This is a genomic window from Stenotrophomonas sp. YJH_SMC_29, from assembly GCF_059371235.1.
Genome location: NZ_JCAFUK010000003.1, coordinates 168,496 through 278,343, shown reverse-complemented (window position 1 = coordinate 278,343; position 109,848 = coordinate 168,496). Strand labels below are relative to the sequence as shown.

Here is a 109,848-nt window from a genome sequence, read left to right as displayed (position 1 = left end):
GTGCTAGGATCGGACCACCACCTGAATCGATCCAAATGCCGATGCCCATGCTGGACCGTCGCCTCCTGATCGCTGTCGCCGCCACGGCGATGTTCGCTTCCGGCTTGGCCAGTGCGGCCCCAGCCAGAACCGTCGCCGACAAGGCATACGCCTCGGTCGACCCGTTCATCGGCACCGGCGGAGAAGGCCATACCTACCCGGGGGCGACGGTGCCGTTCGGCATGGTCCAGCTCAGCCCGGACACGCGCATCCAGCCGCGCGAAAAGGCCTATGGGTGGGCAGCGGGCTATCGCTATGACGACAGCAGCATCGTCGGTTTCTCGCACACGCATTTTTCCGGCACCGGTCATTCGGACCTGGGCGACATCCTGCTGATGCCGTTCACCGGCAACCCCGGGCTGGAGCGGGGTGATCCGGAGAAGCCGCGCAGCGGCTACGCCTCACGTTTCCGCCACGCTGACGAGAAGGCCGAGCCGGGCTACTACGCGGTCACCCTGGACGACTACAAGGTGCGTGCCGAGCTGACCACCAGTACCCGCGTGGGCGTGCATCGCTATGCCTTCCCCAAGGGCACCGACGCCAAGGTGCTGCTGGACATGCGTACCAGCATGTACGACTACCCGGGCAAGGTGCTGTGGTCGCGGGTGCGGGTGCGCGCCGATGGCACCGTGACCGGCTTCCGCGAAACCCGTGGCTGGGCACCGGGCCGCCAGCTGTATTTCGCGATGCGTTTCTCGCGGCCGCTGGCCGGCCATGAGCTGCACAACACCGAGCAGGACATCGTCTACAAGGGCTTCCCGCCGCCGGGCGAGAAGGACCCGGCCCAGCGCGCCCAGATCGAAGGCCGGCAGCTGGTCGGCACCTTCAACTTCGGCAAGCTGGATGCACCGCTGGTGGTGAAGGTAGCCATCTCGCCGGTCAGTGAGGCCGGTGCCATCGCCAACCTCGACGCGGAAGTGGCCGACTTCGATTTCGACCGGGTGCGTGCGCAGGCGAAGCAGGACTGGACGCAGGCGCTGTCGGTACTCGATATCGATGCCCCCGAGCATGCGCGGCGCAGTGCCTATACCGCGCTGTACCACACGATGCTGGGGCCGACGCTGTTCATGGACGCCGATGGCCAGTACCGCGGTTCGGACAACGCGGTGCACAAGGCTGACGGCTTCACGCACTATTCGACGTTCTCGCTGTGGGACACCTACCGCGCGCTGCACCCGCTGCTGACGCTGGTGCAGCCGGAGAAGCGCAACAGCGACTTCGTCAATTCGATGCTGGCGCATCATGAGCACAGTCCCTACGGCATGCTCCCGGTGTGGTCGTTCCATGGCCTGGAAGACTGGTGCATGATCGGCTACCACGCCGTGCCGGTGATCGCCGATGCCTACGTGAAGGGCATTCGTGGTTTCGACGCCGACAAGGCGCTGAAGGCGATGGTCGAGACCGCCAATTACGGCCCGTACGATGGCATCGCGCAGTACCGTGAGCTGGGCTATGTGCCGATCGACGAGGAAGGCGAAGCGGCCAGCAAGACGCTGGAGTACGCCTTTGATGACTGGACCATCGCACGCATGGCGCAGGCGATGGGCAAGGCCGATATCGCGGCCACCTTCGACAAGCGCGCGGGTAACTGGCGCAACGCGTTCGACAAGGACACCGGCTTCATGCGCGCGCGCAAGCGCGATGGCAGCTTCCGTACGCCGTTCGACCCCAGCGCCAGCGGCTACGGCACCGACTACACCGAGGGCAACGCCTGGCAGTACTCGTGGTACGTGCCGCAGGACGTCGCCGGCCTGGCGGCGGCGCACGGGGGCAGCGACAAACTGCTCGCGCGCCTGGACGAGGTGTTCAACGCCAAGGTGGATCCATCGATCTTCGAGCACATGGAAGACATCACCGGCCTGATCGGCTGGTATGCGCACGGCAACGAGCCGAGCCACCACGTGGCCTACCTGTATTCGTATGCGGGCCAACCGTGGCGCACCCAGGCGCGGTTGAAGCAGATCATGGACACCCAGTATGCAGACCGCCCCGATGGCCTGGCCGGCAACGATGACGTCGGCCAGATGTCGGCCTGGTACGTGTTCACCGCGCTGGGCTTCTACCCGGTGGCGCCGGGCTCGGGCGAGTACATCCTGGGCCGTCCGTTCCTGCCCAGGACCGCGATGCGTCTGCCGAACGGCAAGACGTTCACCATCGTGGCCGAGGGCCTGGATGACAAGCACACGTACGTTGGCAGCGTCAGCCTCAACGGCAAGCCGCTGCAGCGCACCTTCCTGCGCCATGACGAAATCCTGGCGGGCGGCGAACTGCACTTCCGCATGCAGGCCGAGCCGAACAAGGACTGGCCGGGGCAGGGCGCGCAGGCGCCGTATTCGATGAGCCGCTGATGCGGAGCGGCGCCGCATTGCCGCCGTCATTGCCCCGCACCTGGTAGGTGCCAACCTAGGTTGGCACGCACGACGTCAACGCGAACGGAACCGCACCCCCACCCGCGCGCCACCGAGCGGCGCCGTTTCGATCTTCAACATCGCACCATGCCGCTGCGCGATCTCGGCCACGATCGCCAGCCCCAGCCCACAGCCTTCGCCCTCGCTGCTGGCCCGGTAGAAGCGTTCCGTGACGCGCGCGCGTTCGGCTTCGGCGATACCGGCGCCGTCGTCGTCCACCCACACCTGCACGCCGTCGGTCTCCTGCCGAACGCCGAGGGTGATCACACCGGGCGCCGCGCCGTAGCGCAGCGCGTTGTCCAGCAGGTTGCCCAGCGCCTCGCGCAGCAGCTGCGGATCACCTTGCACCTGCACACCGTCGTCGGGTCCGTCGTAACCCAGGTCCACGTCGGCCGCCAACGCACGGTCGGCGTAGCGCTCGACCACGCCCCGCGACAGCGCGGCCAGGTCCAGCGGCTGCAGCGGCAGTACGCTGCCATGGGGATCCTCCGAACGGCTGAGCATCAGCAGTTGGTTGACCAGGTGCTGCAGCCGCGCCAGCCCGGCCAGCGTGCCGGACAGCGCCAGCTGCTGGGCCTGCGGATCCTGTTGCCGCAATGAACTCTCCAGCTCCACCTGCATCGCCGCCAGCGGCGTGCGCAGCTGGTGCGCGGCGTTGCTGACGAAGCGCCGTTGCGCGGCCTGCATGGCGTCCAGTCGCTGCAGCAGGGCGTTGTAGGCCTCCACCGCCGGCCACAGTTCGCGCGGCGCCTCCTGCGCCGGCTCCAGTGGCGCCAGCGGGTCGGGGCGTGGGCTTGCCAACCGCCGTGCCACCTGGTTGGCGTGGCGTGCAGCCGCGCCGGTACCGGACCAGGCCAGCCACGCAGCCAGCGCCAGGATCGCGGCCTGGAACGGGATGCTGGTCAGCAGCAGCTTGCGCTCCAGGCGATGGCGCTTGCGCAGCGTCTCGGCCACGCGCAGGCGGATATCGTGGCCCGGCCCGGCGCTGACCACGACTTCGACCATGCGCACCGGCTGCCCACGCAGGCGCGCGTCGTAGTAGACGGCATCGTCGCCGCCGGCAGCGATCGCGGGGCGGGGCAGCGCTTCGGGCAGGTCGCCATACAGGCGCCCGCCCGCGGCGTCGACCACTTCGCCATGCACTTCGTCAGCGGTATCCCAGGTGAACATGCGCGACACCGCAGGCGTGATCTCGATCGAGGCACGCCCGTCCTGCACCTTCACCAGCTCGGACAACGACATCGCCGAGTCCAGCAGCCAGCGGTCATAGACCTGGCCGGCGTAGAAGCGGGCCAGCGCGAATGAACCGACCGCGCTGCACAGCAGCAACACCAGCAGGGGCAGCCACAGGCGACGCAGCAGCAGGCCCCGCAGGCTGTGCACGCGCTCAGTCACCCCCGGCCTCCAGCCGATACCCCAGGCCACGCAACATGCGGATGCCGACGCCGGCGCGTGCCTGCTCCAGCTTGCGGCGCAGGCGGCTGACATGCACTTCGATCACCGACAGGTTGGCCTCGTGGTCCCAGCTGTACAGCGCGTCGAACAGGCGCTGCTTGGTGACGGTGCGGCCGGGATGCTGCATCAATGCCTCGACCAGCGACAGCTCGCGCGCGGTCAGTTCGATGCGCTGGCCTTCCACTTGCACTTCATTGCGGATGCTGTCGAAGCACAACCGGCCCAGCCGCTTCTGTGCCGGTGCGTCGCTGCGGCGGCGTGACAGCGCACGCAGGCGCGCCTCCAGCTCACCGAGTGCAAATGGCTTGGCCAGGTAATCGTCGCCACCCCGGTCGAGGCCGAGGATGCGGTCCTCCACACCGTCGCGCGCCGTGAGGATCAGCACCGGCAGGGTGACGCCGTCATTGCGCAGGCGCGAGAGCAGGTCGAGGCCGTCGACATCGGGCAATGAAAGGTCGAGCACCATCACGTCATACGGCGCGCTGGCCAGTGCAGCCGGCGCGTGCAGGCCGCGCGAAAGGTGGTCGCACAGATGGCCGGCGCCCTGCAGGGCGCGGATCAGTCCATCGGCCAGAGCGGCGTCGTCTTCGATCAGCAGGATTCGCATTGCAAGCTTCGTGCAAGGTTGGGGCAAGTTTGGCGCAAGTGCGTCACCTTACCGTGACGCGCATGAATTTCTCCCCTCGTCTTGCGGCCGCGCTGGCCGCTCTGCTGTGCGCACCCGTGGCTTCAGCGTTGTCGCTGGCGGAAGCGCAGCGCGCCATGGAGGCGTACAACCCGGACCTGCGCGCGATGGCATTGGAACTGCGCGGGGTGCAGGGCGATGCGCAGACCGCCGCGTTGCGGCCAGCGGCCGAGCTGTCGATCGGCAGCAGCAAGATCAGCCCGAAGCACGGCATCGGCCCGGGGCGCTGGCAGGACAAGCGGATGGACAGCACGCTGGGCCTGGGTTTCACCTGGGAACGCGGCGGCAAGCGTGCGCTGCGCATCCGCCAGGCTGACGCGTTGCTGCAGGTGGCCGGGCTGGAGATGCTCGACACGCGACGCCGCCAGCAGGTGGCGCTGCATGAAGCCTATTTCGGACTGAAGGGCGCACAGGAGCGGGTGCGGATCGCCGAGGCCAACCGGCAGAACTCGACCGAGCAGCTAGCCGCCGCTGACAAGCAGGTCGCCACCGGGGCGATGGCACCGGTGGATCGTGCGCGACTGGCGGTGGACGACCTCGCGGTGGCCGATGCGGCGCGCGAGGCCGCGCTGGACCTGCGCGACGCGCGGCATGCATTGGCCCTGCTGCTTGGCCGTGACGACAGCCATGACCTCAGCGCCGATGATCCATGGCCCGATCCAGGCAACATCGCCGATACACGCGCGTTCGACCCGCAGCGGCGCGCCGACCTGCGCGCGGCGCGTTCACGCCTGGTCGCCGCCGACGCCGGTGTGGCCCTGGCGCGCAGCGAGCGCCACCGCGACATCCAGCTGGGAGTGGAGGCCGAGCGCGAGCCGACCGACATCAGCGGTGTCACCTGGGGCGTATCGCTGACGATTCCGCTCGGCGGCCCGTCACGTGCACGCGGCGCGATCCAGCGCGCCGAAGCCGAGCGTGACAGTGCGGCGCTGGAACTGCAGGTACTGCAGCGCGAAGCGCGCGCTGAACTGGACCAGCTGCAGGCCAGCGCGCGGTCGGCCGCGCAGCGTCGCAGCGACTACGAAGGGCTGCAGTCCGATGCCGCACGCAAGGCGGTGCAGGGCATCGAACTGGCCTACCGCCGCGGCGCCGCCAGCCTGACCGATCTGCTTGACGCGCGCCGCAGCTGGCGCGAGTTCGAAGCCGCGTTGATCGAGGCGCGTGCCGACCATGCCATTGCCCTGGCGCGCTGGGAAGCGGCCACATCCGTTGCAGAAGGAGAGTCTCGATGAAGTTCACCGTCGCTTGCCGCCCGCAGGCGCGACATGCCGTGCTGCCCGCCTTGCTGGCGCTGGCCCTGCTGGGCGGCTGCGGCCGCGAACCGGCGTCGTACACCGAGGACGCGCCACAGGTCAGCGCCGGCCAGATCCAGTTTCCCGCCAGCAGCCGCCAGCTGGATGTACTGCGCAGCGAGGCGGTGACCGCGGTCGCCAGCGCCAACCTGCAGCTGCCGGGCCGCGTGGTCTGGGACGAGACCCGCTCCAGTGCGCTGCGCACCCCGCTGGCAGGGCAGGTCGCGCGCATCGAGGCACAACCTGGGCAGAAGGTGAAGGCAGGCCAGGTGATCGCCTGGATCACCTCGCCCGAATTCGGCCAGGCCCAGGCTGATGGTGTGCGTGGTCGCGCGCAGCTGCAGCAGGCCCGCAGGGAACTGGACCGCACCCGCGAGCTGCACGCAGCGGGTGTGGCGTCCGGCCGAGAACTGGACGAAGCCGAGGCCAACTTCGCCGCCAGCCAGGCCGATCACGCGCGCGCGACCGCCTTCGCCAAGGCGTATGGCAATGGCCAGCACGTGGACCAGCGCCTGCCGCTGCGCACGCCGATCGATGGCGTGCTGGTGGAGCGGCGGATGAGCCCGGGCATGGCGGTCAGCCCCGACAGCGAGCAGCCGCTGGCGGTGATCGGCGATCCGGACCGCCTGTGGCTGCTGCTGGATGTTCCCGAGCGCCTGGCCGGACGCCTGAAGGCGGGCATGCAGGTGAGTGTGCCCGGCGCCGATGGCCAACCGTTGCAGGCGACCCTGCAGCACGTGGATGACTTCGTCGACAGCGAGCGCCGCGTGGTGCAGGCGCGCGCCGAGCTGGACAACCGTGCACGCGGTTTCAAGGCGGGCCAGTACGTGCGTGCGCAGGTGGCAGTGCCGGCCGAGGGCGGTGTCTCGCTGCCCGATGCCGCGGTGCTGCTGATCGACGGCAAGCAGGTGGTGTTCGTGGAGGAGGCCAAGGGCCGCTTCGCGCGCCACGCCGTGCATGCCGAGGAACTGGGCGATGGCCGCCTGTGGGTGCGTGAGGGCCTGGCCCAGGGCGCCAGGGTGGTGGTTGAAGGCGGGCTGCTGCTGCAGCAGCTGGTGGACAGCGCGCCGGCCGCTGCCGGCACCGGCACGGGGCACGCTGCGCCATGATTGATCGCCTGATTGCGTACTGCCTGCGCCAGCCATTGATGGTGATGCTGGCACTGCTGCTGTTCATCGGCGCGGGTATCGCCGCGTTCCGCGTGCTGCCGGTGGAAGCCTTTCCGGATGTGTCCGACACCCAGGTGACGGTGGTATCGCTGCATCCGGGCCGCGCCGCTGAAGAGGTGGAACGCGAGGTGACGATGCCGCTGGAAGTGGCGCTGTCCGGCCTCCCGCATTCGGTGCGGGTGTTCTCGCATACGCAGTTCGGCCTGTCGATGATCATCCTGACCTTCGACGACAAGGCCGATGACTACTTCGCGCGCCAGCAGGTGCTGGAGCGCCTGCAGGGGGTGGAGCTGCCGGAAGGGGTGACGCCGGAACTGGAGGCGATGAGTTCGGCGGTGGGTGAGATCTACCGGTACGTGCTGAAGGGCCCGCACATGACGCCGACCCAGCTGCGCACCGTGCAGGAATGGACGATGGAGCGCAGCCTGCGCACCGTGCCGGGCGTGGCCGATGTGATCAGCTTCGGCGGCTTCGCGCGGACCTTCCAGGTCAAGCCGGACCTGGACAAGCTGCGTGACCGCGGCATCAGCCTGGGTGAATTCGCCGAGGCGCTGGAGAAGGGCAGCGCGAACGCCGGCGGCGGCTACGTGGAACGCGGCCAGCAGCAGTTCCTGATCCGCGGCGTGGGCCTGATGCGTTCGCCGGCCGACATCGGCAACGTGGTGGTGGCGCAGCGCGGGGGCACGCCGATCCTGGTGCGCGACCTGGCCAGCGTCGCCGACACCGGCCTGCCCCGGCAGGGCCTGGTCGGCCAGGACGACAACGACGATGCGGTGTTCGGCATGGTGCTGATGCGCAAGGGCGAGAATCCCTCCGACGTGCTCGACGCGCTGCATGCGCGCATCGCCGAGATCGAGGCGAACCAGCTGCCGGCCGGGGTCAGCATCGAGCCGTTCTATGACCGCTCGTGGCTGGTCTCGACCACGCTGAAAACCGTCTTCAGCAACCTGCTGGAAGGCGCGGTGCTGGTGTTCCTGGTGCTGTGGCTGTTCCTGTACAACGCCCGTGCCGCGCTGATCGTGGCGGCGATGATGCCGCTGGCGCTGCTGTCGACCTTCCTCGGCCTGCATCTGTGGGGCGTGCCGGCCAACCTGCTGTCGTTGGGTGCGATGGACTTCGGCATCATCATCGACGGCGCGGTGATCGTGACCGAGCACATCGTCTCGCGATTGTCGAAGCTGCCACCCACGGCCGACCGGAAGACACGGTTCTCGACCATTCTTTCGGCAGCGTCGGAAGTGGGCCGGCCGACGTTCTTCTCGATGCTGATCATCATCGCCGCGCATATCCCGATCTTCACCCTGCAGCGCCAGGAAGGCCGCATGTTCGCGCCGATGGCGTACTCGGTGACCTCGGCATTGATCGGTGCGTTGATCCTGGCGCTGACCGTGGTGCCGCTGTTCTGCTACTGGTGGCTGCGGCGCGATCGCATGCGCGACGGCAATCCGCTGATGGACCGCCTGACCGGCTGGTACCGGCCGGTCCTGGAGCGCGCACTGGCCCGCCCGCGTGCGGTGGTCCTGACCGCGGTTGCGCTGCTGGTCGGCACGCTGGCACTGGGCACGCGGCTGGGTTCGGAGTTCCTGCCCGAGCTGGACGAAGGGTCGATCTGGCTGACCGCCACGCTCGACCCGAGCACCAGCCTGGCCGAGGCGCAGCAGCAGTCGCGGCGCATCCGTGAGCTGGTCGGCACCTTTCCTCAGGTATCGACGGTGGTGGCCAAGCTGGGGCGCCCGGAAGACGGTTCCGATGCCAAGGGTGCCAACCAGATCGAGGCGCTGGTAGCGTTGAAGCCGGAGAAGGAGTGGCCGAAGGGCGTGGACAAGCGGCAGCTGGTCAGTGATCTGCAGCGTACGCTGGAGCAGCGCATTCCGGGCCCTGAGTTCTCGATCTCGCAGCCGGTGCGCGACAACATCCTGGAGAGCATCTCGCAGATCAAGGGCCAGGTGGTGATCAAGGTCAGCGGTTCCGACCTGGACGTGCTGAACCAGCAGGCGCAGGCGATCCTCGGCCAGGTGCGTAGCGTAGAGGGCGTGGAGAGCGCCTTCATTGACCGCGACGGCTCATTGCCGCAACTGCAGATCGAGATCGATCGCGACCGCGCCGCGCGCTACGGCCTGAACGTGCGCGACATCGACGAGGTGATCGAGACCGCACTGGGCGGGCGCCAGGTCGGCGAACTGTGGGAAGGTGACCGCAGGTTCCCGATCACGCTGCGCCTGGACGACGCCGACCGCGACCTGCAGCGCTTGCGCACCGTGCCGGTCGGCATCGGCGATGGCCACACGGTGACGCTGTCCGACGTGGCCGACTTCCGCATGGCCAGCGGCGCGATCAACATCTCGCGCGAGAACGCGCAGCGGGTGAAGGCGGTGAGCATCTTCATCGCCGGGCGTGACATGGGCAGCGTGGTGGCTGACATGCGCAAGCGCGTGGAGGCCAGCGTACAGTTGCCGGAGGGCTACCAGCTGGAGTGGTCCGGCGAGTTCGAGAACCAGCAGCGGGCGATGAAGCGGCTGGGCTGGGTGATTCCGCTGTCGGTGCTGATCATCTTCGTGCTGCTGTTCGATGCCTTCAAGGACATCAGTAGCGCCGCGCTGATCCTGGCCAACGTGCCACTGGCGATGATCGGCGGCATCCTGGCCCTGTGGCTGACCGGCATTCCGCTTTCAGTGTCGGCGGCGATCGGCTTCATTGCATTGTTCGGGCAAGCAGTGCTGAACGGCGTGGTGATGCTCAGTCGCTTCGCCCAGCTGCGCGAGCAGGGCATGGACCTGCTGCAGTCAGTGGTACAAGGCTCGCTGCAGCGCCTGCGCACGGTGCTGATGACCGCGCTGCTGGCGATGTTCGGCCTGCTGCCGATGGCGACCTCGCACGCGATCGGTGCCGAAACCCAGAAGCCGCTGGCGGTGGTGGTGATCGGTGGCCTGCTGTCGGCGATGCTGCTGACCCTGCTGGTGCTGCCCACGTTGTACTACTGGGTGCATCGCCGCCGCGAGGCACGTATTGCCTGACCCTGCTGTGGAGCCGAGCCCACGCTCGGCTCTACAGGGGCTTCGCGTCCTGCGTGGATTCGATCAACCGCCACGGGTTCCCAGGTAGATCCACGCCAGGCGTGGATGCCGCTCGCGCGATCTACACCATCCCGCCGTTGGCGCGCAGCACCTGGCCGTTGATCCATCCGCCATCGGCACCCGCCAGGAACCCCACCGCGCCGGCGATGTCGTCCGGCGTACCCAGCCGCTCCAGGGGGTTCATCTTCGCCAGCCGCTCGATCAGCTCCGGCGACTTGCCGTTCAGGAACAGATCGGTGGCGGTCGGGCCCGGCGCCACCGCGTTCACGGTGATGTTGCGCCCGCGCAGCTCCTTGCCCAGGATCGCGCCCATCGTCTCCACCGCCGCCTTGCTGGCCGCATACACGCTGTAGTTCTCCAGCCTGATGCCAACCACGCTGGTGGACAGGGTGATCAGCCGGCCACCGTCGCGCACCCGTCGCGCGCTTTCGCGCAGCACGTTGAAGGCGCCCTTGAGGTTGATGCCGATCACCCGATCGAACAGGGCGTCGTCGCAATCGGCCAGTGGGGCCAGCTGCAGCACCCCCGCGCTGTTGACCACCACGTCGATGCCGCCGAAGCGGGCTTCGATGGCATCGAACAGCTGCCGCACCGCCTGCGGATCGGACACATCGGCCTGCAGCGCGATGGCCTGCGCGCCGGCGGCGTTCAGTTCGGCGGCCAAGGCTTCGGCGTCGTCGCGGCGACCCGCATAGTTGATCGCGACCGCGTGGCCATCGGCGGCCAGCCGACGCGAGATGGCGGCACCGATGCCACGCGATCCGCCGGTGACCAGGGCGACAGAGCGGGCGGGGGAGAGGGTCATGGTGGCTTCCACGGGGACGCGCCGGAGCGACGCAGGACCATCTTCGCGCCATCGCACGTTCGGATAATCCTGCATAATCCGCCAACATCATCCGGATAGCCGAACAATGGACCGCTTCACGGCCATGCGCGCCTTCGTCCGTATCGTCGAGCGCCGCAGCTTCACCCGCGCCTCCGAGGACCTCGGGCTGCCGCGCGCCACGGTGACCGACGCGATCAAGGCGCTGGAACAGCGGCTGGGCGTGCGCCTGCTGCACCGGACCACGCGGCTGGTGGTGCCGACGCTGGAAGGTGAAGCCTTCTACGGGCGATGCCTGCGCCTGATCGCCGACATGGACGATGCCGAGGCCGCGTTCCGGGATGCGCCGCCACGCGGCCCGTTGCGTATCGAAGTGCATGGCACGCTGGGCCGGCACCTGCTGTTCCCGCATCTGCCGGAATTCCTGCAGCGCTACCCGGAGATCGAACTGGAGGTCAGCGAAGGCGACCGCTATGTCGACCTGCTGCGCGAAGGCGTGGATGCGGCGCTGCGGGTGGGGACGCTGGCCGACAGCGATCTGGCGGCGCGCCGGTTGACGATGCTGCGCGAGGTCACCGTGGCCGCGCCAGGTTACCTGCAGGACAAGGGTGTGCCCGGCAGCATCGCGTCCCTGCGGGAAGGGCATGAAATGGTCGGCTATCGCTCCAGCGCCACCGGCCAGCTGATTCCCCTGGAGTTCCAGCAGGCCGGGCAGGTGCACTACGTGCCGCTGCCTGCACGGGTGCGTGTCTCCGGTGCGGATGCGTTCCTCGGCGCCGCGCTGGCGGGCCTGGGCATCATCCAGGCGCCCCGCTACCGGATGGACCCGTACATCGCGCGCGGGCAGCTGGTCGAGCTGTTGCCGGAGGCGCCGCCGACGCCGAGCCCGTTGAGCCTGATCTACCCGCGCAACCGCACGCCATCGCCACGGTTGCGGGTCTTCATCGACTGGGTGGTCGGGGTGTTCGAGCAGACCGGGGTTGCCGGCCAGCGGCCGGCACTACCGAAGCAGCACGCGAAGCCGTCCGACCGCACGCGGTAGTGCCGGCCGCTGGCCGGCATCACAGCGCGTGCAGCGGCCCCTGCATGCGATGGAAACTGCCATCGGTGGCGGTGAACCAGGCCAGCGAACGACCGCCGACGAAGTCATCGACATGCACGACCGTTGCGCCATCGGCTTCCTGCCACGAAATGGCATAGACCCCTTCGCTGACCTGCTGCCACTGGCAGGCGGCTTCGCCCTGCGCACCGGCATAGGCGCCGGAGACGATGGCGTACTGCACGTGGCGGCCATCGGCGCTGTAGACGTTGTCGGCGGCCAGGCCGTCATAGCGGACGCGGAAGCGACGGCCGGCGAACAACGGCAGGGCGGAGGCGGCGCTCATCGGATCGCCACCGGGTTGATGTTGACCTGGGTCGAGCCGACATACAGCGGCTGGCCGAGCACGAACAGGAATTCCCAGGCCTTGTCGCGCACCAGCGCACGGCTGTCGATCAGCTCCAGGTTGTAGATGCCGCGCTTGGCCAGCATGTACTGGTTGATCGGGAACTCCTCGGGACCGTGCGGGTTCGGGTAGACCTCCGAGGCCCAGGTGTCGCCACCGAAGGCGACGATGCCCTGGTCGGCCAGCCACTTCGCGGCCTCCATGCCGATACCCGGTTCCACTTCCAGGAACTGTTTGTCGTCCTTTCCGATCAGTTCCAGCCAGCCGGTGTTGAACAGCACCACGTCGCCCTTGCGCAGGCTCAGTCCCTGCTTCTTCAGCACGGCCTGGATGTCGGCCACGGTGAACTCGGTGCCGCCGGGCACGATCGCCTTGCCGTAGTACGCGGTCATGTCCAGCACGACGCCGCGGGTGACCATCGGCGGCACCTTCTCGACGCCGAGTTTGCGCACCCCGTCGACGGTGACGAAGTCGGCGGCCTTGTTGCCGTTGTAGTAGACGTTGTCGATGCCGATATGGCCGATGCCGTTGAGCTGGGTGCCAACGCCGGTCCACGCGTTCACCAGTTCATCGTTGAAGGTGAACCTGTTGGGGCCCAGCGACCTGCCGGCCTGCTGGCCGACCTGCACGTTGTACAGGCGGAAGCTGCGGTGGCGGAACGCGGGCAGGTTCTTGTCCACCGGCACCGCCAGCGGATAGGTCTTGCCGGTCCTGACCAGCGAGACCGCGCGCTTGACCACGTCCGCGGTCAGCAGGTTGGCCGCGCCGATCTCATCGTTGGCGCCATAGGCAGAGGGATACCAGTCCTCGGCGGTGGCCTGGAAAGACAGCGGCAGGGTAGCCAACGCAAGCGCGGCCAGGGTCTTCATCTTCATGGCAAAGCTCCGGTAACGGTCAGGCCGCCGCGGCGGCGCCGGCATGGGCCGGGAAGTGCGGCAGCACGTACTCGGCGATTTCGTGGAAGGTCTCGGCCAACGGCCGTTCGTTGCGGCGGAACTGCAGGCCGATGTGGTCAACGCCGGCGGCCTGCAGGGCATTCAGTTCGGACAGCAGGGCGTTGCGGCCGCCGCGCAGGCCGAAGCGCCAGCGCTGCACCGGGGCATCAGCATCGGCCAGCAGATCCAGGTGGATGAAGCTGGCATAGGGCTTGTTGCCGGCCACGGCGCGCCAGGCCGCCACGCGTTGCGCATGGTCCTGCGGCGTGCCCGGGTAGGCCAGGCAACCGTCCATGTGCTGGCCGATCCACGCCGGTTGCTGCTGGGCCAGGCCGGCCACGAACAACGGCAGGGCCGGGCCATCCGTGGGCAACACATCCAGGCCCTGCGGCAGGTTCGCGGCGGCGCCTTCGCGCAGCAGTGCGATCTGCTCGCGGAAGCGGCTGCCGCGGCTGTCGAAGTCGCGGCCGAACAGCGGGTACTCCACCGGGCGGTCGCCACTGGCCACACCCAGCAGCAGGCGGTCACCACTCAGCCGCTGCACGCTGCGCGCCGACTTCAGGGTCAGCAACGGCTCACGGATCGGCAGCACCACCGCACCGGTGCCCAGCAGGATGTCATTGGTGATGCCGGCCAGGTAGCCGAGGTAACTGAATACCTCGAACACCTGCGCCGCATCGCCGAAGGCCGGGTCGTACACCGGCACGTCGCGTACCCACAGCGCACGGAAGCCGAGGCGGTCGGCCAACCGTGCCAGTTCCGCATGGCGCTGCAGGTCCGGTTCGCCGGGCCGGCGTCGCGCGGCGCGTCGTGCCTGCTCGCCCAGTGGCGTCCAGTCATTGTCCAGCGGTGCTTCGATGCCGATGCTGAAACCACCGGCCTGCAGCCGCGCCAACGCACTGCCCATGGCGAGGCTCCTCAGTCCCAGGCCGGGGCCAGGCCCGGCGGATCGACTTCGCGGCCGTTGCGGTCAAGCGCGGCGATCGCGGCCATGTCGTCGGCATCCAGGCGCAGGTCTTGTGCGAGCAGGTTGCTGGCCAGGTTCTCGCGCTTGGTCGAGGACGGGATGACCGCATAGCCCAGGTGCAGTGCCCACGCCAGCGCGACCTGGGCCACGGTGGCCTGGTGCTTGTCGGCGATGCCGGCCAGCACCGGGTCCTTCAGCACCTTGCCGTAGGCCAGGGTCATGTAGGAGGTGACGGCGATGCCCTGTTCCTGCAGGAAGGCGGTCAGTGCCGGGTTCTGCAGGTAGGGGCTCAGTTCGATCTGGTTGGTGGCGATCTCGTCGGCGCCGACCACCTCGATGGCCTGCCGGGTCAGCGCGATGTTGAAGTTGGACACACCGATCTGGCGGGTCAGGCCCAGGCGCTTGGCTTCGGCCAGCGCGGTCATGTACTCGCGCAGTTCAACGCCATTGCCCGGCGCCGGCCAGTGGATCAGCAGCAGGTCGACGTAGTCGGTGCGCAGCTTGGCCAGGCTGTCGCGCAGGCTCGGGATCAGCTTGTCGGCGGCGTAGTTGTCGACCCAGATCTTGGTGGTCAGGAACAGCGGGTCGCGCGGAACGCCGGATTCGGCGATGGCCTGGCCGACCTCGGCTTCGTTGCCGTAGATCTGCGCCGTGTCGATGGCCCGGTAGCCGACGTCGAGGGCGTTGCGCACCGAGTCGATGACGGTCTGGCCGGTCAGGCGGAAAGTGCCGACGCCAAAGGAAGGAACGCTCATGATGGACTCCAGGGACTTGGTTGAGAGCCGGCGGGCTCGTGACAGGGCGAAGTGTGGGCGCTTTACATTTGTTGATTAAGCCGTGTATACGGGAAATGCTTTTGCGGCGAGGTAAATAATGAAAACCACCCTGGATGAGCTGAAGGCCTTCGTGGCGGTGGTCGATGGCGGCTCGATCACGGCGGCGGCCGAGGCGCTGGAGCTGACCATCTCGGCCACCAGCCGCACCCTGGCGCGGCTGGAAGACAAGCTGCAGACCACCCTGCTGCGGCGGACCACGCGGCGGCTGGAACTGACCGAAGAGGGCGCGGCGTTCCTGGAGTACGCGCGCACGATCCTGGCCACGGTGGACGAGGCCGAGGAGCAGATGGCGGCGCGGCGGCTGCAGCCGGTCGGGCGCCTGCGCGTGGACGCGGCCACGCCGTTCATGCTGCACGTGATCGTGCCGCTGCTGGAGGGCTTCCGCGAGCGCTACCCGCAGGTGGAGCTGGAGCTGAACTCCAACGAGGGCATCACCGACCTGATCGAAAAGCGCACCGACGTGGCGTTCCGCATCGGCGTGCTGCGCGATTCCACCCTGCATGCGCGGCCGATCGGCCACAGCCGCATCCGCGTCGTCGCCAGTCCCGAGTACCTGCGACGGCATGGCACGCCGACACGCGTGGAGCAGCTGCGCAAGCACGATCTGCTGGGTTTTACCCAGCCCAGTTCATTGAACGAGTGGCCGCTGCACGATGCCGATGGCGGGCCTTTCGTGATCGAGCCGGCGATCGCTTCATCCAGTGGCGAGACGCTGCGGCAGATGGCGGTGGCCGGGCTCGGCATTGCGTGCCTCTCGGACTTTCTGACCCGCCAGGACCGGCGCGAGGGCCGACTGGTGCAGCTGTTCGGCAAACAGACGCAGGACGTGCGGCAGCCGATCAATGCGGTGTACTACCGCAACACCGCGCTGGCCGCGCGCATCACCTGTTTCGTGGACCACGTGACGCAGACGCTGGGGCAGCGCCCGTTCGACGAATAAGGGACGGTAGAGCCGGCCGCTGGCCGGCTGGCGGGACCTCGGGGTTGCCGGCCAGCGGCCGGCACTACCCACGCGTATCAGCTGTTGCATGGTCCATACACGGAGGGGTAGAACCGGCCGCTGCGTATCACCTGTTGGGTGGCCCATGCACGGAGGGGTAGAGCCGGCCGCTGGCCGGCTGGCGGGACCCCGAGGTTGCCGGCCAGCGGCCGGCACTACCGACTGCATATCACCTGTTGGGTGGCCCATGCACGGACAGGTAGAGCCGGCCGCTGGCCGGCTGGCGGGACCCCGGGGTTGCCGGCCAGCGGCCGGCACTGCCGCCTGCGTATCAGCTGTTGGGTGGCCCATGCACGGACAGGTAGAGCCGGCCGCTGGCCGGCTGCCGGGACCCCGGGGTTGCCGGCCAGCGGCCGGCACTACCCACGCCTATCAGCTGTTGGTTGGCCCATGCACGGAGGGCTAGAGCCGGCCGCTGGCCGGCTGAAGGGACCCCGGGGTTGCCGGCCAGCGGCCGGCACTACCGACTGCGTATCAGCTGTTGGGTGCGGCCGCTGGCCGGCGTTATCGCTTGTGCAGCGTGCGCCGGTTCGCGATGTGCGCGCATGCCAGCAGCGCACCGCCCATGGCCGTCGCTACGCCGTGCCAGAGCAGCGATTCCTTCAGCGGCAGGGACAGCGAGGCTGACAGCAGCAGGACGGCGCCGATGCACGCCCACCACAGGGGCTGCCAGCGTCCATGCCGGTGCACCCCAGCGGTCGTACTGGCCAGGGCCAGCGACGAGGCCAGCAGCGCGAACAGCCATTCCCAGCGCGACATCACCAGCAGCAACGTCATCGCCCCGTGGCCGGGGTGCTGGAACGAGCGCAGCGCCATCATTGCGGCCGGCACGAAGGCCAGCAGCAGCGGCAGGGCGATGCAGTGGGCGCCGCAGGCCAGCGACAGCCAGGCGCCGGCAAGATCGAAGCGGGGGTGCCAGCGTGCCGAAGTTGGCGACTGGGCCAAGGCCCTTGCGGGCGTCGTGGGGATGTGGTCCATAATGTTACATAGTAACAATTGGAGCCTTCCCCATGAAGCGTCTTGCTGCTCTTTCCCTGCTGCTGGCCGTCAGCGCCGCGCAGGCCCATGACGTCCGCCAGCTGGGGGCGCACGTGCACGGCCAGGCCACGGTCGATCTTGCGCTTGACCAGCAATCCCTCGACGTCAGCCTTCAGGCCCCCGGCATCGGCATCCTCGATTTCGAGCGGCCGCCGGCCAATGCAGCCGAGCAGGCTGCGCTGGCGCGTGCGACTGCGCTGCTGCAGGGCGGTAGCTGGGTCACCTTGCCCACCGCCGCGGGCTGCCGCCTTTCAGGCAACGATGCCAGGGCCGAGGGCTTCGACGCGACCGCCGTCGCGCCGCCGCCAGGTCAGCACCGGCACGCGGGGTTCAACGCAACGCTGCAGTACCACTGTGCAAAGCCCGCCGAGTTGCGCGCCATCGTGGTGCGCCTGCCCGTGCTGTTCCCGGGCCTGCATGAAGTGATCGTCAACAGCGCCACTGCCCACGGCCAGAGCCGCAGCGTGCTGACCCCGGACAACCTGCGCGTGGTGCTGGCGCCGTGAGCCTGCGGACGATGATCGCGCTGGAGGGCGTGCAGTTCGGCTACGGCGCGCGGCGGGTGCTGGATGTGCCGCGGCTGTGGATCGAGCAGGGCAGCAGCGTGTTGCTGCGGGGAATCAGCGGTGGCGGCAAAAGCACCCTGCTGGGCCTGCTGGCCGGTGTGCTGCTGCCTGGAGAAGGCCGTGTCGAGGTGGCAGGCCACGCACTGCAGGACATGCGCGGCGCGGCGCGGGATCGATTCCGCGCTGACCACCTGGGCGTGATCTTCCAGCAGTTCAACCTGCTGCCGTTCCTCAGCGTGCGCGACAACATCGCGCTGGGCCTGCGTTTCTCCCGCCTGCGCAGCGCGCGCATCAGCGGGCCGTTGAATGCCGAGATCGCGCGACTGCTGCAGGCCCTGCAGCTGGACCCGGCGCTGATGCAGCGGCGCGCGGGTACGCTGAGTGTCGGCCAGCAGCAACGCGTGGCAGCGGCACGCGCGCTGATCGGTCGCCCGGCATTGCTGCTGGCCGATGAGCCGACCTCGGCGCTCGACCGGGAGGCGGCGACCGCCTTCCTGCAGCTGATGTCTGCGCAGTGCCAGGCGGCCGGCACCACGGTGCTGGTGGTCAGCCATGACGACAGCCTGCAGCCGTTGTTCGACCGCACGATTGCCTTGTCGGAGATCAACCAGGCAGGTGCCGGCCATGCTTGAGCTTGCCTGGGCCAGCCTGCGCAGCCGCGCGTTGAGCGTGGGCCTGACCATGCTGGTCATCACCCTCAGCATGGTCCTGTTGCTGGGTGTCGAACGCGTACGCACGCAGGCGCACGAAGGTTTCGCCAGCACGGTGTCGGGCACCGACCTGATTGTCGGTGCGCGTTCGGGGCCGGTGAACCTGCTGCTGTACTCGGTGTTCCATATCGGCGACCCGACCAACAACGTGTCCTGGCAGTCCTACCAGGAGCTGTCGGCGCTGCCGCAGGTGAAGTGGTCAGTGCCGTTGTCGCTGGGCGATTCGTGGCGCGGTTACCGCGTGGTCGGTACCAGCGGTGGCTACTTCGAGCACTATCGCTACGGCGCAGGGCATGCGCTGGCGTTCGCGAACGGAAGGCGGTTCGATGATCTGTATGACGTGGTGATCGGTGCCGAGGTGGCGCAGGCACAGAAGGTCGGCCTGGGCGATGCGATCGTGCTGGCGCACGGCACCGGTGCGGTCACCCTGGCCACGCATGCCGACAAGCCGTTCCGTGTTGCCGGCATCCTGCAGCGCACCGGCACGCCGGTCGATTCGTCGCTGCTGGTCTCGCTGGCGGCCATCGAGGCGATCCATGTCGACTGGCGATCGGGCGTGCAGCTGCGCAGCCAGCGCGTCAGCGCCGAGCAGGCGCGTCATCTGGATCTGACCCCGACCAGCATCACCGCCTTCATGCTCGGCCTGAACTCGCGCATCGCCACGTTCTCGGTGCAGCGCAGGATCAACGAGTATCCGGACGAGGCGATGCTGGCGATCCTGCCCGGCGTGACGCTGCAGCAGCTGTGGCAGTCGCTGGGCACCGCCGAGCGTGCGCTGCAGCTGATCAGCGCGATGGTGGTGCTGCTGGGCATGGTCTCGCTGGTGGCGCTGCTGGTCTCGACCCTGCAGGAGCGGCGGCGCGAGATGGCGATCCTGCGTGCCACCGGGGCGCGGCCGGGCTACATCGCCGGCCTGCTGGTGGTGGAAGCGGTGGCGACCAGTGCGCTGGCCTGTGTGCTGGCCCTGTCACTGCTGGTGGTCGCCAGCCTTGCAGGGCGCGGCTGGGTATTGGCCAACTTTGGCCTGTCGATCACCCATGTCTGGCCGGACGGTCGCGAGCTGGCCTGGGTGGCAGGCGTGCTGGCGATCAGTGCGGTCGCCGGGCTGGTGCCGGCATTGCTGGCCTACCGGCGCACGCTGGCCGATGGCCTGTCACCGGGAGGCTGAGCATGCGCTGGATGCGGCCATTGCCGATGGTGCTGGCGCTGGCCGCCTGCGAGCGGCCGGTGGATTCCGGTGTGCAGGCCTTGCCACCTTCGCCGGTTGTCGACCGCGCTGACGCTGCGGACGCGGCAGAGCAGGAGCTGGACTGGTTGCAGATGATGCCCAAGGACGAACTGGCCGCGCTGGAGCGGGGCGAGGGCCCGGAGGTCGAGCACAGCGGCAACCGGCGCATGCCGCAGTTCGGGACGTTCCGTACCGTGGCTGCTGTGCTGCAGCGACCGGTACGCCTGCCGGGCTACGTGGTACCGCTGGCCAACGCGCAGGACGGGCGGCTGACCGAATTCCTGTTCGTGCCGTATTACGGCGCTTGCATCCACGTGCCACCGCCGCCGCCGAACCAGATCGTGCACGTGGTGCTGCCGCAGTCGATCGAGATGCCGGACATGTACTCGCCATTCTTCCTGGCCGGCACCCTGCGTGCCGAACGGCTGGATGATGATCTGGCCGGTTCTGCTTACACCATGCGCGATGCCCAGCTGAGGCCCTATGAACCGTAGCGCTGTGTTGCTGCTTGGATGCGTCTGGTTGGCAGGCTGCACGTCACCGGGCGCCGATGCCGTGGCGGTCACGCCGCAGGACAAACCCGCGCCCTCCGCCACGGCCGAAAGCCCCATCGACCGTTGGGATGCGTTGCGGCCCGACGAGGTCACCTATCAGCGCCCGCCGCCGCAGATCGGCCTGTCGCGCGGTGGCATGGACGGCGTGGGGGGGCTGATCGACGACACCGGCTCCGGCACGCCGCCGGGGCAGCAGATCGACCATTCCAGCCCGGATCGCGCCAGGCAGTTCGGCTCTTCGCGCGTGGTCGATGCTGTCGACGGTCGCGCGGTGGATCTGGATGGCTACGTGGTACCGCTCGGCACCGACGATGCCGGCCTGGTCGATGAACTGCTGTTCGTGCCGTTCTATGGGGCCTGCATCCACGTGCCGCCACCGCCGCCGAACCAGATCATCCACGTGACCCTGGCCACGCCGATCGCGCTGGGTGATCTGTGGGATCCGTACCGGCTCGTCGGCCGCCTGCAGGTGAAGCGTTTCGACGCGGACATCGCCAGCGCGTCCTACGATGCTGCGGCGGCCACGCTGACGGCGATCCGCAACTGATGCGCCGGTGCTGGATCCTGGTTGCCGCGGCGCTGCTGGGCGCAATCGTGCTCCTGGCGTTGTGGCAGCGGCAGCGCGCACCCACCGCGCCGCCGGCGGTCGCGTTTCCGGCAACGGCCACCGACGCCAGCCAGCGCATCGAACAGCGCCTGCGCGACGATCACGCGTTCCGCAACGACGTGCTGTTCCTGCTCGCTGCAACCGTGCGCGACCGCTGCCAGCCTGCGCAGGCGGGGCTGCTGGCGCGCATGGCCAATCGTGCATCGCTACCGGTGCTGGCGTCGGTGAGTGCGGTGACCCAGCAGGAGCCATCGCTGGACCGGCCGATCTACCAGTACATCCAGCACCGCGCCGACGCGACCCAGTGCGGCCAGCCGCTGCAGATGCCGCTGGCCGGTGGGCGCAGCATGGCGGTGGACATCGAACAGTACGCGCGCACGTTCCCGGACAGCTACTTCGACCCGCAGCGCAGCAGCGAGCCGCGGGATTTCGGTGGACTGCCGTTGCAGCAGCGCGCCGGCAACGCCTGCAACAGCGTGGTGTATTCGGTGCTGCCGCTGGGGGGCACCGACTGGCGGTGCAGCAGCCTGCGCGCGAATGCCCGTGCGCGGGTGCGCGGCCTGTGCGAGGACGAGCTGCGGCGCCAGCATGGGGGCATCGGCGGCGAACTGGACGCCGCCGTGGGGCAGGGCATGCAGAACGCGGTGGTGTCGGCGATTGCCGCGCTGCCGGAGGACTGCCGGTAAACGTTCATCAGTAGAGCCCGTTTCAGTAGAGCCAGGCCATGCCTGGCTGGCGGCGCAGTCGAGCAAGCCCGCCTCTACAAAAGCTGAATCGGTGGGCTTTGATGACCATAACTGTACAGGATATCCGGTATAGTTATGGCCGTACTCCACCCCCACCAGGTTCTCCCATGGCTTTGTCCCAGCCCTTGGCCGGCGCTCCGGCCCTGTCGCGTGCCCGCCACTGGGCACTGCTGTTCACCGTCGCCGCCGGCCTGCTGCTGGTCACGCTCGACAACTCCGTGCTCTACACCGCACTGCCCACCCTGACCGAGGAACTCTCGGCCAGTGCCGGCCAGGCGCTGTGGATCATCAACGCCTATCCGCTGGTGATGGCCGGCCTGCTGCTGGGCGCGGGCACGCTGGGCGACCGCATCGGTCACCGCCGCATGTTCCTGATCGGCCTGGTGGTGTTCGGCGTCGCCTCGCTGGCAGCAGCGTTCGCCGACACCGCAGCGCAGCTGATTGCCGCACGCGCGTTGCTGGCGGTCGGCGCGGCCGCGATGATGCCGGCCACGTTGGCGCTGATCGGCCTGAGCTTCCACGAAGCGCGCGAACGCAACATCGCCATCGCCATCTGGGGTTCGGTGGCCATCGTCGGTGCGGCGCTCGGCCCGATCATTGGCGGCTGGCTGCTGCAGCACTTCTGGTGGGGCTCGGTGTTCCTGGTCAACGTGCCGGTGGTGGTGATGGCGTTGGTGGCCACGCTGCTGCTGGCGCCGGAAGGACAGCGCGACCGCTCGCGGCCATGGGACCTGGTGTCCTCAGTTCTGGCATTGGCTGCGCTGTCCGGCCTGGTGCTGGCAATCAAGTCGCTGATTGCTACGCCGCCGTCGTATGCGCTGGGTGCAGGCGCGCTGCTGCTGGCCGTCATCACTGGTGCGGCGTTCGCGCGCCGCCAGCAGCTGCTGCGGTACCCGCTGCTGGACGTCGCGATCTTCCGCAATCCGGCGTTCCTGGCCGGCACGCTGTCGGCAGTGTTCACCCTGTTTGCGATGGCCGGCCTGCAGCTGGTCACCACCCAGCGCTTCCAACTGGTGGCGGGCTTCACGCCGCTGCAGGCGGGCCTGCTGGTGTCGGTGGCAGCGCTGGGCAGCCTGCCCAGTGCGCTGCTGGGCGGCAGCATCCTGCATCGGGTCGGCCTGCGCCCATTGATCTGCGGCGGACTGGCTGCGGGCGCGCTCGGCGTCGGTGTGGTGGCGTTCGGCTTCCCGCACGGCCTCGGTTGGGTGATCGCCGGCATGGCGATCACCGGCTTCGGCATGGGCGCGGCCATCTCCGTGGCGTCCACGGCCATCCTCAACAATGTGCCGGCGCACCGGGCGGGCATGGCCTCGTCGGTGGAAGAGGTGTCCTACGAGTTCGGTGGCCTGCTGGCGGTGGCGATGCTGGGCAGCCTGAGCGCGGCGATGTACGGCGTGTTCCTGCCGGTTTCGGCTGACATGCCGGCGCTGGCGCGTGAAGGCTTCACCCAGGCGTTGCACGCGGCGCGCGAAGGCGGGCAGGGCGAGTGGTTCGCGCTGGCCACAGCCGCGTATGACCGTGGCTACCAGATCGTGCTGCTGGTGATCACCGCGGCGCTGGCGCTGGGTGCGACGATCATCGCGGGCCTGCTGCGTGGCCGGGCCGGCAGCCGCGAGGGCGCCGCCGATCGCGTAAAATGACGCCATGAGAACCAGCAAGCGGGAGCGCATCCTCGACGCCGCCGTCAACGTGATCAATCGTGACGGCGTGCGAGCGGTGACCTTCGAGTCGGTGGCGACCGAGGCCAAATTGACCCGCGGCGGCCTGCTGTACCACTTTCCGTCGCGCGAGGCGCTGCTCCGCGGCATCGACGAACACCTGGTGCAGGCCTGGGAAGCATCGATGGAAGCGTTGCTGGGCAAGCGTGCAGATGAGGCATCGGCGCTGGAGCGCTACCAGACCTTCGTGCGCGTGTCGGCGCAGAGCGCCACCCGTGCCGAACTGATGTTCATGCTGGAATCGGGCGACCCCGATGCCGAGGAGCGCCCGTGGGGGCCGGTAGTGCGACGCTGGGCGCCGTCCGCACCCGAAGCCGGCAGCGACGACGCGACAGCGCTCGACAATTTCGTGGCGCGGCTGGCTGCCGATGGCCTGTGGATCTACGAGGCGATGTACGAAGGCCAGCTGGATGAAGGCGTACGCGCGCGAGTCGCCGAGCGCATCGCCGGGCTGCTGGCGAAGCCTGACGGAACACCCAGTTGAGCGGCCCGCCGGCGCGCAGACATCGCCCGTGGTAGAGCCGACCGCGGGTCGGCTGCCCTCCGGCCAGGCCACGGAAATGCCGCTTCGATCGCCCGTGGTAGAGCCGACCGCTGGTCGGCTGCCCTTCGGTCAGGCCAGGAAAATTCCGCGCGTCGCGCGATAGTCGACCAGCGGTAGATTCTACCCCTCATCCCTTTACCCGGCCTGCGAGGCGCTCGCGGCCAACCACGCCCGCGGCGATGCCCCCAGCCGCTTGCGGAACGCCTTCGACAGCGACGCGGTATCGGCAAACCCCACGTCGATCGCCACCTGCTTGACCGCCACACCTGCGCGCAGCTGCGTACAGGCCAGGCTGAGCCGCCAGTCCAGCAGGTAGCTGGCCGGCGTCGCCTGCATCACCTCCTTGAATACTGCCGCGAACGCGCTGCGCGACAGGCCGGCGGTCGACGCCATGCGCGGTAGCGTCCACTCCTCCTGCGGCGCCTGGTGCATCGCCACCAGCGTGCGTGCCAGTCGTGCATCGGACAGCCCGCGCATCAGTCCGTGGCTGACGCCTGCCGCCTCCGGATGATCGACCACCCAGCGCAGGACCTGGATCAGCGCCACCTCGAACAGGCGGTTGGTCAGCAGCCGGGAGCCGCAGCGCCGGCGATCGGCCTCGGCGAACAGCAGGCGCAGGGTGTCGTCCAGTTCGCCGATCGCCGCCAGTGGCACCACCATCACCGCTGGCAGCGACTGCACGATCGGATTGCGCGCGCCGCCGTCGAAGTCCAGCGTGGCGCAGGTGAAATCCGGGCCATCCAGCGGTGCATTGAAGAACACATGATGCAGCGGCTGCGGATACAGCAGCAGGCTGGGCGCGTCGATCTTCAGCCGAGGCAGCGTCGTATCGCCCTCGCGATGGCGAACCTCCATTTCGCCCTGGCGCAGGATGTGCAGGAACGCACGACCGGGCTGCGGCTCGAACACATGGCGCCCGCACAGTGGGCCGCTGTGGAACAGCGCGGCCTGCACGCGGAAGCGTTCCAGCAGGGTGGAGAGGCGATCGGGCGTGGCGACGTCAGTGGGCGCAGTCATGGACGATAGGGCAACAGGTGTGGCGAATAGCGCAGGATGCGTCCAGCGAGTCTACCTAGGATGAGCGGGTCGTCCAATTCCGGGCGCGTTTCCAAGGAGATCCACCATGTCCCGTGTCCCCCTGATCGATGCCGCCAACACCACCGCCGACCGCCAGGCCCTGCTGGGCCAGGTCCACGCCGCCTTCGGCGCCACCCCGGCCATGTTCCGCGCCGTGGCCAACTCGCCGGCCGCCCTGCACAGCATGTGGGGTTCGTTCGGCGCGCTGGGCGGTGGTCGCCTGTCGCCCCTGCTGGGCGAGCAGATCGCCGTGGCCATCGCCAACCGCAATGCCTGCGCGTACTGCCTGGCCGCGCACACCGCACTGGGCCGCAAGGCCGGCGCCAGCAGTGAGCAGATGGCCGCCGCGCAGACCGGACAGTCCAGTGACCCGGCGACCGCCGCTGCACTGGGATTCGCGCTGAAGGTGGTCGAGCAGCGTGCGCAGATTGCCGACGGCGATGTTCAGGCGCTGCGGGTGGCCGGCTTCGACGATGAGCAGATCGTCGAGATCCTCGCGCATGTGGCGCTCAACCTGTTCACCAATTACGTCAATGTGGCGTTCGACGTGCCGGTGGACTTCCCGAAGGTGGCGCTGCGCTGAGCGGTGAGCGGCCGGGCGGCATGCGCCCGGTCGCACTCAGGTGTCCCGGAGCCCGTCCGCCCGCAGCCGATCGGGATGGGTGTACACATTGAATCCGCTCTCCCGCGCGAACCCGATCAGGCACAGCCCGGCGCTGCGGGCCAGGTCGATCGCCAGCGCGGTGGGTGCCGATACCGCAGCCAGCACGCTGGCGCCGGCGCGCACCGCCTTGCTGACCATTTCGTAGCTGGCCCGGCTGGAGATCACCAGCAGGCCGCCGTCGATGGCGTGTTCGTTGTGGTGCAGGGCGCCGATCAGCTTGTCCAGTGCATTGTGGCGGCCGACGTCCTCGCGTACCCAGCCGATCCGCCCGCTGGCATCGGCCCAGGCCGCGGCGTGGATCGAGCCGCTTGCCGCATTCATCGGCTGGTGCTGCGCCAGGGTGGCCAACGCCCGCTGCAGGGCGGCGGCGGCATAGCTGCGGCGCTCGCGGATCTGCGGCAGGGGGCGCAGCACCTCCTCCAGCTGGCGCGTGCCACACATGCCACAGCCGCCTCGGCCGGGCAGCAGGCGCCCCTTGTCCGAGTCGAGGCTTGCGCCGGGTGCATCCTCGGCCACGGTCATCTGCAGCTCGATGCCTTCCAGCTGGGGACGGATATCGATCGACAGCAGCTGCGAGGGCGTATGGATCAGGCCTTCACTGAGCGAAAAACCGAGCGCGAAGTCCTCCAGGTCGCACGGTGTGGCCATCATCACGGCAAAGGCGGCATCGTTGTAGCGCAGCGCCACCGGCACTTCCTCGGCCACGACGTCGACCTGCTGCTGTTGCGTGCCGCCGCGCCAGCGCTGCAAGGGGCGTTGGGCAGTGCCGGCCGGTGGGATGTGGGGTGGGATCGAATCAGGCATGCAGCGCGTCCGGACGAGGGAGAACCGCGAGGCGGGCCACCGCCTGCGGTTCCGAGGATAGCGCAGTGGCTGCGCGCAGACGCGGCTGTAACTGTTGCCATGCCAGGGTGTGCCGAATCCGCCGGCACCCTCTGGCGAAGCGTGACCGGGCGTGCTTGACTGTGCAGCTGGTCGTGCCACTGGATGCACCGCCGGACCGCGTTGTGCCGTTCGTTGCTGCGTTCCTCCCGTCAGGTCCCCGATCATGTCCGAGCAGAAGCCGCCGCGTTACAAGCCCTACGACCAGCCGGCCGGAGGCTGGGGTGCCGCCGGTGCCACGGCCAAGGTGCTGCTGCAGCAGAGCGTGATCGGCAAGGGCTCGAAGGCGCTGCTGGCGATGAACCAGCCCGGCGGCTTCAAGTGCCCGAGCTGCGCGTTCCCCGATGCCGACGAGCGCAAGAAGCTGGAGTTCTGCGAGAACGGCGCCAAGGCGCTGGCCTGGGAAGCCACCCAGTTCCGCGCCGGCCGCGAACTGTTCGCCCGGTACACCGTCACCGAGCTGATGGCACAGACCGACTACTGGCTGGAGATGCAGGGCCGGCTGACCGAGCCGATGCGCTACGACGCAGCCACCGATCACTACGTGCCGTGCAGCTGGGACGATGCGTTCGCACTGATCGGCCGCCACCTGCAGGCGCTGGACAGCCCGCACCAGGCCGAGTTCTACACCTCCGGGCGCACGCCCAACGAAGCGGCGTTCCTGTATTCGATCTTCGTGCGCGAGTTCGGCACCAATAATTTCCCGGACTGCTCGAACATGTGCCACGAGCCGACCAGCCGTGGCCTGCCGCCGGCCATCGGGGTGGGCAAGGGCACCATCGTGCTGCAGGACTTCGAACACGCCGAGGCGATCTTCGTGATCGGCCAGAATACCGGCACCAATTCACCGCGGATGATGAGCAACCTGGTCGAAGCGCGCAAACGCGGCATCCCGATCGTAGCGGTCAACCCGATGCCCGAGCGTGCGCTGATCCGCTTCGCCGAACCGCAGGACGTGGTGCAGATGGCCACGTTCGGTTCGACCGCGATCACCAGCGAGTTCGTGCACATCCGCATCGGCGGCGACCTGGCCCTGATCAAGGGCATGATGAAGGTGATGTTCGAGCGCGAGGCGCAGGGCGAGCGCGTGCTCGACCACGCGTTCCTGGCCGAACACACGGTGGGCCTGGAGGCGCTGCGCGAAGACGTGCTGGCGCAGGACTGGGACGAGATCGTGCAGGTGTCCGGTATATCGCAGGCGCAGATCCGCCGTTGCGCGGAAATCTACATCCGCTCCAACGCCACCGTGATCTGCTACGGCATGGGCCTGACCCAGCACCAGTACGGCTCGCGCCTGCTGCAGCAGGTGGCCAACCTGCTGATGCTGCGCGGCAACTTCGGCAAGCCCGGCGCCGGCATCGGGCCGATCCGTGGCCATTCCAATGTGCAGGGCGACCGCACCGTCGGCATCGACGAGAAGCCGAAGCCGGCCTATCTGGACCGCGTGCAGCAGGTGTTCGGCTTCGACCCGCCGCGCGAGCATGGCCACCATGTGGTCGAATCCATCGAGGCGATGCTGGACGGCAGCGCCAAAGTGTTCATCGGCCTGGGAGGCAACTTCATTCATGCCGTGCCCGATACGCCGCGTGCGTATGAGGCGATGCGCGGCCTGGAGCTCACCGTGGGCATTGCCACCAAGCTCAACCGCGGGCACCTGGTCCATGGCCGCGACGCGCTGATCCTGCCGGTGGTGGCGCGTTCGGAGCGCATCGTTACGCCGGCCGGCGAGCAGTTCGTCACCATCGAAGACGCGATGTCGAATGTCACCGCGTCGCGCGGGGTACTGGAGCCGGTCAGTGCCGATGTCTTGCCCGAGGTCGAGATCGTCTGCCGCATGGCACTGGCCACGCTGCCCGGCAGCAGGGTTGACTGGGCCGGCTGCATGCACGACTACGCGCCCATCCGCGAGCTGATTGCCGCGGTGTATCCGGAGATCTACACCGGCTTCAACGAGCGCATCCAGCAGCCGCAGGGCTTCCATCTGGACATCCCGCCGCGCCGCCGGGTGTGGCCCACGCCCAATGGCAAGGCCAACATCCTGGTGATGCCCGGGCTGGACGTGGACGATCCGGTGCACGACCCGGAGATGCTGCGGTTGGCCACGGTGCGCTCGCACGACCAGTACAACACCACCATCTACAGCTACAACGATCGCTATCGCGGTGTGTACAACGATCGCATGGTGTTGTTCATGAACATCGAGGACCGGCTGGCGCGCGGGCTGGAGAAGGAAGCGCGGGTCAGCCTGGAGACGATCAGCAGCGATGGCGTGCAGCGGCGCATCGAGGGCCTGACCGTGCTGGACTATCCGATGCCGCGCGGCGCGCTGGCCGGCTACTACCCCGAACTGAATCCATTGCTGCCGCTGGACTACTACGACCGGATCAGCGGCACGCCAGCGGCCAAGTCGATCCCGGTGCGGATGCGGCCGATGGCGGCGGCGATCGGTTGATGCGCGCATCGGCTATCATCGGCGGGTGAACCTGCCTGGCCTGCTGCTGCGATGGATGCTGCTTGTGGCCCTGGCGCTGAATGCGCCGGGGCTGGCCCTCGCTGCATCTTCGTACAACGGTCCCGCCAACCAGGATCACTGCGCCGCACCGCACTCGGCCGCGATGGCAGCCGTCGGCTGCTGCGATGATGCGGCCCCGCTGGCCTGCCAGAGCAGCGAGTGCGAATGCCCAGCGGCGTGTTTAGGCATGCTGGCAGCGTTGAACGGAACGCCCGCCTCGCCCTGGCGCGAGGCGCCTGTTCCGGCCAGTAGCCCGCAACGCGCGTCGCCATTGATGCCGGATCCGTTGCGTCCCCCCATCGCGTGAATTCCTGCAGGCCTCACGCGCCTGCCATGACTGTTCGACTTTTTCTCGACTCTGCCTGCGCCTTCGATGCGTGGGCGGCGGGCCGCGTTGCCCGCCTCTGCAAAGGAATCACTCAATGAACCGTACGCTCTCCCTCGGCCTGCTGCTGGGCACTGTGTTGGCCACGACCGCCTGCGCGCGTGCCGCCGAAGAATCCTCCGCGGCAGCGGTCGCCAGCGAGGCACCGACTCCGAGTCCGGCCAGCCTGGCCAAGGTCGATCCGGCCTTGCCGCTGGCCATCGTGCACAAGACCGCCAGCTGCGGTTGCTGCGGCATCTGGGTCGACCACCTGAAGTCGGCCGGCTTCCAGGTGGATGTCCGAGACACCGACGACATGAACCCGGTCAAGGTCCGCCTGGGCGTGCCGGTGGGCAAGGCCTCCTGTCATACCGCCGAGATCGGCGGCTACGTGGTGGAGGGCCACATCCCGGCCGAGGACATCAAGCGCCTGCTGGCCGAACGACCGGCGGCGCGCGGGCTGGTGCTGCCCGGCATGCCGGCCGGCTCGCCGGGTATGGAAATGCCCGATGGCTACGTCCAGCCGTACACGGTCGAACTGGTGCGCACCGATGGCACAACCGAGCCGTTTGCCCAGCACGGGCAGGGCGGCTGATGGACGGCGGGTGCCGGTCGTCCTGACCGGCACCTTTCGACGCGTCTGGTGTGGAGCCGTGCGTAGGCTCGGCTCTACGGGATCTACAGCATCAGCGGGCCCCGGTCGTTTCCTTGGCCAACTGCGCGTCGAACGCCTTCTCGGCCGCATCCGCGTAGGCCTTGCAGGTCAGGACGTTGGCCCCGGCCTCGGCACCGGCGGCATAGTTCCAGCGGCTGGCGCCCGGATGCGGGGTCAGCAGCAGGTCGCAGGGCAGGCCGCGCACCGTCGTGAAGCTGCGCCGGTAGTCCTCGACCAGGCGGGGATAGCGTGCGTTGTACTGCAGCTGGTAGCCCGGCGCACTCAGGCTGTCGGCGTAGGCGATGCGCACGGGCTTGCCATCGCGGGTATCGGTCCAGGTCCAGGCGGTGCTGCCGGGGGTGTGCCCTGGCATGAAGTGCGCGGTGAATGCCATGCCGCCTACCGTCACCCTCTCACCATCCATGATGATGCGGTCGGCACTGGCCGGCGGGTAGGTGATGTCATCACCGAAGTGCAGGTCGTTGCTGCCGCCGCGCGCCAGCAGCACGGCCGTTTCGGCGTTCGCGACCACCTGGGCACCGGTGCGGCGCTTGAGTTCCGCCACCGGCCCGGCGTGGTCGGCATGCGCATGGCTGAGCAGGATCAGCCGTAGATCCTGTGGTGCCACCCCGCGTGCCTTCATGTTGTCCAGCAGGTGACCGGCCATCTGCGGCATGCCGCCATCCAATAGCACTGCGCCCTCGGTGGTCTGCACCAGCAGTGCCGTCAGGTCCTCGGTGCCGATCTGCCAGGTGTGGTCGGCAATCTGCAGCGGTGCCATCGGCTGCAGCCACGAAGCGTCGACGGTGTAGGCCCGGAGCTGCGGCAGCGGTGCGTCGGCGGCAGCGACATCAAAGACGAGCGTGGCAGCCAGGGCGAGGGGAGTCAGGCAGAGGCGCATGGCGGAAAGTGTCTGGGGAGAGGCCGTTGAAGCTAGCATGCGCGTCGCGCCGGCCGTTTCGCGAATAATTCATGGCTGCAATAAGGTCCGCCGCGGCCTGCGCAGCATTGTTCGCCCGCCCTGGATTGTGAATCCATCTCCACGGGCTGGAGCGCAGAATCGGCCGCAGCTAGCCTGCCCACAGGCTCAAGGAGATGGACCATGCATGTGCTTATGGTGATGCTGGGCGGCGTACTGTTGTTGGGCGTATTCGCGCTGTTTGGCCGGCTTTGGAGCGTCGGCACATCGCAGCTGCCGACCGCGCTGCTGGCGTTCGTCGCCACGTGGCTGCTGGTCACGGTGGCCAACCTGTGGGTGGGCGTCAGCAAGGCAGGCTATGCCCTGCGAGAAGAGCTGCCGATCCTGTTGCTGGTCTTCACCGTGCCGGCGTTGCTGGCCGCCCTCCTGTACTGGCGCCTGGCGCGCTGAAGGACCGCCATGGGTCCCCGACTGCGACTGCCTGCGCTGCGCCACCGCGACGGCCACCATGCCCGCGTCACCTATGAAGAACTGTTCTTCGATCTGGTCTACGTGTTCGCGGTCACCCAGCTCAGCCACCATCTGCTGCACCACCTCGACCTGGCCGGCGTGCTGCAGACCCTGGTGCTGTGGTTCGCAGTGTGGCTGGGGTGGCAGTATGCGTGCTGGGTCAGCAACTGGTTCGATCCGGAGGCGCCGCGCATCCGTGGCCTGCTGTTTGCCACCATGCTGCTGGCGTTGCTGATGTCCTCCTCCATTCCCGAGGCGTTCGCCGATCGCGCGTGGGTGTTCGCCGGGGCATACGCCACGATGCAGGTGGGACGCACCAGCTTCGTACTGCTGGAGGTAGGCCGCGGCCACCCATTGGCAGCCAACTTCCGTCGCATGCTGGCCTGGGTCAGCGTGTCGGCGTGTTTCTGGCTGGCTGGCGCGGCCGCCGAGGGCAACATCCGCCTGGCGCTGTGGGCGCTGGCGGTGGCCTGCGAGTACATCTCGCCGATGTTCGGCTTCGCGTTCCCGGGCCTGGGGCGATCGCACACCCGTGAGTGGACCATCGAGGGCGGCCACCTGGCCGAACGCTGCCAGCTGTTCGTCATCGTCGCCCTGGGCGAGACGTTGCTGGCCACCGGCGGGGTGCTCAGCGAGGTCGAACACTGGAGCCCGGAGGTGGTGTCGGCGGTGCTGGCGACCTTCGCCGGAACACTGGCGATGTGGTGGCTGTACTTCGGCATCTCCAGTCGCGATGCCACCGCCGCGATCACCCGGTCCGACGACCCCGGCCGGATGGGGGCCAACTTCCACTACGTACACGCGCTGCTGATCGCCGGCATCATCGCCACCGCGGTGGGCAACGACCTGGTCATGGACCACCCGGGGGCAGGCACGACCTTGAGGTACGCCGCCATGATGGTGGCCGGTCCGCTGCTCTACCTGCTGGGCAGTGCCCTCTACAAGCGCGCGGTCTACGGCCGCGCGCCGCGCTCGCACCTGCTGGGCGCGCTGGTGCTGCTGGCGCTGGGACTGGCACTGCCCTGGACGCACCTGCTCGCCGCCGGCTGGCTGACCAGCCTGGTGCTGCTGGGCGTGGGCCTGCTGGACACGCGCCTGACCGGGCGCGCCCGGCAACGGCCGGGCTAGAAGCCGCCGCCGGTCCTGAAATCCCCGCCACCGCTGATGCCACCGCCACTGCTGAAGCCATCGCCACTGTCGGAACGGGCGCTGGAGCGGGAACTCGAACTGGAGCTGGAGCTGGAGCTGGAATCGAAACTGCTGGAGCTGCTCGATGCCCAGTTGAACAGGCCGCCCGAGGAAGCGCTGCTGCTGCTGCTGCTGCTGTTGCTGCCGCTGCGGGTCGTGCTGAAGAAGGACGCCGAAACTGCGGTAGCGGTGGCCCTGCGGTAGGTCGGGGCCTGGTAGGCCTGGCGTTCGGCGTCTGCTGCCGCCTGGTAGCTCCTGCGCGTCGCCTGCAGGTTGTCCAGGCGCTTCTTCAGTACGGCCATTTCGCGGGTGTGCTCTGCCACCAGGCCATCGATCTCGCCCAAGCGCTGGCGAGTGCCTTGGATGCGCTCAAGCACCGCATCGTCTTCGCCGGACGCCGTGGCTGCGACGCGCCGGTACAGTTCGTTCATGCCGGTGGCCGACAGCGTGCGTGCCAGCGCGGTGAGCAGGGCACTGCCCTCCGCGTCGGTCCAGCTGCGGAAGCCATCGATCTGTGCCTGCTTGGCGTCCACGGCCTGCCGATGCAGCTGCTCGTTCAGCAGTGCCTGTGCAACGGCGCCCTGTGCGGTCTGCAGCTGCTGCCTCAGCGGCTCGCCCCCGGCCTGGGCAAGCGCGGCGTCACGGGCCTGCTGCACTGGCTGGCGGGCAGTTTCGCTCGCGTCGCGGGCCTGTCCGGCATGCGCCTGCAGGTACGGCGGGAGTTCGAGCAGCGTGGCGTACTCGCGGCGGGCGCGCTCGAAGCCGCACAGCTCGGCCAGCCAGCCATCGACTGTGCGCACCAGTGGCCAGCTGCGGTAGGCCGTGCTGCCGAAGCCGCGCCGGTGCAGGTACATGAAGACCGGGTCGGCCTGATAGGCGCCGGCCTTGGCATCATGCTCCGCCTGTGCAGAGGCGGCCATGCGCTCGACGGTCTCGGCCCGCGCCTGTGCCAGCTGCAGTTCGTCCTGCAGGGCCTGGTAGGCGGGGTCCGCTTCCAGCGCAGCATCCACCTGGTCCTGCAGTGCCTGCAACTGCCCGCCGGCGGCGTCGCGTGCGGCCACGGCCGCCTGCGAGCGCTGCTGCAACGACTGTTCGATGTCCAGCAGCGCCTGTAGTTCGTCGGCCAGCACCGCTGCTTTGCGGTCACGGCGCTGCAGGTCGGCGCTGGACTGCTGCAGCAGGTCCCTGGCCATCGCCGGCGGCGAATCAATGGCCGCCTGGGCATGCAGCCGGGCCAGGGCATTGAAGCCCTCGCGGACCTGGCCGTGCAGCGCCTCCTGTTCCTTGATCAGTTCCCGGCACGCATCGCCACGCTCGGCCAGCGATGCCTGGACCTGGCGGATATCGGCCGCGACTTCGGCGATCGCGTCGTTCAAATCTCTCATGTCGGTTCCTTGTCCATCACCATTCGGTGATGTAGCCGCCGGTCGTGGGCATGCGGAAACGCGGCGACAGGCTGCCGCGTGGCTTGCTGCCGATCAGGTCGTCCTCGATGATGCCGTTGTCCTGCTTGTCGGCGGCGACCCGGTTATAGGTAGCCTGGGGAACGCGCACGGCGAACACCGAGACCCGTTCCTCCTTGCCGGTTTCCTCGTTGCGGATCGGCAGTTCGGCAGCGTTGCCGGCTTCGTCCAGCGCTTCGGCCACCAGATAGTAGTTGCGGCCACCGTTGGCCTTTTCGTTGTAGCGCCAGACACCGGTACGTTCGTCGTCACGGTTGACGATGCGGTAGACCAGGGTCTGTGACAGCAGCCCCACCAGCTGGCTGACGTTGTCCAGGGCCGGACCGGCCTCGGCCAGCGTCTCGACCCGGATCAGGCGCGCGGCCTGGTCCAGCGCTCGCTCGAAGCGCTTGCGGTCTTCGCCGGCGACGCCGGTGGCCAGGCCGTCGGCCTTGAGCCGGGCCAGCCGATCGTTGAGCGCGGCCAGCGTGTCGGCGCTGCTGATGAGGTCCTTCAGGGTCGACACCGCCTGGCCGGCCGCGGCCATGTCGCCTGCGCGCAGCGCGACATCACCGCCGGTGTAGGCGCGTGCGCGCACCTGCTCTGCATCCGGCGTGAGGCGTGCTGCCTTTGCGGCGGTGTTGGTGGTGTCCAGCAGCTCGCTGGCCTCCACGGCCTGGACGAGGATGTTCACCCGCTCGGTCAGCGCGGGCAGGGTGTCCCGGGCGTTGGCGAGCCGTTGCGCCGCAGCCAGCCGCTGCTGCTCCACCTGCGCGGCCGCGCGCTCGCCGGTGGCGCTGCCACCGCTGCTGAGCCGGGTGAGCTTGTCCTTGCGCACAAGGGTCGGCAGTGCCGCCATTGCGGCCGGGAGCTCGGCGAAGTGACGCTGTGCTTCGGCCAGCGCGGCCTGCGCACTTTCGGTCAGCGGCTGCAGGCGGTCGCCGCTGGCGCTGGCACGTGGCAGCAGGCCCTGCAGGGCCTGTTCCTGCGCGGCCAGCAGGGCGCGCGCTGCAACAGCCTCCTGTTGCTGTGCGGCGACCTTGTCGTTCAGCGCCTGCACGTTGTTCTGCACGTTGATGTCATGCACGAACGCGCCGAAGCTGCGTGCCATCACCAGCAGCGCCACCAGCACCAGCAGCGCCAGGACCACGGCCAGTGCCCACTTCAGCAGGCGCGCGCGGTCGATCCAGCGCCGCGCCAGCCACGCCTTCCAGCCACGCGGCGCAGTGTAGAGATAGCGCTGCTCACGCTGGGCCTGGATGCCGGCCTCGAGGATCTCGTCGGAGACCTCGATCCCCTGCGAGCGGTACAGCTCAAGCAGGCGCCGCTTCAAGGCCGCCTTGTCATGGCCGCTGTCGGCCAGCGCCTTCATTTCGGCATTGCGGTAACGCAGCTGGTCGACCACATCCATGGTCAGCAGTGCATCCTGCAGCTCCGCAGGGGCCATCGTCGCACTCACTTCAGCGCGGCTCCGGGCTCGGCGGCGCCTGCAGCAGGGCAGCGAAACGCTGCTTGCCCTGCTCGACATACTCGGCGATCTCGGCCGAATCGCGGGTGGCCTGGTTGCGCAGCTGCTCGATCTCCTGCAGCGAGGTTTCCTGGAAGCGCACCACTGCATCGACCAGCTTGCGCACCGAATCGACGCCGATGGTGGCGCCATAGCCGGCCTTCAGGCCCTCGTGCAGGACGTCGTCGCCGATGTTGGCCACCGCGTCCAGGCCCTTGGAGGTGCCCTCGGTCATCGCGTTGAGCGCCTGGGTGGACTCGTGCAGGCCCATCTGCGTAGTGAAGGCCAGGTTCAAGGCGGTGAAGCTGGTTTCATTGGTGGAGAAGAACACCACCGAGCGCTCGTTGACGCGGCGCTTGACCTCGTGCGACTGGTGCACGCGCAGCATGATCGCCTCGGACGTGGCGTAGTTCACCTGCAGGTTCTCGGCCAGGTCCTTGGCCAGCTGGTAGCGCGACTCTTCGGCCTGCTGGGTGCGCAGGGCCTCATCGCGGGCCATGACCAGGCGGCCGGTGTCGGCAGCATCGGCGCCCGGGTCGGCCGACTCCACGCGCTCCTGCGCCTGCTTCAACGCTTCGCGCGCATCGGCCAGCGCCTGCTCCTGCAGCTTCAACAGTTCATGCGCCTGGATTTCCGCATCCTTGATCGACAGGCGGAAGTCGCCGTACATCTCCAGCACGCGCGATTCGCGCTGCAACTGTTCGGCCGAATCGCGGCTGACCTCCAGGAAGGTGCGGCGGATCTTCTCGAACCGGCTCGGGATGTCGCCGCGGGTGACCTTCATCCACAGGTTCTGCAGGCGCTCGCCCATGTCGATCCTGCCGTCGCGCACCTGTTCGACCATGGCGCTGGCATCGTCGCGGATGCTGTCGAAGGCGCGGATGATCTCGGTGTAGCGGTCGGACACCTTGGCCGAGCTGATTTCGTCACGCATCACGGCGTTGAAATGACCGGACTGCTGCAGCACGCGGGCAATGGCCACCACCCGGCCCTGGTCGAGGCTCGACAACTGCGAGACCAGCGCGATGGCCGGTGCGTTGTTGTCCTGGGGAGCGGCCAAGCCCAGGCTCCGCAGCGTGGCCATGGCGCGGTCGAGGTACTTGATCGGTGCCGAAGCAGCCGGCGTGGCAAGGAGAGTGTTCTCGGGCATTTCGACGGCTCCGTTCAGGGCAAACGATGGGAAAACTGCCGCGCGGAACGGGCAGGGTGCTGCGAATCGAAGGGGAAGTTGAGCGCAAGCCGCGCGCTGCACGGCCGGCCGGGCCGCTCGCGGGCAGCGGGCCCGCTCTGGGCGAGGAGGGTGTCCTGTTCAAGCACGGTGCAATCCCTGCAGATCGCCCCATGGCGATTCCTGGCCCATTGTAGCGGCGGTGATGGGCAGGTGAAGCCCCACCGATGGCAGGGTGGAGTAGCGTTGGCACACCCGCCGAGCAGGCAAGCGAGGGCTTCGTGCAGAACCTACCGCAATGGTTGCTCTGGGCTGGACTGTCCGCCGTGTTCGCAGCGCTGACCGCGCTGTTTGCCAAGGTTGGCGTCAAGGGCGTCGACTCGGACCTGGCGATGGCCATCCGCACCCTGGTGGTGGCGGCGGTGATCCTGCCGCTGGTGGTGCTCACCGGCAAATGGTCCAACCCGCTGCTGCTGCCCGGGCGCACCCAGCTGTTCCTGGTGCTGTCGGCGCTGGCCACCGGCGCCTCGTGGCTGTTCTACTTCCGCGCGCTGCAGAGCGGCGAGCTGGCCAAGGTAGCGGTGGTGGACAAGTTCAGCGTGGTGCTGGTGATCGTGCTGGCCTACCTGTTGCTGGGCGAGCGGCCCAGCCTGCGGGAGTGGAGCGGCATCGGGCTGGTGGTGGCCGGGGTGATCGTGCTGGCGACGAAGAAGTAGCGGAATCCGACTGATCAGACAGGAGCGCGGGATGCAGGGTGAAGCACACGGTACGTTTGAAGTGGATCTGCGACCGGTCGGTGGCAACGACGGCCCGATTGCGGTGATGTCGATCGACAAGACTTTCGCCGGCGACCTGCAGGGCAGCAGTGTCGGCCAGATGCTGGCCTTCCGCACGCCGGTGCAGGGCTCGGCCGGCTACGTGGCGATGGAACGGGTGACGGCCACGCTGGCCGGGCGCCAGGGCGGCTTCACCCTGCAGCACACCGGGCTGATGACCCGCGGCATGCCGGAGCTGAGGGTGGTGGTCGTGCCCGATTCCGGCAGTGATGGCCTGCTGGGCCTGGCCGGCACGCTGGAGATCACCATCAGCGAGGGCCGCCACGCGTACCGGCTGCTGTATTCGCTGCCCGATCCGCAGTAGGTGGGGCGGCGCTCAGCCGGAACCGGCCTGCAGGCGGTCGTACATGCGCACCAGGTCGACCAGGGTGCGTGCGCCCATCTTGCGCATCACCTGCGCACGGCGGACCTTCACCGTGATCTCGCTGACCCCGAGGTCACCGGCGATCTGCTTGTTGAGCCGGCCGCGCACCACGCCATCGACCACCTCGCGCTCGCCAGCGTTCAGTGAATGCCAGCGCTGCTGCAGCGCGCCCAGCACGTCGCCTTCGCGGCGGCGCTGGCGGTCGATCTCGATGCCCTTGTGGATGGCGTCGAGCAGTTCCTGGTCACGGAAGGGCTTGGTCAGGAACTCGATGGCACCGTCCTTGATCGCGTTGACACCCATCGCGATGTCGCCGTGGCCGGTGATGAACACCACGGGCAACTGCAGGCCATGGCTGCCCATCGTGCGATGGAATTCGAGGCCGCTCTGCCCGGGCATCCGCACATCCAGCACCAGGCACGCCGGCGCGTCTTCCAGGTCGTGTTCGAGGAAGGCCTGGGTGGACGCGAACGCCCGCACCTGCAGGCCCATCGAGGCCAGCAGGTCTTCCAGCGCCGCGCGTACAGAGGGATCGTCGTCGACCACATAGACGATGGGTGCTGGATCGATGGCCGGGGCCGTGGGCTTACGCATGATGGACATCCGTGGCGACCGGCAGGTCGAAGACGAAGCAGGCACCGCCGCCTGCCGGACGTTCGGCACGGATCTGGCCGTCGTTGGCCTCGATCATCGAGCGGCTCAGGCTGAGGCCCAGCCCCAACCCGTGTGACTTGGTGGTCCAGAACGCGTCGAACACGCGCTCGGGATGCTCGGCGGGCAGGCCGACGCCACGATCGCGCACGCTGAGGCTGACCCGTTGGCCATCACGCCGGGTCAGCAGGGACAGGCGGCGATCAGCGGCAGGCACCGCTTCCATCGCGTCTACCGCATTGAGGATGAGGTTGCCGACCACCTGCTGCACCTGCACGCGGTCGGCATGCACCGGGGGCAGGTCGGGGTCCAGCAGCAGGGCTACGGCCACGCCATGCCGGTCCAGTTCGCTGCGCGACAGCGCCAGCATTTCCTCCACCGCCTGGTTCAGATCGAAGGCGCGTCGTTCCGGTGCCGCGCCCTGGGTCAGGCCGCGGATGCGGGCGATCACGTCACCGGCGCGATGCGCGTCGGCGAGGATGCGGGCTACGGTCTGCCGCGCCTTGTCCACGTTCGGTGGGTCCTGCGCGAGCCAGCGCTGGCAGGCCTCGGCGCTGCTGGCGATGGCCGCCAGCGGCTGGTTCACTTCATGCGCGATGGAGGTGGTCAGTTCGCCCACGGTGGACGCGCGCGCCACCCGCAACAGGCGGCCCTGCGCCTCCTGCACGGCGGCCTTGGCCGCTTCCATGTTCAGCGCGAGGTAGGTGGTGATGCCGATCACCAGCATGCCGATCACCGAGTTGACCAGGCCGATGCGGTAGGTGCCGAAGCGGGTCAGGAAGAAGCTCAGCCCGGTCAGCGCGATGCAGGCGATGGCCAGCGTGATCAGGCCGCGGGCGGCCAGCACGCGCGACGCCGCGAGGATGACCGCCGCGTAGAAGCAGGCGGCGGCAACCGCGTAATCGGTGACAGTGTCGATCAGGAAGATCGCGGCCATCACGACGATCAGGGCCAGCAGCACCAGCGGGCGGCGGGGCGACAGCGATGGCATCGGGACGGCTCCCTGGCGTGGGGTGAAAGGATAGCAAAGCCGCCCTCGGTAGATGGCGACCGGTAGTGCCGGCCGCTGGCCGGCAACTGCACGGTGTTGCCGGAGCTCATGAGGTTGCCGGCCAGCGGCCGGCACTACCGCAGCGGTGGGCGCGCCGAGGTGATGCATGGTGCGTCCGGGATCATGGGGTTGCCGGCCAGCGGCCGGCACTACCGCAGCGGTGGGCGCGCCGAGGTGATGCATGGTGCGTCCGGGATCATGAGGTTGCCGGCCAGCGGCCGGCACTACTCTTCCAGGCTGGCGTTCCAGAACCCCTGCAGCACGCCGGGCGTGGTTGCCAGCGTGCCAAGAACCGCATCCAGCTCTCCGGCATCGACCGCGGTCGCGTACAACACGGCTTCGATTTCCACGTCACGTTCGCCGAATGGGCGCTGGTCCACCGCGCGCACCGGGTACTGCGCCTGCTCCAGCAGCAGCAACAGCCGGTCCAGCACCTCGGCCTGCTGCTCGCGCTGGCAGACCACGTTGATCGCATACGTGGCCTCGCTGAACGCTTCCGGCAGCGGCTGCCGCTGGATGCGGTTCACCACCGGCCGCAGCAGGGTGTTGGCAGCCAGCACGAACACCGCGGCCAGCACCGCTTCGGGCAGCAGCTTGATGCCGGCACACGCGCCCACTGCCGCCGATCCCCACAGCGTGGCCGCGGTGTTCAGGCCGGACACCTGCGCGCCCTCCTTCATGATTGCGCCGGCGCCGAGGAAGCCAACGCCGGAGATCACATAGGCGACCACATGCAGTGGCGACGGCGGGCCGCCGTACAGGTCATGGAAGCGCACCGCCAGGTCGACGAACACCGCTGCACCCACTGCCACCAGTGTATTGGTACGCAGGCCGGCGGTGCGCTGGCGCAGCTGCCGCTCCAGGCCGATGGCCGTGCCCAGCACGAACGCCACCGACAGGCTGATCAGCGAGCTGAGGGTTGCGCCGGCGTTGAACGTCGGCAGGTTCGGGTTGATGTCGAGCATCCATTTCTCCCTGGACAAGGCCGGCGGGCGCCTACTGCCAGCCGTAACGACGGATGTAGAACTTCTTCAGCGCAGTGGTCAGCACTGCATAGCCGACCAGGATCGCCACCAGGAACGGCCAATAGCCGGCGGGCAGCGCCTGCAGCTTGAAGTAGCCGGCCAGCGGGCTCATCGGCAGGAACACGCCGATGGCCATGATCAGGCCGGTCATCAGCAGCAGGGGCGGCGCGGCAATGCTCTGCAGGAACGGCACCTTGGGCGTGCGGATCATGTGCACGATCAGGGTCTGGGTCAGCAGGCCGACCACGAACCAGCCGGACTGGAACAGGCCCTGGTCGGCCGGCGTGCGTGCGTCGAACACGTACCACATCAGTGCGAAGCAGGTCAGGTCGAAGAGCGAGCTGATCGGCCCGAAGAACACCATGAAGCGGCCGATGTCCGCCGGGTTCCACTTCAGCGGCCTGCGCACCAGTTCCTCGTCAACGTTGTCGAACGGGATGGCGATCTGCGAGATGTCGTACAGCAGGTTCTGCACCAGCAGCTGCAGCGGCAGCATGGGCAGGAACGGCAGGAAGGCCGAGGCCACCAGCACCGAGAACACGTTGCCGAAGTTGGAGCTGGCGGTCATGCGGATGTACTTCAGCATGTTGTTGAACGTGCGCCGGCCCTGGATGACGCCTTCCTCCAGCACCATCAGGTTCTTTTCCAGCAGGATGATGTCGGCCGCCTCCTTGGCGATGTCCACCGCGCTGTCCACGCTGATACCGATATCGGCTGCGCGCAGCGCCGGCGCATCGTTGATGCCGTCGCCGAGGAAGCCGACCACCTTGCCCTGCGCGCGCAGCTCGCGCACCAGCCGCTCCTTGTGCAGCGGCGTCAGCCGGGCAAACACGCGATGGTGGTGCAGCGCCCGCGACAGCGCGCCGTCGTCCATGCGCTCGATCTGCGGGCCGGTCAGGATGGTGTCCGCGTCCAGTCCCACCTGAGCGCAGACACGGGCGGTCACCAGCTCGTTGTCGCCGGTGAATACCTTCACTTCCACGCCATGCGCGGCCAGCGCCTGCAGCGCCTGTGCGGCCGATTCCTTCGGCGGGTCCAGGAACGCCACGTAGCCGACCAGGGTCAATCCGCACTCGTCAGCCTGCGTGTACACCAACTGGTGGGCTGCGGTCTCCTTCATCGCCACCGCCACCACGCGCAGGCCCTGTTCGTTCAGCTCCTCGGTGGTCTGCCGCACCCGCGCCAGGCGACGCTCGTCCAGTGGCATGTCCTGGCCGTTCTCGCGCACGGTGCTGCATACCGCCAGCATCTCTTCCACCGCGCCCTTGCAGATCAGCTCATGGTGGTCCTCGCGTTCGGATACCACCACCGACATGCGGCGGCGCTCGAAGTCGAACGGGATCTCGTCCACCTTGTGGTAGTCCTGCGACAGCCGCAGCGAGCTCTGCAGCTCCACGTGCTCCAGCACCGCGCGGTCCAGCAGGTTGATCAGGCCGGTCTGGAAGTGGCTGTTGAGATAGGCGAACTTCAGCACGTCTTCCGAATCGTGGCCGAACACATCGGTGTGGCGCTCCAGCGCGATCCTGTCCTGGGTCAGGGTGCCGGTCTTGTCGGTGCACAGCACTTCCATCGCGCCGAAGTTCTGGATCGCATCCAGGCGCTTGACGATCACCTTGCGCCGCGACAGCAGCACCGCACCCTTGGCCAGGGTGGAGGTGACGATCATCGGCAGCATTTCCGGCGTCAGGCCCACCGCCACTGACAGCGCGAACAGGAACGCCTCGGTCCAGTCGCCCTTGGTCCAGCCATTGATCAGCAGCACGAACGGCACCATCACCAGCGCGAAGCGGATCAGCAGCCAGCTGACACTGTTGACGCCGGCCTGGAACGCGGTCGGCGCACGGTCGGTGGCGGTGCTGCGCTGGGCCAGCGTGCCGAAGTAGGTGCGGTTGCCGGTGGCCAGCACCACGGCGGTGGCGGTGCCTGACACCACGTTGGTGCCCATGAACAGCAGGTTGTGCTGTTCCAGCAGGCCAGCCAGGCCATCGCCGGGGTGCGCGAACTTTTCCACCGGCAGCGATTCGCCGGTCATCGCGGCCTGCGCGACGAACAGGTCCTTGGCGGTCAGCACGCGGCAATCGGCCGGAATCATGTCGCCGGCCGACAGCACGATGTGGTCGCCCGGCACCAGCTCGCGGATCGGCAGGTCCAGCAGGCGTGCCGGGCGACGGCTGTGCAGGTGCGCGCCGAAATACTGGTCGGCCACATCCGCAGCCTCGGTGCCGGGATTGCGGCGCAGCACGCGTGCGGTGTTGCCGACCAGGGCCTTCAGCCGCTCGGCGGCACGGTTCGAACGACCCTCCTGGACGAAGCGGATCAGCGTGGACAGCAGCACCATCGCGCCGATCACCACGGTGGCCTTGATGTCCTCGGTCAGCCAGGACACCGCCGCCAGCACGGTCAGCAGCAGGTTGAACGGATTGCGGTAGCACTGCCACAGGTGGCGCCACCACGGCAGCGGCTTTTCGTGATCCACCTCGTTGGGGCCGAGCGTGGCCAGCCGCTCCTCGGCTTCATGCGGGCTGAGGCCATCGGCATGCGAGCCCAGCGTGGCCAGCAGTTCGGCTTCCTCCTGCTGGGCAAGGGTGACCAGGCCCGTGGTGAGCGCGAACGGCGCCGCCTCGGCGCTGCCCGGGCCGAACCCGGCCTCGGGCATCGCGCGGCGGCGGAACAGGTTGCCTGCGCGGCGGCTGCGCAGGAAGGCGTTGAACCAGGCGTTGAGCAGGCTCATGGGTCGCTCCTCGAATGTCAGAGCCGGCCGCAGCCGGAACACGAACGGAATGGGTGAGGCAGATCAGGCGTGGCGCATCGCCAGCACCGCCGGCGACCACGGCTGCATGTGCAGGCGCTGGCTGCCGCCGATGCATAGCGGCTTCATTGCATCGCGCAGGGGATAGGGCAGGTGGCGCAGCACATTGATGCGCTCGCTGATCGGCAGCAACGACAGCGCGTCGGCCACCACGCGGGGTGAACCCAGCGACAGCGACCGGGCGAACATGACCGGGCCGTGCTGCAGCAGTTGGCTGCGCAGGCCGGCGACATCGCGCTCACCGATCAGGCGGCGCAGGGTGATGTAGAGGATCTTGTAGGACATGGGGGCGATCTCCAGGCAGGCGGCGCCTGGCGGTCCCCCGTCACTCAGGCAGGCAGGGACCGGCGGGCAGGCGCCAGGAACAGGCAACAAGCGGTCATCCGGGGCGCGGCGCGCCCGGCAGGGTCGGGGTCCATCTGCGTCTCCATGAGGGGAGGGTGCCAGCCAGGGTTGCCCTGGCCAGTGGCGCTATTGTCCGCCCCTGAATGGGGCAGGCCTAGAGGCCCGTGGGTTAGCCCGGCTATACCTTGGTATAGCCGGGCACATGCGGTGCCGATCGAGGATCCAGTGGTGGGTCAATGTGCGCCGCTGGTCTGCTTGCACACGTCGTACTCGCCACGGGTCAACGTCTTGTCACGGTCGGTATCGCAGGCGTGCAAGCGTTCGGCCCAGTCCGGAGCCACTGCATCGACTTCCGCCAGGGTGACAATGCCGTCCTTGTCCTTGTCCAGCGACTCATACGGCGGTATCAGCTTCACTTCGGTGACGTCCTCGGCGGCGGTGGCCTTGCTCGCCTCCTGGGTCTTGGAACAGGCGCCCAGCAGCAGGCCGATGGTAATGACGAGGACAGCAGGAACGTAGCGAATACCGGTCATGACAGGCTCCAGAAGTGGGGACGCGGGCCACGGGTGTGGATGGCCACGGCCGGATATTCGGCCCGGATCTGTAAGCGAGCTGCGAAGAACCGAGCGGGTCGCCAGATGGCGGTGGGCCACCGTTCACCCGCCTGCCCCATGCGTGTACCGGCCGCACCTGACGAAATTGTCAGGCAGGCGACAGCAAGGCGCCGGAGGCCAGCCGGGAGGATGGCATCAGGCCCGCGCAGCCCCCGCGCCGGCACCGGTATGGATCCCTGTCATGCGAATTCCCTTCCTGTCCGCACGAATGCGTCGCCGCCACCTTGTCCTGGGCGTGTTGCTGCTGGTGGTGTTGTCGCTGGTGATGCTGTTCCAGGGTGTGCCGCGCAGCGACGCGCAACCGGCCAATGCGCCGCCGCCGGTACCGGTGGTGACCGGCCGTGTCGAGCAGCGCGACGTGGCGCATTGGCGCAGCGGCGTAGGCACGGTGCAGTCGTTGCAGAGCGCCGTGCTGCGGCCGCAGGTCGATGGCGTTCTGACCGAGGTGCTGTTCGAGGAAGGCCAGAAGGTGCGCAAGGGCCAGTTGCTGGCCCGTATCGATGATCGTGCGATCCGTGCCGACCTGGGTGGCGCACAGGCTGCGGTGGTTCGCGACCGTGCCACGCTGGATGCCGCGCGCTCGGACCTGGCGCGGCTGCAGCACCTGTCTACCGACCAGCTGGTTTCGCGGCAGATGCTGGAGCAGCAGGCGGCCACGGTACAGCAGCTGCAGGCCACCGGGCGTGGCAATCAGTCGGCGGTGGATGCCGCACAGGTGCAGCTGTCGTACACCCGTATCCTGGCGCCGATGGATGGCCGCATCGGCCTGCGCCAGGTGGACCCCGGCAACCTGGTGCGTGCCACCGATACGCAGGGACTGGTGACGGTGCAGCAGACAGATCCGATCTCGGTGGTGTTCGCGCTGCCGCAGGACGCGTTGCCGCAGCTGCGGCAGGCACTGGCTGCCGGCGACGTGGCGGTGCAGGCGCTGGACCGCGATGGTGGCCAGCGCCTCGCCGAAGGCACCCTGCAGGTGATCGACAATCAGATCGACGAGACCTCCGGCACGGTGCGGTTGCGTGCCCGCTTCGCCAATGCCGACGACCGGCTGTGGCCCGGGCAGCTGGTCAGCGTGCGGGTACGCATCGGCCAGACCACGGACGCACTGGTGGTGGACGCTGCCGCAATCCAGCGCGGTGTCGAGGGCAGCTTCGTCTACCGCGTAGTGGGGGATGGGAGCGTCGAGGTGCTACCGGTCACCGTTGGTGAAGCCGAGAACGGGCAGGTGGCCGTACAGGGCGAGCTGCGGGTGGGTGATGTGATCGTTCGCGATGGCCAGTCGCGCCTGCGCCCGGGTGTGGTCGTCACTGAAGCCGGCGCACCGGTTGCCAGGGCCGGGACCGCACCATGAGCACCCGCGTTTCGCTGTCCAGCTGGTTCGTCCGGCATCCGGTGGCCACCACGCTGCTGACGCTGGCGGTGATACTGCTCGGCGTGGCCGCGTTGCCACGGTTGCCGGTGGCACCTCTGCCTGAAGCGGAATTCCCGACCATCCGCGTCAATGCCAGCCTGCCCGGCGCCAGCGCCGAGACCATGGCGTCGGCGGTGGCTACGCCACTGGAAACGCAGCTGACCGGCGTGCCCGGCATCATCGAGATGACCTCCACCAGCGCGCTCGGTAGCACCTCGATCACGCTGCAGTTCGATCTGGAAAAGAACATCGATACCGCCGCACAGGAAGTACAGGCGGCAATCAATGCGGCGGCCGGGCGCCTGCCCAGCGACCTGCCGAACCTGCCGACCTGGCGCAAGGTCAACCCGGCCGACAGCCCGATCCTGGTGCTCAGCGTGGTCTCGGCACAGATGTCGATGACCGAGCTGAGCGACCTGGCCGAGAGCCGCCTGGCGCGTTCGATCAGCCAGATCAGTGGCGTGTCCGAGGTCAATATCGTCGGCCAGCAGCGCCCGGCCATCCGCATCCAGGCCCAGCCGGAGCGGCTGGCAGCGATGGGCATGACCCTGTCCGACCTGCGCGGCGTGGCCCAGAACGCCAGCCTCAACCAAGCCAAGGGCGCGCTGATGGGCGAACAGCGCACGTCCACCTTCGAGGCCAACGACCAGCTGTTCGATGCCCAGGACTACCGCCAGCTGGTGGTCGCCTACCGGCAGGGTTCGCCGGTCACGCTGGGCGATGTCGCGCAAGTGGTCGACGGTGCCGAGAACGCCTATGTGCAGGCGTGGCCGAACGGGCAGCCGGGCGTGGGCCTGATCATCAGCCGGCAGCCGGGCGCGAACATCGTTCGCACCACCGATGCGGTGCTGGCCGCCTTGCCGGAGCTGCGCGCCAACCTGCCGGCCAGCGTCGATGTGGAAGTGCTCAACGACCGCACGCGCACCATCCGCGCGTCGCTGCACGAGGTGGAGGTCACCCTGGTGCTGACCATCGTCCTGGTGGTGCTGGTGATGGGGCTGTTCCTGCGCCAGCTCTCGGCCACGCTCATCGTCGGTGCGGTGCTGGTCGTAGCGCTGGTCGCCACGTTCGCCGCAATGTATGTGGCCGGCTTCAGCCTCAACAACCTCACCCTGGTCGCACTGGTGGTAGCGGTCGGCTTCGTGGTGGACGACGCCATCGTGGTGGTGGAGAACATCCATCGCCATCGCGAGGCCGGTTTGGGACCCGTGGAAGCGGCACTGAAGGGTGCCGAGGAAATCGGCTTCACCGTGGTGTCGATCAGCCTGTCGCTGATCGCGGCGTTCATCCCGCTGCTGTTCATGGGCGGCGTGGTCGGGCGCCTGTTCGCGGAGTTCGCGATGACCATCACGGTCGCGATCCTGATCTCCATCGTGGCTTCGCTGACGCTGGCGCCGATGATGGCTGCGCACCTGATGAAGCGCATGCCGGCCCATCGCGACGGCCAGGACACGCTGGCCGGGCGCCTGTTGGCCGGCTACGACCGCAGCCTGCAGTGGGCGTTGGGCCACCAGCGGCTGGTCCTGCTCGGCTTCGGCGCGACGGTGGCGGTAGCGGTGGCCTCGTACGTGGTGATCCCGAAGGGCTTCTTCCCGCTGCAGGACACCGCCTTCGTGTTCGCCACCACCGAAGCGGCACAGGACATCGGCTTCGAGGAGATGGCGGCCAAGCACCAGCAGCTGGCGAAGATCGCCGCCGAGGATCCTGCGTTGCAGGCCTACAACCATGCGGTGGGTGCCACCGGTGGCAGCCAGACCCTCTCCAATGGCCGCTTCTGGTTCATCCTGAAGGACCGCGGCGACCGCGACGTGGACGTGCACGGCTTCATCGACCGGCTGCGCGCGAAAATGGCCAGCGTGCCGGGCATCACCGTGTACATGCGGGCGGCGCAGGACATCAACCTGGGCGCGGGGCCGGCGCGCACGCAGTACCAGTACGCACTGCGCGGCCAGGATAGCCGCGAGCTGTCACGCTGGGCCGAGCAGCTGACCGAACACCTGCGCGGTCTGCCGCAGCTGCGTGACGTGTCCAACGATCAGCAGGTCGGCGCCAGCGTTACCCGCCTGCAGATCGATCGCACTGCTGCGGCCCGCTTCGGACTTACTGCCAACGATATCGACCAGGTGCTCTACGATGCGTTCGGCCAGCGCCAGATCAACGAGTTCCAGACCGAGACCAACCAGTACCGGGTGATTCTGGAGATCGCGCCCGGCCTGCTTGGCCAGGTCGATGCGCTGTCCTACTTCCACCTGCGTTCGCCGCTGACCGGGCAGATGGTGCCGCTGTCGGCGGTGGCCCAGGTGCAGCCGCCGGGCAATGGGCCGCTGTCGATCAGCCACAACGGCATGCTGCCGGCGGTGAACCTGTCGTTCAATCTGGCGCCGGGCGTCTCGCTGGGTGAGGCGGTTACCCTGGTCGAGCAGGCACAGGCGCAGATCGGCATGCCCGACAGCATCAACGGGCGCTTCCAGGGCACCGCACAGGCGTTCCAGGAATCGCTGGCCAGCCAGCCGTTGCTCATTCTGGCCGCGCTGCTGGCGGTCTACATCATCCTCGGCGTGCTGTACGAGAGCTTCGTGCACCCGCTCACCATCCTGTCCACGCTGCCGTCGGCCGGTATCGGTGCCGTGCTGATGCTGTGGCTGTGGGGGCTGGATTTCTCGATCATGGCGCTGATCGGCATCGTGCTGCTGATCGGCATCGTCAAGAAGAACGGCATCCTGATGGTCGACTTCGCGCTGGATGCCCAGCGCAACCGCGGGTTGACCCCGCTGCAGGCCATCCACGAAGCCTGCCTGACCCGCTTCCGGCCGATCATGATGACGACGTTGGCGGCGCTGCTGGGTGCCATTCCGCTGATGATCGGCTTCGGCACCGGCTCGGAGTTGCGCCAGCCGCTGGGTGTGGCGGTGGTGGGTGGCCTGCTGATCAGCCAGTTGCTGACCCTGTACAGTACCCCGGTGATCTACCTGGCCCTGGACCGGCTGTTCCTGCAGCGCCGACGCGAACGCAGGGCGGCCGCCGGTGCCGCGCTGACGGAGCCCGGATGAAACTGCTGATCGTCGAGGATGAGAGCAAGACCGCCCACTACCTGCGCACCGGCCTGGGCGAGCAGGGCTGGGCGGTCGACCTGGCCGCCGACGGCGTGACCGGCCTGCACCTTGCCCGTGAGTTCGACTACGACGTGATCGTGCTGGACGTGATGCTGCCCGGCATGGACGGCTTCAACGTGCTGCGCGAACTGCGCCGCAGCAAGCAGACCCCGGTGATCATGCTGACCGCGCGCGACCGCGTGGATGACCGCGTGCACGGGCTGGGGCAGGGTGCCGACGACTACCTGGTCAAGCCGTTCTCGTTCATCGAACTGCTGGCGCGCCTGCAGGCGCTGGTCCGGCGCGGCCGCCAGCAGGAGCCGACCGAACTTCAGGTGGGCGACCTGCAGGTCAACCTGCTGGCGCGCCGCGCCTATCGTGACGGTGCGCGACTGGACCTGACCGGCAAGGAATTCGCGCTGCTGGCCCTGCTTGCGCAGCGGCGCGGGCAGATCCTGTCCAAGACCGTGATCGCCGCGCAGGTCTGGGACATCAATTTCGACAGCAACACCAACGTGGTGGAAGTGGCGATCAAGCGCCTGCGCAGCAAGCTTGACGGCCCGTACCCCAGCAAGCTGCTGCATACGGTGCGCGGCATGGGCTACGTGCTGGAAGTGCGCGATGACGAGGGTGATGGTCGATGAGGTGGTCGATCGCCCAGCGCCTGTCGGCGATGTTCGCGCTGGCCGCGCTGCTGGTATTCGCCCTGCTGGGCATCGGCGTGTATGGCGTGCTGGAACGGCAGGTGGTGCGTTACCAGCACGCCGAGCTGCAGACCAAGCTGCACGCGGTCAGTGGCAGTGTGGCGATGTGCGATACCCGCGAACGCTGGAGCAAGGTGCGCGACAAGGTCGGGAACCTGATTTCCGGCGACCGCGACACGCTGGTCTGGGCCTGGAGTGACGACCCGACCTTCCGCATCGGTGGTGAGCGCCCACAGGTGCAGCCACCCAATGGCCACGACAGCGGCATGGGTACGCTGCAGCGCGAGGGCCAGCATCCGCTGCGTACGCTGTATGAGCGCGTGCCCGGCAAGGGCGTGCGGCCGGCGGTGGACCTGTGGATCGGTATCGACTCCGAACCGTACACGCATGCCTTGCAGCGCTTCGCCGTGGCGCTGTGGGTTGCCGGCGGGCTGGGCGTGCTGCTGGTGGCCGGCCTCGGCTACTGGATCGCGCGCCTGGGACTGGCCCCATTGCGCGCGCTTTCGGACGAGGCGCGCTCGCTCAGCCCGCAGCGGTTGTCACAGCGGCTCGGCACACAGGCGCTGCCGGCAGAGCTGGGGCACCTGACGCATGCCTTCAACGGTGCACTGGATCGCCTCGAGGCCGCCTACACGCGGCTGGATGCGTTCAACGCAGACGTGGCGCATGAGCTGCGCACGCCGCTGGCCAACCTGATGGGGCAGACCCAGGTGGCCCTGTCACGGCCGCGCGACAACGCGCAGCTGCAGGACGTGATGCAGTCCAACCTGGAAGAGCTGGAGCGGCTGCGCGCCATCGTCAACGACATGCTGTTCCTGTCGCGGGCCGGGCAGGGCGACATCGCGATGGAGACCCGGCCGGTGGCGCTGGCCGACGAAGTGGCCGCCGCCGGGGACTTCCTTGAATTCCTGTTCGAGGAAGCCGGGCTGACCCTCCGCATCGAAGGTGATGCGACCGCCAGCATCGATCCATCGCTGTTCCGGCGTGCCCTGACCAACCTGCTGCACAACGCCGTGCAGCATGCGCGGCCCGGTACCGCGGTGCGGGTACAGCTGCAGGCCGAAGGCAAGGGCGCGCGCATTGCGGTGTTGAACGAAGGCGATGGCATCGCCGTCGAGCACCTGCCGCTGTTGTTCGAGCGTTTCTACCTGGTTGACCAGGCCCGCGAGTACCGGGGCGAACGCCACCACGGCCTGGGCCTGTCGATCGTCAAGGCCATCGCCGTGCTGCATGGTGGCGATGTGTTCGTGGCCAGCCGCGACGGGCTGACCACGGTGGGGTTCACGGTGGCGTGTTGACGCTGCGGGTCAGGTGCCGTTGCCGAACCGGTCGGCAAACGCATCCGTGGCCCGCACCAGCGCATCGACCGTGGCCGGCTCGTTGGCGCTGTGGCCGGAGGTCACCATCTCCAGCCGCGCTTCCGGCCAGGCCTTGGCCAGGTCCCACGCGCTGCGCGGCGGGCAGATGATGTCGTAGCGCCCCTGCACGATCACGCCGGGCAGGTGGCGGATGCGATCGATATCGCGCAGCAGCTGGTCGGGTTCCAGGAAGATCCCGTTGCGGAAGTAGTGCGCTTCAATACGGGCCTTGGCCAGCGTATCCAGCGGATCATCGGTGGATTGCGCATCCACGTCGTGCTGCAGGGTGGCGGCGTTGTCTTCCCAGCCCAGCCAGGCCTGCGCGGCTTCGATGCGGGTCGTCTCGTCCGCGCTGTCCAGCCGCGACCAGTAGGCTGCGATCATGTCACCACGCTCGGCTTCTGGGATGTAGGCCTCATAGCGGTCCCAGCGCTCCGGGAAGATCCAGCGCGCACCCCCATCGGCCTCGGCGAACCAGCGGTTCTCCATTTCGCGGCCGAGGAACACGCCACGCACGATCAAGCCGGTGGCGCGCCCGGGATGTGCCTGCGCATAGGCCAGCGACAGCGTCGAACCCCAGGAGCCGCCGTAGACCAGCCAGCGCTCGATGCCCAGGTGCTCGCGCACCTTCTCGATGTCACCGACCAGGTCCTGCGTGGTGTTGTCGCGCAGCTCGCCGAACGGCGTGGAACGGCCGCTGCCGCGCTGGTCGATCAACACGATGCGGTAGCGCGCCGGATCGAAGAAGCGGCGATGGGTCGGCGAGATGCCAGCACCCGGCCCGCCGTGCAGGTACACCACCGGAATGCCCTCCGGCGTGCCGCACTCTTCGATATGCAGCGTGTGCAGATCGCTCACCGGCAGGGTGAATTCGCGGTAGGGCTCGATGGCCGGGTACAGGGTGCGCATGGCGGGTGTCTCACAAGCAGGGGCGGCCAGCATAGCGCCGCCACCTGCTGGCTGCAGCGACGGACTCCTGCGCGCCGCTGGAAATGGGCTGGCCGATGCGCATAAGCTTCCGCGATGCAAGCGACCACGACCGGGACGACCACGTTCAACCTCACCCTCGGAAGTGGCGCACGCGAGCTGCTGAAGTGGATCGCGCTGCTGACCATGACCGGCGACCACGTGGCCAAGGTGGTCTTCGGCGGCTACGTGCCGGTGGTCAGCGAACTGGGGCGTATTGCCTTCCCGCTGTTCGCGCTGGTGATGGCCTGCAACCTGGCCCAGCCCGGGGCCGACCTGCGCAAATCGATCCGCCGGCTCGCGCTATGGGGGCTGATCGCGCAGCCGTTGCACGCACTCGCGTTCGGTTCCTGGCTGCCGCTCAACATCCTGCTGACCTTTGCCCTGGCTGCGGTGGCCGTGCATGCGCTTGCGAACAATCGGCCGGTGCTGCTGTTGCTGGCTGCCGGTGTGCTGCCGATGGTCGTGGACTACCAGTGGGCCGGCGTGGGCGCCGTGTTGTTGGCCTGGATCGCGTTCCGGCATCGGGCGTGGTGGCTGCTGCTGGTCGCGCTTGCGGCGGTGTGCTGGGCCAACCACAACGGCTGGGCGGTTCTGGCCGTTCCGGTGGTGCTGCTGGCCGCGCGGGTGCCGTGGCAACTGCCGCGCTGGCGCTGGGTGTTCTACGGGTACTACGTGGGACATCTGGCGGTGCTGGCGTTGATTGCCCATCTGCTTGCGTAATGTCGGAACTGGCATGTCGCCAGTCTTGAAAGCCGGATGCAGTCAAGGAACGCGCGGTGTCGATGCGGGCAGAGGGCGCCGCCGTTGGCATGGCGCAAGTTGTTGAATCTTCGGCTCGATTCTCGATATGCGACAATGCCATTAGTGCATGAAAGTCGCTGTCTTTGCGCTTGGGTTGTTGGCGCCTGTCGCCCCGTTGTGCACATGATGGGTTGCCACCGAAGAAGGGTGGCCGGGGCCTGGAAACCCCGTTGGTCGCATGTAGTTTGCGCCCGCCAGCCGGCGTCGCCTTGTGCGGCGTCGGCTGGCATTCCGTTCGAGCTTTATGGCGGGCGGTGCGTGGAGGTGGGTGAAAACCCACCTGCCGGTTAGTGCTTACGCGACCACCGGATTTCCAGCCACGTACCGTCCGCCGCCTTGATTGTTAAGGGCGGTGGTCCCGCATGCCTTGCACGGAGACCTGCCATGAACGCATCGGAGTTTCCCCATCAGCGCGCCCCGGCCAATGCCGACGAGGGGCACGACAACGCGTCTGATCCCAACAGCCTGATGGCCCTGCTGCATCGCATCGGGTTGGGCGCGGCCGCCGACGGACAGCCCTGGCCCGAGCGTCATCAGCTGCCAGGCCGCTGCCTGGCCTTGGCCCATGCCGACGGTGCACTGGCCGGGCTGCGCATCGTGCAGGAAATCCTGCTGGCGGCCGAACGCGCCCGTCAGAACGGTGGCCCGGAACAGTACGTCGGCGATCGCGTGATGGAAGGTCTGAAGCTGGCCGCGCTGGCGTTGACCAACCACGCCATCTACCGCCTGCATCCGGAATGAAACGTTGAACCACGCCGTGCGTGGATGGCGTCGGCGGACCCTCCAGGCACCCGCCAGGCATGGCCTGACGCTACTGGACGGATCCCGCATGGCCGAGAATACAATGCGGCCATGCCTGCCACGCCCACTCTCGATGATCTGCGCCGCTACGCGGTGGCGCGCACGCTGTTCAAGCCGACCACGCTGCTGACCGCGATCCGGCGGCTGGGCTTCGTGCAGGCCGACCCGATCCGCGCACCCGCACGCGCGCAGGACCTGACCCTGCGCCACCGGGTGAAGGACTACCGCGCGGGAGATCTTGAGCGGCGCTACACGCGTCTGCCGGTGGAAGAGGATTGCCTGGTGAACTATGGCTTCCTGCCGCGCGAACACCTGGGCTTGATGCATCCGCGCGTGGCCAAGCGGGTATGGGACGCCGATACCGAACGTCGCGCAGCAGATGTACTGGCCTTCGTGCGCGAGCGCGGCAGCGTGCATCCGCGCGAGGTCGACCAGGCGTTCGCGCATGGGCGGGTGACCAACTATTGGGGTGGCACCAGCAACGCCAGCACGCACCTGCTGGATGGCATGCACTACCGCGGCCTGTTGCGGGTGCAGCGGCGCGACAGTGGAACGCGCATCTATGCGGTGGCTGAACACCCGCAGGCCGACGCCAGCGAACAGGCGCAGATCGAACGTGCTGCCGCCCTGATTGATCTGGTGGTGCGCAAGTACGCGCCGCTGCCGTCGGCCAGCCTGACCTATCTGGTGCGCCTGCTGGGCTATGGCGCTCCGCACCTGGCCGAGCAGACCCGCAAGGCATTGGCACTGGCCAAACAGCAGTTGGCCAGCTGCACGGTGGAGGGCACCACCTGGTACTGGCCGGCGGACGAAAATCCGCGCTCGCGCCGCCACGCGCCGGACGAACAGGTGCGCCTGCTGGCGCCGTTCGACCCGGTGGTGTGGGACCGCCGCCGTTTCGAGCTGTTGTGGGACTGGGTCTACAAGTTCGAGGCGTACACGCCTGCGCCGAAACGGCAGTACGGCTACTACGCACTGCCGGTGTTGTGGCACGACCAGGTGGTGGGCTGGGCCAACCTGAGTATGCGCGAAGGCGAGCTGGTGTCGAGCGTGGGCTATGCCGGCAAGTCGCTGGCCCGCGACAAGGTATTTCGTGGCGCGCTGGACGACGAGCTGCAGCGCATGGCGGAGTTCCTGTAGCACCCAGCGATGGCCCTCAACGACGCACGTGCACCGGCCAGCGGATCTCGAACGCGCTGCCACCACGTTCGGTGGCCCGGCATCGTGCCGTACCGTGATGGGCCACGGCAATCGCGCGCACCACCGCCAGGCCCAGCCCGGAGCCACCGCTCTGCCGCGAACGGGACACATCGGTGCGCTGGAAGGCTTCGAAGATGCTGTCGCGAAGATCGTCCGGCACACCGGGGCCACCATCCTCAACCGTCACGGTGCAATGGCCCTCCGCCAGTGACACGCGGACCTGTAAGGGACAGGGAATGGCGTGGCGCCGCGCATTCTCCAGCAGCGCCAGCACCGCCTGGCGGATGCGCGCCGGATCGCAGTCGGCCAGTGAGGGTCGTGCGTCCAATGTCACCGAGAAACCACTCTCGGTCAGCGCCTCGGACATCGCGTCCACCACTGCCGCCACCTGCACACGGACATCGCTGCGCTGCAGGCGCAGATCCAGATGACCGCTCTCGGCCAGGCTGACCACGCGCAGGTCCTCGATGATGCGGGTCAGGCCTTCCAGCTGGGTGAGCATGCTGTTGAACTGCTCGGGCCCCGGCTCGAACACGCCTTCGGCGATGCCCTGCAGGCGGCCACGCAGGATGGTCATCGGCGTGCGCAGTTCGTGTGCGATCGCCGCGTTCCAGAACACGCGGTTCTCGGACATCCGGCTGAGCCGCTCGGCCATGGAGTTGAAGTCGTTGACCAGCGTGGCGGCCTCGGCCATCGAGGTGTCGCCACCGCGTGCGCGCGCCTCCAGGTCACCGCTGGCCACGCGACGCAGGCTTGCGGCCACCGAATTCAACGGGGTGATGATGCGCCGGGTCAGGCGCGAGGCGATCAGCGTGGCCAGCGCGACCACCACGGTGGCGGTCAGGCCGATCCACAGCCACTCCAGGCCGGAAGGCATGAGCGTCTTCGGTTCGTCGTACCAGCGCGGATAGAACACATCCAGCAGGTAGTAGAACAGGTAGAAGCCGCTGATCGACAGTATGGTCGAACACAGCGAGGCCACGGTGATCGACAGGCTGATCTGGCGACCGATGCTCTTGCCTTTCGCACTCATCATTCAGTCCAGGAAGCGGTAGCCGACGCCACGGATGGTGGCGGGAACGCCGATCACGCCGACATCCTCCAGCTTGCGCCGCAGCTTGCTGACATGGCTGTCGACGGTGCGCTCCTGTGCATCACCCTCGGGCAGGCAGCTGTGCAGCAGATCCACGCGCGTGTGCACCTGGCGCGGCGCACGCGCCAGGTGCGCGAGCAGGCGGAACTCGGTGAGGGTGAAATTCAACACGTGGACCTGCTCGCCGGCGCACACCGTCACCTCGTGGCTGCGCAGGTCGATCTCGAACGGCCCCTGCCGGATCAGCCCATCGGCCGCGTGCCCGGTGCACTGGGCACTGCGGCGCAGCACGGCGTGGATGCGCGCCACGATCTCGGCCGGGTTGAATGGCTTGGCCACATAGTCGTCGGCGCCGACGCGCAGGCCGGTCAGCTTGTCCACGTCCTGGTCGAGCGCGGTGAGCATGATCACCGGCGTATTGCCGCGCCGGCGCAGCTCGCTCAGCACCTGCCAGCCGTCCATCCTGGGCATCTGCACGTCCAGCAGCACCAGGTCCGGACGCAGCTGGCGATGGCTGGCCAGCGCCGCTTCGCCGTCAGCGGCGCGGGCACTGCGCAGCCCGGAGCGTGCCAGGTAGGCGCCGAGGATGTCGGCGATTTCACCCTCGTCTTCGGCAATCAGGACCAGGGGCGCCGGTCGGCTGCGGAGTTCATGTTTCATCGGCGGGTACGCGTCTACGGTCGGTGCGGGGACATGCGGCATCAACGGCAGCGTCATCGTCGGCGCTCCAAGGCCTGCGCTTCCGCGTCGGCTGCCTAGGCCAGCGTGGCCAGCACCAGCGTGCGATGCAGGGACGGCTCCACCGGACCCGCGCCGCGCAGCTGCTGCACGATCAGCGTGGAGAGCGCAGCCGGCAGGTGGGTCCAGCGGCAGTCCATCGGGGTGGCATCCACCCGTGCCTGCAGGCGTGCCGCCATGGCGGTGATGGCGCGCAGCCGCAGGGCCAGCAGGGCCAACAGCAGTAGCGCCGTGGCCGCCAGCAGCAGGTACAGCGCGGCGTGGGCGCCGAAGGCCGTGGCCGACGTCATCGCCAACCCGATCAGCAGCAGCGAGACGGCTGTCCCCGCGCGGGTGGCGTGGCCGGGGCCGTCGCTGCGGAACCACGCCAGTGCGGCGGCGCCGAAGCCGGCCAGCAGCGGCGGCATCGGGTCCTGGCTGGCCAGCAGCCACGCCATGGTTGATGCCATCACCAGCGCCAGCGACCAGGGCGAGGGCGCACACCAGGCCAGGTAAGCGCGGCGCACATCCAACGGGGGCAGCTCGGGATAGGGACGGGTCACGGCGGGCAGGCAGTCGGCGAGGCCGCCGAGGCTAGCGCCCGTTGATGGAGACTTGATCGAGATTGTGTCGAGATTGCGTGGAGCCGCGCCGCGGATTCAGCCGCCGACGCGGTGCATGAACAGTTGCCGCGTCTCCATCCAATCTCCACGGTGGCTCCAAGAAACATCCACCTGGAGCTCCCAGACTGCGGACCTGGCAGCCGCATCCGGCGGCTGCACGCACCCCGGATGTTTCCATGAACAACCGCAGGACCTGGATCATTGCCGCAACGCTGGCCGTTCTTGCCGGCGCGGGCAGCTGGTGGGCGTTTGCCGATGGCGATGATGCCGCCTTGATCACCGCACCGGCCACGGTTGCCGATCTGGAGCGGACCGTGCAGGCGGTCGGCCGGGTCAATCCAAAGGAACTGGTGGCCGTGGGCGCGCAGGTCTCGGGGCAGGTCAAGCGCCTGCACGTGGTGCTGGGCCAGCACGTACAGGCCGGCGACCTGATTGCCGAGGTGGATTCACAACCGCAGCGGATTGCCCTGCGCAGCGCCGAGGCGGCCGCCACTGCGCTGCGTGCGCAGCACGCGGCCAGCCAGGCGCGCTACACCCAGGCGCTTCGCACGTATGATCGGCAGTCGCAGCTGGTGGCATCGCGCCTGGTCTCGCAGGAGAGCTTTGAAGCGGCGCGCGTGGCGCGCGACGCGGCACGTTCGGATGTCGCTGCATTGCAGGCGCAGATCGACCAGGCGGTGACCCAGGTCGAAACCGCCCGCATCAACCTGGGCTACACCCGTATCGTCTCGCCGTCCGCGGGCTACATCGTGGCCATCGTCACCAAGGCGGGGCAGACGCTGAACTCGATGCAGACCACGCCGACCCTCGTGATGCTGGCACAGATGGACATCGTGACCGTACGCGCCGAGATCGCCGAGGCCGACGTGGAGCTGATCGCACCCGGCCAGCGGCTGTCGTTCTCGACGCTGGGTCCGAGCGGGCGCCGCTACGAATCCCATCTGCAACAGCTTGAGCCTGCGCCTTCGTCGATCGCCGACGCAGCCAGCGGCAACAGCGGCGGATCGGCGCAGACGCCCAAAGCGGTGTACTACGCGGGACTGTTCGACGTGGCCAATCCGGGCCTGATGCTGAAGCCCTCGATGACGGTGAAGGTGACGATCCAGCTGGCACGCGTGGCCAACGCGCTGCAGGTGCCGCTGAGCGCATTGACCGAGGCCGGTGACGGGGCCGGTACCCGCACGACCGTGCGGGTGGTCGATGCGAAGGGCCGTGCCCGCGAGCGCGCAGTGACCACCGGCCTGCGCACCGCCACCGCCGTGCAGATCCTGTCCGGCCTGGAAGCCGGCGAGAACGTGGTGGTTGGCCAGGCATCCAGCGGCGGCGACGCCGAACCCACCAGCCTGCTGGGGATGTGAGCATGGCCGACGCACTGCTGGAACTACAGGGCGTATCGCGCGCCTATCGCTCGGCCGCCGGTGAAGTGGTGGTGCTGAAGGAGGTCTCGCTGCGCATCGACGCCGGCGAGTTCATCGCCATCATCGGCCCCTCGGGCTCAGGCAAGTCCACCCTGATGAACATCCTGGGCTGCCTGGACCGGCCGACTGAAGGCAGCTACCGCGTGGATGGGGCAGCGACCGAGCAGATGTCGCCCGACCAGCTGGCACGCCTGCGCCGCGAGCACTTCGGCTTCATCTTCCAGCGCTACAACCTGATGGAGAACCTCAGTGCCATCGAGAACGTAGCGTTGCCCGCCGTCTATGCCGGCGTGGACGCCGACGCGCGCGCCACGCAGGCTCGCCTGCTGCTGGAAACACTCGGCCTGGGCGAGCGGACCGCGAACCGGCCCAGCCAGCTGTCCGGCGGCCAGCAGCAGCGCGTATCCATCGCGCGCTCACTGATGAACGGCGGCGCGATCGTGCTGGCTGACGAACCCACCGGCGCGTTGGACCATGCCAGCGGCCAGCAGGTGATGGCCGAACTGAAGCGCCTGCACGGCCAGGGCCATACCGTGATCCTGGTGACGCATGACGCGGCGATTGCCGCCCATGCGTCGCGTGTGATCGAGATCGCCGATGGACGCTTGGTGGCAGATCGACAGGCGCGAGGCCAGCCGGTGCGACCGCATGCAGACGCATCGGAGCGCGCGCCCGCCGTGGCCGCCGAACGGCGCGCCCGCGTTGATGCCATGCGGGAGGCGACGCGCATGGCAGTACGTTCGATGTTGGCCCACCGGCTGCGTACCTTGTTGACCATGCTGGGCATCATCATCGGCGTGGCTGCCGTGGTGACGGTGGTGGCACTGGGCAAAGGCGCGCAGGCACAGGTCGAGTCACAGATCAACGAGCTGGGCGCCAGCACGCTGGAGATCTTCCCGGGCACTGATTTTGGCGACCCGCGATCGGCGGAGATTGAAACACTGGTGGTGGCCGACGCCGATCACCTGGCCGCATTGGGCTACGTAGACAGCGTAAGCCCCAACCTGAGCGGTTCGGTGGCCGCGTTGCAGGGCAGCCGGCGTGCCAACACGCAGGTGCTTGGCGTGGGCGCTGACCTACCGCGCGTGCGCGGGCTGCGGCTGAAGGCCGGCCGGTTCTTCACGGATGACGAGGTCCACGCGCATCGTGCTGTCGGCGTGCTCGACCAGAAGGCGGCCAAGGCGTTGTCCAGTGGCAGCCCGGTGGGCAGCACGGTGCTGCTGGGCGGGATGCCGGTGGAAGTGATCGGCGTGGTGGGGACCAGTGCGTTCGCCGGTGGCGCAACGCCGACGGTCTACGTGCCGTACACCTCGGCGGCTTCGCGGCTGCTGGGCAGCCCGCGCCTGGAGAGCATCACCGTGCGGGTGCGCGATGACGTGCCAACCCGAGCAGCGGAGGCATCGTTGGGTGCCGAACTGCAGCGGCTGCACGGGCGTCGTGATTTCTTCATCTACAACGCGGACCAGATCCGCAGAGCGGTGATGAAGTCGAGCCAGACCCTGGCCGCGTTGGTCTCGGCCATCGCGGCGGTGGCGCTGGTGGTCGGCGGGGTGGGCGTGATGAACATCATGCTGGTGTCGGTGAAGGAGCGCGTGCGCGAGATTGGCGTGCGGCTGGCGGTAGGGGCGCGGCAGGGCGACATCCTGCGCCAGTTCCTGATCGAAGCGGTGTTGATCTGCCTGTTCGGCGGGGCGCTGGGCGTGCTGTTGGCCTTTGGCGTCGGCGCGTTGTCGAGCCTGCTGGCGGTGGGCGTGCCGTTCCTGTTCACGCCGGGGCCGGTGCTGGCCGCGTTGGTGTGTTCGTCTGCGATCGGGTTGGGCTTCGGCTACTTCCCGGCACGCAGTGCGGCACAGCTGGACCCTATCCAGGCATTGGCGGCGGAGTAGGGTCGCCCGCGGGGGCACCTGTAGATGTAGAGCCGAGCCCGCGCTCGGCAGCACTCCGTTCGGCCGCGATGCCCCCTGCGCTGCGCGCAGCAAGCCGGGCATGCGCTCGGCGCTGCCGCTGCTCAGCGCACCTTGCCCTTTATCGGCAGGCTGCCCGGCAGCTGCGAATAGCCGCTGTCACCCCAGTGGCGGGTAATGCGCTGGAAGAACAACGAGTTCGGCACGCGCAGCAGGCAGCCGCGCGCGCCGTCGCCACGATCACTCAGCGTGGTGTAGATCAGGTTGATGTCCACCACCTGGCCACACAGGCCCGGCTTGTCCACGCTCTCCAGTACCTCGATGGTGTCGTTGATGCGGAACGGGCGCGTGGCGACGATCAGGAACGAACAGAACAGATTGGACAGCACGCTCCATGCGGCGAAGAATGCCACCGCACCGACTGCCATGAAGCCGGTCAGCGCAGTCCACAGCACCGAGCGCGACACGCCCAGGCGCTCCAGTACCAGCAGCGTGGCCGCCAGGTACAGCAGCAGCGCACCGCCGCGGCGCAGGCCTACGTGCAGTTCAGGCGCCAGCCGGCCGCGCTGCCGGGCCTGCACAAGCAACCACGCCAGGGCACGCACCATCAACCAGGCCACCCCGAGAATGACCAGCACCTCGGCCACCGGTACCACCACCAGCAGCCAATCCGCGATCCAGGCAGGCAGTCCGGCCATGAGCGGTCACAGCGTTGCCGCGCCGCCGGAGATGGTCAGCAAGGCACCGGAGGTGTAACTGGCGCTGTCCGAAGCCAGCATCACGTAGGCCGAGGCCAGTTCGGCGGGTTGCCCGGGGCGGCCGAACGGCGTTTGCGAGCCGAACTGCTCGACCTCTTCGGCGGCCATGCCTGCCGGAATGAACGGCGTCCAGATCGGGCCGGGCAGCACGGCATTGACGCGGATCTGATGCTCGGCCAGCAGGCCCGCCAGCCCCAGCGTCAGGTTGGCGACGGCGCCCTTGGTCGCAGAGTACGGAAGGATGTTCGGGGTCGGTCGCTTGGAGTTGACCGATGCGGTGTTGATGATCGCGCCGCCACCGCGCAGGTGCGGCACGCACAACCGCGTCAGATTGAACACGGCATGGACATTGGTATCGAACGTCCGTTTCCAGTCATCCAGGGTGATGTCGTCGAAATGCTCGTAGTAGCGCTGGTAGGCCGCGTTGTTGACCAGGATGTCGAGACCGTCCAGCTCGCTGGCCACACGGTCCACCAGCGAGCGCGCCTGCGCCGGGTCACTGATGTCACAGGGCACGAGCACGGCCTTGCGCCCGGCCTGTTCGATCTGCTGCTGTACATGGCGGGCGTCGTCCTGCTCGCCATCGAGGAACGCGATGGCGACATCGGCGCCCTCGCGCGCGAAAGCGATGGCCACCGCTGCGCCGATGCCGCTGTCACCGCCGGTGATCAGTGCCTTCTTGCCCTGCAGCTGGCCATGGCCGCGATAGCTGTCCTCGCCGTGGTCCGGCCGCGGCTGCATCTGCGCGGTCTTGCCGGGGAAGGATTGCTGCTGGGCGGGGAAGGGCGGGCGTGGGTAGTCGGGCAGGGCCATCGTCACTCTCCGATCGTTGATTGACCCCAGTTTCGCGCCGAACGGGTAAACGACCGGAGGGTACAGTGTCGTGACTGTGTGGACGCGCTCGCGTGCGGCTTCACAACGGATGGGCGATCGTGGTCATGATGCTGTTGGCCGGCTGCCGCGAATCCAGCCGCGTGTGCTGCACGATGATCGGCTGGTCGGATTCGACGAGGGTGGCGAAGCCCATGCCGCGCGGCACCGGCGCCGGGTGCTCCAGGTCATTGAAGCGCAGATGGCAGGTGCGTCGCGCGGGTACGGTGATCCGGTAGGGGCCGACAGGATCGCGGTCCTCGAAGTAGAGGGTCAGCGTGACATGCGCGTCCTCGTTGCCGGCATTGAGTACGCAGCAGGTTTCGTGGCTCTGCATCTCCGGTGACGGGCCGTTGCTCCAGGCGGGAATGTAGCCCTCGGCGATAGCCCAGCGTCGATGCCCGATGCAGGAAGCGTTCGTTTCCATGACGCCGTTTTAGCTGGGAACGTGTTGCCATCGTGTCCAGTGCCCGCAGGGAATCCGTGATGACCATCGGCTACCACGCATCGCATGAGCAGTTCCCGCCCGCCACGCTGTTGGGCCTGGCGCTGCGCGCCGAACAGGCGGGATTCGAGGCCCTGATGTGCTCGGACCACTTCCACCCCTGGACGACCGCGCAAGGGCAGTCCGGCCATAGCTGGGTATGGGCGGGCGCACTGGCAGTGCAGAGCGCGTTGACCCTGGGCATGGTGACGTGCCCGATGCTGCGCCAGCACCCGGCATTGGTGGCGCAGGCCGCGGCCACGCTGGAGCAGCTGGCGCCGGGGCGGATCTGGCTGGCACTCGGCACCGGCGAGGCGCTGAACGAACGCATCACGGGACAGGCGTGGCCAGCCAAGCGGGAGCGGCAGAAGGCACTGCGCGATGCGGCCGAGGTGATGCGGCGGTTGTGGGGCGGCGAGCAGGTCGACCACACGGGGGGCTTCCAGGTCCGAAAGGCGCGGCTGTACAGCCGGCCAGCACTGCCGCTGCCGCTGCTGGGGGCGGCCGTCACTGAGGAAACCGCACGCTGGATGGGCGGCTGGGCCGATGGCCTGATCACCATCAGCCAGCCACTGGCGCAGTTGAGGCGTGTCGTGGCGGCGTTCGAGGACGGCGGTGGCAGGGGCAAGCCGATGTACCTGCAGGCCAAGCTCTCCTACGCCCGTGCCGAACAAGCGGCGCTGGACGGCGCGATGGAGCAGTGGAGCGCCAACGTGCTGCCGCCGGAACTGGCCGAAGGGCTGGACCAGCCCGAACAGTTCGAAGCACACGCCCGATCGATCAGCGCCGAGGAGCTACGCGGCCGCGTGCACGTATCGGCAGACCTGGCCCGGCACAAGGCCTGGCTGCAGGAACTGCAATCATTGGGGTTCGATCGCATCTACCTGCACAACGTGAACCGTGAGCAGGAACGCTTCATCGATGACTTCGCCGAACACGTGCTGCCCGCGCTGCACACTCAGGCCCCCTCTGCGGCCAGCCAGGTGTAGCCGTGTCCCTGCAGGATGCAGCGGTGGTCGCGCAGCCTGGCCCCATGGGCCACCAGCGTGCGCAGCGGGCCGCGCAGGGGCAGATCCACCTCCACCGGTTCGTCGCCGAAGTTGATCAGTGCCAACGCCTGCCGGGGCGCGTCGCCGTAGCAGAGCATCAGCAACGCAGGTGACGGTGGGTCCAGCGCATGTGGCCCCTGCTGCAGCACGGGATGGGCATTGCGCTGCAGCAGCAGCTCGCGCACGCGCAGCAGCAGCGAGCCGGGCGTTCTACGTTGCACCTCGACATTCACCGTCCGGTAGCCGTAGGGGCCGTCTGCCGGTGGCGCGCGCCACGCATGCCGCGGTCGATCGGTGAACCCCGCCCCTGGGCGGCCATGCCAGTGCATGGGCATGCGCACGGCATTGCGTTCGGGCAGCTCCAGGCAGTCACCCAGGCCGATCTCCTCGCCATAGCGGATCACCGGCACCTGGCCCAGCGACAGCAGCGCCGCCCAGGCCATGGCCTGCCATGCGACATCGCCCTCCAGCATCGGTGCAAGCCGGCGGCGGATGCCGCGGCCATAGATGCGCATGCCAGGTTCGGGCGCGAAGCGCTGCATCACCGCTTCGCGTTCGTCCGGCTCCAGCTGCTCCAGGTCCAGCTCATCATTGTTGCGCAGCCAGGCGATGCGGGTGTCCGGCGGCGCCTGTGGGCCGTATTCGGCCATGACCCGCGCCACTTCGCTCGCGTCACCGCGCGCCAGTGCCAGGAAGAAGTGATTGTTGAGGTGGAAGTCGAGCAGGTGCGAGAGGCGCCGCCCCTCGCACAGGAAGTCACCGTAGTGGGATGCGCTGACGTCCGCTTCGCCGATCAGCGGCAGGCCCGGCTGCTGCGCGTCTGCCGTGGCACGCATCGCCTCCAGCAGCCACAGTCCGTCGTCGTGCGGGTCCGCGTGGCGGGCGCGCTCGACCATATACGGGACGGCGTCCACGCGAAAGCCGGCTACGCCGCGCTGCAGCCAGAATTCCATCACCCGCAGCAGTTCGTCGCGAACCGGTGCGTGGGCCAGCTCCAGGTCCGGCTCGTGCCGGTAGAACATGTGCCGGTTGAACGCGCCGGCCTCGGCATCCCACGTCCAGACCGAGGCCTCGATGGGCGGGAACATCGGCTGCAGGCCGTCGTCCGGTACGTGGTCGCTCCAGAGATACCAGGCGCGCCAGGCCGGGTCGCCGTGCTGCGCGGCGACGAACCAGGGGTGCGCGCTGGCAGTGTGCTGCATCACCAGTTCCACGATGATGCCGATGCCACGTGCATCGGCGGCATCGACCAGGCGCTGGAACGCGGACTCATCGCCGAGGCGTGGATCGATGCGATAGTGGTCGGTGACATCGTAGCCACCGTCACGGCCGGCGTTGCAGTAGAACGGCAGCAGCCACACATGGCTGATGCCGAGCCATTGCAGATGGTCCAGCTTTTCGGTGATGCCATCCAGCGTGCCCCAGCCGCAGCCATCACTGTCGCGGAACAGGTAGGGGTCGATCTGGTAGATGGCGCGCAGCGGACGCACCGCCATGAGGCTTCTCCAGCACCGTTCACGGGCGAACAGCCTGCTGCCGGGCGTGGCAGCGGCTCGTGAAACGAACGGAACCCTGCCGTGACGCGGCATCCACGGACCGTGCATGCGCCGGCGCGCACAGTGAAGGCTCATCCGCAGCGCAGAGAGGCCTCGTGCATGGCCCGCCGCAAGACGCTCCGCATTGCCACGTTCAACGTCAACGGCATCGGCACGCGCCTGCCGCAGTTGCTGGATTGGCTGCACAGGGAATCGCCGGACGTGGTTGCCCTGCAGGAACTGAAGGCGACCGACGCCGCGTTTCCCGCTGCAGCATTGGAAGAGGCCGGCTACGGTGCGCTGTGGCAGGGCGAGGCGCGCTGGAACGGCGTGGCGCTGCTGGCACGGGGGACCACCCCGGTTGAGAGCCGCCGGCGCTTGCCGGGCGAACCCAGGGATACGCAGAGCCGCTACCTGGAAGCGGCCGTGCACGGCGTCATCGTGGGCGCCCTCTACCTGCCCAACGGCAACCCGCAGCCCGGGCCGAAGTTCGACTACAAGCTGCGCTGGATGGAGCGCCTCATCCGGCATGCGCGCAGCCTGGTTGATCTGCCGCACCCGGCACTGCTGCTGGGTGACTTCAATGTGATTCCCACCGATGCCGACGTCTACGACCCCAAGGCCTGGCGCCGCGATGCCCTGTTCCAGCCCGAGGTTCGCGAGGCCTTCCAGCGGCTGCTCGCGCAGGGCTGGACCGATGCGCTGAGGCAGGTGCACGGCGACGCCACGATCTACACATTCTGGGACTACTTCCGCCAGCATGCCGAGCGCGACCGTGGGCTGCGCATCGATCATCTGCTGTTGAATCCCGTGCTGACGGAGCGACTGAAGGATGCCGGCGTCGACCGCTGGGTACGCCTGCAGGAAAAGGCCAGCGATCATGCGCCGGCCTGGGTGACGGTGCGCGCCTGATCAGCGCGCGGCGGGGTCCTCGCGCCGCTCGCGGCGCACCCGCTCGCGGGTACGGTACAGGCGGCTGTCGGCCTTCTGGATGGTGTCGGCCACTGGCTCGCCGGGCGTATTGATCGCCGCGCCCATCGAGAACGCGGTGGGTGACAGCGCTGCATGGTCCCGGTACCAGTGTTCAAGCTCGCTCAGACGGCCGTGCGCGGGTGCGACCAGCACCACCATGAACTCGTCGCCGCCCAGCCGCACCACGGTTTCATCCTTGCCGAGGGCGGAGCGCAGGAAGGCCGCGAACTCGACCAGCACGGCATCGCCGCGGCGATGGCCCTGGGTGTCGTTGATGCGCTTGAAATGATCCAGATCGAACATCACGCAGGCCCAGCGCTCGTCGACCAGTTCATCCAGGCGGTGCAGGAAGCGGCGGTTGTAGCATTGGGTGAGTGGATCCTTGAAGGACATCTCGCGCAGCTGTTGTTCCTGCATCCGCAGGGCGGTGACGTCCTGCGCGTGTCCAAGCACATAGGGCGGATCGGCCTCGGTATCGAGCACGTTGTGGTACGCCCAGTAATGGCGGGTTCCATCGGCGGCGATCAGTTCGATCACGCCGGCGTCGGTGTGGTTGGCCTGTATCCGCTTGAGGTAGGCCTTGAAGCCCTCGCGCTTTTCCGGCGGCATCAGGTCACACAGGCTGCGCCCGATCATCTGGCTCTCTTCGAACCCCAGCGACTGCACGGCGGCCGGATTGACCGAGGTCAGCACGCCTTCCAGCGTGTGGGTGCAGATCAGGCCCAGGCTGTAGTGGAACAGCCGGCGGTAGCGTGTCTCGCTGGCCTCCAGCGCGTCCAGTGCGGCGCGCTCTTCGGTGATGTCCTGGATGGCCCCGACCAGCCGCGGGCGTCCATCGACCTGCTGCCGCCCCCCGACCACCCGGGTCCAGATCGCGCGCCCGTCGGCAGTGGTCATCGGCAGCTGCACTTCCCAGGAGGTCCCTTCATCGATGCAGCGCTGCACCGCGGTGCGGATGATGGCGCGGCTGTCTTCGCGATAGAACGACAGGGCGGTATCAAGCGTGGGCTGGTAGTTGGCCCGCACGCCGTGGATCTGCTTGGTCTCGCGGGTCCAGCGCACCTCGTTGCTGACCAGGTCCATTTCCCAGCCGCCCACCCGCGCGGCGCGGTTGGTGCGCTCCAGGAAATCCTCGCTGCGCTTGAGCTCGCGATGCAGCGCCTTGGCCTGGCCGACCTGGGCCATCAGCGTGCTGCGCTGCTCGAGCACCTGCGTGGTGACCCGCGCCAGGTGCACCATCAGCTCGCGCTGCGACGGCGACAGCACGCCGGGCATGGCATCGAGCAGGCACAGCGTGCCGATGCGCGCGCCCTGCGCCGAGCCCAGCGGGATACCGGCATAGTGGCGGATGCGAGGGCCACCGGTCACCAGTGGATTGGTGGAGAAGCGGGGGTCCTGGCGCGCGTCGGGAATCTCGAACAGCCCGTCCTGGCGGATCGCATGGGTGCAGAACGAGATCTCCCGGGCCGTCTCGCTGACGCCTTCCAACCCGATGTTGGCCTTGAACCATTGTCGGTCCTCGGCCACGACCGTGATCAGGCCCATGGTCATGCCGGTGGCGGCGCGCGCGGCGGCGACAATGGCATCGAACACCGGTTCCGGCGGCGTATCGAGCAGGTTGAGGCGGTCGATTTCGAGCAGTCGTTCGGCTTCGTCCATGGCGCTTTTCAGGGCTGGGTGGCGAGGGCGGTTGCGGCGGCTGTCTGGGCTACGCTAGTGCGCACGACGTTATGTATCGCCATGGCTGGGTGATGCCGATGTGAGGCGGCAGCGCCGGCTCAGCGCTCGCTGAGCGAGGCCTGCAGTGCCGTGGCCAGCGCGGCGTCTCCGGACACCAGGTCCTGCCAGCGCAACGCGATGCCTTTGCGCCGGCCTTTTTCAACGAGCTTCAGTCCTTCCGGATCCACAGTGAGCGTGTAGGGCTGGCCGTCGATCTGCAGTTCGCGCCGCAATGGTTTGTCGAGAGGGGTCATCGGCGTCTCTTCACAGACGATGCAGGGGAGCGCGGTCGAATCGATACGTGACGGTGATCACGGATGTGCCAGCGCCAAGGGAAATCGACTGCGCGTGTGATGCCGATGCGAGGCCCCACCACCGGATCCGCCGGAGGCGGCACCCCATCGCTGGCAATGACAATGCGGTGGCTGCCGGTCACCAGGTCGGCGCCGTCGAAACCGCGGTCCAGCCCGAAGGCCTGCGACAGCTTGCCCGGCCCGCTGGCCAGATCGTGATCCCGGCGCGCGGCGGGGCGCAGCTGGTGCATGCGCTCAAGGCCCGCCAGCGGCTCGACGGCCCGCAGCAGCACCGCCACGCCTTCACCGACCTCTCCACAGACCACGTTGCTGCCCCAATGCATGCCGTAAGTGAAATACACATAGAGGTGGCCGGCCTCGCCGAACATGCTGGCCGTGCGCGGCGTCTGTCCGCGATAGGAGTGCGCCGCCGGATCATCACGGCCGGCGTAGGCTTCCACCTCGACGATGCGGCCGGTGCGACCGTCGTCGCGGACCAGCAGCTTGTTGAGCAGCTCGGGGGCGACCTCGGTCGGCGGGCGCTGGTAGAAGCTGCGCGGAAGGATCTGCAGGGAGGCGGGCAACCAGTCCGGCACGGCAGCGGCAGGTTCAGGTGAAGGACCGGGGCACTGTGGCACCGCGCAGGTGAAACGCGCGCAGACAGCGTGTCATCGTGGTGCGGAAGCGGGCGCCAGGGCGGCGCGCCGGGCGGCATAGACCTCGGGCGTCTGCGGCTTGATGAACAGTGCCACCAGTTCCGGATACTCGCGCTTCACCGCCCTTTCGATCCGGGTGATGCAGGCTTCGATCTGTGGGGTGTGCCGGTCATCCTCGAACTCGGCGCTGAGCATGGCCACCACCTGTTCCGGGCCCATCTGCATGGTGGTCACGCCATTGGCGCGACGCAGGTCCGGATCGGTTTCGGCCACGGCCATGATCCGCTCGGCCACCGCCGGATGGGCGGGCTCTCCCACCAGCAGGCCCTTGGTCTCGCGGGCGAGAAGGAAGGCAGTCGCAGCCAGCACGCCGGCGATGCACAACGAGGCAACACCATCGAGCACCGGCATTTCGAGCAGCTGGGCGGCCAGCAGCCCGGCCAGCGCAAAGCCGAGGCCGAGCAGGGCGGCGCTGTCTTCCAGCAACACGGTGAAGGTGGAGGGATCCTTGCTGCGGCGGAACGCTTCGAAATAGCCGAGTTTGCCCTTGGTCCGGCGGAACTCGCGCAGCGCCACCCACCAGGACGCACCCTCGAACAGGATGGAAATGCCCAGCACGCTGTAGCTCAGGGCATGGTTGCGTGCCGGCTCGGGATGGCGGATGTGCTGGATGCCTTCGTAGGCCGAGACGCCTGCGCCGGCCGCGAACACCAGCAGGGCAACGATGAAGCTCCAGAAGTACAGCTCGCGGCCGTAGCCGAATGGGTGCACCGGGTCCGGCGCCTTGCCGGCGCGGCGCAGGCCGTACAGCAGCAGAAGTTCATTCAGGGTGTCGACCAGCGAATGCACGCCCTCGCTGAGCATGGCCGAGCTGCCGGAGATGCCGGCGGCGATGAACTTGGCGATCGCAATGGCGAGGTTGCCCGCGAGCGCGGCGTAGATGACAAGGCGGGAACCAGTGGGAGCGGACATTTCGGCGAGCGGGCGGGGCGGACGCCTGATCTTCGCGGTCGGCGCGTGCCCGCTGCGTGCACGCTACGCTCAGCGCCCCTTGGGGTTGAGATACAACCGCGCACCGTCGGATTCACGGAACCCCGACCAGCGCCCGCCGCCCGACGCGCGGAAGCGCCCGAATACCGTGTTGCTGGTATCGGTGAGCAGCAGCTGGTTGCCTGACAGCACCCAGCGGTTGGCCGAGAAGAAGCCGTCCGGGCAGCCGGCGGGTACGTAGGCGCTGTAGCCACCGAACCACTCGATGCTCTTCAGTTCGATGGTGCACGTGCTGCCGTTCTCCTGGCCCAGCGTCCAGCTGCCGAACAGATCGCCTTCGCGCACGCCGCGGCCGCCGCGCTGGCGGTCGTGGTCCCAGTCATCGTTGTTGTCGTGGAAGCCGAAGTCCACGTCCAGCCCCTTGCTTTCACTGCGCGACTCGGACTGCGAGCTGCCGCTGGTGGTGGTCTGCGTGGTCATCGCGCCACTGCTCTGGGTCTGGGTACTGCTGGATTGCGTGGTCTGCTCGGTACGGGAGGTCTGTTCACCGAAGCCGAACGACGCGTCCTGCGCAAGGGCGGGCAGGGCCAGGAAGCACAGGACGGACAGGCAGGCACGGGCAGGAACGGCGGCCATCGCAGGATCCTCGGCAGGGTGGATCGCGCGAGTATCGAACCGGTGGGGTGGGAGACGGCGTGAGGACGCGCCCAAGGTGCTGTCTGCTGAAGGGTAGTGCCGGCCGCTGGCCGGCTCCCCTTTGACGCCCAGAAACCGAAGGAATGCCGGCCAGCGGCCGGCACGCCCCGCAGCCAGGCTTGGCCTGGCTCTATCCTTCGGGTTTCACCCGAGCGACCCGTTTCCGGTACTCGTACACATTGTCGCCGCGGATGCGCTTCTCCTCGGTGCCGGTGACCCGGCCCACCTGCTGGTCCGAGCCGGTGACCGGCTTGGCCTCGATGGCGGTCTCGTGCTCGAAGGAATGCGATTTGTCGGTGTTTCGGTAATAGCGGTACAGCGCCCAGTACAGCGCGGTTGCGCCCGCCGGACCTGCCGCCAACAGCCAGAGGCCACTGTCGTCGCTCATGTGGTTGCCACCAGGAAGGCAATTGCGAGGGCTTCAATGATGGTGCCGGTGGCCAGTGCCGCCAGCAGCATCTTCCATTGCTGCACGGGCACGCTGCCCATGGTTTCGCCGGTACGGCCGTTCACCGCGATGTAGTGCAGCATGCCGCCGTTCTTTCCAGGCTGGTGGTAGGAGTACAGCCACACCGGCAGGTACATCGAGACCCAGCGGGTGCCGTGCACGTCCAGCTGTTCCTGTTCCCAGCGCACGCCACGGTTGTAGCGCCTCACCGACCCTTCCACCTGCGCACGGGCGATCGACAGCAGCTGGTCTTCCAGCCGCGGCCGCAGCTTTTCCACATCCAGGTTGCGTTTTTCAGAGGTGAAGCCGGCCAGGTACGAGGCGTTCCACTTCACCGCGTTCTTGGTGTCGAACGGCAGGATGGTGTTGATGATGTTGTTGGTGTTGGCGCGGGTATCAAGATTCCCGCGCTCGGCCGAGGATTCCAGCGGCAGGTCATCGACGGTGAAATCCACCTGGCGCTCGACCTGGTAGACATCGGCATCGTACAGGGTGCGCTTGTTCTTCTCGCTGCCCACCGTGTACTCGCGCGTCTTGATCTCGCCCTTGCCGGCCACGGCCGCGCTGGCATTGCTGTCGACGATCATGTAGGGCAGGAACACGCCCACCACGTTTTCCGGGGTGAACTGGTCCTTGAACGCCTTCAGTGCGAACATGCGGCGCTTGTCGACGAACTGGCGGATGCGCGCGACCGCATCGTCCTTCCTGATATGGAACGGCAGCACCGCATCAGGTACCGCGCCGTTGGCGATCTGCTCGTTGACGCCGAACACATGGCGGCACCAGTGGCAACGCGCCGTCATCGTGCTCTCGGTATTGACCGTGACCTCGGCGCCGCAGCCGGTGCATTTGAACGTCATCAGTGCCGAGGTGTCGGCATCGATGTCACGCGCACCGGAGGCGATGACCGTGCCGCGCAGCTGGTCGATGGCCTCGCCCAGGCCGAATTCTTCCTCGACCCGCGCGCCATGCCATTGGTGACGGCAGTACAGGCAGATGAGGATGTCAGTGCCGGGCTTGGGACGGATGTCGCTGGCGCCGCACTTCGGGCAGCGGTTGAGGCCGTCCTTCAGTTCGCTGGCCGAGGTGTCGATGGCCACCGGGTCAGGCGCTTCCACTTCATCGCGGATGGCCTGCGGCAGTTTCGAGGTGTCCAGCGGGAAGCTGCCGGGCAGGGGAGGAACGTCCTGCGGCGAACCGGGCCCATCCAACGACGCCGCCGGCAGGGGCGGCGGCGTCGCGGGCGCGGATCCGGGCAGCGGCGGTGGGCCGTTTCGGGGATCGGACATGTGGGTCGTGCGTCCTGCCGTTACAGGCCCAGTGCCTTGGCTTTCAGGGCGTCATAGTCGCCTTGGGTGATCAGCCCCAGGTCCAGCATTTCCTTGGCCTTCTTCAGCTTGGCCACCGGGTCGTCCGCGGCCGGGGCGACCGGCTGCTGCATGCCGCCGACACCGAACATCCCCGAGGCCATGCCGACGCCGACCAGGCCTGCGGCACCACCGTTCTCGCCGGCCGACTGGATGCCCTGGGCGACGCTGGCCTGCAGGTTGGAATTGCCGCGCGAACCGGACAGGGCATCGGCACGCTGCACGGTCTTCAGCAGTTCGCGGGTGTTGGCGTCGTACTCGATCGAAACGATGGCGGTCTTGACGATGGCCAGGCCACGATCGCTCTGCCACTGGTAGGCCTGCTCGACCGCAGCCGACAGGCTCTGCGCGAAGCCGATCGAATCCTGCTGCAACCGGGTAATGCGGTTGCCCTTGCCCGGATCGTTGGTATACAGGCTGAAGGCCGGGGCCAGCGAACCGACCACTTCATTGAACAGCTGGCTGGCGGCGGCGTTGTCCAGATCGGTGAAGTCGAACACCTGGCCGGGCTGCAGGTAGCTGGCCGGCACGAAGTTCTTCACGAACAGGATCGGGTCGACGATCTTCAGCGTGTACGAGCCGCGCGTGACCGCGCCGACCTGCGTGTTGAGGAAGCCGTCGTCCCAGTAGATTTCCGACTGGGTACCGAAGCGGTTGTCCGGCAGCTCCTTCAGCGAAACGAAATAGGCAGCCTGCTGCGAGCCCGGCTGGCCGCCGAACTTGAAGCGTTCCCAGCTCTGCTTGATGAAGGTGCTGACCAGGCCGTCGCCAGCGAAGATCGACTGCGAGTTCAGGTCGTCCGAACGCCACTCGTAGCCACCCGGTTCGGCGACGAACGCGGTGATGGCGCCGTCCTGGAACAGCAGCAGGCCGTAGCCCTCTGGCACGATGATCTTCGAGCCGTTGCTGATGATGTTGGACGAGCCGCTGGTGTTGGAGCCACGGCCGGCGTTGGTGCCGCGCGGGACCGCCGCGAACAGGGCCGCCGTGGAAGGCAGGCCCGTCGGCACGGTGTAGAAGTCCTTCCACTGGTCGGCCAGCACGCCGCCGACCGCACCCTTCACCGCCTGTACCAGACCCATGTCCAACTCCCTGTGATTCAAGGGCAGGCACCATGCCTGCCGAACTGGACTGAATATAGCAGCGGGCAGCGACCACTGTGGTGCCGGAAGATGAATCCGGATCAGGCACCGCCGGCAGCCGGCGGGGTGCCCCGGATCGCCTGCAGTACCGCCGCCATGTCCTGGCTTCCCAGGCCCATCTGCTGTGCCCGGGCGAACAGCGCATCGCTGGCGTCGATCAGGGGTGCCTGCATCCCAGCCTCGCGCGCCGCCGCAGCCACCAGCCCGCTGTTCTTCAGCACGTCGGTGATCGAGGCCTGTACGGCGAAGTCTTCCCTGAGCATCTTGTCCAGCTTGATCCGCGATACGTCGCTGGCCATCGGCCCGGCGTTGAGCACTTCGGCAAAGCGCTCCAGGGCAATGCCGTGGACCTCGGCAAAGCGCACGGCCTCGCCCAGCGCGGTGACCAGCGTGATCAGATACAGGTTCACCGCCAGTTTCATGCGCAACGCCGCGGGTACCTGGCCGCACGCCACGCACTGCCGGCCCAGCGGCGCAAGCAGCTGCGATGCTTCTGCAACGTCAGCCGCGTCGCCGGCCAGCATGATGACCAGCTGCGCGGACTCGGCCTGAAGCCGTGAACCGGAGACCGGCGCCTCCACGTAGCGCCCGCCGGCCGCGCGGATCTGTTCGCCCAGTGCCTGGGAATACTCCGCCGAGCTGGTGCCCATGTTGATCACCAGGCGGCCTTCGACGCGGGCAGCGAACGCAGGGCTGTTTCGTGACAGGACCGCGTCGATGGCCGGGTCGTTGGCAAGCATCAGGACGATCGTTGCGCATGCATCGAACACGTCACCGGCGGCCGCTGAGACGCGGATGCCGGCGGCGCGGGCGGTGGCATGGTTGCGGTCGGAGCGGGACCAGCCCCAGAGCATGTGGCCGGCGCGCGCCAGGTGCGCTGCCATGGGCATGCCCATGACGCCAAGGCCGATGAATCCGATGGGCATGATGGGCGTCCACTGGCGGCAGGGACGCCATCATGCCACGACGCCTCGCCGCTACAGCATGTACGGAATCTTGAATGCCAAGGTGAAGTCGGGGGCATCCGGGGTCAGCCCGATGCCCAGCAGTGTGACCAGCGTGGTGTGCGCGTTGAGCGCATAGGTCACGCCCAGGTTCAGTGACGCCGCATTGGCGTCGCTGCCGATCACCTTCATCCACTTTCCACCCTGGAAACGGGTGGAGGCACGGGCGCTGATGCGGTCACTGAATGACAGGCTGAGGCTGGTGCGCTCGTTGAATGCAAAGGCGACGCCCGCACCGAAGTAGACCGAGCCGCCCAGTTTCACGTCACCCGGGTTGAGCGTATCGGGATTGCTGTCGATGTCACTGAAGCCACGCGGGAACGAATGCACATAGCCGAGGTTGGCGAACAGGATGGCCGGATCGGCGGTCTTGACCATCGACAGGCCCACATTGGCCTGCCACACACCATTGCCGGTGGGCTGTTCCTTGGGCACGGCGAAGCGGATGTAGTCATCGTCGTCGCGCTCGATCACCTTCCAGTCCAGGCCGTAGGGTGCGCGCCCGGTGGGCGCGGTCATTCCGGCGGTGAGCACGGTCTCCGGGCGCCAGCCGCGTTCGCCGAACAGCCGGTAGTTCGCGCTCAGGCCGATGTCGCCGAGGCCGTTGCCGTTGGTCTGCTCCTGCGCGATGGCGGCTGCGGCACCCCCGGCGCCACCCTTCTGGTAGACCGTTCGCCGCGCCAGGTACGGCACATCCAGGTTGAGCGTCAGGTTCGGGCTGACGCCCCAGCGGGCGGCCAGGTTGTAGGTGAGCGAATCGGATTCAACGTTTTCGATGGCGATGTTGCCGAGGAAGATCGCGTCCAGCGCCAGGAAGCCATTGAGGGTGAGCTGCTTGCGGTCGTAGCGGGCGTAGGTGAGGCTGTTCTCGACGGTGAAGCGGCGCGAGAACAGCGCCGACTGCTGTTGCTTCACATCATCCACGCTGCGCCGCGATTCCTGCCTTGCCTGCTGTGCCTCGGCGGCGCTGCTGGCATAGCCCTCGGCGCCCGGCGAAGCCTGCGCGGTCGGGTCTTGCTCGCCGGCCGCAGGCGGGGCCATCGGTCCGACCTTCCCGTTCAATCGCGCCTGCATGGCCTGCACCTGCATGTCCAGTTCGCGCAGCCGCCGCACTTCCTGTGCGTAGCTGGATTTCAGCTGCTCCAGCTGGTTGGCCAGGGCCTGCACGTCAGCGCCATCATCCGCCGGTGGTGTGGCGAAGGCGGTGCCCGCCAGCGCCGCCAGCGCCAACGGGGTGATCCTCATCAAGGTGTGCATGTTCGTGTCCTGCGTTGTGGAACGCTCCCCCAACGCCGTGCCGCTGTTACCGGCCCGGCCCCATGCCGCGGTTCAGCGCGATTGCCTGGGCCACGTTCTGGCTCAACGGCAGGTTGCCGCCCACGGTGTCCCTTACCAGCTCCAGCCGCAGCTGGTTGCTGGCGATCTGGCCGTCTGCGGCCAGGGCGATGCCCTGGCCGACGCTGCCATTGCGTATCCATTGCTGGACCAGGCCTTGGCCATCCACCTGCAGCTGCAGGCGAGCCTGGTTGCCGTCCAGCACCGCGGCGGCCGACATGCCGGCAGCCTGCGCACTGATCGAATGCAGGCCGTCACCCGGCGGGGCCGGCACCGCGCCATTGCGTACCACCAGCGTGGTCGCATTGCGGGCGACGTTGCCATCCCCGGCCACCTGCACGCTCTGCACCAGGCCGCTGGCATTGGCCAGGCCGCTGCTGTCGATGTGACGACCCTGCGTTTCCGGCAGTGGCGCGTCCGCAGCCGTCACGTGCACGCTGGGCTGGAAGCTCAGCGTCGGGCTGCCGCCGCCGCGGAAGTCCATGCCCAGGGTCAACGCACCCTGCAGCACGCTTCCGTTGCCGGCCTGCCACTGCGAGATCATCGTTACCCCGAACCACGCCACGGCATTGCCGCCCACGGTGTAGCGGCCACGCATCAGGCTCAGTTCGGGATCCGGAATCTCCTTCAGGCCGTGCCCGGGCGCAGCCTCTGCCGGCTGCAGATGCAGGGCGGGGCATGCCAGCAGCAGGACCATCAACAGGCGGTGGCGGAACATAGCGAAGCCTCCTTCAGAACAGGTCGGCGTGGCTGAAGCCGAAGTCGACCAGTTCGGCATCGGTGATAGGCCCCTGTCGCGCATAGAGCGCGCGGGCACTGGGCCGTTCGCTGGGTTGCAGCAGGACCGTGTTGCGATCGAAGTCACTGCCGATCACCACGAAAACCGCACGTGATGGCCAGGCGGCCAGGAATTCGGGCAATGCCAGGCTGCGGTTGCCCAGGATCGGATCGGCCACTTCGACCACGCCCTCGCGCACCTGCTTGAGCACCACGAAGTGGCGGAAGCCGCGCACGTCCATCAGCACAAGGCCGGGAACGCGAAGTGTGCGCAGGCGCGCTTCATCGATGCGGTAGCCACGCCCACGCATGCCCAGCGATTCCACATAGCGCTTGATGTCGAGCAGGGAAAAGCCGCGCTCGGCCACCAGCGCCGGATCGGACACCCCCATCATTCCCTCGATCACCGTCGCTTCGTCGGTCTGCAGGTGGTAGGCATGGCGCAGGATCGTCGCCAGTGCAGCGGCCCCGCAGCTGTAATCGGTATGCTGCCGCACCACGTTGCGGTAGCGCCGTTCCTGCATGCTTTCGACCTTCTGCTGCAGCAGCGCGCCGTTGGGCAGCACGCCAGCGAAGCCGACGTCGCCCGCCCGTGCAGGCGCGCCGCCCAGCAACAGCACGCAGGCCAGCAGGCACAGCGAGAGACGGTGGCCGATCATCGCGTTCTCCGGCAGCAGGGGGGAGCCCCTGTCCCAAGGGGGAGGAGGAACAGGGGCTCCCGGGGACCCGGCCGTTGGCGGACGGCCGGGGTGGTGCGCTTACTCGCCGCTGCCGCCACCGCCGCCGGTGCCGGGCTGGGCGACTGCCAGGGCCAGGCTGTTGGCCTGCAGATTGCCGGTGCCCGCCGCCACGTTCACGCCGATGTTGCCGGAGGCACCCGAGAAGGCGCTGCCGGACAAGGCCGACGTGTTGGTGGCATCCACGTTCACCCAGCGCGTGGTGCTGACCGTGCCGCTCAGGCTGGCGTACAGATCGGCCACGCCCAGTTCGACGAACTGGCTGGTGCCGCTTTCACGCGTATCGAAGCCCAGGCCGCCCACCCCCGGCCGGTTGGGGTTCATCGTGGCGTTCTGGATCTCGTTGTCCAGGTCGATGTGGCCGGTACTGTTGCCACCGGGATGCGGCAGGGCGCCGTTCCATGTATCCAGGTAGTAGTTGGCCATCTGGTAGGCGTTGCCGGTGCCGCGATAGGTGCCGGCGCCATAGCCCCAGGTCAGGCCGCTGACGCCGCCATGCAGGCCGACCTGCACGGTATCGGTATAGGACTGCACGAAGCCGGCGTTGCTGACCGTGTTGCCGGTGGACACCTGGTTGGAACTGATGCTCGACTGCGCCATTGCCGTGGTCGCGACCGAGGCCGCGAGCGCGTTCTTCTGCTCGTTGTTGTTGCCCGAAGCGATGTTGACGCCGATGTTGCCGGACGCGCCGCCGAAGGCATTGCCACTGAGGCCGGCGGCGTTGGTGACGCCGGCGTTCATGGTGGCGTTGCCGAATCCAGCCTGGTTGACGAACACCTCGGCGTCGGCCATGCCGAAGCTGAAGGATGCATCGGCAGCAGACAGCGAGGCCGCGTTGTCCTGGGCATTGTTGTCGCCGGAGACCACGTTGAAGCCCAGGTTGCCGGAGGCACCGGCACCGACGCTGTCACCGATCGATGCACGGTTGGTCACCAGGCTGTTGCTGGTGGCGTTGTTGCTGATCGACTGGCGGTTGTCGATCACCGCAATGGCCGCCGAATCGAGGTCGATGTCGCCGGTGATGTTCGGGTCGCCGGAGAAACTGATGTCGGTACCCAGCCGCAGGTCCTTCTCCAGGTTCACGTCGACGCCGTGGTTGTTCTTCTCCTTGCGCTCGTCGGCCTGGATGTTGCTGTGCTTCTGCACATTGACGTTGACGGTGCGGTTGCGCACGTCGTTGTCGGTGTGGTTGTGGGTGTCGTTGCGGGTTTCGCTGACGGTGTGGGTGTGGTTGATGTTCGCGTTGGCGTTCTGGTTGTCCCAGCCATTGGCCGCAGCGGCGGTCGAGGCAGTGGCAATCGCCATGGCGAGCATGGTCCGTTTGACGGTCGCTTTCATGGTGCCCTCTTTCTCATCGGGTGGTGCATTGGTTGGGTGGTCGTCACGGACGGTCCTGCACGACTAGGCCCAGTACATTGGCCGTGTCGTTGCCGTTGCCCGCGATCTGGTTGAGTTGCAGGACACCGTCGAATCCCCGCAGCGCGGTGCTGATGACACCGGCGCTGCGGGTGCCGGTCGCGGTGCCGTGACCGGCACCCTCCCGCTCCCCTGCGAACGCGTAACCTTCGGCAGCCAGGGCCGTATCGTCGGTTTCGCGTATGCCCTGTCGCGCCAGCGTCGCACTGACGACGTTGAGCGTCGTGTTGGCGGTGCCACTGGCCTGGTTGATGGATGCGATGCCGCTGGCACCGGCCAGTGCCGTGCCGTCGATGCTGGCAGCGGCGTGCATCGGTGCGCCCAGCACGCGGTTGCCGCCGCGTCGTTGCAGGTGGCTGATCGAGACGTCGGCACGTTCGCCGGTAGCGACGCCACGCAGGTTGGCCTGCAGGTTGAGGTCGCCGGCCGCCTGGTTCACCGCGATCGCGCCGCCTGCACCGGCCAGGGCGTGGCCGTCGATGCGGGTCACGTCGAGGTAGGCGAGCATGCCGCTGTACTCGTCGGCCTGCGCCATCAACGGCGTGGCGGACAGGATCAGCAGCAGCCAGCGCACCCGCTTCACTTGCCACCTGCCGGGGCCGGGCCCTGCAACGGGAACTGGGCGAGGGCGCCGCGCACAGTATCGGCGACACCGCGGGTGCTGCTGCCGACCGCGCCGAGCGGGCCACCCAGGGCGCCCCCGAGGCTGCCGCCGACGTTGCCGTCGCCACTGCGGCCGAGCGTGCCGCCCAGGGCCTGCTGGGTGATCCGTTCGACGGTGGTGCCACCGGGTGCGGCGACGGACGCTGCCTGGCCTGCACCGATGCCGGCATACTCCTGTTCGCTCAGTTCATCCATCCCGCTCGCCGCACCAGCGGTGCCCAGGGCCATGGCGATTTCGCGCTGCGGCTTGGGATCGGCGATCAGCGCCATGCCCGGCGGTGCCATGCGATAGGCTGGCCGCGCCGCTACGTCCCGCAACAGCACGATCTCGCCGGCCTGCGCCTTCACGCCCTGGCGGGCACCGGACGCGGAGGCGCCCGCGCCGATCGACAGCAGGGCCAGTGCCAGTGCTGTGGCGGGGCCGCGAAACAGGGTGGTGCCGTTCATGCCGACCTCCCGCGATGGATGCGGCGGAACAACGCATCAACCGTGCCAACCTCGAAGTGACCGCCTGCCAATGCCCAGGCCGTGCTGCGCTGCACGCTGCTGCTGCCGCCGTGTTACAGGCACGTCGCGGGATTGTTGGGATTTCGGAGCCCCAGCCACCGCAGGGCTTGGGCGGCGGACGACTGTCGCAGGGGTGTTACAGGTCGCGCCGCATTTTGAAACGGCGCCGCTTCAGCCCGGAATTTCTTGACGCACTGCTCATTGCGTCGCCGTTTAGGGAGGCGCTAGGATCCGCCCAACAAGGGCCGCCGCGGTGGCCGTAGAGGTCCCGGCGGGGGGCGGCACGCCGGTGATTGCCTGACAGTCCGCCGACGGTGTCCGGATGCTGGGGGAAGCATGGCAGCGGTCCCGGAGGCTTCTACGTCACGATGCGTGCTCTGGTTCGGCGAGCCGCTGGCGGACGAGCGCAGTGCGCTGGCGGCCGCAGGCTGGTACGTGCGCCGCATCCATCCCGACCCGGCGATGGCGATCGGGCTGCGCGGGCGTGATCGGCTGCTCGCCGTGCTGGATCTTCGCCATCTGGATGCGCCTGCACTGCAGTTGCTGGCGCCATGGATCGAACAGCACGCGCATCTGCCCTGGCTTGCGGTGCTGCCGCCCGGCGCGGGGCCGACGCCTGCGCCGTGGCTGCCCTTGCTGCAGCGTTGCATCTCGCGGTTCACCCTGCCAATCGGCCTGCAGGAGCTGGTGGCTGCGATGCGCCAGCAGTTCGACGCCGATGATCCATCCGCCGACGAAGTGTGCAACGGGCAAGGGCCGCGCACACTGATCGGCGAGAGTCCTGCGCTGCACGCGGTGCGCACCGTGCTGCACAAGTTCGCGCCGGTGGAACTGCCGGTGCTGGTCACCGGCGAAACCGGCACCGGCAAGGAACTGGCCGCACACGCGCTGCATGCGCTGTCGGGGCGTGCCGGCAGGCCGTTCATCGCGGTCAACTGCGGTGCCATTCCGGCCAGCCTGGTGCAATCGGAGCTGTTCGGCCACGAGCGCGGCTCGTTCACCGGTGCCGACAAGCGCCAGATCGGCGTATTCGAAGCCGCATCCGGCGGCACGGTGTTCCTTGACGAGGTGGGCGACCTGCCAGCCGAAGCGCAGACCAGCCTGCTGCGCGTGCTGCAGGAAGGCACCTTCGAGCGCGTCGGCAGCAGCCAGCCGCTGCGCGCGGACGTGCGCGTGCTTGCTGCCACCCACGTCGAACTGGAACACGCGGTGGCGCAAGGGCGGTTCCGCAGCGACCTCTACTACCGTCTGAACGTGCTGCGCCTGCTGATGCCGCCGCTGCGCGAGCGCGGCGCCGATGTGCAGCTGCTGGCTGAACATTTCCTGCGCTGCTTCCGGCTGCGCCACAGCGTGCGTGCACGTGGCTTTGCACCCGCTGCGCTGCAGGCGATGCGGCGTTTCGAATGGCCCGGCAACGTGCGCGAACTGCTGAACCGGGTGCAGCGCGCGGCGATCATGGCCGAAGGCGAGCTGATCAGCGAGCGTGACCTCGAACTGGGTGGACCGGTGCATGCGCCGGGGGCGATGCTGCACGATGCCCGCGGCCAGGCCGAACGCGATGTGCTGCTGCAGACCCTGCGCCAGACCGGCTACAACGTCTCCGAATGCGCGCGGCAGATGCAGATCTCGCGGGTGACCGTGTATCGCCTGTGCCGCAAGCATCGGCTGGAGCTGCCGGCGCAGCGCTGATCAGCCGGCCGGCACGTGCTTGAACAGGCGCAGTGGCCTGCCTGGAAGACGCTCGATCACCCCCTTGGCCTCCAGGTCCAGCTGCACGGCCTTCAGCCACCAGCCCGCCTTGGCCCCTTGCGGAAACAGCGAAGCGGGCAGGTGCGGCAGCAGCGCCTGCTTCGCCTGCGCCACCGTCATCCCGGGAGGTTGCCTGGGCAAGGCGCGCAGCAGGGCCGCGCGCATGGCCGTGTACTTGGCGCGATCCACGCGCTGGATGTGCCCGGGCGTGGAGATGCTCTCGATCTCGATCCGCTCGGGCTCAGACATGGCTGTCTCCCGCGATGTCGATGCGTGGGCTGCGGAAGCCCATGGCGATCCACGCCTTCAACAGCCGGGCATAGAACCGCAGCGAGTGGGTCTTCAGGTTGGGCACATCGTCGGGAAGGACAGACGCGTCGGGAGATCGTTGACCATCGTCCGCATCTCCACGGCGGGGCGTAGCGCGTCCGGCCACAACAGGCCATACAGGCTCAGCCAATGGCCACCGCTGAACTCCAGGAAGAGGGGCGTATTGCAGCAGCCCGCCACGACGCGGCGGCTGCCGGCCGTGCTGGACAACCGCCACGCGTGCAGCCGGGAATGCCCGGCGTCGATGCGGACGCGATCCTTGCGCTGCATTACGAAATGCGTCTGGCCCTGAGGCCCCAGCACCTGCGGTGCGCCGGGCACCGCCTGCATCCGGGCGCCGGCCCTGCGGCAGCTGTCGCAGCAGCACTCGACGGTGGCGATGGGACGGCCGGTGGTGGTCAGGCGGACCTGGCCGCACGTGCACGCAAGGAACTGTTGGGAGGGCATCTGCATCTTCTCCTGGGGTACTCAACCTCTCGACGAACGGGCGCGTGGGAAATCGACACCACCTGCCTTCAGGGTCGCGACATCCGGTAGCGGATGCGGTACAGGTCCAGTCCCTCGCCGCCGGCGCGTCGCGCCGAGTAGGTCAGCGTGTCGCGGCGCGAGCCATCCAGCATCGCGCCGTAGCTGTCGCCGCCGGGCTCGTTCAACGGCGAGGGCAAAGCGTGGCCCGCGTCGTACCGGCCGCCATGGTCGTAGGCAATGAACTGGCGCACCGGTGCACTGCCGAAGTCCAGCGCGCGGGCAAACACCACTGTTCGGCCGTCGCCCAGGAAGGTGGCATCGAACTCCTGCGCTGCGGTATTGAGGTCTCCCGCCAGCGGCCGTGCCGGCTGCGCGACGCCGCCGATCATCGCCGCGCTGTAGAGGTCATGGCCGCCGGCACCGCCCGCACGATCGCTGGAGAACAACAGCGTACGACCGTCTGGCGAGAGCATCGGCGCGAACTCATCGGCCGCGCTGTTCACTGCGGGGCCAAGATTGACTGGCTCCCCGAATCGACCGTCGCTGCCCATGCTGACCCGATACAGATCGTCGCCGCCCTGGCCGCCTGCTCGATCCGAACAGAAATACACCACGTGGCCATCGGCGGAAAAGGCGGGATCGAAGTCACGGCCCGGCGTGTTGAACGAGACCGGCGTCGCCGGCTGCCAGCGCTGCCCATCGTGGTGGGAGACCCAGATGTCATACCCGCCCGGACCGCCGGGCCGGTTGCGGCTGAACCACAGTGCGGTTTTTCCGTCCGGGCTCAAGGTCAGTCGAATCTCGTCGTACTGCGTGGATGCAACGCCCGGGGCAAAGCGTTCGGCGGGGCCGACGATCTGCAGCGGCCTTGATTGAGACGCAGCAGGCGACGCAGCAACCAGCAGCATCACGGCCAGCAGCGCCTTCATGCGCGTCGCTCGAAGTCGCTGACCCAGTTGGTTTCCCAACTGCGTCCACCATCAGCCGAGGCCGCCTGTTCCCAGCGCGCCGAACGCGGGGTGATGCGTGACCAGAGCACCCGCGTCTGGATCGCGCGACCGTTGTGCAGGTCTTCGCCGAAGAAGCGCCCGACACCGGCCTCGAAGCCACCACGCAGTGGCGCGCCGATCCGGGTCGGCTCCCGGCCATCCAGCCACCAGCTCAGCCAGTGCTGCCCGGTTGCGTCCCAGGCGCGGATGCCCATGCCGCGCAGGGGCGCCCCAGGCACGTCCATCAGGTTGTCACCCACGTTGCCGAATCCCCCCAGCACCGGCCAGTTGTGCAGGGTGCCGTCGAACGTCTCCCAGGCGTCGCTGCCTGCCAGCCGAGCACGCAGGCGGCGATGGCGCACGTTCCAGTGGCCCGCAAGGAAATCAAAATCGGTCGGCGCATCCGGCAGCGCCGGAAGTGCCGACGGCACCGCAGCGGTGCGGTGGAACCAGTTGCGCCAGTTCACTTCCCAGTGCGCGCCCCCGTCAGCGGAGAAGGCCTGTTCCCACCACGGCACTTCGCCATGGATGTCATGCCAGCGGAACCAGACGTCGATGGGGCGCCCCTTGAAGTGGTCGCGTCCGCGGAAGCTGCCGCCATCGCCGTCGAAGGCGCCCCGCACGGGCGCTTCGATATGGGCAGGGTTGCGGCCATCGATCCACCAGATCGACCACGTGGACGACACTGGATCAAACGCACGCACGCCCAGGCCCCTGTAGGGACCGGAGGGCAGCGCCATGACGTTGTCATCGATGGTGCCGAGCCCGCCCAGGGTGAGCCAGACCGCGCTGGCGCCGGTGAATGCCTCCCAGCGGGTATCGCCCACGAGGCGCTCCTTGAGGCGTTGGTGCCGGACCTGCCAGTTGCCCTGCAACCATTTCCAGTCAGCGGTGGGGCTGGCCAGGGCCCACCCGGAGGGCAGCGCGCTGGACGCTGTCGCTGCGGCCACGGTGGCCAGGAACTGCCGTCGATCCATCTGCGTGATCCGTTACCGAAGGTGCTTCCATCGTTGCGGGTGCGAGGGGGATTGACCACGCGGATATCGGGGCTCAGGCTAAGCCACACTTATGGTGACCCAACGCCAGCTGCCATCGCTTGTCGCCATCCGCGCCTTCGAGGCGGCGGCGCGGCTGGGCAGTTTCGCCCGCGCGGCCGAAGAGCTCGATACCAGCGCAGCATCGGTGAGCTATCACGTGCGCCGGCTGGAGGCGCAGACCGGCACCTGCCTGTTCCTGCGCCATGCACAGCATGTGGAATTGACCGCCGCCGGTGCGAGCGTCGCAGTGGAGGCCACCCGGGCCTTCGACGCGCTGCGCGCCAGTTTCATGCGTGCCGCTGACATGGATGCAGCACGACTGCGCCTGTCCGTGCTGCCGACGCTGGGCACCAGCTGGTTGACGCCGCGCCTGGGCAGTTTCCGCGCGCGCCATCGAAGCATTGTGCTGGAACTGGACCTGTCGGCAGAGCCGCAGGACCTGTCCGCCGGGCGTTTCGATGCCGCCATCCGCAACGGGCAGGGTGCGTGGCCCGGGCTGCAGGCCACGCCCCTGTTCCCCAGCATCTTCACCCCGCTGTGCGCACCGGCGCTGCTGCCGGCGGCGGCCGGGCTCGGTCGCCGGGCGCTGGACGTTCCGCTGCTCGGCCGGCGCGACTGGTGGGCCCTGTGGTTCTCCGCACAGGGCGCAGTTCCGCCGCCGGCGGAGGAGAGCTTCGTCAGTCCCTTTGCGGTGGAGCATCTGGATATCGGCGCCGCCATCGCTGGTCAGGGCATCGCCATCGGCTCGCCGATCCTGTTCCAGGCCGAGCTCGACAGCGGCCGGCTGGTGCAGGCACATCCGGGTGTGGCCGGCGACGGGCGCAGCTTCTGGTTCGTGGCGCCCACTGCACGGAGCGGCAGCGCCAAGGTCACTGCATTCCGTGACTGGCTGGTCGAGCAGGCCGGCGAAGCGCGGCATGCAGCACGCCATCAACTGGCCCGCGCCGGGCTGCCATGAACCAGAGCCCCGAACTGCTGCGGCGCCTGCTGCGCGCCAAGGACCGGATCGACCACGCCAGTCACGAGGACTGGCCAGTGGCCCGCCTGGCCGAGGTCAGTGCCGTATCTGCCGCGCATTTCGCGCGCTCGTTCAAGCAGGCCTTCGGCCTGCCACCGCATCGTTACCTGCTCAGCCGCCGCATCGAACGGGCCGTGGCGATGTTGCGTGACACCGATCTTCCGGTCACCGAGATCGCCGCGCAGACCGGCTGGAGCAGCCTGGGTACCTTTGGCCGCATCTTCCGCGACATCACCGGTGACAGCCCGGGCAATGTGCGCGAGCGCGAGCGCACAGGCCAGGCGAGGTCCACCAGCGTGCCGGAATGCCATGCACGTGCCGCCCAGCGCCCGGACCTGAAGACCGCAGTTTTGGAGAAGCGCCGTCGCCAAGCGGTTGCTAACGTGGACCCCACCTGAGGGAGGTCCCATGACAAACACGGTGAACACGGTCGGCCTGTATGTACGCGACCAGGATGAGGCGCTCGCGTTCTACGTCGGCACGCTCGGCTTCGAAGTGCATACCGACGTGCGCAATGGCAGCTACCGTTGGCTGACGGTGCGCAGCCCCGGCCAGGATGGATTCCAGCTGGGGCTGTTCGTGCCCGGTCCACCTGCCCACGACGCGGCCACTGCACAGGCGCTGCAGCAGCTGGTCGCCAAGGGGGCGATGCCGCCGCTGGTGCTCGCAGTGGAGGACTGCCGCGCGCGCTACGCGGAATGGCAGGCAAAGGGCGTCGAGTTCACCCAGGAACCGGTTGAACGCTACGGCGCCATCGATGCTGGGTTCCGCGACCCGTCCGGCAACGGCTGGAAGATGATCGAAGCCCGCTCCGAAGCGAGGCGCCGTCCATGAGCCGGGGTCGCTGGGCGCGGCCCGTGCATCGCTGGACCTCGATCGTCTTCACCCTGGCGGTGATCGCCAACTTCGCCGTGCGTGGGCTGGGGCACGGCGAGCCTGCAGCGTGGATCACCTATTCGCCGCTGCCGCCGTTGTTCCTGCAGCTGTTCACTGGCCTGTACCTGTTCGCGCTGCATTACGCCGGGAAACGCCGCAGCGCCGCACTGGGCGCTGCGGGCTGAGGCCGCCTCAGGCGGCGACGTCGGCGGCGTAGGCCGCAAGCAATGCCGGCAGCTGCTCCATGCGCTGGAAGATCACTTTCGCGCCCGCAGCGCGCAGGGCCTCGGGCGTACTGTGGTGCGGGCCGCCTTCGCTGAAGCCGAACACGGTGGCGCCAGCGGCAACGCCGGCAGTGGCGCCGGTAACGGTGTCCTCGATGACCGCACAGCGCGCCGGGTCCACACCCAGCGCGGCGGCCGCGGCCAGGTACACGTCCGGGTGCGGCTTGGTGCGTGGCATGTCCTGGCCGCTGAACACGTTGTTGCCGAAGGCATCCAGCATGCCGACCTTGCCCAGCTGCAGTTTGACCTTGAACAGGTCGGCGCCGGAGGCGCAGGCAATGCGGCCACCGGTAGCCGCAGCAATCGCACGCACGGCCTCGGGCGCCCCCTGGATCGGCTCCAGATCCCGTTCCAGCGCCCGGTTGCGCTGCTGGCGGAACTCCTCCAGCCATTCCTCGGTGAACGGCTTGCCGGTGCGCTCTGCGATCAGCCCGGCCAGATGGGCCACGGACTGGCCGAGGAAGACTTCACCCGCCTGCGCCGGGGTCAGCGCCCAGCCGCGAGCGGTCAGCATTTCCGAAAGGACCCGGGCCACCAGTGGCTCGGAATCGACCAGTACGCCGTCACAGTCGAACAGCACGGCATCGAAGGGGAAACGGGACATCTACTACTCCGGAACAGCCAAAAGGGCGACGTACGCGTCATTTTCCCACAGCAGGGCGGGCAGGGCACGCTGGCCACAGGAACGCTAGACTGCCGGGGACACCCCGCCCAGTGCCTGTACGGGAATACGACTTGAACCGATTGCGATCATTCTTCGGTGCTTACCCCATCCAGTTCGCGATCGCCGCCAAGCTCTACGTGCTCTGCCTGGACCTGCCCGTAGCCCTCCGCTTGATCGCATTCGGGTATCGCCTGGGGCCGCCGGAGGCCTCACGTGAAATCGGCAACGCGGTGGCTGAGCTCGGTTTCCGCCTGAGTCTGTTTGCCGGGGCGGCGGTACTGGTGTCGATGCTGCTGTTCGGGCGCCGCGGCGCGCTGCGGATCCGCCGCCCGGTGATCGCTTCGATCGCCTTTTTCGGGTTGCTCGTCGCGCTGGATCGCGCCATGCGCATTCCGATGGCGCAGTTGCCGTTTCCAGTCTACAGCGTCGCAGCCATCAGTCTGGTTCCGCTTGCGCATGCACTGGTCCTCACGCTGCTGGCCATGGTGCCGGCGCAGCTGATGCAGCGGCACATCCGTGTCGAGGGCGTGCACCATCACCTCATCAGTGCCAGCATCGCCGGCGCGGTGACGCTGGTGGCCGGTAGCTGCCTGCTTCCCATCCTGGCGTTGCACTTGCCTGCGGCAATCTCGCCTGGCGAGTTCATCATGCCGGTTTTCGATGGGCCCGCGCAGTTGCAGATTGCCAGCCTGATCCTGCTGGTGTGCTGCGCACTGGCCACGTTTGCCGGCCTTTGGGCCAGCGAGCTGTCACCGCGACCCGAATCGATGGCGCGCACGATGGTGGTGTCGCTGGTCCTGCCTGCTACCTCCCTGCTGATCAGCCTGGCCGGCGTGGCGTACCTGCTGCGAATGCTGTCCGCTGGGGTACCGACGATCGGGCGCGGGCTTGCCTTGGCCGTGCTCATCGGCGCCGTACTGCAGTTCCTGTTCGCCAGAGTGCTGGCGTCACGATGGCTGCGCGTACAGGCATCGTGACGTTCCTCTACCCGCCGATCAGCCCAGGTCACACCCGGCCGGCTGCGGCCAGGTGGTGGCCGGCAGCATGTTCTTCAGCGAGGCCGGTGCGTTGATCGCCACGTAGCTGGCGCCCAGCAGTTCCTCCAGATCGGCGATCGTCACCAGGTAGTTGTCCAGGCTGCCCAGGTTGGCCTCGTTGGGGATGATCCAGCTGATCGCCTTGGCGGTGCCGGTGTTCGGGTCGCGGGTGATGATCGTTTTCCAGAAGAACTCCGGCGTCGGGATGCCGTGGCTGGCCAGGAAATAGTCGTTGGCAGCATCGCCGTACACCACGCCACCGTAGACGTCCACCGGCGCGATGTCGCGGTAGCACTCGGCCACGTTCTCGGCCTTCACCCAGATGCCTTGGTTGAAGCTGGACACCTGGGGCACGATGTTGGTCATGTAGTTGGCGCGGCGGATGTAGGTCGCGTCGTAGTCCATGTGGTTGGACGTGACCAGGTGGCCACGGTCATAACCGGACTTGATGCTGGCATAGGACGCGGTGCTGGTCTGGCCCAGGCAGCCGGCCGGCAGGTCCGGGTCCTTGTAGAAGCTGGACGGCCGTGCGGCGGAGCCGGTATCGGCCGTGAGCGTGTACTCGTAGCGGGTGGCGCTGTGGATGCTGCAGTCATAGGTGAGCACGAAGCCACCCTTGTTGAGGGTGACCACCTGGGCCTGGGCAGCGCCGGCGACGGCGCTGAGGACGAACGCGAGGAAGAAGCTTGCAAGGCGCATTGCGGTTCTCCAGCAGAAGATTCAGGACGCAGCCACCCGTCACGCCCTGGCCGTGGCAAGGTCATGCGGAGATGCTGCGGAGACGGGTGCTGCGGATTGCGGTGGGACCTGACCGCGCTGTTGGGCCATCAGCCCTGCGGTGTCGTAAGCGTCACAAGCTGTCGTCTTTCGGTCAACGACGAAAAGACGAAGCTGTGACCGCCCGCAAGCACTGGAGAGGTGTCAGATCACGCGGCCGGTGGCTGACATGCGCGCATGCTAGGCGTCGTAGCACAGCGTGTACGCGACTCGATACCATGCGAGGCACTGGGGAAAGCCGTGGCATCGAGCGTGGGGAACAATGAGCAATGAGATCTTTGCAGGGGCCGCTGTTGCCGCCCTCATCGGAATGGCAATCGTGGCTGCGCTGCGTCGACAGAAGCGTCCGCCACATCGCAGTTTCAAGTGTGGGCGATGCGGCAGCGCGGCACTGCACGACGCACGTACCATCGGCGCCTGGCGGGACGGGAAGCAGCGGTTCTACTGCAGCACCTGTCATGCAGGCTGGTTGCGATCACGCCCGCAGGTCGCCACATCGCGTCGTAGGGAATCCGGGTGCTTGGGCGCCGTCGGCATGGTTGTGTTGATGCCGCTGGCGGGCCTTCTGGTATGGGTGATCCAGCGCGCCTGAATCTGATTTCGTATCGTCCCCTTTGGGATGCCGGGTCCCAAGGCGCCATGCTGCGTCGCAAGGTGCCAGCCACCATTCGCACTGGTACGGTCCGATCCGTTGCACCACCACCGACGGGGAGAGACGACGATGCGCAAGGTATTGCTGCTGTCGATCCTGCTGACCGGGCTGGCGCCCACGGCCCTTGCGGCCACGGTCAAGACCACCCATCGCACCCTCCCGGGCTGGGATGGCACGCCCCTCGGGGCCTTCGTCATCGAACCCCAGGACGGCGGCGTTGGGCGCTATCCGCTGCTGGTGATGCCCAGCAGCTGGGCTGTCCCCAGCGTGGAGTACGTGGGGGTGGCGCAGTCGCTGGCGCAGCGCGGCTATGTGGTCATCAGCTACAGCTCGCGCGGCTTCTGGGAGTCGGGCGGCAGCATCGACATCGCCGGGCCCGCCACGGTGGAGGATGTCAGCGCCCTGATCGACTGGGCGCTGGCCAACACCCGGGCCGATCCGGCAAGGATCGGCGTCTCGGGCATCTCCTACGGCGCCGGTACCAGCCTGCTGGCCGCAGCGCGCGACCCGCGCATCAAGGCGGTTGCGGCGCTGAGCGGCTGGGCTGACCTGCAGGCGTCGCTGTACAGCAACGACACCCCCAGCGCGCAGGGCATCGCCCTGTTGGTGGCCGCAGGGCTGGCCACTGGCCGCCCCGGGGCGGAACTGGCCACCATCAACCGCAATGTGCTGGTCGGCAACTATCAGGGGGCGGTGGAGTCATTGCTGCCGGTGGCGGCGCAGCGCAGTCCCGCAGCCAGCCTGGATGAGATCAACGCCCACCGGCCTGCGGTGTTCCTGGCCAACGCCTTCAACGACAGCCTGTTCCCGCCGGGCCAGCTGGTGGACTTCTTCAACGGCCTGAAAGGACCCAAGCAGCTGCAGCTGCGCCATGGCGACCACGCGCTGAACGAGGCCCTTGGCGCGTTCGGCATTCCCAACGAGGTGTATGCGGCCGTGGGCGACTGGTTCGATCACTACCTGAAGGGTGAAGCCAATGGCATCGAGCGCCAGGCGCCGGTGCAGCTGAAGTCGCAGAAGGGCAGCTGGAGCCACTATCCGGACTGGCAGGCGACGCAGACGGGCGCCGTCAGCTACGGGCTGACCGCGCCGAGCGGGCTGCTGCAGCCCACCGGCGGATTGGCGGCGAACGGGGGCGGCACCGGCTGGAGCTACCGCATCGGCAGCGGCCTGCTGACGGCCGCCAACTCCGGCGTGGTGATGGCATCGGGCGCGCTGCAGATGATCAACCTGCCGCCAGGCGCCTATGTGCCCTTCGTCGGCCGCAACGCCGCCGGTGTCTGGCAGGGGCCGGTGTACTGGAGTGCACGCCGTCTGGATGGCGCGCCGGAAGTACGGATGACGGTCACGCCAAGCCGCGCCGACACCACGCTGTATGCCTATCTCTATGCCGAGGACGTGCTGGGCAATGGCCAGCTGATCAGCCACAAGCCGTACACCCTGCGGGGTGCCACGCCGGGCCAGCCCAGGACCATCGACCTGCGATTGGAAGCCAGCAGCTGGAACATTCCGGCCGGCAGCCGGCTGACCCTGGTGGTGGATACCGTGGACCTGCGCTATGCGGGCATCAGCCAGCTGGGCGGTACGCTGACTTTCAGCTCCCCGGCCAACGCGCCGTCGGTGCTGAAGGTACCCTTGCATTGAAGCAGGGCGCGCCCGCTGGGGCGGGCGCGTTCCTTTGGGCTGGAAGACTGCGCCACTGGTGTTGCTTCCGGGCAAGGAGTGATGTTCCGGATTGCCGCCATGAAGGCGACATGAGGGACACGGCAGCGCTGGAGGCGTGGCTCTCCGGACAGTGATCAGGTCCTGCTGGACTGCGGGCGCCGCTGTGCGGGTGCATTAAACCTTTCTGCCGGCAGCGGCATCCAACCCGCCATGAGCACGGCATCCGCTGCGGCTCCACTGGAGGAAGGACCCCTTCGATGCGCCTGCTGCCACGTACTGCGTTCCAATGCACGATGCTGATCCTGCTGGTGGCTCCCGCGGCGGGTGCTGCGGTTACCGACATTCCCTTCGAGCAGGGCAAGGATCACCGGATCTATGTGGAGGGCACGATCAACGGCTCGCGACCGCTGCGCTTTCTCGTCGATACCGGCGCCTCGGCCGTGGCCGTGGCCCGGCGCATCCAGCAGGACGCGAGACTGGTCATTGACGACCGGAGCGAGAACACCGGCTCCGACGGAGTCACGTTCCTCGACTACAGCACGCACAACGTCGTCCAGGTCGGTCCGGTGCGGAGGCCAATGGGGGCCGTAGTGGTCGACTACCAGGGTCGGCCCTTCGATGCGGTCCTGGGCTGGACGTTCTTCCAGGGCAAGGTGCTGGAGATCGACTACGACCGCAGCCTGCTGCGCGTGCACGACGCGCTTCCCGATCTCACCGGGCATACCCAGGCCCACGTGCGCTGGATCGACAATACCCCGGCCGTCCAGGTCACGCTCGGCAATGGCAGCGATGTCTTTGCTCCTTGGCTCGCGCTGGACACTGGCAGCAATGGCAGCATCGACCTGACCTACGCATTCGGCGCCCGCCATCATCTGCAGCAGGCATTTCCGGAGCGGTTGGGCACATCACAGTTCAGCGGCAGCGCCGGGCGGAAGATCCGTGCGGTGGATGTCAGGGTACCCGTGGTCGCCATTTCGGCCCTGCCGCTGAACGGGGCGAAGGCGTCGATCACGATCGACGACGACGGTTCCAGTGGCGATGGGACGCTCGGCAGCGAAATCCTGCAGCAGTTCAACATCATGCTGGACACCCGTTCCGGTGCCATCTATCTGCGGCCGAATCGGCGCTCGGCCACCCGTCGGCCGGAATGAGCGAGCGCGTTGTGCGATCAGCGCCGGACATCTGCGCCTGCATTGTCCAGCAGCGCCAGCACCTGCGCCTCAGCGACCGGGTTGAAGTCGCCGGGGATGGAGTGCTTCAAGGCGCCTGACGCCAGTCCGAACGCCACCGTGCTTTCCGCGTCGAATCCGGACAGCAATCCGTGCAGGATGCCGGCAGCGAACGCGTCGCCGCCGCCGATCCGGTCGACGATGCCAGGCAGGGGGCGCGGTGGTGCCTGCGCCCGCGTCCCGTCGCGTCCCAACAGAAGCGCGCCCAGGCGGTGATGGTCGGCACTCACCACGTCGCGCTGGGTGCAGGCCAGCCACTGCAGGTGCGGGAAGGCGGCAAACGCGGCGGCCGCAGCCGCTACGGTTCGGGCGACCGCATCGTCCTGCGCAAAGTGCAGCCCCAACACCCGTTCAATATCCCGGTGATCGGCAAAGACGATGTCCGCCCCGGCGAAGAGCTCGCGCAGGATCGCCGCGGCGTCGCCGTCCCAGCGTCGCCACAGCGAGGGACGGTAATTGCCGTCGAACGATACCCGGACACCGGCCGCGCGAGCCGCATGCACGGCACCCAGCACCGACTCGGCCACGTTGGCGCCCAGCGCCGGGCTCACGCCCGAGACATGCAGCAGGTGCGCGCCGGACAGCAGAGCAGGCCACGGATGATCCTTGGCGCTGCTGTTTTCGAATGCGGACCCGGCCCGGTCGTACACCACTTCACTGGCCCGCTGCACCGCGCCGGTTGCCAGGAAGTACAGGCCCATGCGTTCATTCTCCACTTCACGCACGCCGGCCACGCCCACGCCATGTCGCCGCAACTCGGCCACGGCGTGCCAGCCCAGCGCGTTGGCAGGTACCGTGCTGACCATCTGCACCTCGTGGCCAAGGTGGGCCAGCGAGACCGCGACGTTGGCCTCGGCGCCCCCCACATGCACCTGCAGCTGCGGCGTCTGCAGCAGCAGTTCACGACCGGGCGCGCCCAGGCGCAGCAGCAACTCACCGAAACAAACGACGCGGCTCATCGGTTCTCTCTCACTCGGGGGTGGTGCAGCCCAGCATGCGCAGATCGATGGCATCGGCCATGCGCCGGTAGCCTTCGTCGTTGGGATGCAGATGGTCGCGGGTGATGTCGCTGGGCAACGATTCCGCGGCCTTCGGGTCACGCAGGGCGGCATCGAAATCGACGATGCCATCGAAGCCGCTGTTGCCGGCGCGTGCCCACTGGTTGATCGTGATGCGGGTCGCCGCCGAGACGGGCTCGTAGCGCTCGGAACCGCCGAACGGGGTCAGTGTGCCCAGCCAGGCGCGGATGCCGTGCGCATGCAGTCGCGTCGCAACCTGCTGATAGCCCTGCATCATGTCCGCCGCGTTGCGTCCGGGTACTGGCTGGGCGCCGCCACCGTGGCGGATGTCATTGATGCCTTCCAGCAGGATCACCTGATCGGCGTCGGCCACTGCAATCACATCGCGATCCAGGCGGGACAGCGCGCTGTGGCTGCGGCCAGGGTCGAGCAGCTTGTTGCCGCTGATGCCCTGATTGAGCACGACAAAGCGATCAGGACATGCCTGCTGCAGGCGCTGCGCCAACCGTTCCGGCCACTGGTTGAAGGTGCCGCGTCGCGCAGTGGCGCCTTCCGTGATCGAGTCGCCGAGCGCCACGATCACCTGCGGGCGTTCGGCGCGTTGCACCATGACGGCCGAGAACACGTTCTGCTGGTAGCTCAGCCGTACGCTGTCGGCGACGGTCGCCTGCCTGCCGTCCACGACCCGCAGTTCGGTGCGGCGCACCGAGGGACGCGTAGGCTGCGGGAAATAGGCACTCACGCTGATCTCCTGCAGCGCCGTCACCGGCATCCGCACCGGGTCGCTCAGCAGCGCGGCACCCACCGGCACTTCAATGGCTGCGCGGCCATCAACCGTTACCGGCAGCGGTGCGGCCTTGCCGTTCTTCACTCCCACGCGAAGGTCCTCGACCCGCAAGGGTGCCGTGCCGAGCTCGTTGCTGATGCGCAGCCGCAGCGCATCGCCACGGCTGCCAATGCGCATGTCCTGGCGCACGGTCTGTGCGGCGAACTGTACCGGCGCATCGGACGTTCCGTCCTTGCGGTCGGGCGCGGGCGCTGCCGTCCAGGCAGTGACCCACACGGGTGCGGCCCACACAGCGGGCGCCGTCATGGCGGAGCAGAGCGTCAATGAAAACAGAAGTGTCCAGCGCTGCATGGGCAGGAGTCCGGTCAGGTGTCAGGAGAAGTAGGTGCCGCCGTTGACGTCCAGGTTCGCACCGGTGATGAACGCCGCCGCATCCGAAGCCAGGAACACCGCCGCGTCAGCCGCTTCTTCCGGCATGCCCTGGCGGCGCAGCGGGGTGGCGCCGGCGACGGCGCTGCGCACCTCCGGCTTGGTGAATTCGTCGTGGAAGCGGGTGGCGATCATGCCGCAGCACAGGGCATTGACCCGGATGCCCTTCGGTCCCAGTTCCTTGGCCATGGCGCGGGTAAAGGTCATCACTGCGGCCTTGGCCGTCGCGTAGATCGACGCGCCTGGGCCGCCGCCATCGCGGCCGGCCTGGGAGGCGAAGTTGACGATCGCTGCGCCTTCGCCCATGTGCGGCACCACTGCGTGCGTGGTCAGGTAGGTGGAGGTGAGGTTCAGGTCCATCACGGCGTGGAAGAACGCTGGATCGATCTCGGCCAGCGGACGACGCTGCACCATGCCGCCGGCCACGTTCACCAGCAGGTCGATGCGCGTGCCGAAGGCGGCCTGTGCCGCTGCGACCAGGCCGGCCACGGCTGTGGCATCGGTGACATCGGCGCGGTGCACCATGGCCTGGCCACCTGCCGCGCGGATCTGTGCCAGTGTTTCCTGGGCACTGGCTTCATCATTGGCGTAGTTGATGCAGACGCGTGCACCGGCAGCGGCCAGTTTGAGCGAGATGGCGCGGCCGATATCGCGGCCACCACCGGTGACAATGGCCACCTTGTCCTGGAACGACATGCGGAAAACTCCTTGGTTTGCGGGGGAATGAAGGGGAGACGCAGGCTCAGCCGACGCGGCGGTCGAGCTTGTGGATCGGCCCGGTCCACCACCACAGCGCGGCCAGCGACAGTGGCACCAGTGCGGCGACGAGGATGAAGATCGGGGCGTAGGAATGACGGGTGAGCACCGGCACCAGCCAGGTGGTGATAAGGGTGCCGGCCACTGCGGCCAGGCCGCCCAGGCCGGCGAGGGTGCCCACCGACCGGCCGTCGAACAGGTCACCCGGCAGGGTCTGGATGTTGCCGATGGCCACCTGGAATCCAAACAGCACCGCGGCGATCGCCAGCACCGCAAGCAGCGGCTGGTTGGCCAGCACCGCGCCCAGCAGGGCGGGGGCCATGATCACGCAGCCCAGGGTGATCGCCAGCTTGCGCGCGCGGTCCACGCTGTACCCGGCGCGGATCAGGCGCCCGGACAGCCAGCCACCCCCGAGGCTGCCCAACATCGCGCCTACGAATGGCACCCAGGCGAACAGGCCGATCTGCTTGATGTCGAAACCGAAGGTTTCAGCGAGATAGATCGGCAGCCAGGACACGAACAACCACCAGATGGGGTCCAGCAGGAAGCGGCAGGCCAGCATGCCCCAGCTCTGCCGATGGGCCAGCAGCGCGCGCACGCTGGCCTTGGGCGTTGCCTGCGCCTGCCGCCCGGCCTGGTCTTCCAGGATCAGGCGGCGCTCGGCATCGCTCACCCACGGATGCTTGTCCGGCCCGGCGCGGTAGACCAACAGCCACGGCAACAGCCACAGGAAGCCGATCGCGCCGACCAGCACGAAGGTGCCACGCCAGCCCAGCCACAGGTACAGGCCGGCGATGGCCGGTGCGGAGACGATCGCGCCGATCGACGCGCCGGCATTGAACACGCCCTGCGCCAACGCACGCTCACGCGCCGGGAACCATTCGGCGTTGGCCTTCACCGCGCCCGGCCACGCACCCGCTTCGCTGATGCCGAGCATCGCCCGCACCAGGCTGAAGGACAGCATCGAATGGGTGATCGCGTGCAGGGCGATGGAGATCGACCACACGCTGATCGACAGGGCGAAGCCCAGGCGTGTGCCGATCATGTCGAACAGGCGACCGAACAGGAACTGCCCGGTGGCGTAGAACAGCATGAACACCGTTACCAGCAGGGCATAGTCGTCCTTGGTCGCGCCCACTTCCCTGGCGATTTCCGGCCACATCACGGCCAGGGCATTGCGGTCGATGTAGTTGATGACCGTAGCCACGGCGATCAGGCCCACGATCAGCCAGCGTACTGCTGAACGTACCGGCACCTTGCGCAGGTTGGCCACCGCCGCAGGGCCCTTCATTCGCCGTCCCCCTTGCTGCGGTCCATGCGCGCGTGGCTGCCGCTCCATCGATAGGTGTGGCCGTCGATGGTCACGCTGTGCTCGCCCCGGGCGCTGCTGTCGTCGGCCACGCCGAGGGCGATGCGTGCACCGCTGGCCAGGCGCAGTTCGATCACTTCGGCGTCGCTGCCGCGGCCGCGCACGATCGCCTTGATGCGGCTGTCCGCACCGTGCACGTACTCGGCGGTGCCGTTGTACTCGCCATGGGGTTCCAGCACGCTGAAGAAGGTGACGTCCTTCTGGCCATCCACGCGCTGCAGCAGGGCCGGCTCACGGCGCAGGTTGAACTCCGGATCGTTCGCGCCGCTCTCCACCAGCAGCGCCTGTGCCGGCGCGCTGCTGCCGAAGCGGTAGGTGTAGAAGCGCCCATCCAGCAGCCACGCCAGCGAACGCGGTTCGCTGCCGGGCGCGCTGCGTGCGTCCAGCCACAGGTGCTGGTAGCCGTTGTCCTTGCCCAGCACCGGGCGCTGGGCGGGGAAGTGCGCGGCCTCGAAGCCGGTGGTGACGATGTGGCCGTTGAAGTGTAGCGGCAGGTCGTAGCGTGCGGCCTTTTCGCCGTGGACCTGCAGCAGGTCCAGCACCACCGGCAGGCCCAGGTCGGGGTGGCGCAGCAGCGCCTGGGTGCGGGTGAACGCCACGCCGGGGTAGGCGTCACGCATGCTCGCCGAGGCGACCTGGGTATCGGCATCGGCCTGGAAGAAGCGCACCTGCGGGGCATGCGCCTCGCCGCGCTTCCAGTCGCCCTGGAAGTGGCTCTGCTCGTCCACCACCAGGGTGTTGTGGGCCACCGTCTGCTTGGCCCAGCTGCGGTTCTCGGCCAGGTAGATGCCGCCACGCTTGGCTTCCACGTTGAGGAAGCGGGCGGCGCCGTAGTCGGTCACCACCGGATTGCCGTTGTCGTAGAACAGCCAGTTGAGCTTGTCGAAGTGGCCATGTCCCATGCCCTGCAGGGTGTCCTTCTGCACCAGCGCCTGGCCGCGTTCGCCGTTCATGCGCAGGATCGCCAGGCCGCCACGGTCGCCGTCGGGACCATCGCGCAGCAGCATCGGGTGGTAATCGAAGGGCCTGGCCCTGTTCGCGGCCAGTGCCTGCGCCACCTGCAGGCCCTCGGGCGACAACAGCAGGCGCTTCTGCTGCTGGGCTACCGACAGCAGTCGGTCGTCCCCGGTGCGTGCATAGGCGATGCCGATGCCGGCCACCAGCTCTTCGGTGTCGATGCCCTTGTCCAGGATGGCATCGTTGATCGGGAAGAACAGGCCGCCATAGCTGGACTGCACCAGCGCATCGACAGCCTTCAGCAGTACGCCATCACGGCGCGCGAAGATCTTCCGCTGCGGCTCGTTGCGTTCGATGGCGTTGGCGAACAGCAGGAACGGCGCCAGTGCATAGCGCTGGTAGTACGGACCTTCCTCGTAGTATCCGTCGGGTGAGAACAGCAGGTCGATCTGGCGAAGGAAGCCGAACCGGTCATCCTTCTGGCTCCCGCGCAGGGATTTCTCCACCAGCTCAGGATCGCGCAGTACATAGCCGGTCATGCCGGTAGCCGCCACCGCCCACGTGGCGTGGTTATGGATCTGGTCGTAGTTCTTCGGCTCGCTGGCGAGGAACCCGGCCATCGGCCGGAACACCCTTGATTCGATGGTGTCGCGGTCATCGGCGGACAGCGCGTCACGGATCGCGTCGTAGCCCTGGATGGCGTTGACCAGCCACACCGAATCGTTCAGCACCTGCCAGAAAACGCGTCCGGGGATCTGCCCACGGCCTTCGGGATGCGGGCCCAGCGTCGGGTAGAGCCGGGCATACTGCAGCAGCATGTCGCGCGCGTAGTCCACGTAGGCCCTGTCACCGGTCAGCCGATACAACGTGCCGGCCGCGAGCAGGGCCTGATAATTGCGCTTGTGCTGTTCATGGGTGCGTCCGCCGCCCTTGTCCTTCGGTACCGGCACGTCGATGCCGGCCTTCATCATCTTCTTCAGTGTTGCCTCGGTGCGCGCCTGCTCCTTGGCGAACCACGGGTAACGACTGCCTTCGCTGGCCATCTGCTGCCATTGCGCGGCAGTGACCAGCACCGGCGCGGTGTCGGCCTGCCGCGCAGCGGCAGCGGGCGCTGCCAGCAGCGGCGTGGCCGGCAGCAGGGCGAAGGGGGCCGCCAGGGCCAGGGCAACGAACAGCGGCTGCAACCTCATCGATCAACTCCGGTGCTGACGCGTGACAGGGCAACCTCGCCCACCTTGGGATACCAGTCCACGCCGGTCGCCTCGCGCGCGGTCATCGCCAAGGCAGGATCGGCGCCCACCTGGGGCAGCGCAGGCGTGGCAACCCACAACCCGCTGCCAGCCTGCTGCAGGCTGACGCTGCGGCCTTCCACCCCGGCGGGAAACACGCTGCTGGCCGCCGGTGACTGCACGTTGCCACTGAAGGTGATGCCGGCCAGCGAGCTGGCCGTGTTGGGTGGATTCCTGCTGGCGCGATTGACGATCAGGTTGGCGCTGAAGCGGCTGTTGCTGGCGGCCACCACGATGCCCTTGGCTTCATCATGGCCCACGCCGAAGCTGATCCTGGCCACATCCACGAAGGTATTGCGGCTGATCGTGGCATTCACTACCGGTGCGTAACCGGACAGCGGGGGATCGGCCTGTCCATCCATGACGGCCAGCGCGGAGCGGTTGCTGGATCCGGCCAGGCGTTCGAAATAGTTGTTGCTGACGATCTGGTCGCCGTTGATGATGCGCACGCCCCCGGTGCCGGCCTTGTCATCGCCGAGGAAGACGTTGTCGATCACCCGGTTGCCGTTGCCATGGCGCAGTGTGAGTGCGCCGGCAGAGCGGTAGAACACGTTGCCGCGATAGGTGTTGCCCCCGGATTTGCTGCTGATGATCTCGGTTTCGCCGTCGCAGCCTTCAAACCAGTTGTTCTCCACCGTGCTGTTGGATGCGCTCAGCGAGGTGTCACTGGTGCCGATGCGGAGGGTTTCACCGCCGTTGACGCCCAGCGCAGGGCGTGGGCCGAACCAGTTGTGGTCGATGCGGTGCTGGTTGTCCAGGCCCTGCGTGGCATCGCGCACTACCACCACGGTGGGCCCCGCGTTGGTCTTGCCGCGCAGCTGGCTATGGTCCAGCCGGTTGTGGCTGCCATACAGCGATACCCAGTAGTCCTGGTCGCCGGGGTCCGGGTTGCTGTAGTTGTCGATGACCAGGCCGCTCAACTGGCTGTGGCTGGCCACCGCCTTGCTGGATTCGCGGAACGCCACCACCGCGTCGCCCGGTGTGTAGCCGTTGCGGAACACCAGGTTGGACACCTGCAGGTAGCTGCCGGCCAGGCGCAGGTCCGACTGCCCGCTGAGGATCACCTTGCCCGGGGTCTGCGCGCGCAGCACGATCGGCGCGGCGGCGGTTCCCTGGCCCTTCAGCAGCAGCCGGGTGTCGGTCCAGGTGCCATCGGCCAGCACGATTTCGTCACCCGGCTGTAACGACGCGGCGGCCGTGTCGAACTCCGCAGCGTCATGCACGAGCCAGCTTGCGGCGGTTGCCGGCAAAGTGGTCAGGCAAAATGCCAGGGCTGTGGTCAGGCAAAGAGAGGTCGGGTGGCGCGAAAGGCGTGTACTGCGCATGGTGTCCTTCCAGAGACGGCCGCGCCGTCGTTTCAGGGATGGGGTGCGGACCAGTTTCGGGACCTTTGTAAGCCAGTGGATGCGCAAAGTCATGCTGCGTTAGCACATTAAATCGCCGTTGATTGGTATGAAACAAAGGCATTCGAAAAATAACAGACCAGTTGGTTGACAATTTCATGTCCGCATGCCGAAGCTGCGTCCCACGCCTGCCGTGCAGGCGATCCTTTGGGAGGAGGAACCATGCGGCAACCCGCCGGAGCAGTGCCCAGCATCTCGTTGTCCCCCACGCCCCTGATCGTGGCCCTGCTCGCCGTGCTGGCGGGTACGCCTGCCGCCCTGGCCCAGTCCAGCAGGGATACGGCGGGGCAGGACCCCACCACACTCGACCAGGTGCAGGTCACCGGCATCCGTGAGTCGATGCAGAGTTCGATCAACAAGAAGCGCGACGACACCGTCATCGCCGACGTGCTTTCGGCCGACGACATCGGTGACCTGCCGGCCCCGTCGCTGGCCGACGCCATCGAAACGTTGACCGGCGCCGCATCCACCCGCGATAAGACCGGCGCTTCGGAGATCTCGATCCGCGGCCTTGGCGCATTCCTCAGCAGCACCCATTTCAACGGCCGCGAGATCACCAATGGCAGCGGTGACCGCTCGGTGAACTTCAACATGTTCCCGGCTGAGCTGATCAATACCGTGGCGATCTACAAGACCCAGCGCGCTGACATCATCGAGGGTGGCGTGGCCGGCACCATCGGCCTGGAGACGGTGCGCCCACTGGAGTACGGCAAGCGGGCGGCGCAACTGGACCTGCGCGGCAGCTGGGCCGAGTACGACCACAAATACCGCGACAGGGATGGCATCGGCTACCGCGGCACCGCCAGTTATATCGACCAGTTCGAGTTCGGCAACGGGCAGAAGCTGGGCGTCTCGCTGGGCGTCCAGCGACTGGATGGCACCGACCCGGAAGAGAGCATCACCAGCGGCTCGACCTGGTATGCCTGTGATGGCACGCAGAACGTGGCCAATGCCAACTGCAATGAAGTCTCCGCGCAGGCCATTGCCAACGGCGCACCGTACTACCTGGTGCCAAGCAGCCGCATCTACCGCATGAAGCAGGAGCGCAACGATCGGCAGAGCGAATTCGCCGCACTGCAGTGGCGGCCCAATGACACGGTCGAGTTGAACCTCGACTTCGAACATACCGAGCGCAACTGGTACGAGAACCGCAGCGACCTGAGCCTGTCCAATGCACGGCGTGGCATCACCCGGCGGGAGGTGGACGAGGATGGCATCGTGCGTCACCTGCATGGCAGCACCTCGATCGACTCGACTTCCAACCGCTACTGGCGCGGCGAGGAATACACCGGTGGCGGCGTGAACCTGATCCTGCGCCCCAGCCCGGCCTGGGAGCTGTCCACCGACCTTTCCTATTCGCACACCCATCGCCTCGACAGCGAACGCATGAGCCGCCTGCGCGCCAACCAGCGCGACGTCAACAATGCCGTGGTGCCGGGCATCAGCAGTGGAGCTACCGGCTATGTGGACTATGACTGGGACTGGCGGGGTGAAGTGCCCAGTGTTGCGCTGGCACCGAGTTTCGACCCCGGCAACTGGGATGCCTACACCGGCGCGGCGCGCGTGACGTCCAGCGCGACGGAGAACGACCACAGGATCAAGGCCGGACGCTTCGATGCCAGCTTCATGCCGGAGGCCGGCTTCTTCACCCGCATCAAGGGCGGCGTGCGCGCCAGCCAGGCCGATTACCGGCTGCGCGACAACACCCTGGTGACCGACTACGACCCGCGCGTGGCGGCCGACAAGGCGAAGATCATCGCTGCAGGCCGGGCCTGCCGCGCGCCCTTCCCGCAGGACGATTTCATGGATGCGGCCAGCGGCAACACGATTTCCTCGTGGGCCTACTTTGATCCCGACTGCCTGTACCAATCGTTCCGTGGCAGCCTGGACAGCGGGCTCGACCCGGGCTTCCAGGACCCGAACAACGTTGATGTCACCGAGAAGACCCGCGCGATATACCTGATGGGGGAGTTCAGCAGCACCCTGTTCGGCCTGCCGGTAACCGGCAATGCTGGCCTGCGCTGGGTCAGGACCGATGTGCGTTCCGAAGGTGTGCGTACCGGTCTGCGGGTCGAGGACAACGGTGACGGGACGATCCGCCTGCAGCCGACCGGCGCCTACAGCACGCAGGTGTTCAAGGCAGGCAACGACAAGCTGCTGCCCAGCCTCAACGCGGCCTTCGAGCTGCGCCCGGACCTGCTGCTGCGGGTGGGTGCTTACCGCGCCATGTCCCGGCCGGACATCGCCGCGCTGGGGGCCGGGCGCACCATCAACGTCAGCAGTGATGCCACCTACGGCAACCTGGCTGACGCGCTGGATGACATCAGCGCCAGCGGCAATCCCGCCGCGCAGCCGCTGATGTCCTGGAATGGCGACCTATCTCTGGAGTGGTACCCCAATCCGGATACGATGCTGGCCGGGGCGGTGTACTGGAAGCAGTTCAACGGCGGCACCGCCACCGCGCTGGTGCCAGAGACCTATACGATCGATGGCCGCAGTGTGACCGTGCCGGTGCGCCAGCAGGTAACCACCGACGAGGACAGTACGCTGACCGGCTTCGAGCTGACGGCCACTCACCGCCTGTCCTACCTGCCGAAGCCGTTCGATGGGCTGGGCTTCAAGATCAGCTACAACTATGCCGATGCCGATTACCAGACCCAGGATTCGCGCCTGGGTGAGCAGTTGGCCAGCGACGGCACGATCATTCCGGCCATCGTGCCACCGGCGGGCCTGAGCGGCTTCTCGCGGCACGTGCTGTCAGGCTCGATCTACTGGGATGTCGGGCGCTTCAACGTCCAGGCCATCGGCAAGTACCGCTCGCGCTATTACCAGGATTTCACCGGCAACGCCGCGCAGCAGAACCGCTATTACGATGACAACACCAGCGTCGATCTGCGCCTGCGCTATCGGGTGAACAAGCAGCTGTCGCTGTCACTGGAACTGATGAACCTGACCAATGAACCACGCGTGGCCTACCAGCCGCTTTATGGGAACTTCCGCGAAGTGGTGAGCTACGGGCGGCGTGCGTATTTCGGTGTACGATACACGTTCTGAACAGGGCGGCGCGGCCAGTGGTCGCGCCGTCGCTCCAACCGGACCGTTGCCGGCCACGGTGGCAGGGCAGGGGCCGGGACGGAATCGCCAAGGGTCAGCCGCATGTCCGCCAACCGTCTTTACCAGACCATCGCCAGCAAGTTGCGCAAGTTGATCGAGGACGGCGAGTTCCCGCCCGGATCGCGGCTGCCGGGCGAGCGTGAGCTGGCCGAGCGCTTCGGGGTCAGCCGGGTCACCGTCCGCGAGGCTGAAATCGCACTGGAGGCCCAGGGCTGGATTGCGATCCGCATCGGGTCGGGCGTGCATGTCAAGCCGCGGCCGGCGCAGGTGCCGGGCGGGCTGCCGGATGTCAGCGCCTTCGACCTCACCGCGGCCCGCGCGGTGTTCGAAGCCGAAGCGGCGGCGCTGGCCGCCAGCAATCTGGATGACGACGGCATCGCCGAGCTGCAGGTGCTGGCCGAAGCGTTGTGCCGGCGCGACCTGAGCGATGAAGAGGCCGGCGAGTATGACCGCCGCTTCCACCTGACCATCGCGCGGCTTTCCGGCAACCCGGTCGTGGAGTACTTCGTGCAGCAGATCTGGCGCATGCGCAGTGAACTGCCACGGGTGACCGAGGTCTATGCACGGGTCTGCCATGATGATGGTGCCAGCCGTGCCGACGAGCACATGGCGATCTTCGATGCGCTGCGCGCGCGTGATCCGGTGGCCGCACGCAATGCGATGCGGCATCACTTCCAGCGCCTGTTCGAAGCCATGCTGCAGGCCACCGAAAGCCAGGCGCTGGAAGAGATCCGCCGCCGCACGCAGCAGGACCGCGAGCGGTTCATGGCCACGACGCGGATCTGATCGACGAAGCGGCGCTCGATCGAGCGGTCGCGCGAACCGAGCCGAGTGGCTCGAAGCGGTGATCGGCCGTGACGTGTCACGGTAATGATTCCTGCCCCCGCCAACGTGGCGTGCGGCCGCACGGGGCTGCTGTTTCTCTGTCGAACGCTTCGCGATCGCAGATCCGGAACCGTTCGCAATCTCATTCCCTGCGACGGCCGCTCGTATCCTTCCGGCCATGCAGCCCTCCTTCGATCATCACGATCTGCCAGCAGTCACCGCGCCCTCCGGCTGGGTGCAACGCGGTGAACGCTGCGAGCTGTGGTGGAACGGCCGCTCCGTGGCCTGCATCGTCCCGCACGCGGTGTCCGGCTTCCGGGTGCGCCTGGATGCGCGCGGTGCGTCGCAGCCCAAGGTCGTCCAGGCCGCCAACGTGCGGCAGGCCAGGCGCTACGCCGAGCGCTGGTGCGCGGCTCGGCTTTGGCCGCAGTTGCGGCTGCGCGACGCGGTCGCCCGCCTGGTGGACGTAGCGCCCGGCGCAGGCGCTGCACTGCAGCCTGCGCTTACGCGCGAGCAGCGCCAGCAGGCGCGGCGCCTGGCCGAGGCCGGGGCAGCGGAGATGGCACGGATCAAGCAAGCGCTGGCGCCGCGGCGGCCTGCGGCGCTGGCCAGGCCCGACGTGCAGGCGCGCGGCCAGAACGGATGGGGTCCCGGCACGGCGCCCGCTGCTCCCCCGCGAGCTATGCCGATAGTTCCTCGCGCACGATCCTCGCCCCTTCGCTGAGCGCACGCAGCTTGCCCCTGGCCACGTCGCGTGCCAGCGGCGCCATGCCGCAGTTGGTGCTGGGGTACAGCTTGTCGGCGTCGACGAACTGCAGTGCCTTGCGCAGGGTGCTGGCCACCTCGTCGGCCGTCTCGACCGTGCTGGAGGCCACGTCGATGGCGCCGACCATCACCTTCTTGCCGCGCACCAGCTCGATCAGGTCGATCGGCACGTGCGAGTTGTGGCATTCCAGCGAAATGATGTCGAGGCTGGAGGTCTGCAGTTTCGGGAACGATTCCTCGTACTGGCGCCATTCCGATCCCAGCGTCTGCTTCCAGTCGGTGTTGGCCTTGATGCCGTAGCCGTAGCAGATGTGCACGGCTGTCTCGCACTTCAGCCCCTCGACTGCGCGCTCCAGCGCGGCCACGCCCCAGTCGTTCACTTCGTCGAAGAACACGTTGAAGGCCGGCTCATCGAACTGGATGATGTCCACGCCGGCGGCCTCCAGCTCCTTCGCTTCCTCGTTGAGGATCTTCGCGAACTCCCAGGCCAGCTTCTCGCGGCTCCTGTAGTGCGCGTCGTACAGCGTGTCGATCATCGTCATCGGGCCGGGCAGCGCCCACTTGATAGGCTGCGTGGTCTGCCGACGCAGGAATTTTGCATCCTCGACGAATACCGGCCTGGGCCGGCTCACGGCGCCGACCACGGTGGGCACGCTGGCATCGTAGCGGTTGCGGATGCGCACGGTTTCGCGCTTTTCGAAGTCGACGCCGTGCAGATGCTCGATGAAGGTGGTGACGAAGTGCTGCCGGGTCTGCTCACCGTCGCTGACGATGTCGATGCCCGCGTGTTGCTGTTCCTGCAGGGACAGGCGCAGGGCATCCTGCTTGCCTTCAGCCAGGCCCTCGTCCTGCAGCTTCCAGGGCGACCAGAGCTTCTCCGGCTCGGCCAGCCAGGAGGGTTTGGGCAGGCTGCCGGCGGTGGAGGTGGGGAGCATTTTCTTCATCGGTATCGGGTTGTCCTGGGATGCGAATGGGAAATCGATGGATCAGCGGGCAGCCCACTGCTCAAGCACGGCGCGGTAGGGCTTGATGAAGTGTTCCTCGGTGAACCGGCCCTGCTTGACCGCCAGCTGGCTGCGCTCTTCGCGGTCGTAGACGATGCGGGTGGACGAGTAATCCTGGTGCTTCAGGCTGGGCTGGTAGACCTTGCCGGCCACGGAATTGGCGTTGTAGATCTCCGGGCGGTAGATCTTCTGGAACGCTTCCATGGTGCTGATGGTGCCGATCAGTTCCAGGTTCGAGTAATCGCCCAGCAGATCGCCCTGGAAGTAGAACGCCAGCGGCGCGACGCTGCCCGGCGGCATGAAGTAACGCACCTGCAGGCCCATCTTGTCGAAGTAGTGGTCGGTGGCAGAGAACTCGCCCTGCCGGTACTCCACGCCCAGGATGGGGTGATGGTTCTCGGTGCGGTGGTAGGTCCTGCTGCTGGAGACGCTGATGCAGATGACCGGGCCCTTGCTGAAGTTGGCGCGGTAGGCGTCCGATCCCAGGAAGTGCTTGAACAGCTTGCCGTGCAGGTCGCCAAAGCCTTCCGGAAGCCCGAAGGTGGCCTTGCCCTCGTTGCTGGCCGGCAGCACCACGCTGAAATCATAGTCACGCACGTAGGAGGAGAAATTGTTGCCGACGATGCCTTCGGTACGCACGCCGGTCTGCGTGTCGACGAGGGTGGGCTGCAGTACCTCGATCAACGGGAACGGATCGCTGCCGTCAGCGCCGTCGATGTGCATCTCCACCGAGATGATGTCCAGCTCGACCGCGTAACGGTCCGCGTTCGGGTTGTCCCAGTGCGCCAGGTCGTTGAAGCGGTTGTTGATCATGCGGATCGTGTTGCGCAGGTTTTCCCGCCGGGACGCGCCGCGGGCCAGGTTGGCGAAGTTGGTGGTGATGCGCGTGCCCTCGGCCGGCTGGTAGTCCTCGTTGAACGGGATGCGCGTGATGCTGAAGGTGAAGGTGTCGGTCGTCATGGGCGGCGTTCCGGGTCTGCGGGTGGCATCCAGATGCGGAGGGGCGCATCTGGCATTCAAAGGGCTTCGGTGGCCGCGCGGGGGACGGGCGGCGCGGCGCGGTGCGAGAGCGCCAACAACGGCATGGCCCGCTGCACCGCCAGGCGCGCGCGTTGGATCAGTGCTTCGTTGTGCACGCGTCCTTCGGCGAAATCGCGGTCGGTGGCGTAGATGCCCAGCGGCAGGGTGCGGGCCTGGAAGAAACTGAAAAGCGGCCGCAGCTGATGGTCGATCACCAGCGCATGGCGCTCGCTGCCGCCGGTGGCGGCCAGCAGGATGGGGGTGTCGACCAGCGCGTCCTGGTCGATGAAGTCGAAGAAGTGCTTGAACAGACCGGTGTACGAACCGCGGTAGACCGGCGTGGCCACGACCAGCACGTCGGCCTGTTCAACGGCCAGCAGCTGCCGCTCCACGGTCTCGGGCAGCTGCGAACGCCACAGCGCGCCGGCCAGCTGCGGGGCCAGCTGGCCCAGTTCGACCAGCTGCGGACTGCCCGGCACCTGCTCGACGATCAGGTCCAGCAGGTGTTCGCAGAGGGTGGTCGCGCGCGAGGGGCGCTGCAGTCCGCCGGAAACGGCGACGATACGGAGGGGGCGGTGGGGTGAAGGCATGACCCGATGCTAGTCATGCCGTTCCATGACGTAAAATGGTATTACTTCACCAATCCATGAATGAGATTCATCGTCATGCTGGAACGCATCCACCTCAGCATCGTGCAGCAGGTCGAGCAGCAGGGCTCGCTGACCGCCGCCGCCGGCGTGCTGAACCTGACCCAGTCGGCGCTCAGTCACAGCATGAAGAAGCTGGAGCAGCAGCTGGGGACCGAGGTCTGGCTGCGTGAGGGTCGCAGCCTGCGGCTGACCCAGGCCGGGCAGTACCTGCTGGCGGTCGCCAACCGGGTGCTGCCGCAGCTGGACCTGGCCGAGGAGCGCCTGCGCCAGTTCGCCCAGGGCGAGCGCGGCGCGCTGCGCATCGGCATGGAATGCCACCCGTGCTACCAGTGGCTGCTGAAGATCGTCTCGCCCTACCTGGCGGCGTGGCCGGACGTGGATGTGGACGTCAAGCAGAAGTTCCAGTTCGGCGGCATCGGCGCATTGTTCGGCTACGAGATCGATCTGCTGGTCACCCCCGATCCGCTGCTGAAGCCGGGCCTGAAGTTCATCCCGGTGTTCGACTACGAACAGGTACTGGTAGTGGCCGGGAACCATGCCCTGGCCAAGGTGGACTACGTAAAGCCACGCCAGCTCGGCCAGGAAGTACTGATCAGCTATCCGGTGCCGTTCGAGCGCCTGGATATCTACAACCAGTTCCTGCTGCCGGCCGGCATCACGCCCCGGCGCCACAAGGCCATTGAAACCACCGACATCATGATGCAGATGGTGGCCAGCGGCCGCGGCGTGGCCGCCATGCCGCGCTGGCTGGTGGAGGAGTACGCCGCGCGCATGGACGTGGTGCCCGTCCGCCTGGGCGCCAAAGGCATCCCCAAGCAGATCTACCTGGGCGCGCGCGAGGCCGATACCGGCATCGACTACCTGCAGGCCTTCATCGAACTGGCGCGCAACAGCTCGCCGCTTGCCGGCAATGTGGGCGGAGCGCGCTGATGCCGGCGGGCCTGTCACTGCGGGCGGACGCCTTCATCAACGCCTTTTCGCTGGAAGTCAGCGCGAAAGCCATGCCGGCGCTGCGCGCCGAGGCGGATCGGATCCCGCGCGGTACGGTCATCTCCATTCCGTACCTAGCCAGCGAGGATGACGACGCCCGCCTGGCCGCCGCGCGCACGGTGCGCGCGCTCGGCTTCGAGCCGATGCCGCATATCTCGTCCCGCCGCATCGGGTCAGCCGCAGCGCTTGCACGCTTCCTGGAACGTGCTGTTGGCGACGCCGGAGTCGCGCGTTGCCTGCTGATTGCGGGCGACCTGGCCACGCCCGCCGGACCGTTTGCCGACAGTGCTTCGATCATCCAGGCCGGTCTTCTGGAGCACTCCGGGATCAAGGTCGTTGGTATCGGCGGGCACCCGGAAGGGCATCCGGTCATGAGCAGTGACGAACGCTGGCAGGCGCTGGAGGGTAAATGCCAGGCCATCGAAGCACGTGGCATGGCACCTTTGGTCGTCACCCAGTTCGCCTTCGATGCCGATACCGTGCTGGCCTGGCTGGATGGACTGCGCGCCCGTGGCATCAGCGTTCCGGTGCTGGTCGGCGTGCCGGGTCCGGCCAGCATCCCCCGGTTGCTGCGTTACGCCGCGATGTGCGGCGTAGGCGCCAGTGCATCGATGCTGGCCCGGTATGGCATCTCGATCGGCCGGCTGATTGGAACCGCAGGGCCCGAGGTGTTCGTCGATCGCCTGGTGAGGGGGCTGACCAGCGCCCATGGCCAGGTCAGCCCGCACTTCTTCCCGTTTGGCGGTATTGCGCCGTCGCTGGAGT

At 67.8% G+C, this 109,848-nt stretch carries 104 protein-coding genes (1 of these 104 only partly in view); 45 read left to right on the top strand and 59 right to left on the bottom strand.

Features of this window, described 5'->3' with window-relative positions:
• Positions 1-35 precede the first annotated feature (35 nt).
• Positions 36-2,387, top strand: a complete 2,352-nt coding sequence (locus AC5P9I_RS05840; RefSeq protein ID WP_049467063.1) for a GH92 family glycosyl hydrolase — start codon at positions 36-38, stop codon at positions 2,385-2,387.
• A gap of 75 nt (positions 2,388-2,462) precedes the next feature.
• On the opposite strand, the gene AC5P9I_RS05835 is transcribed toward AC5P9I_RS05840, so the two are convergent.
• Positions 2,463-3,842, bottom strand: coding sequence for a sensor histidine kinase (locus AC5P9I_RS05835; protein ID WP_049467065.1), 1,380 nt, complete (start codon positions 3,840-3,842; stop codon positions 2,463-2,465).
• A complete protein-coding gene (locus AC5P9I_RS05830) occupies positions 3,835-4,509 on the bottom strand; it encodes a response regulator (protein ID WP_032962610.1) in 675 nt (224 codons plus the stop codon). Before AC5P9I_RS05830 ends, AC5P9I_RS05835 begins: the two co-directional genes overlap by 8 nt.
• A 62-nt stretch (positions 4,510-4,571) precedes the next feature.
• Between AC5P9I_RS05830 and AC5P9I_RS05825 the strand changes: the two genes are divergently transcribed.
• From AC5P9I_RS05825 to AC5P9I_RS05815, 3 genes are read left to right on the top strand one after another with little or no spacing between them, the layout of a single operon-like run.
• Positions 4,572-5,819, top strand: a complete 1,248-nt coding sequence (locus tag AC5P9I_RS05825) for a TolC family protein (protein WP_049467067.1) — start codon at positions 4,572-4,574, stop codon at positions 5,817-5,819.
• Complete coding sequence (locus AC5P9I_RS05820) at positions 5,816-6,988, top strand: efflux RND transporter periplasmic adaptor subunit (RefSeq protein ID WP_049467069.1); 1,173 nt, start codon at positions 5,816-5,818, stop codon at positions 6,986-6,988. Before AC5P9I_RS05825 ends, AC5P9I_RS05820 begins: the two co-directional genes overlap by 4 nt.
• Positions 6,985-10,062: an efflux RND transporter permease subunit gene (locus tag AC5P9I_RS05815; RefSeq protein WP_049467072.1), complete on the top strand. Its 3,078-nt coding sequence runs from the start codon at positions 6,985-6,987 to the stop codon at positions 10,060-10,062. The genes AC5P9I_RS05820 and AC5P9I_RS05815 overlap by 4 nt, the downstream gene beginning before the upstream one ends.
• A gap of 121 nt (positions 10,063-10,183) precedes the next feature.
• On the opposite strand, the gene AC5P9I_RS05810 is transcribed toward AC5P9I_RS05815, so the two are convergent.
• Positions 10,184-10,927 (bottom strand): SDR family oxidoreductase, encoded by a 744-nt coding sequence (locus tag AC5P9I_RS05810; protein ID WP_049467311.1) that lies wholly within the window; start codon positions 10,925-10,927, stop codon positions 10,184-10,186.
• A 106-nt stretch (positions 10,928-11,033) separates the two neighbouring features.
• On the opposite strand from AC5P9I_RS05810, the gene AC5P9I_RS05805 reads away from it, so the two are divergent.
• Positions 11,034-11,987 (top strand): LysR family transcriptional regulator, encoded by a 954-nt coding sequence (locus AC5P9I_RS05805; protein WP_049467074.1) that lies wholly within the window; start codon positions 11,034-11,036, stop codon positions 11,985-11,987.
• A gap of 19 nt (positions 11,988-12,006) precedes the next feature.
• On the opposite strand, the gene AC5P9I_RS05800 is transcribed toward AC5P9I_RS05805, so the two are convergent.
• From AC5P9I_RS05800 to dkgB, 4 genes are read right to left on the bottom strand one after another with little or no spacing between them, the layout of a single operon-like run.
• Positions 12,007-12,330 carry a MoaF-related domain-containing protein gene (locus AC5P9I_RS05800; RefSeq protein WP_049467076.1) on the bottom strand — a complete coding sequence of 108 codons (324 nt, stop codon included), beginning with the start codon at positions 12,328-12,330 and terminating at the stop codon, positions 12,007-12,009.
• Entirely contained in the window at positions 12,327-13,265 is a 939-nt protein-coding gene (locus tag AC5P9I_RS05795) for a cyclase family protein (protein WP_088476347.1), read from the bottom strand. The genes AC5P9I_RS05800 and AC5P9I_RS05795 overlap by 4 nt, the downstream gene beginning before the upstream one ends.
• Before the next feature lie 19 nt (positions 13,266-13,284).
• A complete protein-coding gene (locus AC5P9I_RS05790) occupies positions 13,285-14,232 on the bottom strand; it encodes a TIGR03571 family LLM class oxidoreductase (protein ID WP_049467078.1) in 948 nt (315 codons plus the stop codon).
• A gap of 11 nt (positions 14,233-14,243) precedes the next feature.
• Complete coding sequence (dkgB, locus tag AC5P9I_RS05785) at positions 14,244-15,047, bottom strand: 2,5-didehydrogluconate reductase DkgB (RefSeq protein WP_049467080.1); 804 nt, start codon at positions 15,045-15,047, stop codon at positions 14,244-14,246.
• A 118-nt stretch (positions 15,048-15,165) separates the two neighbouring features.
• On the opposite strand from dkgB, the gene AC5P9I_RS05780 reads away from it, so the two are divergent.
• Positions 15,166-16,068, top strand: coding sequence for a LysR family transcriptional regulator (locus AC5P9I_RS05780; RefSeq protein WP_049467081.1), 903 nt, complete (start codon positions 15,166-15,168; stop codon positions 16,066-16,068).
• A 564-nt stretch (positions 16,069-16,632) separates the two neighbouring features.
• On the opposite strand, the gene AC5P9I_RS05775 is transcribed toward AC5P9I_RS05780, so the two are convergent.
• Positions 16,633-17,106 (bottom strand): MerC domain-containing protein, encoded by a 474-nt coding sequence (locus tag AC5P9I_RS05775; RefSeq protein WP_495223792.1) that lies wholly within the window; start codon positions 17,104-17,106, stop codon positions 16,633-16,635.
• 32 nt (positions 17,107-17,138) lie between these two features.
• Between AC5P9I_RS05775 and AC5P9I_RS05770 the strand changes: the two genes are divergently transcribed.
• The 8 genes from AC5P9I_RS05770 (at position 17,139) to AC5P9I_RS05735 (ending at position 23,779) form a co-directional block, all read left to right on the top strand.
• Positions 17,139-17,672, top strand: a complete 534-nt coding sequence (locus AC5P9I_RS05770) for a ZrgA family zinc uptake protein (RefSeq protein ID WP_049467086.1) — start codon at positions 17,139-17,141, stop codon at positions 17,670-17,672.
• Between the two features lie 11 nt (positions 17,673-17,683).
• Entirely contained in the window at positions 17,684-18,364 is a 681-nt protein-coding gene (locus AC5P9I_RS05765; protein WP_223017323.1) for an ATP-binding cassette domain-containing protein, read from the top strand.
• Positions 18,357-19,610: an ABC transporter permease gene (locus AC5P9I_RS05760; protein ID WP_049467090.1), complete on the top strand. Its 1,254-nt coding sequence runs from the start codon at positions 18,357-18,359 to the stop codon at positions 19,608-19,610. Before AC5P9I_RS05765 ends, AC5P9I_RS05760 begins: the two co-directional genes overlap by 8 nt.
• A gap of 2 nt (positions 19,611-19,612) precedes the next feature.
• Positions 19,613-20,164 carry a DUF3299 domain-containing protein gene (locus AC5P9I_RS05755; RefSeq protein WP_049467091.1) on the top strand — a complete coding sequence of 184 codons (552 nt, stop codon included), beginning with the start codon at positions 19,613-19,615 and terminating at the stop codon, positions 20,162-20,164.
• Entirely contained in the window at positions 20,154-20,771 is a 618-nt protein-coding gene (locus AC5P9I_RS05750; RefSeq protein WP_049467093.1) for a DUF3299 domain-containing protein, read from the top strand. The genes AC5P9I_RS05755 and AC5P9I_RS05750 overlap by 11 nt, the downstream gene beginning before the upstream one ends.
• Positions 20,771-21,517 carry a hypothetical protein gene (locus AC5P9I_RS05745; protein WP_049467095.1) on the top strand — a complete coding sequence of 249 codons (747 nt, stop codon included), beginning with the start codon at positions 20,771-20,773 and terminating at the stop codon, positions 21,515-21,517. The genes AC5P9I_RS05750 and AC5P9I_RS05745 overlap by 1 nt, the downstream gene beginning before the upstream one ends.
• 167 nt (positions 21,518-21,684) lie before the next feature.
• The gene (locus AC5P9I_RS05740) at positions 21,685-23,217 is read left to right on the top strand and encodes an MFS transporter (RefSeq protein ID WP_130767988.1); all 1,533 of its coding nucleotides are present in this window, start codon (positions 21,685-21,687) and stop codon (positions 23,215-23,217) included.
• Positions 23,218-23,221: 4 nt separating this feature from the next.
• Positions 23,222-23,779, top strand: a complete 558-nt coding sequence (locus tag AC5P9I_RS05735; RefSeq protein ID WP_049467099.1) for a TetR/AcrR family transcriptional regulator — start codon at positions 23,222-23,224, stop codon at positions 23,777-23,779.
• Between the two features lie 195 nt (positions 23,780-23,974).
• Here AC5P9I_RS05735 and AC5P9I_RS05730 read toward each other — a convergent pair whose 3' ends face one another.
• Positions 23,975-24,856: an AraC family transcriptional regulator gene (locus AC5P9I_RS05730; RefSeq protein ID WP_049467101.1), complete on the bottom strand. Its 882-nt coding sequence runs from the start codon at positions 24,854-24,856 to the stop codon at positions 23,975-23,977.
• Between the two features lie 106 nt (positions 24,857-24,962).
• Here AC5P9I_RS05730 and AC5P9I_RS05725 point away from each other — a divergent pair, with 106 nt between their 5' ends.
• The gene (locus tag AC5P9I_RS05725; RefSeq protein ID WP_049467103.1) at positions 24,963-25,499 is read left to right on the top strand and encodes a carboxymuconolactone decarboxylase family protein; all 537 of its coding nucleotides are present in this window, start codon (positions 24,963-24,965) and stop codon (positions 25,497-25,499) included.
• 36 nt (positions 25,500-25,535) lie between these two features.
• On the opposite strand, the gene fdhD is transcribed toward AC5P9I_RS05725, so the two are convergent.
• Positions 25,536-26,384: a formate dehydrogenase accessory sulfurtransferase FdhD gene (fdhD, locus tag AC5P9I_RS05720; protein ID WP_049467105.1), complete on the bottom strand. Its 849-nt coding sequence runs from the start codon at positions 26,382-26,384 to the stop codon at positions 25,536-25,538.
• Positions 26,385-26,628: 244 nt separating this feature from the next.
• Between fdhD and AC5P9I_RS05715 the strand changes: the two genes are divergently transcribed.
• The gene (locus AC5P9I_RS05715; RefSeq protein ID WP_130767989.1) at positions 26,629-28,914 is read left to right on the top strand and encodes an FdhF/YdeP family oxidoreductase; all 2,286 of its coding nucleotides are present in this window, start codon (positions 26,629-26,631) and stop codon (positions 28,912-28,914) included.
• Positions 28,915-29,396: 482 nt separating this feature from the next.
• Positions 29,397-29,933, top strand: coding sequence for a DUF411 domain-containing protein (locus tag AC5P9I_RS05710; protein WP_080355545.1), 537 nt, complete (start codon positions 29,397-29,399; stop codon positions 29,931-29,933).
• 91 nt (positions 29,934-30,024) lie between these two features.
• Here AC5P9I_RS05710 and blaL1 read toward each other — a convergent pair whose 3' ends face one another.
• Positions 30,025-30,894 (bottom strand): L1 family subclass B3 metallo-beta-lactamase, encoded by an 870-nt coding sequence (gene blaL1, locus AC5P9I_RS05705; RefSeq protein WP_049467111.1) that lies wholly within the window; start codon positions 30,892-30,894, stop codon positions 30,025-30,027.
• A 201-nt stretch (positions 30,895-31,095) separates the two neighbouring features.
• Between blaL1 and AC5P9I_RS05700 the strand changes: the two genes are divergently transcribed.
• A complete protein-coding gene (locus AC5P9I_RS05700) occupies positions 31,096-31,362 on the top strand; it encodes a hypothetical protein (RefSeq protein ID WP_049467113.1) in 267 nt (88 codons plus the stop codon).
• Between the two features lie 9 nt (positions 31,363-31,371).
• On the top strand, positions 31,372-32,550 hold the full coding sequence (locus AC5P9I_RS05695; protein ID WP_049467115.1) for a low temperature requirement protein A: 1,179 nt from the start codon (positions 31,372-31,374) through the stop codon (positions 32,548-32,550).
• Here the strand turns inward: AC5P9I_RS05695 and AC5P9I_RS05690 are convergent.
• From AC5P9I_RS05690 to AC5P9I_RS05680, 3 genes are read right to left on the bottom strand one after another with little or no spacing between them, the layout of a single operon-like run.
• Complete coding sequence (locus AC5P9I_RS05690) at positions 32,547-33,995, bottom strand: coiled-coil domain-containing protein (protein ID WP_049467118.1); 1,449 nt, start codon at positions 33,993-33,995, stop codon at positions 32,547-32,549. The genes AC5P9I_RS05695 and AC5P9I_RS05690 overlap by 4 nt on opposite strands.
• Positions 33,996-34,011: 16 nt before the next feature.
• Complete coding sequence (locus AC5P9I_RS05685) at positions 34,012-35,511, bottom strand: DUF6384 family protein (protein ID WP_235645131.1); 1,500 nt, start codon at positions 35,509-35,511, stop codon at positions 34,012-34,014.
• Between the two features lies 1 nt (position 35,512).
• Positions 35,513-36,709, bottom strand: coding sequence for a hypothetical protein (locus AC5P9I_RS05680; protein ID WP_049467120.1), 1,197 nt, complete (start codon positions 36,707-36,709; stop codon positions 35,513-35,515).
• A gap of 245 nt (positions 36,710-36,954) precedes the next feature.
• Between AC5P9I_RS05680 and AC5P9I_RS05675 the strand changes: the two genes are divergently transcribed.
• Both AC5P9I_RS05675 and AC5P9I_RS05670 read left to right on the top strand, forming a co-directional pair.
• Positions 36,955-37,443: an EamA family transporter gene (locus AC5P9I_RS05675; protein ID WP_206149946.1), complete on the top strand. Its 489-nt coding sequence runs from the start codon at positions 36,955-36,957 to the stop codon at positions 37,441-37,443.
• A 31-nt stretch (positions 37,444-37,474) separates the two neighbouring features.
• On the top strand, positions 37,475-37,867 hold the full coding sequence (locus AC5P9I_RS05670) for a DUF3224 domain-containing protein (protein WP_049467124.1): 393 nt from the start codon (positions 37,475-37,477) through the stop codon (positions 37,865-37,867).
• 12 nt (positions 37,868-37,879) lie between these two features.
• Here the strand turns inward: AC5P9I_RS05670 and AC5P9I_RS05665 are convergent, their stop codons facing one another.
• The 6 genes from AC5P9I_RS05665 to AC5P9I_RS05640 form a co-directional block, all read right to left on the bottom strand.
• Positions 37,880-38,521: a response regulator transcription factor gene (locus AC5P9I_RS05665; protein WP_049467125.1), complete on the bottom strand. Its 642-nt coding sequence runs from the start codon at positions 38,519-38,521 to the stop codon at positions 37,880-37,882.
• The gene (locus tag AC5P9I_RS05660) at positions 38,514-39,569 is read right to left on the bottom strand and encodes a sensor histidine kinase (protein ID WP_049467127.1); all 1,056 of its coding nucleotides are present in this window, start codon (positions 39,567-39,569) and stop codon (positions 38,514-38,516) included. Before AC5P9I_RS05660 ends, AC5P9I_RS05665 begins: the two co-directional genes overlap by 8 nt.
• Positions 39,570-39,853: 284 nt before the next feature.
• The gene (locus tag AC5P9I_RS05655) at positions 39,854-40,594 is read right to left on the bottom strand and encodes an MgtC/SapB family protein (RefSeq protein WP_049467129.1); all 741 of its coding nucleotides are present in this window, start codon (positions 40,592-40,594) and stop codon (positions 39,854-39,856) included.
• Positions 40,595-40,625: 31 nt separating this feature from the next.
• On the bottom strand, positions 40,626-43,385 hold the full coding sequence (gene mgtA / locus AC5P9I_RS05650; protein ID WP_049467130.1) for a magnesium-translocating P-type ATPase: 2,760 nt from the start codon (positions 43,383-43,385) through the stop codon (positions 40,626-40,628).
• 63 nt (positions 43,386-43,448) lie between these two features.
• Positions 43,449-43,748: a hypothetical protein gene (locus tag AC5P9I_RS05645; RefSeq protein WP_049467132.1), complete on the bottom strand. Its 300-nt coding sequence runs from the start codon at positions 43,746-43,748 to the stop codon at positions 43,449-43,451.
• Positions 43,749-44,041: 293 nt separating this feature from the next.
• On the bottom strand, positions 44,042-44,341 hold the full coding sequence (locus tag AC5P9I_RS05640) for an EF-hand domain-containing protein (RefSeq protein WP_046430842.1): 300 nt from the start codon (positions 44,339-44,341) through the stop codon (positions 44,042-44,044).
• Between the two features lie 262 nt (positions 44,342-44,603).
• Between AC5P9I_RS05640 and AC5P9I_RS05635 the strand changes: the two genes are divergently transcribed.
• From AC5P9I_RS05635 to AC5P9I_RS05620, 4 genes are read left to right on the top strand one after another with little or no spacing between them, the layout of a single operon-like run.
• The gene (locus tag AC5P9I_RS05635; RefSeq protein ID WP_088476152.1) at positions 44,604-45,773 is read left to right on the top strand and encodes an efflux RND transporter periplasmic adaptor subunit; all 1,170 of its coding nucleotides are present in this window, start codon (positions 44,604-44,606) and stop codon (positions 45,771-45,773) included.
• Positions 45,770-48,883, top strand: coding sequence for a multidrug efflux RND transporter permease subunit (locus AC5P9I_RS05630; RefSeq protein WP_049467135.1), 3,114 nt, complete (start codon positions 45,770-45,772; stop codon positions 48,881-48,883). The genes AC5P9I_RS05635 and AC5P9I_RS05630 overlap by 4 nt, the downstream gene beginning before the upstream one ends.
• Entirely contained in the window at positions 48,880-49,569 is a 690-nt protein-coding gene (locus tag AC5P9I_RS05625; protein ID WP_005413570.1) for a heavy metal response regulator transcription factor, read from the top strand. The genes AC5P9I_RS05630 and AC5P9I_RS05625 overlap by 4 nt, the downstream gene beginning before the upstream one ends.
• Positions 49,566-50,927, top strand: a complete 1,362-nt coding sequence (locus tag AC5P9I_RS05620; RefSeq protein ID WP_130767990.1) for a heavy metal sensor histidine kinase — start codon at positions 49,566-49,568, stop codon at positions 50,925-50,927. Before AC5P9I_RS05625 ends, AC5P9I_RS05620 begins: the two co-directional genes overlap by 4 nt.
• Positions 50,928-50,936: 9 nt before the next feature.
• Here the strand turns inward: AC5P9I_RS05620 and pip are convergent, their stop codons facing one another.
• Complete coding sequence (pip, locus tag AC5P9I_RS05615) at positions 50,937-51,896, bottom strand: prolyl aminopeptidase (protein WP_049467141.1); 960 nt, start codon at positions 51,894-51,896, stop codon at positions 50,937-50,939.
• A 114-nt stretch (positions 51,897-52,010) separates the two neighbouring features.
• Here pip and AC5P9I_RS05610 point away from each other — a divergent pair, with 114 nt between their 5' ends.
• The 3 genes from AC5P9I_RS05610 to AC5P9I_RS05600 all read left to right on the top strand — a co-directional run bounded on the left by AC5P9I_RS05610 (position 52,011) and on the right by AC5P9I_RS05600 (position 54,698).
• A complete protein-coding gene (locus AC5P9I_RS05610; protein ID WP_049467144.1) occupies positions 52,011-52,676 on the top strand; it encodes a TraX family protein in 666 nt (221 codons plus the stop codon).
• Positions 52,677-53,141: 465 nt separating this feature from the next.
• Complete coding sequence (locus AC5P9I_RS05605) at positions 53,142-53,498, top strand: hypothetical protein (RefSeq protein WP_049467146.1); 357 nt, start codon at positions 53,142-53,144, stop codon at positions 53,496-53,498.
• A 111-nt stretch (positions 53,499-53,609) separates the two neighbouring features.
• Positions 53,610-54,698: a DNA glycosylase AlkZ-like family protein gene (locus AC5P9I_RS05600; RefSeq protein WP_049467149.1), complete on the top strand. Its 1,089-nt coding sequence runs from the start codon at positions 53,610-53,612 to the stop codon at positions 54,696-54,698.
• Between the two features lie 16 nt (positions 54,699-54,714).
• On the opposite strand, the gene AC5P9I_RS05595 is transcribed toward AC5P9I_RS05600, so the two are convergent.
• The 3 genes from AC5P9I_RS05595 to AC5P9I_RS05585 form a co-directional block, all read right to left on the bottom strand.
• On the bottom strand, positions 54,715-55,791 hold the full coding sequence (locus tag AC5P9I_RS05595; RefSeq protein ID WP_049467152.1) for an ATP-binding protein: 1,077 nt from the start codon (positions 55,789-55,791) through the stop codon (positions 54,715-54,717).
• A gap of 3 nt (positions 55,792-55,794) precedes the next feature.
• Entirely contained in the window at positions 55,795-56,511 is a 717-nt protein-coding gene (locus tag AC5P9I_RS05590; RefSeq protein ID WP_088476157.1) for a response regulator, read from the bottom strand.
• A gap of 95 nt (positions 56,512-56,606) precedes the next feature.
• Entirely contained in the window at positions 56,607-57,131 is a 525-nt protein-coding gene (locus tag AC5P9I_RS05585; protein ID WP_187756618.1) for a hypothetical protein, read from the bottom strand.
• A 236-nt stretch (positions 57,132-57,367) separates the two neighbouring features.
• Between AC5P9I_RS05585 and AC5P9I_RS05580 the strand changes: the two genes are divergently transcribed.
• Together AC5P9I_RS05580 and AC5P9I_RS05575 are read left to right on the top strand one after the other, a co-directional pair.
• A complete protein-coding gene (locus tag AC5P9I_RS05580) occupies positions 57,368-58,549 on the top strand; it encodes an efflux RND transporter periplasmic adaptor subunit (protein ID WP_049467156.1) in 1,182 nt (393 codons plus the stop codon).
• Between the two features lie 2 nt (positions 58,550-58,551).
• Positions 58,552-60,495 (top strand): ABC transporter permease, encoded by a 1,944-nt coding sequence (locus AC5P9I_RS05575; protein WP_049467157.1) that lies wholly within the window; start codon positions 58,552-58,554, stop codon positions 60,493-60,495.
• A 122-nt stretch (positions 60,496-60,617) separates the two neighbouring features.
• Here the strand turns inward: AC5P9I_RS05575 and AC5P9I_RS05570 are convergent, their stop codons facing one another.
• The 3 genes from AC5P9I_RS05570 to AC5P9I_RS05560 form a co-directional block, all read right to left on the bottom strand.
• Entirely contained in the window at positions 60,618-61,211 is a 594-nt protein-coding gene (locus AC5P9I_RS05570; protein WP_049467159.1) for a mechanosensitive ion channel domain-containing protein, read from the bottom strand.
• 6 nt (positions 61,212-61,217) lie between these two features.
• The gene (locus AC5P9I_RS05565) at positions 61,218-62,084 is read right to left on the bottom strand and encodes a glucose 1-dehydrogenase (RefSeq protein ID WP_049467321.1); all 867 of its coding nucleotides are present in this window, start codon (positions 62,082-62,084) and stop codon (positions 61,218-61,220) included.
• A gap of 100 nt (positions 62,085-62,184) precedes the next feature.
• Positions 62,185-62,568, bottom strand: a complete 384-nt coding sequence (locus AC5P9I_RS05560) for a sensory rhodopsin transducer (protein ID WP_049467162.1) — start codon at positions 62,566-62,568, stop codon at positions 62,185-62,187.
• A 59-nt stretch (positions 62,569-62,627) separates the two neighbouring features.
• Here AC5P9I_RS05560 and AC5P9I_RS05555 point away from each other — a divergent pair, with 59 nt between their 5' ends.
• The gene (locus AC5P9I_RS05555) at positions 62,628-63,614 is read left to right on the top strand and encodes a TIGR03885 family FMN-dependent LLM class oxidoreductase (RefSeq protein WP_049467164.1); all 987 of its coding nucleotides are present in this window, start codon (positions 62,628-62,630) and stop codon (positions 63,612-63,614) included.
• On the opposite strand, the gene AC5P9I_RS05550 is transcribed toward AC5P9I_RS05555, so the two are convergent.
• Positions 63,584-65,170, bottom strand: coding sequence for an alpha-amylase family glycosyl hydrolase (locus tag AC5P9I_RS05550; protein ID WP_049467165.1), 1,587 nt, complete (start codon positions 65,168-65,170; stop codon positions 63,584-63,586). The two genes, AC5P9I_RS05555 and AC5P9I_RS05550, sit on opposite strands and share 31 nt — an antisense overlap.
• Before the next feature lie 159 nt (positions 65,171-65,329).
• Here AC5P9I_RS05550 and xth point away from each other — a divergent pair, with 159 nt between their 5' ends.
• Positions 65,330-66,121: an exodeoxyribonuclease III gene (gene xth, locus AC5P9I_RS05545; protein WP_088476148.1), complete on the top strand. Its 792-nt coding sequence runs from the start codon at positions 65,330-65,332 to the stop codon at positions 66,119-66,121.
• Here the strand turns inward: xth and AC5P9I_RS05540 are convergent, their stop codons facing one another.
• From AC5P9I_RS05540 to AC5P9I_RS05470, 15 genes are all read right to left on the bottom strand, one after another.
• Complete coding sequence (locus AC5P9I_RS05540) at positions 66,122-67,840, bottom strand: sensor domain-containing diguanylate cyclase (protein WP_130767991.1); 1,719 nt, start codon at positions 67,838-67,840, stop codon at positions 66,122-66,124.
• A 119-nt stretch (positions 67,841-67,959) separates the two neighbouring features.
• Positions 67,960-68,154 carry a hypothetical protein gene (locus AC5P9I_RS05535; RefSeq protein WP_049467172.1) on the bottom strand — a complete coding sequence of 65 codons (195 nt, stop codon included), beginning with the start codon at positions 68,152-68,154 and terminating at the stop codon, positions 67,960-67,962.
• Positions 68,151-68,789, bottom strand: a complete 639-nt coding sequence (locus tag AC5P9I_RS05530) for a DNA-3-methyladenine glycosylase (RefSeq protein WP_130767992.1) — start codon at positions 68,787-68,789, stop codon at positions 68,151-68,153. Before AC5P9I_RS05530 ends, AC5P9I_RS05535 begins: the two co-directional genes overlap by 4 nt.
• 72 nt (positions 68,790-68,861) lie before the next feature.
• Positions 68,862-69,821, bottom strand: a complete 960-nt coding sequence (locus tag AC5P9I_RS05525; RefSeq protein ID WP_495217299.1) for a cation diffusion facilitator family transporter — start codon at positions 69,819-69,821, stop codon at positions 68,862-68,864.
• A gap of 69 nt (positions 69,822-69,890) precedes the next feature.
• Positions 69,891-70,475, bottom strand: coding sequence for an AprI/Inh family metalloprotease inhibitor (locus tag AC5P9I_RS05520; RefSeq protein ID WP_130767994.1), 585 nt, complete (start codon positions 70,473-70,475; stop codon positions 69,891-69,893).
• Positions 70,476-70,665: 190 nt separating this feature from the next.
• Complete coding sequence (locus AC5P9I_RS05515; protein ID WP_049467178.1) at positions 70,666-70,923, bottom strand: hypothetical protein; 258 nt, start codon at positions 70,921-70,923, stop codon at positions 70,666-70,668.
• Positions 70,920-72,272 (bottom strand): TFIIB-type zinc ribbon-containing protein, encoded by a 1,353-nt coding sequence (locus AC5P9I_RS05510; RefSeq protein ID WP_130767995.1) that lies wholly within the window; start codon positions 72,270-72,272, stop codon positions 70,920-70,922. Before AC5P9I_RS05510 ends, AC5P9I_RS05515 begins: the two co-directional genes overlap by 4 nt.
• 20 nt (positions 72,273-72,292) lie before the next feature.
• Positions 72,293-73,432, bottom strand: a complete 1,140-nt coding sequence (locus AC5P9I_RS05505; RefSeq protein WP_049467182.1) for an SPFH domain-containing protein — start codon at positions 73,430-73,432, stop codon at positions 72,293-72,295.
• Between the two features lie 101 nt (positions 73,433-73,533).
• Positions 73,534-74,418 carry an NAD(P)-dependent oxidoreductase gene (locus AC5P9I_RS05500; RefSeq protein WP_130767996.1) on the bottom strand — a complete coding sequence of 295 codons (885 nt, stop codon included), beginning with the start codon at positions 74,416-74,418 and terminating at the stop codon, positions 73,534-73,536.
• 51 nt (positions 74,419-74,469) lie between these two features.
• Positions 74,470-75,753, bottom strand: a complete 1,284-nt coding sequence (locus AC5P9I_RS05495; protein WP_187756617.1) for a transporter — start codon at positions 75,751-75,753, stop codon at positions 74,470-74,472.
• A 46-nt stretch (positions 75,754-75,799) separates the two neighbouring features.
• Positions 75,800-76,549 (bottom strand): hypothetical protein, encoded by a 750-nt coding sequence (locus AC5P9I_RS05490; protein ID WP_130767998.1) that lies wholly within the window; start codon positions 76,547-76,549, stop codon positions 75,800-75,802.
• A gap of 13 nt (positions 76,550-76,562) precedes the next feature.
• Positions 76,563-77,267: a C39 family peptidase gene (locus AC5P9I_RS05485; protein WP_074725193.1), complete on the bottom strand. Its 705-nt coding sequence runs from the start codon at positions 77,265-77,267 to the stop codon at positions 76,563-76,565.
• A gap of 99 nt (positions 77,268-77,366) precedes the next feature.
• Entirely contained in the window at positions 77,367-78,683 is a 1,317-nt protein-coding gene (locus tag AC5P9I_RS05480) for a FapB/FapC family functional amyloid domain-containing protein (protein WP_057494847.1), read from the bottom strand.
• A 43-nt stretch (positions 78,684-78,726) separates the two neighbouring features.
• A complete protein-coding gene (locus AC5P9I_RS05475; protein WP_223017320.1) occupies positions 78,727-79,296 on the bottom strand; it encodes a FapB/FapC family functional amyloid domain-containing protein in 570 nt (189 codons plus the stop codon).
• A 44-nt stretch (positions 79,297-79,340) separates the two neighbouring features.
• Positions 79,341-79,871, bottom strand: coding sequence for a FapA family amyloid fibril periplasmic chaperone (locus AC5P9I_RS05470; protein WP_130768001.1), 531 nt, complete (start codon positions 79,869-79,871; stop codon positions 79,341-79,343).
• Between the two features lie 396 nt (positions 79,872-80,267).
• Here AC5P9I_RS05470 and AC5P9I_RS05465 point away from each other — a divergent pair, with 396 nt between their 5' ends.
• Entirely contained in the window at positions 80,268-81,620 is a 1,353-nt protein-coding gene (locus tag AC5P9I_RS05465) for a sigma-54 interaction domain-containing protein (protein ID WP_130768002.1), read from the top strand.
• On the opposite strand, the gene AC5P9I_RS05460 is transcribed toward AC5P9I_RS05465, so the two are convergent.
• The 4 genes from AC5P9I_RS05460 to AC5P9I_RS05445 form a co-directional block, all read right to left on the bottom strand.
• Positions 81,621-81,929, bottom strand: a complete 309-nt coding sequence (locus AC5P9I_RS05460) for a DUF6958 family protein (RefSeq protein WP_130768003.1) — start codon at positions 81,927-81,929, stop codon at positions 81,621-81,623.
• Between the two features lie 93 nt (positions 81,930-82,022).
• Positions 82,023-82,463, bottom strand: coding sequence for a GFA family protein (locus AC5P9I_RS05455; RefSeq protein WP_231353092.1), 441 nt, complete (start codon positions 82,461-82,463; stop codon positions 82,023-82,025).
• A 62-nt stretch (positions 82,464-82,525) separates the two neighbouring features.
• Complete coding sequence (locus AC5P9I_RS05450) at positions 82,526-83,407, bottom strand: TolB family protein (protein ID WP_130768004.1); 882 nt, start codon at positions 83,405-83,407, stop codon at positions 82,526-82,528.
• Positions 83,404-84,444, bottom strand: coding sequence for a hypothetical protein (locus AC5P9I_RS05445; protein ID WP_049467204.1), 1,041 nt, complete (start codon positions 84,442-84,444; stop codon positions 83,404-83,406). The genes AC5P9I_RS05450 and AC5P9I_RS05445 overlap by 4 nt, the downstream gene beginning before the upstream one ends.
• A gap of 91 nt (positions 84,445-84,535) precedes the next feature.
• Here AC5P9I_RS05445 and AC5P9I_RS05440 point away from each other — a divergent pair, with 91 nt between their 5' ends.
• From AC5P9I_RS05440 to AC5P9I_RS05425, 4 genes are read left to right on the top strand one after another with little or no spacing between them, the layout of a single operon-like run.
• Positions 84,536-85,462, top strand: a complete 927-nt coding sequence (locus AC5P9I_RS05440) for a LysR substrate-binding domain-containing protein (RefSeq protein ID WP_049467206.1) — start codon at positions 84,536-84,538, stop codon at positions 85,460-85,462.
• Entirely contained in the window at positions 85,459-85,920 is a 462-nt protein-coding gene (locus tag AC5P9I_RS05435; protein WP_057494840.1) for a helix-turn-helix domain-containing protein, read from the top strand. The genes AC5P9I_RS05440 and AC5P9I_RS05435 overlap by 4 nt, the downstream gene beginning before the upstream one ends.
• 10 nt (positions 85,921-85,930) lie before the next feature.
• Positions 85,931-86,356 (top strand): VOC family protein, encoded by a 426-nt coding sequence (locus AC5P9I_RS05430; RefSeq protein ID WP_049467210.1) that lies wholly within the window; start codon positions 85,931-85,933, stop codon positions 86,354-86,356.
• Positions 86,353-86,583, top strand: a complete 231-nt coding sequence (locus tag AC5P9I_RS05425; RefSeq protein ID WP_049467211.1) for a hypothetical protein — start codon at positions 86,353-86,355, stop codon at positions 86,581-86,583. Before AC5P9I_RS05430 ends, AC5P9I_RS05425 begins: the two co-directional genes overlap by 4 nt.
• Positions 86,584-86,590: 7 nt before the next feature.
• Here the strand turns inward: AC5P9I_RS05425 and AC5P9I_RS05420 are convergent, their stop codons facing one another.
• On the bottom strand, positions 86,591-87,286 hold the full coding sequence (locus AC5P9I_RS05420) for an HAD family hydrolase (protein ID WP_049467213.1): 696 nt from the start codon (positions 87,284-87,286) through the stop codon (positions 86,591-86,593).
• A gap of 131 nt (positions 87,287-87,417) precedes the next feature.
• On the opposite strand from AC5P9I_RS05420, the gene AC5P9I_RS05415 reads away from it, so the two are divergent.
• The gene (locus AC5P9I_RS05415) at positions 87,418-88,323 is read left to right on the top strand and encodes a hypothetical protein (protein ID WP_049467215.1); all 906 of its coding nucleotides are present in this window, start codon (positions 87,418-87,420) and stop codon (positions 88,321-88,323) included.
• An 18-nt stretch (positions 88,324-88,341) separates the two neighbouring features.
• Here the strand turns inward: AC5P9I_RS05415 and AC5P9I_RS05410 are convergent, their stop codons facing one another.
• Positions 88,342-89,082, bottom strand: a complete 741-nt coding sequence (locus AC5P9I_RS05410; protein ID WP_049467217.1) for a DNA/RNA non-specific endonuclease — start codon at positions 89,080-89,082, stop codon at positions 88,342-88,344.
• A gap of 799 nt (positions 89,083-89,881) precedes the next feature.
• Here AC5P9I_RS05410 and AC5P9I_RS05405 point away from each other — a divergent pair.
• Together AC5P9I_RS05405 and AC5P9I_RS05400 are read left to right on the top strand one after the other, a co-directional pair.
• On the top strand, positions 89,882-91,456 hold the full coding sequence (locus AC5P9I_RS05405; RefSeq protein ID WP_495217301.1) for a S15 peptidase family protein: 1,575 nt from the start codon (positions 89,882-89,884) through the stop codon (positions 91,454-91,456).
• 278 nt (positions 91,457-91,734) lie between these two features.
• Positions 91,735-92,628, top strand: coding sequence for a retropepsin-like aspartic protease (locus AC5P9I_RS05400; RefSeq protein WP_049467220.1), 894 nt, complete (start codon positions 91,735-91,737; stop codon positions 92,626-92,628).
• 17 nt (positions 92,629-92,645) lie between these two features.
• Here AC5P9I_RS05400 and AC5P9I_RS05395 read toward each other — a convergent pair whose 3' ends face one another.
• Genes AC5P9I_RS05395 through AC5P9I_RS05365 form a run of 7 tightly spaced genes read right to left on the bottom strand, consistent with a single transcriptional unit; the run spans position 92,646 to position 100,815 of the window.
• A complete protein-coding gene (locus AC5P9I_RS05395) occupies positions 92,646-93,665 on the bottom strand; it encodes a sugar kinase (RefSeq protein WP_049467222.1) in 1,020 nt (339 codons plus the stop codon).
• 10 nt (positions 93,666-93,675) lie between these two features.
• Positions 93,676-94,863 carry a GDSL-type esterase/lipase family protein gene (locus tag AC5P9I_RS05390; protein WP_049467223.1) on the bottom strand — a complete coding sequence of 396 codons (1,188 nt, stop codon included), beginning with the start codon at positions 94,861-94,863 and terminating at the stop codon, positions 93,676-93,678.
• Positions 94,864-94,884: 21 nt separating this feature from the next.
• Complete coding sequence (locus AC5P9I_RS05385) at positions 94,885-95,637, bottom strand: SDR family NAD(P)-dependent oxidoreductase (protein ID WP_088476145.1); 753 nt, start codon at positions 95,635-95,637, stop codon at positions 94,885-94,887.
• A gap of 46 nt (positions 95,638-95,683) precedes the next feature.
• Entirely contained in the window at positions 95,684-96,988 is a 1,305-nt protein-coding gene (locus AC5P9I_RS05380; protein WP_049467227.1) for an MFS transporter, read from the bottom strand.
• Positions 96,985-99,213, bottom strand: a complete 2,229-nt coding sequence (locus tag AC5P9I_RS05375; protein WP_049467228.1) for an oligoalginate lyase — start codon at positions 99,211-99,213, stop codon at positions 96,985-96,987. The genes AC5P9I_RS05380 and AC5P9I_RS05375 overlap by 4 nt, the downstream gene beginning before the upstream one ends.
• Entirely contained in the window at positions 99,210-100,535 is a 1,326-nt protein-coding gene (locus AC5P9I_RS05370) for a polysaccharide lyase 6 family protein (protein ID WP_231353091.1), read from the bottom strand. Before AC5P9I_RS05370 ends, AC5P9I_RS05375 begins: the two co-directional genes overlap by 4 nt.
• Entirely contained in the window at positions 100,528-100,815 is a 288-nt protein-coding gene (locus tag AC5P9I_RS05365) for a hypothetical protein (protein ID WP_187756625.1), read from the bottom strand. The genes AC5P9I_RS05370 and AC5P9I_RS05365 overlap by 8 nt, the downstream gene beginning before the upstream one ends.
• Before the next feature lie 62 nt (positions 100,816-100,877).
• Here AC5P9I_RS05365 and AC5P9I_RS05360 point away from each other — a divergent pair, with 62 nt between their 5' ends.
• The 3 genes from AC5P9I_RS05360 (at position 100,878) to AC5P9I_RS05350 (ending at position 105,378) form a co-directional block, all read left to right on the top strand.
• Positions 100,878-103,769 (top strand): TonB-dependent receptor, encoded by a 2,892-nt coding sequence (locus AC5P9I_RS05360; protein ID WP_049467233.1) that lies wholly within the window; start codon positions 100,878-100,880, stop codon positions 103,767-103,769.
• Positions 103,770-103,871: 102 nt separating this feature from the next.
• On the top strand, positions 103,872-104,615 hold the full coding sequence (locus AC5P9I_RS05355) for a FadR/GntR family transcriptional regulator (RefSeq protein WP_049467235.1): 744 nt from the start codon (positions 103,872-103,874) through the stop codon (positions 104,613-104,615).
• Positions 104,616-104,832: 217 nt separating this feature from the next.
• A complete protein-coding gene (locus AC5P9I_RS05350) occupies positions 104,833-105,378 on the top strand; it encodes a hypothetical protein (protein ID WP_223017315.1) in 546 nt (181 codons plus the stop codon).
• Here the strand turns inward: AC5P9I_RS05350 and AC5P9I_RS05345 are convergent.
• Genes AC5P9I_RS05345 through msuE form a run of 3 tightly spaced genes read right to left on the bottom strand, consistent with a single transcriptional unit; the run spans position 105,335 to position 108,033 of the window.
• Positions 105,335-106,363 (bottom strand): methionine synthase, encoded by a 1,029-nt coding sequence (locus AC5P9I_RS05345; protein WP_088476144.1) that lies wholly within the window; start codon positions 106,361-106,363, stop codon positions 105,335-105,337. The genes AC5P9I_RS05350 and AC5P9I_RS05345 overlap by 44 nt on opposite strands.
• Positions 106,364-106,405: 42 nt before the next feature.
• On the bottom strand, positions 106,406-107,383 hold the full coding sequence (locus tag AC5P9I_RS05340; protein WP_049467240.1) for a DUF1852 domain-containing protein: 978 nt from the start codon (positions 107,381-107,383) through the stop codon (positions 106,406-106,408).
• A 56-nt stretch (positions 107,384-107,439) separates the two neighbouring features.
• Positions 107,440-108,033, bottom strand: a complete 594-nt coding sequence (gene msuE, locus AC5P9I_RS05335; protein WP_049467242.1) for an FMN reductase — start codon at positions 108,031-108,033, stop codon at positions 107,440-107,442.
• Between the two features lie 75 nt (positions 108,034-108,108).
• Here msuE and AC5P9I_RS05330 point away from each other — a divergent pair, with 75 nt between their 5' ends.
• Positions 108,109-109,023, top strand: a complete 915-nt coding sequence (locus AC5P9I_RS05330) for a LysR family transcriptional regulator (RefSeq protein ID WP_049467244.1) — start codon at positions 108,109-108,111, stop codon at positions 109,021-109,023.
• Positions 109,023-109,848, top strand: partial view of a methylenetetrahydrofolate reductase gene (locus AC5P9I_RS05325; RefSeq protein WP_049467246.1) — the 5' portion only. It continues 44 nt past the right edge of the window; 826 of the gene's 870 nt are visible here — the first part of the coding sequence; it begins with the start codon at positions 109,023-109,025; its stop codon lies beyond the right edge, outside the window. The genes AC5P9I_RS05330 and AC5P9I_RS05325 overlap by 1 nt, the downstream gene beginning before the upstream one ends.

Bases quoted from the DNA above. Each gene is read 5' to 3' on its own strand.
- AC5P9I_RS05660 (WP_049467127.1), bottom strand. From the start codon at position 39,569: ATGCCATCGCTGTCGCCCCGCCGCCCGCTGGTGCTGCTGGCCCTGATC.
- dkgB (WP_049467080.1), bottom strand. From the start codon at position 15,047: ATGAGCGTTCCTTCCTTTGGCGTCGGCACTTTCCGCCTGACCGGCCAG.
- pip (WP_049467141.1), bottom strand. From the start codon at position 51,896: ATGCGCACCCTGTACCCGGCCATCGAGCCCTACCGCGAATTCACCCTG.
- AC5P9I_RS05790 (WP_049467078.1), bottom strand. From the start codon at position 14,232: ATGGGCAGTGCGTTGGCGCGGCTGCAGGCCGGTGGTTTCAGCATCGGC.
- AC5P9I_RS05490 (WP_130767998.1), bottom strand. From the start codon at position 76,549: ATGTTCCGCCACCGCCTGTTGATGGTCCTGCTGCTGGCATGCCCCGCC.
- AC5P9I_RS05710 (WP_080355545.1), top strand. From the start codon at position 29,397: ATGAACCGTACGCTCTCCCTCGGCCTGCTGCTGGGCACTGTGTTGGCC.
- AC5P9I_RS05695 (WP_049467115.1), top strand. From the start codon at position 31,372: ATGGGTCCCCGACTGCGACTGCCTGCGCTGCGCCACCGCGACGGCCAC.
- AC5P9I_RS05350 (WP_223017315.1), top strand. From the start codon at position 104,833: ATGCAGCCCTCCTTCGATCATCACGATCTGCCAGCAGTCACCGCGCCC.
- AC5P9I_RS05700 (WP_049467113.1), top strand. From the start codon at position 31,096: ATGCATGTGCTTATGGTGATGCTGGGCGGCGTACTGTTGTTGGGCGTA.
- AC5P9I_RS05375 (WP_049467228.1), bottom strand. From the start codon at position 99,213: ATGAGGTTGCAGCCGCTGTTCGTTGCCCTGGCCCTGGCGGCCCCCTTC.
- AC5P9I_RS05425 (WP_049467211.1), top strand. From the start codon at position 86,353: ATGAGCCGGGGTCGCTGGGCGCGGCCCGTGCATCGCTGGACCTCGATC.
- AC5P9I_RS05565 (WP_049467321.1), bottom strand. From the start codon at position 62,084: ATGGCCCTGCCCGACTACCCACGCCCGCCCTTCCCCGCCCAGCAGCAA.
- AC5P9I_RS05675 (WP_206149946.1), top strand. From the start codon at position 36,955: ATGGCAGGGTGGAGTAGCGTTGGCACACCCGCCGAGCAGGCAAGCGAG.
- AC5P9I_RS05395 (WP_049467222.1), bottom strand. From the start codon at position 93,665: ATGAGCCGCGTCGTTTGTTTCGGTGAGTTGCTGCTGCGCCTGGGCGCG.
- AC5P9I_RS05500 (WP_130767996.1), bottom strand. From the start codon at position 74,418: ATGCCCATCGGATTCATCGGCCTTGGCGTCATGGGCATGCCCATGGCA.
- AC5P9I_RS05805 (WP_049467074.1), top strand. From the start codon at position 11,034: ATGGACCGCTTCACGGCCATGCGCGCCTTCGTCCGTATCGTCGAGCGC.
- AC5P9I_RS05340 (WP_049467240.1), bottom strand. From the start codon at position 107,383: ATGACGACCGACACCTTCACCTTCAGCATCACGCGCATCCCGTTCAAC.
- AC5P9I_RS05580 (WP_049467156.1), top strand. From the start codon at position 57,368: ATGAACAACCGCAGGACCTGGATCATTGCCGCAACGCTGGCCGTTCTT.
- AC5P9I_RS05575 (WP_049467157.1), top strand. From the start codon at position 58,552: ATGGCCGACGCACTGCTGGAACTACAGGGCGTATCGCGCGCCTATCGC.
- AC5P9I_RS05750 (WP_049467093.1), top strand. From the start codon at position 20,154: ATGAACCGTAGCGCTGTGTTGCTGCTTGGATGCGTCTGGTTGGCAGGC.
- fdhD (WP_049467105.1), bottom strand. From the start codon at position 26,384: ATGCCTGATTCGATCCCACCCCACATCCCACCGGCCGGCACTGCCCAA.
- AC5P9I_RS05745 (WP_049467095.1), top strand. From the start codon at position 20,771: ATGCGCCGGTGCTGGATCCTGGTTGCCGCGGCGCTGCTGGGCGCAATC.
- AC5P9I_RS05830 (WP_032962610.1), bottom strand. From the start codon at position 4,509: ATGCGAATCCTGCTGATCGAAGACGACGCCGCTCTGGCCGATGGACTG.
- AC5P9I_RS05840 (WP_049467063.1), top strand. From the start codon at position 36: ATGCCGATGCCCATGCTGGACCGTCGCCTCCTGATCGCTGTCGCCGCC.
- AC5P9I_RS05510 (WP_130767995.1), bottom strand. From the start codon at position 72,272: ATGTCCGATCCCCGAAACGGCCCACCGCCGCTGCCCGGATCCGCGCCC.
- AC5P9I_RS05345 (WP_088476144.1), bottom strand. From the start codon at position 106,363: ATGAAGAAAATGCTCCCCACCTCCACCGCCGGCAGCCTGCCCAAACCC.
- AC5P9I_RS05555 (WP_049467164.1), top strand. From the start codon at position 62,628: ATGACCATCGGCTACCACGCATCGCATGAGCAGTTCCCGCCCGCCACG.
- AC5P9I_RS05690 (WP_049467118.1), bottom strand. From the start codon at position 33,995: ATGAGAGATTTGAACGACGCGATCGCCGAAGTCGCGGCCGATATCCGC.
- AC5P9I_RS05485 (WP_074725193.1), bottom strand. From the start codon at position 77,267: ATGATCGGCCACCGTCTCTCGCTGTGCCTGCTGGCCTGCGTGCTGTTG.
- AC5P9I_RS05570 (WP_049467159.1), bottom strand. From the start codon at position 61,211: ATGGCCGGACTGCCTGCCTGGATCGCGGATTGGCTGCTGGTGGTGGTA.
- AC5P9I_RS05595 (WP_049467152.1), bottom strand. From the start codon at position 55,791: ATGAGTGCGAAAGGCAAGAGCATCGGTCGCCAGATCAGCCTGTCGATC.
- AC5P9I_RS05470 (WP_130768001.1), bottom strand. From the start codon at position 79,871: ATGAACGGCACCACCCTGTTTCGCGGCCCCGCCACAGCACTGGCACTG.
- AC5P9I_RS05635 (WP_088476152.1), top strand. From the start codon at position 44,604: ATGCGAATTCCCTTCCTGTCCGCACGAATGCGTCGCCGCCACCTTGTC.
- AC5P9I_RS05640 (WP_046430842.1), bottom strand. From the start codon at position 44,341: ATGACCGGTATTCGCTACGTTCCTGCTGTCCTCGTCATTACCATCGGC.
- AC5P9I_RS05525 (WP_495217299.1), bottom strand. From the start codon at position 69,821: ATGTCCGCTCCCACTGGTTCCCGCCTTGTCATCTACGCCGCGCTCGCG.
- AC5P9I_RS05435 (WP_057494840.1), top strand. From the start codon at position 85,459: ATGAACCAGAGCCCCGAACTGCTGCGGCGCCTGCTGCGCGCCAAGGAC.
- AC5P9I_RS05810 (WP_049467311.1), bottom strand. From the start codon at position 10,927: ATGACCCTCTCCCCCGCCCGCTCTGTCGCCCTGGTCACCGGCGGATCG.
- AC5P9I_RS05795 (WP_088476347.1), bottom strand. From the start codon at position 13,265: ATGAAGATGAAGACCCTGGCCGCGCTTGCGTTGGCTACCCTGCCGCTG.
- AC5P9I_RS05740 (WP_130767988.1), top strand. From the start codon at position 21,685: ATGGCTTTGTCCCAGCCCTTGGCCGGCGCTCCGGCCCTGTCGCGTGCC.
- AC5P9I_RS05535 (WP_049467172.1), bottom strand. From the start codon at position 68,154: ATGACCCCTCTCGACAAACCATTGCGGCGCGAACTGCAGATCGACGGC.
- AC5P9I_RS05725 (WP_049467103.1), top strand. From the start codon at position 24,963: ATGTCCCGTGTCCCCCTGATCGATGCCGCCAACACCACCGCCGACCGC.
- AC5P9I_RS05680 (WP_049467120.1), bottom strand. From the start codon at position 36,709: ATGCCCGAGAACACTCTCCTTGCCACGCCGGCTGCTTCGGCACCGATC.
- AC5P9I_RS05735 (WP_049467099.1), top strand. From the start codon at position 23,222: ATGAGAACCAGCAAGCGGGAGCGCATCCTCGACGCCGCCGTCAACGTG.
- AC5P9I_RS05665 (WP_049467125.1), bottom strand. From the start codon at position 38,521: ATGCGTAAGCCCACGGCCCCGGCCATCGATCCAGCACCCATCGTCTAT.
- AC5P9I_RS05405 (WP_495217301.1), top strand. From the start codon at position 89,882: ATGCGCAAGGTATTGCTGCTGTCGATCCTGCTGACCGGGCTGGCGCCC.
- AC5P9I_RS05765 (WP_223017323.1), top strand. From the start codon at position 17,684: ATGATCGCGCTGGAGGGCGTGCAGTTCGGCTACGGCGCGCGGCGGGTG.
- AC5P9I_RS05780 (WP_049467081.1), top strand. From the start codon at position 15,166: ATGAAAACCACCCTGGATGAGCTGAAGGCCTTCGTGGCGGTGGTCGAT.
- AC5P9I_RS05645 (WP_049467132.1), bottom strand. From the start codon at position 43,748: ATGTCCTACAAGATCCTCTACATCACCCTGCGCCGCCTGATCGGTGAG.
- AC5P9I_RS05730 (WP_049467101.1), bottom strand. From the start codon at position 24,856: ATGACTGCGCCCACTGACGTCGCCACGCCCGATCGCCTCTCCACCCTG.
- AC5P9I_RS05365 (WP_187756625.1), bottom strand. From the start codon at position 100,815: ATGAAATTGTCAACCAACTGGTCTGTTATTTTTCGAATGCCTTTGTTT.
- AC5P9I_RS05760 (WP_049467090.1), top strand. From the start codon at position 18,357: ATGCTTGAGCTTGCCTGGGCCAGCCTGCGCAGCCGCGCGTTGAGCGTG.
- AC5P9I_RS05475 (WP_223017320.1), bottom strand. From the start codon at position 79,296: ATGGCGCAGGCCGACGAGTACAGCGGCATGCTCGCCTACCTCGACGTG.
- xth (WP_088476148.1), top strand. From the start codon at position 65,330: ATGGCCCGCCGCAAGACGCTCCGCATTGCCACGTTCAACGTCAACGGC.
- AC5P9I_RS05815 (WP_049467072.1), top strand. From the start codon at position 6,985: ATGATTGATCGCCTGATTGCGTACTGCCTGCGCCAGCCATTGATGGTG.
- AC5P9I_RS05605 (WP_049467146.1), top strand. From the start codon at position 53,142: ATGAACGCATCGGAGTTTCCCCATCAGCGCGCCCCGGCCAATGCCGAC.
- AC5P9I_RS05420 (WP_049467213.1), bottom strand. From the start codon at position 87,286: ATGTCCCGTTTCCCCTTCGATGCCGTGCTGTTCGACTGTGACGGCGTA.
- blaL1 (WP_049467111.1), bottom strand. From the start codon at position 30,894: ATGCGCCTCTGCCTGACTCCCCTCGCCCTGGCTGCCACGCTCGTCTTT.
- AC5P9I_RS05610 (WP_049467144.1), top strand. From the start codon at position 52,011: ATGCAAGCGACCACGACCGGGACGACCACGTTCAACCTCACCCTCGGA.
- AC5P9I_RS05390 (WP_049467223.1), bottom strand. From the start codon at position 94,863: ATGCAGCGCTGGACACTTCTGTTTTCATTGACGCTCTGCTCCGCCATG.
- AC5P9I_RS05495 (WP_187756617.1), bottom strand. From the start codon at position 75,753: ATGCACACCTTGATGAGGATCACCCCGTTGGCGCTGGCGGCGCTGGCG.
- AC5P9I_RS05800 (WP_049467076.1), bottom strand. From the start codon at position 12,330: ATGAGCGCCGCCTCCGCCCTGCCGTTGTTCGCCGGCCGTCGCTTCCGC.
- AC5P9I_RS05630 (WP_049467135.1), top strand. From the start codon at position 45,770: ATGAGCACCCGCGTTTCGCTGTCCAGCTGGTTCGTCCGGCATCCGGTG.
- AC5P9I_RS05465 (WP_130768002.1), top strand. From the start codon at position 80,268: ATGGCAGCGGTCCCGGAGGCTTCTACGTCACGATGCGTGCTCTGGTTC.
- AC5P9I_RS05450 (WP_130768004.1), bottom strand. From the start codon at position 83,407: ATGAAGGCGCTGCTGGCCGTGATGCTGCTGGTTGCTGCGTCGCCTGCT.
- AC5P9I_RS05355 (WP_049467235.1), top strand. From the start codon at position 103,872: ATGTCCGCCAACCGTCTTTACCAGACCATCGCCAGCAAGTTGCGCAAG.
- mgtA (WP_049467130.1), bottom strand. From the start codon at position 43,385: ATGAGCCTGCTCAACGCCTGGTTCAACGCCTTCCTGCGCAGCCGCCGC.
- AC5P9I_RS05430 (WP_049467210.1), top strand. From the start codon at position 85,931: ATGACAAACACGGTGAACACGGTCGGCCTGTATGTACGCGACCAGGAT.
- AC5P9I_RS05385 (WP_088476145.1), bottom strand. From the start codon at position 95,637: ATGTCGTTCCAGGACAAGGTGGCCATTGTCACCGGTGGTGGCCGCGAT.
- AC5P9I_RS05755 (WP_049467091.1), top strand. From the start codon at position 19,613: ATGCGCTGGATGCGGCCATTGCCGATGGTGCTGGCGCTGGCCGCCTGC.
- AC5P9I_RS05540 (WP_130767991.1), bottom strand. From the start codon at position 67,840: ATGGACGAAGCCGAACGACTGCTCGAAATCGACCGCCTCAACCTGCTC.
- AC5P9I_RS05620 (WP_130767990.1), top strand. From the start codon at position 49,566: ATGAGGTGGTCGATCGCCCAGCGCCTGTCGGCGATGTTCGCGCTGGCC.
- AC5P9I_RS05505 (WP_049467182.1), bottom strand. From the start codon at position 73,432: ATGGGTCTGGTACAGGCGGTGAAGGGTGCGGTCGGCGGCGTGCTGGCC.
- AC5P9I_RS05400 (WP_049467220.1), top strand. From the start codon at position 91,735: ATGCGCCTGCTGCCACGTACTGCGTTCCAATGCACGATGCTGATCCTG.
- AC5P9I_RS05515 (WP_049467178.1), bottom strand. From the start codon at position 70,923: ATGAGCGACGACAGTGGCCTCTGGCTGTTGGCGGCAGGTCCGGCGGGC.
- AC5P9I_RS05715 (WP_130767989.1), top strand. From the start codon at position 26,629: ATGTCCGAGCAGAAGCCGCCGCGTTACAAGCCCTACGACCAGCCGGCC.
- AC5P9I_RS05460 (WP_130768003.1), bottom strand. From the start codon at position 81,929: ATGTCTGAGCCCGAGCGGATCGAGATCGAGAGCATCTCCACGCCCGGG.
- AC5P9I_RS05770 (WP_049467086.1), top strand. From the start codon at position 17,139: ATGAAGCGTCTTGCTGCTCTTTCCCTGCTGCTGGCCGTCAGCGCCGCG.
- AC5P9I_RS05360 (WP_049467233.1), top strand. From the start codon at position 100,878: ATGCGGCAACCCGCCGGAGCAGTGCCCAGCATCTCGTTGTCCCCCACG.
- AC5P9I_RS05625 (WP_005413570.1), top strand. From the start codon at position 48,880: ATGAAACTGCTGATCGTCGAGGATGAGAGCAAGACCGCCCACTACCTG.
- AC5P9I_RS05455 (WP_231353092.1), bottom strand. From the start codon at position 82,463: ATGCAGATGCCCTCCCAACAGTTCCTTGCGTGCACGTGCGGCCAGGTC.
- AC5P9I_RS05655 (WP_049467129.1), bottom strand. From the start codon at position 40,594: ATGCTCGACATCAACCCGAACCTGCCGACGTTCAACGCCGGCGCAACC.
- AC5P9I_RS05445 (WP_049467204.1), bottom strand. From the start codon at position 84,444: ATGGATCGACGGCAGTTCCTGGCCACCGTGGCCGCAGCGACAGCGTCC.
- AC5P9I_RS05670 (WP_049467124.1), top strand. From the start codon at position 37,475: ATGCAGGGTGAAGCACACGGTACGTTTGAAGTGGATCTGCGACCGGTC.
- AC5P9I_RS05380 (WP_049467227.1), bottom strand. From the start codon at position 96,988: ATGAAGGGCCCTGCGGCGGTGGCCAACCTGCGCAAGGTGCCGGTACGT.
- AC5P9I_RS05440 (WP_049467206.1), top strand. From the start codon at position 84,536: ATGGTGACCCAACGCCAGCTGCCATCGCTTGTCGCCATCCGCGCCTTC.
- AC5P9I_RS05550 (WP_049467165.1), bottom strand. From the start codon at position 65,170: ATGGCGGTGCGTCCGCTGCGCGCCATCTACCAGATCGACCCCTACCTG.
- AC5P9I_RS05560 (WP_049467162.1), bottom strand. From the start codon at position 62,568: ATGGAAACGAACGCTTCCTGCATCGGGCATCGACGCTGGGCTATCGCC.
- msuE (WP_049467242.1), bottom strand. From the start codon at position 108,033: ATGCCTTCACCCCACCGCCCCCTCCGTATCGTCGCCGTTTCCGGCGGA.
- AC5P9I_RS05600 (WP_049467149.1), top strand. From the start codon at position 53,610: ATGCCTGCCACGCCCACTCTCGATGATCTGCGCCGCTACGCGGTGGCG.
- AC5P9I_RS05330 (WP_049467244.1), top strand. From the start codon at position 108,109: ATGCTGGAACGCATCCACCTCAGCATCGTGCAGCAGGTCGAGCAGCAG.
- AC5P9I_RS05775 (WP_495223792.1), bottom strand. From the start codon at position 17,106: ATGGACCACATCCCCACGACGCCCGCAAGGGCCTTGGCCCAGTCGCCA.
- AC5P9I_RS05410 (WP_049467217.1), bottom strand. From the start codon at position 89,082: ATGCGCCTTGCAAGCTTCTTCCTCGCGTTCGTCCTCAGCGCCGTCGCC.
- AC5P9I_RS05825 (WP_049467067.1), top strand. From the start codon at position 4,572: ATGAATTTCTCCCCTCGTCTTGCGGCCGCGCTGGCCGCTCTGCTGTGC.
- AC5P9I_RS05480 (WP_057494847.1), bottom strand. From the start codon at position 78,683: ATGAAAGCGACCGTCAAACGGACCATGCTCGCCATGGCGATTGCCACT.
- AC5P9I_RS05590 (WP_088476157.1), bottom strand. From the start codon at position 56,511: ATGAAACATGAACTCCGCAGCCGACCGGCGCCCCTGGTCCTGATTGCC.
- AC5P9I_RS05520 (WP_130767994.1), bottom strand. From the start codon at position 70,475: ATGGCCGCCGTTCCTGCCCGTGCCTGCCTGTCCGTCCTGTGCTTCCTG.
- AC5P9I_RS05820 (WP_049467069.1), top strand. From the start codon at position 5,816: ATGAAGTTCACCGTCGCTTGCCGCCCGCAGGCGCGACATGCCGTGCTG.